The organism is Streptomyces sp. NPDC002853, assembly GCF_053591915.1.
In genome coordinates this window covers 57,672-170,996 of the sequence record NZ_JBSFUS010000010.1, presented here as the reverse complement: position 1 = coordinate 170,996, position 113,325 = coordinate 57,672, and the positions used below count along the sequence as shown (strand labels likewise).

Genomic DNA, 113,325 nt, shown 5'->3' with positions numbered 1-113,325 from the left:
CCCGGGGAAACAACGGGCCGCTTCGGCGAGGCCACCACCTGGTCCGACTTCGACGACGACGGCTCGCCCCAGCTGGCCGTGATCAGCGGCGACAACTGGTGGTACTACTCCGGTGCGCAGGGCCAGGCGTTCGGCCTGGAGGTCGACTTCATCCCCGAGGGCGCCCACCTGGACGGCATGGTCGCGGGCAACTTCAAGCGCAAGGACGGCATCGGCCTGGTCCTGTACGGCGAGCGCGCGGACGGCGGCGCCTGGACCGCGCACATGAACGGCGGCGCCGGCGACTACGGCTACCAGGCCGAGATCCTCGGCGAGGGCGCCGACCCGACGGCCACCCGCGACGCCGCCGCCACCGGCGACGTCAACGGCGACGGCTACGCCGATCTGATCACCGGCAACCCCGGCGCCACCAAGGGCGGTTCGGTCACCGTGCGGTTCGGCGGCGACGGCAAGTTCGGCGCCCCGGTGACGTACGACCAGTCCTCCACCGGCATCCCCGGCGCCGACGAGGCGAACGACGGCTTCGGCTGGTCCGTGGCCGCGGGTGACGTCACGGGTGACGGCCTCGCGGACCTCGCGGTGGGCGCGCCCGGCGAGGAGGTCGGCACGGTGGGCGGTACCGGCAGCGTGACGCTCCTGAAGTCCACCGCGGGCAAGTTCACCTCGGGCAAGGCCTGGCACCAGGAGACCGCGGGCGTGCCCGGCGTCGCCGAGGCGGGCGACAGCTTCGGTGCGTCCGTACGCCTCAAGGACATCAACGGGAACGGCAGGGCGGACCTGGCCACCGGCGCGATCGGCGAGGACATCGGCACGCAGGTGGACGAGGGCGCCGTATGGGTGCTGCGCGGCACGACGACGGGCCTGACGTCGTCGTACGCGGCCTCCTTCAACGCCTCGGACTTCGGTCTGGGCGGAGGGACCGCGAGCTTCGGCGAGACGCTGCGCTGACGGACAGGAAGGGTGGAACCGCCCGAACCCCCCCTATCGCCGCCGCAACACCCACACCACCCCCAACACCCCCAACACCCGTACCCCATACAACCCTTGCCCCCTTCCGTGAGTCTCCCGTTCGCCAACAAGGCGTGACGCCAGGGCCAAGGCCCGGCAAACACGCCTTGTCGGCACCCCATCGACTGCGGATGTCCGCCAGACATCCCCGCATGCAGCAGGAGACCAACGGAATGGCCAAGCACAAGCGCACTTCCCCGCTCGCCCGATCCAGACGCGGCCGCCTCGCGGCGGCCACGGCCACGGCCGCCGCGCTGACGGGCGGACTCCTCACTCTCACGGCCACCACGGCGACCGCCGCGCCCGCCGCGGCCACCCAGCCGGACGACGCCGACTTCAACGGCGACGGCGCGGCCGACCTCGCCACCTCCGCCGCGGGCGCCACCGTCGGCGGCAAGGACAGCGCGGGTCAGGTCGTCGTCACGTACGGCGGCGCCGAGCAGCGCCACGTCACCTACAGCCAGAACAGCGCGGGCGTGCCCGGCACCGCCGAGAAGGGCGACGTCTTCGGCGCCGACACCGCGTACGGGGACTTCGACGGCGACGGCTACGACGACCTCGCCGTCGGCGCTCTCGGCGAGGACGTCGGCTCGGACGTCGACGGCGGCACGGTCCAGGTCCTGTGGGGCTCCCCGAGCGGTCTGTCCGGCGGGGCCACGATCAAAGACCCGCGGCCCACCAAGCACGACCTCTTCGGCGGCCCCCTCCAGTCGGGTGACTTCGACGGCGACGGCAAGGACGACCTCGCCGTGGGCTCCTCGTCGGGCGCCGCCACCATCGACATCCTCGACGGCGGGATCTCCCGCAGCGGCGCCACCGGCGGCCGCTACACCGTGCTTCCGCCCATCCACAGCGGTGAGGACGGGGGCCCCTTCAACCTGCACTCCGGGGACGTCAACGGCGACGGCAAGGACGACCTGATCGTCAACGGCTTCTCCACCGCGGACGACTACAACGCCAACCTCTGGCTGCCGGGCAGCGCGAACGGCGTCACCACGAATGGCGTCCAGCGGCTGCCCGCCGGCCACATCACCGACGTGGGTGACACGGACGGCGACGGTTACGGCGACGTCATCATCGGCCTCACCTGGGACGAGGGCATCGCGGGCGCCTACAAGGGCGGCACGGTGTACGTCGTGAAGGGCAACGCGAACGGCCCGTACGGCGACAGCCAGGCCATCACCCAGGACACGCCGGGCATCCCGGGCGGCAGCGAGAACGGCGACTCGTTCGGCGCGGAGCTGGACCTCGGCGACATCAACGGCGACGGCCACCTCGACCTGGTGGCGAGCTCCCCCGGCGAGGACCTGGAGGGCGTCTCCGACGCGGGCTCGATCACCGTCATCTACGGGGCGGCGGACGGCTCCGGCCTCTCCACGCAGGATTCCGTGCTCTACAGCCAGAACACCCCCGGCGTCCCCAACTCCAACGAGAAGAACGACTTCTTCGGGTCGGACGTCCACATCGACGACCTGAACGCGGACGGCCGGGGCGATGTCTCCGTCGGCGCGTACGGCGAGAACGGCTCCAACGGCGCGGTCTACGTCCTGGACTCCCTCCCGGACGGCTCCCTCGCGGGCACCTCGGGCGTCTACACGTCCACGGTCGGCGTCTCCTCGGCGGGCACCCCCCGCTTCGGCGCCAACTTCGCGGACTGACCCCGCCCTTCTCTCCCCCCTCTCAGTACACCGGGCCCGCACCCCTCCGTGCGGGCCCGGCCTCTGCCTCTGCCTGTGCACCCGGAGCCTTGATGCGCAACCCCGCACGTGTCCCCGCCCGTGTCCTCCTGCCCGCCGCGGCGCTCGCCGCGGGCCTGCTCACCGCCCTGCCCGGCACCGCCACCGCCGCCCCGTCCGGCCTCTCGGGCGACTTCAACGGCGACGGTTACCGGGACCTCGCGGTCGCCGCCCCCGAGGCCACCGCCTCCGGCAAAGTCGCCGCGGGCACGGTCGTCGTCTTCCACGGTTCGGCGAACGGCCTGAGCGCCGACCGCCGACAGACCCTCTCGCAGTCGAGCACCGGGATACCGGGCGCGGCCGAGACCAACGACAGGTTCGGCCAGACGCTCGCAACTGGTGACCTCGACCTGGACGGCCACGCGGACCTGCTCATCGGCGCACCGGGCGAGGACCTGGACTCCGATCGCGACGCGGGCAGCCTCACCATCGTCTGGGGCGGCGCGTCCGGCCTGGGTGCCGGAGCAACGGTCAAGCCGTCCGCCGTACCGGACGTCGGGTGCGCCTTCGCCGAAGGACTGACCGCCGGGGACACCGATGGCAACGGCGCCGCCGACATCGCGGTGGGATCGCGCTGCGGCGCCCAGTACTTCCAGGGACCGTTCACCCGCCGTGGCGTTCCCCTCACCCATGACACAGACCATCAACTCGGCTCCACACGCGGCGCGGTCACGGGCAGCGTCGACAGCGACAAGGCCGCGGAGCGCATCATGCTGCCCGGGCTGTACGACGACGACCCGGGCGGCCGCGTCTACGTCGACGACTGGACCCAGGGCCGGTACAAGCGGACCGAGTTGACGCGTGCGGACGGCACGGCCGGCACGGTCGGCGACGTCAACGGCGACGGCTACGGCGACCTGGTTCTCGGCGACGGCCTGGACCCGGAGAGGGACCGGCCCGACGCCCGTACCGGTGGACAGATCTCCGTCTGGTACGGCGGGCCCGCCGGCATCGATCCCAGCGGGACTCCGACCCTGATCCACCAGGACACCGCCGGTGTCCCCGGCACGGGCGAACACGGTGACCGGTTCGGTTTCTCGGTGAGCACCGGTGACACCAACCACGACGGATTCAGTGATGTCGTCGTCGGAGCCCCGGGCGAGGCGGTCGACGGCAAGGACTCCGCCGGTTCGGTGACGGTCCTGCTCGGCTCCGCGCAAGGTCTTACCGGCTCGGGAGCCAAGGCGATCCACGAGAACACCGAGGGAGTGCCGGGTGCCGTGGAGACCTCGGACGCCTTCGGCGCCGCGGTCGATCTGACGGACCGGAACGGAGACGGCAAGGCGGACCTGAGCGTCGGCGCCCCCGGCGAGAACGGCACCGGCTGCACCTGGAACAGCCGTGGCACCTCGGTCACCGGCTCCTTCTACCTCTGCGCCGACAAGCTGGGCGTAACGGGCGACTACGCCGCGTTCGGCTCCGTCCTCGCCCGCTGAGGCCCCAGGTCTTCCCGCGCCTCTTTCCCGTAACCGACTTGGAGCCCCTTCTCGTGCGCACCCGCGTCACCACAACAGCGCTCACGCTCATGGCGGCAGGACTCATCCCGCTGGCTCTGCCCGCCACGGCGTCAGCCGCGCCCGCCCGATACACCGACGACTTCAACGGCGACGGCTACCGCGACGTCGCCGTGGGAATGCCGGAGAAGACCATCAACGGCAAGAAGCGCGCCGGAGCGGTCCTGGTGACCTTCGGCTCGGCCTCCGGGCTCACCGAGAAGCGGGTGTACGTCACCCAGAACTCCTCAGGTGTCCCCGGCGACGCGGAGACGGAGGATCTGTTCGGTACCGACCTCTCCAGCGGAGATCTGGACGGCGACGGGTACGCCGACCTGCTGGTCACCAGCGAGGGCGAGAGCGTCGGCGACCTGTCCCTGCGCGGAGCCGTCACCGTGCTGTGGGGCGGCCCCACGCCCTTTGGCGGCGGCGCGAACCTCGCCGACCCGGGCGCCTACGACCAGCAGTTCTTCGGTTCCGACACCGTGGTGGGTGATTTCGTGGGCGATGCCTCACCCGAGGTGGTGGTCGCGGACGCCTCAGGACTCTGGCTGCTCGACGGGACCTTCAGCCGTACGTCCCTGCCGACAGCGAAGCCGCTTGAGGGCCGCAACAGCAACAACTGGGTGGGCTTCGGCCAGTTGGCGGCGGGGAACTTCTCGGGCGGCGGCAAGGACGAGCTCGCCGTGACCGTTCCCGGCACCACCGTGATCTACGGCAGTGGCCCGACGGGCGAGTCCTCGGAGCTCCACGACCGCGCGACGCTCCCGGGCGGCACCACCTCGGCGGCGGGCGACGTGAACGGCGACGGCGCCGACGACCTCGCCGTGAGCCTGCCGAGCCCCGACCTGGACAGCAACGGAATCACGGACCCGAGCAGCGAAGCGGGTTACGTCATGGTCTTCCACGGCGTCGAAGGAGCCGACGCCACCGGCGGCCTCAGCCGCACCCGCCACATCTACCACCAGGGCACCGCAGGCATCCCGGGCGCCAACGAGGCCGGGGACCAGTTCGGCGCCGACCTCTCCATCGCCGACGTCACCGGGGACGGCCGGGCTGAGCTGGCGGTAGGTGTCTCGTACGAGTCCCTGGACGGTCGCACCCGCGCCGGCGACATCCTGCTGCTGCGCGGCGCGGCCACCGGTCTGACCACGACCGGCGCGAAGCGCTTCTCGCAGAACACCGCCGGGGTACCGGGCGCCGCGGAGTCGAACGACGTGTTCGGCTCTCAGGTCCGGCTCGCCGACTTCGACCGCGACGGCAAGGCCGACCTCGCGGCGACGGCTCCGTACGAGGACTCCGGGAGCGGGGCGGTGTGGCAGCTGCACGGGGCGGGCGCGGGGATCTCGGCGTCCGGGGCCGACGTCTTCAGCGCGGCGGACTACGGCCTTGCGGCCGGCTCGCAGCTGGGCGACGCGATCACTGAGTGAGTGGCCGGGGCATGCGCGGGGGCAACCCTTGTCCAACCCCAGGTGTCACACAGGTGAACCAGCGCGACTGGGTCGCTGCGTCTGACCGCCGGTCACCTCACCCTGGCCATGAACAAGTTGGAGTCTCTGTGCCTCTGCGCGCCCGAACCGTCGCCCTGGCCGCGGCCACCGCCCTGGCGGCCACCGCCCTCACCATCCCCCTCGCGGCCACCGCCACCGCCGCCCCCGCGCCCGCTCCCCTCACCGCCGACTTCAACGGGGACGGATTCGAAGACCTCTTTGTCGGCGTCCCCAGCGGCAGTGTCAGCGGCAAGGCCAAGGCCGGGTACGTCAGCGTGGTGTTCGGCGGGGAGTACGGGCCCGGGCCGCATGGTGTGCGGCGGATCACCCAGGCCACCGTCGAGGTGCCCGGCACCCCGGAGGCCGGGGACAAGTTCGGCGGCTCCGTCGTCGCCGCGCACGTCGACGACGACAAGTACGCCGACCTCGTCATCGGCGCCCCCGGCGAGGACATCGACGCCAAGACCGACGCCGGGTCCGTGACCGTCCTCTACGGCACCGGCGACGGTTTCGCCACGGCCAACACCGCGGGGCGCGGCGCGAAGACCGGCGACGTGTTCGGAAACGCCCTCGCCGCCGCCGACTTCACCGGTGACACCGACGTCGACCTCGCCATCGGCGGCAAGGACCAGGTCGTCGCCAACCTCAACCCGCTCACCGCCGACACCCAGCCGGTCATGGCCGACCGCATGGGCGGCCGGGCCCCGGTCCTGACGACCGGCGACTTCAACAACGACAAGCTCCCCGACCTCGCCCTCGGCTACTACACGAAGAACCAGCCCTACACCCAGTCCCACCTCCGCCTCTACGGCTGGAACAAGGAGGAGGGCGCCATGGCCAACTTCTGGAACAACTCCAACGGCGCCGCGAACGCCCTCGCGTCCGGTGACTTCAACGGCGACGGCTTCGACGACCTCGCCGTCGGCAACTGCCGCGAGATCGCCGACGAGAACATCGACGACCCGTGCGGCCCGGAGGAGCTCGCCAAGGGCGGCGGCATCCACATCCGCTTCGGCGACGCCAACGGCAGCTTCGGCTGGGAACAGCAGACGTTCAACCAGGACACCGCGGGCATGCCCGGCGTCGCCGAGACCGGTGACGGCTTCGGTGACGCGCTCGCCGTGGCGGACATCGACGCCGACGGCCACGACGACCTGATCGCGGGCGCCCCCGGCGAGGCCATCGGCAGCGCGGCGAAGGCGGGCAGCGTCACCGTCCTGAAGGGCGGCGAGATGGGCCTGACCGACCCGGCGGGCGCGGCGAACCCCGGAACGGTCGCCTACCAGCAGAATTCCCCCGACATCCTGGGCGTCGCGCAGGCAGGCGACCTCTTCGGGGCGGCGCTCGCCTTCGGTGACCACAACGGCGACGGCGTCCCCGACCTGTCCGTCGCGGCGCCCGGCGAGAACTCCGCCGCGGGCGGCGTCTGGGATCTGCCCGGCGCCAAGGCGGGCGGCTCGGTCGTCACCCCGAACTCGCTGGGCCTTCCCGCCTCGTTGGACCCGTACGCGTACGGAGCGGTGCTCGGCCGCTGACGGGCCCCAGCAGCACCAGGGACCCTGGGGCAAACCCCTCAGGGTCCCCCTAGGGGTTGTCACAGGTCAGCGGCAAAGCCTCTCTCCTCCCGGGGAGGGACGACCCGGGCCCTCCAGACCAGGTACGTTCGATTCGTGGCTGGATTCAGGATCGGACGCGGCCGGGACAACCGCACCCCGCAAGCGCGACCCCAACAACGACCGCGGCAGGAGCCGTACGGGCAGCAGGCCCCCCAGGGCCAGCAGCCCCCGTACGGCTACCCTCAGCCGTCCTCGCAGCAGTACGGCGGGCAGCAGCCGCCGTACGGCCGGCCCCAGGGCGGACAGCCCCAGGGCGGCCGCGGCCAGGGCGGGTACGGCGGACAGCAATGGCCGCAGGCGGGCGGCAACCACGGCAACCACGGGGAGCCGGAGTACTTCGGCGGGCAGGCGGGCCCGGGGCAGGGCGGTCAGGGCGGCTTCGATCCGTACGCCGCCAACAACCCCGGTCACACCCAGGCCTTCTCCGTGGGCGAGGACCCGTACAACCAGGGCGACACCTATCGCGCGGGCCAGGCTCCCGCGCCGGTGGGACCGCGCCTGCACTGGAAGGACCTGCTGCGCGGCATCGTGCTGCGCCCGGGGCCGACCTTCCTCCAGATGCGGGACTACGCGATGTGGGCGCCTGCCGTCATCGTGACGTTCCTCTACGGCCTGCTCGCGATCTTCGGCTTCGACGGCGCCCGCGAGGACGCCATCAGCGCCACGCTCTCCACGGCCGTGCCGTACGTCCTGACGACGGCCGTCGCGATCACGATCAGTGCCTTCATCCTGGGCGTGGTCACGCACACCCTCGCCCGCCAGCTCGGCGGCGACGGCGCGTGGCAGCCGACGGTCGGCCTCTCCATGCTGATCATGTCCATCACGGACGCGCCCCGCGTGGTCGTCGCGATGTTCCTCGGCGGCGGTCAGCCCTTCGTCCAGCTGCTCGGCTGGGTGACCTGGGTCGCGGCCGGTGCGCTGCTCACGGCGATGGTGAGCAAGTCGCACGACCTGCCGTGGCCGAAGGCGCTCGGCGCGGCGTCGATCCAGCTGCTCGCACTGCTCGCGATCATCAAGCTCGGCACGTTCTAGCGGCGTGCGACCAGAGAAGGGCCCCGGCGGATCACTCCGCCGGGGCCCTTCTTTCTCGTCTCCGGCTGCTCAGGCGTCGAGCACCTGACCGGCACGCCGCACGACGGGAGCTTCGACGCTCCACGGGAAGTTGATCCAGTCGTCGGTGCGCTTCCAGACGTACTCGCACTTCACGAGCGACTGCGACTTCTCGTAGATGACGGCGGACCGCACCTCCGCCACGTGGTCGAGGCAGAAGTCGTGCACGAGCTTCAGCGTCTTGCCGGTGTCGGCGACGTCGTCCGCGATGAGCACCTTCTTGTCGGTGAAGTCGATCGCGTTCGGCACGGGCGCCAGCATGACGGGCATTTCCAGGGTCGTCCCGACGCCCGTGTAGAACTCCACGTTGACCAGGTGGATGTTCTTGCAGTCGAGCGCGTACGCGAGCCCGCCCGCGACGAAGACGCCACCTCGGGCGATGGAGATGATGATGTCGGGCTGGTAGCCGTCGTCGGCGATCATCTGCGCGAGCTCGCGCACCGCGCCGCCGAACTTCTCGTACGTAAGGTTCTCGCGCACGTCACTCATGCTGGATGTCACACCTGTGTCCGATGGAAATTGAGGAAGGAACGGGAGGCGGTGGGGCCTCGCTGTCCCTGGTATCGCGATCCGTAACGCTCCGAGCCGTAAGGCGCCTCGGAGGGCGAGGTCATGCGGAACAGGCAGAGCTGCCCGATCTTCATGCCCGGCCAGAGCTTGATGGGCAGCGTCGCGAGATTCGAGAGTTCCAGCGTCACGTGCCCGGAGAAACCGGGGTCGATGAAGCCGGCCGTGGAATGTGTCACAAGACCGAGCCGCCCCAGGCTGGACTTCCCCTCCAGCCTGCTCGCGAGGTCGTCGGGCAGGCTGATGACCTCGTACGTCGAGGCCAGCACGAACTCGCCGGGGTGCAGGATGAACGGCTCGTCGCCCTCGGGCTCCACGAGCCGCGTCAGGTCGGCCTGCTCCACGGAGGGGTCGATGTGGGGGTAACGGTGGTTCTCGAACACCCGGAAGTAGCGGTCGAGCCGCACATCGATGCTTGAGGGCTGCACCATGGATTCGTCGTACGGATCGATCCGTACTCGTCCGGCGTCGATCTCGGCCCGGATGTCCTTGTCTGAGAGAAGCACGCACCGAGGATACGCAGAGCGCGCGGGCCCGCCCCAATCGGACGGTCCCGCGCGCTGTCGTTCTCCGCTCTCCCCCGTGCCCTCGCTACCGCTTCTGCGACGCGACCGGCACGGCATGCCGCAATCGGGCGCATCGTGGGCAGCGGATGAGCCGGCCGGGTCCGAGCCGGTCGGCCTTCTGCATCGGGAACGAAGCAGTGCTGAACACGTGCCCTTCGGCACAGCGGACGACGGTGTGGTCCATCAAGTCCTTGAGTCCCTTCCCCAAAGCCGTGGTTGCGCTCGTGGCTCGCCGTGGTCCGCCCGCGAGCGGGACGGCGACGAAAGGCCACATTACGGGACGAATAGGGCGCCCCTCCAGGCGGCACTCCGGCCACTCACGGTACGCCCCAACTCCCGCGCCCCGCAGCGCCATCCACGCCCCGGACAGCACAAAGACCCCGCGGCAAAAGCGCCCGGGGCCTGGGATGAGGTAGAGTGTGCGACGTTACGACACCGCCACAGACGGCGTCTTTCGCGGGTGTAGTTTAGTGGTAGAACATCAGCTTCCCAAGCTGAGAGTGCGAGTTCGATTCTCGTCACCCGCTCCACAGTTCGGACAGTTGAGGCCCAGGTCAGCGACCTGGGCCTTTTTGTGCGCCCAGTTCCTGGAGGACCGCGCCGAGTTGTTCGGGGGTCAGTGCCGCTTCGGGGAGCGGGGGCGTGGGTGGGGTGGCGCGGAGCCCGGACAGGAGCAGGGTCAGGGGGCGGTGCCAGGCGTCGGGGGTGGTGGCCGACGTGAGGGCCGGGATGGCGCGGCCCAGCGCCGCCAGCGCGAACAGGACGTCCTCGGTGGTGACGTCCGCACGGATCGTGCCCTGCTCGCGGCCCCGGCCCAGCAGGACGTCCATCGTCTCGCGGTTGTGGGCGTGCACGGCCTGCAGCGCCTCGACGCCCTCCAGGTGCGTGGTCATGAGGTCGTTGGTGCCGCGGTCCGCGGCCAGCGTGACGAAGACGGCCCGGAGGTATGCGTTCAGCGCCGCCCACGCGTCCGGCGCCGTCCGCGCCTCCTCCCCCGCGGTCATCGTCCCCGTCAGGACGTCACGGAAGACGGCGTCGACGAGGGCCGCGCGGGTCGGGAAGTTCCGGTACAGCGTCGCGTTCCCCACGCCCGCCCGGCGCGCGATCACGTCCAGCGGCGCCTCCAGACCCTGCTCCGCGAAGACCTCGCGGGCCGCCCCCACCAGGAGATCCCAGTTGCGTCGCGCATCGCGTCGCCGTGGGGGCGTCGCACGGTGTGAGCCGCCGGTCATCGTCACTCTCCCTGCCGAGCGGGCACCACTTCCCGTTCGGCAGGGATGCTATCGGTGGGAACCGTCAGCCGAACTGGCCCGGCTGGTAGTCCCCCGCCGGCTGCTGGACCATCACGTTCACCCGGTTGTAGACGTTGATCAGGGCGATGAGCGACACGAGGGCCGCAAGCTGGGTCTCGTCGTAGTGCTTGGCGGCGTTCGCCCAGGCCTCGTCCGTGACCCCGCCCGCCGCGTCGGCGATCCGGGTGCCCTGCTCGGTGAGCTCGAGGGCGGCGCGCTCGGCGTCGGTGAACACCTTGGCCTCGCGCCAGGCGGCGACGAGGTTGAGACGCGTCGAGGTCTCGCCCGCGTGCGTGGCGTCCTTGGTGTGCATGTCGGTGCAGAAACCGCAGCCGTTGATCTGACTCGCGCGGATCTTCACCAGTTCCTGTGTCGCCGGGGGCAGCGCCGAGTCGGACACGACCTTGCCCGCCGCGTTGATGTGCTTGAGGACCTTGCCCGCGAGCGGGCTGCCGAACAGGTTCAGACGAGCTTCCATGGTGATCTCCTATGCCGCATCCGATGCTTCCACCCCTCTGACGGATGCGCTCGGCAAGTTGTGACAGCGGCAGGACAACTCAGTTCCGCGGTCCCCCTACCGGAGGGGTGCGCGTTACAGTCGGGTTTTCCTGTGAGTTCAACTAAATGGGGGGTTTTTCATGGCGCTGTTCGGAAACGCGCACACGATCGATCCGATGACCGCGCAGCAGGACTACGCGCGTCTGCTGGGCCACGGCGAGCAGGTCCAGGCCGCGTTCCTGCTGATACGCGACACCATGCTCTTCACCGACCGGCGCCTCGTCCTCGTCGACAAGCAGGGGATAACCGGCAAGAAGGTCGAGTACCACTCGGTCCCCTACCGCAGCATCACGCACTTCGCGGTGGAGACCGCCGGGCACTTCGACCTCGACGCCGAGCTGAAGATCTGGATCTCCGGCACCCCCGAGCCCATCCAGAAGACCTTCACCAAGGGCGTCGACATCTACGAGGTGCAGGCGATCCTCACGCAGTACGTGGCGCGCTGACGCCGTTCGCCCTACGAACCCCCGTGGTTCGTAGGGCGAAACCCGCCCCGGTCTCAGGCCGAGGGCACGCGGTCCAGGAAGCCGTGCACGGTGCGGATGCGGCCGTCGTCGGCGAGCGTGATGACGTCGAAGCCGGCGACGGGCGCGGAACCGTCGGCCACCGACACCAGTTCCCAGCCGAATCGCGCGATGTGGTGGTGGCCGTCGACCGCCCCCGTCAGCCGGAACTCGAAGCCGGGGAACTGCTCGTGCGCTCCCGCGATCACCGCGGCGAGGCTCTCGTGCCCGGAGACGTCGGCCAGCGGGTCCGTGTAGCTGCCGTCCTCGCTCCAGGCCGCCGCCACGGCCTTGGCCGGCTCATCGGCGCCCTGCGCGTTCCAGGCCTCGAAGTAGCGGGCGACGGCGGTCTCGTAGGCGGAAGTGTCGTGTGCGGACATGGCGGGTGCCTCCTGCGGCTCGGTCATCCGGGGTGTTCCTTCGATGACTTGAGCCTGCCGTGCGGCACGGATCGGGTCGATTACGTCAGGGGTAATGCCGGGCCACGCGCGCCGCCCGCCGCCTTCTCACCCACGGGTGACTGTGCTTGCCTAAGGGGCTGTTTCGGTCGCCTGAACGGGAGTTGGCGTATGCGCAAGCCGTGGATCGGTGGGGTACTGGCCGCTGTGCTGCTTCTCGGCGCGTGCGGTGACCCCGGTTCCGGGGGTACGTCGGGCGACGCTCCAGAGCCTCCCGCCGCCGCGCGGAGCTCCGACGCCGGGCGCGACGAACCCGCCGCCGAGCCGTCCGCCGCGCGGCCCTCCTCGCCGCCCTCGTCCACCACCCGGCAGCGCGCCGCCGAGAAGCCACGGGGCGCGGGCGCCCCGAAGGTGCTCTACCTCGGCGACTCCCTCGCCATGGAGAACCAGAACGTCCTCGGCGACCTGCTCCGCGCCGACCTCGGCGCGCGCTACCGCAGTGCGCCCTACTCCGGCACCACCCTGTGCGACTACCTCGACGGCACCGGCGACGACTCCCTCGTCCCCGACAAGGACAAGGCCGCCGCGCTGGTCCGCGCGGAACGGCCCGACTATGTGGTGCTCCAGTTCTGGGGCAACGCGTGGGGCTACACGCCCTGCATGGACGGCATCACGTACGACAAGGCCCGCCAGAAGTACTTCGACCGGTACGCCGCCGACGCGAGGGCTCTGGCCTCGCGGATCCATGGTGCGGGCGGGTCCGGGGCCGACCGGCCCCGCATCGTGTGGGTCCTCCAGGGCCCCGACCCGATCACGCCGGACCGCGTGCGGCGCGTCAACGAGATCTACGCGGCGCAGGCCGAGGCCTCGGGCGATGTGATCGCCGACGCGGGCCGCGCCGTCGCCCCCGCCTCGGGGCGCTACACCTGGGTGGAGAAGCTTCCGTGCACCGCGTACGAGAAGTCACATCCGGCCTACTGCACGGATTCCGGCCGTACGGCCTTGCACCGGGGGGACGACTACCTGCACTTCTGCCTGGCGCCGACCACGCCCAAGTCCCGGCCCTGCCCGGCCCGTTCGCCGGGCATCCGCCGGATGGCGGCGGAGATCGTCCGGGCCGTCGCCTCGGCGCGGTAGCGCCCCGACGGCACGGAGACCGGGCTCACCCGTTCGGCTCAAGCCCGCTCGCGAGGCACCTGGCGCCGGCACACGCTGTGAACTCCTGACCGACGAAGAAAGGGAGCCCATGAGCAGCGGAGCGAGCAACCCGCGGGGAGAGAGCCCCTGGGCGTCGGGCGGCACGATGTTCGCGGGTGTCCTGATGCTGGTCAGCGGCATCCTCGGCATCCTCGAAGGCATCGCGGGCATCGCCAAGGACGACGTCTACTCGCGCATCGGTGACTACGTCTACAAGTTCAACCTCACGACGTGGGGCTGGATCCATCTGATCCTCGGCATCCTGGTCGCCGTCGCCGGCTACGGAATCCTCAAGGGCGCGGCCTGGGCCAAGGCGTGCGGTGTCGCACTCGCCTCGCTCTACGTGATCCTGCACTTCATGTGGCTGCCCTACCAGCCGATCTGGGCGCTGATCGCCATCGCGATCGGCACCTTCGTCATCTGGGCGCTGTGCACGGACCGCTCGGACCGTGACGACCGCCATGGCGGCCCGGGAGCGCCGGGCGGCTGGGAGCCCCGCAAGACCTCCAACGGGCCTGGCCCGTTCGCCGAGGGCTCGGCCGGCGCCGACCCCGGCCCCCGCCGCACCCCGCCTCCCACCACCTGACCGAGAGCGAGGCGGGGACCGTCCCGGAGGGCCCATGACCGACACGACGATGTCCGGCCGCGGGCCCCGCCGCGAGCCCGGCCGCGGGCCCTCCCCCTGGACGCCGCAGGCCCGCGCCCTGCTCCCGCTCGTCCTGCCCGCCCTGCTCGTCGGCGTCGGGTCCAGCCTGATCCTGCTGCTGCTCGGCTTCGTCGCCGAGCGGTTGCAGGATCTTCTGTGGGACGTGCTGCCGGACGCGGTCGGGGTGTCCGGCACGTCGGCCGGGTGGATCATGGCCGTGCTCACCGCGGCGGGCCTGCTCGTCGGGCTGATCGTGTGGAAGGTCCCGGGGCACGCGGGGCCCGACCCCGCGACACTCGGCCTGGTCGATCCGCCGCTGCCGCTGCGGGTGCTGCCCGGCATCGCGCTCGCCGTCATCGTGGGGCTCGCGGGCGGGGTCAGTCTCGGCCCGGAGAACCCGATCACGGCGATCAACATCGCCCTCGCGTACACGCTCGGCATGGCGGCCATGCCCCGTACGCCCGCCACGGACTGGATCATGCTCGCCGCCGCGGGGACGATCGGCGCCCTCTTCGGTACGCCGGTCGCGGCGGCGCTCATCCTCTCCGAGATCGTGCTCGGCAACGACCCTCGCCCGCTGTGGGACCGGCTGTTCGCGCCGCTGGTCGCGGCGGGCGCGGGAGCGCTGACGACCGTCCTGATCGCGCACCCCACGTTCCAGATCGACATCGCGCCGTACGACGGGCCGCACTGGGGCGACATCCTCTCCGCGATGATCATCAGCACCGCGGCGGCGGCTTTCGGACTGTGCGCGGTGTACGTCTTCCCTTACCTGCACCGCGTCTTCCGCCGGCTCGGGCACCCCGTGCTCATGCTGACGGTGGGCGGTCTCGTGCTCGGCGCCCTGGGCGCGCTCGGCGGGCACCTCACGCTCTTCAAGGGCCTGGACGAGATGAAGGAGCTGACCGCGCAGGCATCCGGCCACGACGCGGGCAATCTGCTGCTGCTCGCCCTGGTCAAGCTCCTCGCGCTCTGCGTGGCCGCCACCTGCGGCTTCCGGGGCGGGCGGATCTTCCCCGCGGTCTTCGTGGGCGTGGCGCTCGGCATGTTCGCGCACGCGCTCGTCGACGCGGTGCCGCCCGCTCTCGCGATCACCTGCGCCATCCTCGGCGTGCTGCTCGCCACGACGCGGCAGGGCTGGCTGAGCCTGTTCACGGCGGCCGTCGTGGTGATGGACCTCGCCGTGCTGCCGGTCCTGTGCGTGGCGGCCCTGCCCGCTTGGCTGCTGGTGACGGGGCGCCCGGAGATGCTGATCGAGGAGAGCGGGGAGAGCGGGGAGACCAAGAAGGACCGGACGCAGACGGCGGGTTGAGCCCCACCGCCGACAGCTCGCCGAAGAGCCGCCGGCCCTCAGAACGGCGCCGGGCCTCCGTTCGCCGCGACGGCGTCACGCACCGCGCGGACGAACGCGTCGATGCGCGGGGTGCCCGCGGCGGCCGTACGCCAGATCAGCGCGACGTCGGCGGACGCCACGTCGTCCAGGGGCACGAAGACGATGTCCGGCCGCGCGTAGTACTGCTCCACGGAAGCGACGACCGGCGACACCCCCTGGCCCGTGGCCACCAGCGTCATCAGCTCCTGGAACCCGGCGACGGACGGGCCGCGGCGGATCGTGAGGCCGCTGGGGGTGCGGGGCGGGATGTGGAAGTCCCACCAGTAGGCGGGCGCGCCGTTCACGACACCGAAGAAGGTCTCGCCCGCGCACTCTTCCAGGGAGACGCTGTCGCGCCCCGCGAAGCGGTGGCCGAGCGGCACGGCGAGCCTGCGGGGTTCGTTGATGACGACGGGGCCGACCGTGAGGTCCGGCTCCTCGACGGGCAGGCAGGTGAACAGCACGTCGGCGTCGCCGCCGCGGAGCGCGCCGAGCGGGTCGCCGAACTGGGTCTCCCGCATCCGCACGTCGCAGCGCGGGCAGCGCTCACGGAACGTTCCCAGGATCGCCGAGGTCAGCGAGCCCGCGCCCGATCCGAGGAAGGCGACGGTCAGTTCGCCCTCGACGCCACGCGCCACGTCCTTGGCGCGGGCGACCGCGGCCTCCATCCGCAGGTGCAGGGGTGCCAGGTCCTCGTACAACTGCCTTCCCAGCGGCGACATCTCGACCCTGCGGCTGGTGCGCTCGAAGAGCGGGGCGCCGATCTTGCGCTCCAGTTTCTTGACGGTCTGGCTGACGCGGGCCTGGGAGAGGAGGAGGCGTTCGGCGGTGCGGCCGAAGTGGAGTTCCTCGGCGAGGGTCAGGAAGGTCTCAAGCTCTTGCCGTTCCATGGTCCAGCGCCACCCCGTCCGCCTCTGACCTGCATCTATAAGTCTGAGCGCACCAATCGTTGCACGGATCGTCGTTGATCGGGGGCCGGCGGGGGCGGATCTTTGAGGAGTCCGGCCGACGGACTCCTTCACCACTTTCGATCCCTCTCGACTCCCCTGGAGAATCAGATGCTTTCACGTACTCGTACTTCCGTCGTCGCCGCCACCGCCGCGCTCGCTCTGACCGCCGGTCTCGCGGTGACGGGGGCCCACGCCTCGGGCTCGAAGCCGGGCCCCGGGTCCTCCGGGCCTGCCTGGACCGCCGCCTGGGCCGCGTCGCCGCAGCGCGCGAGCACGGGCTTCAAGCCCAACTGGTCGGAGGACGGCTTCTCCGGCCAGACCCTGCGCCAGGTCGTCCGCGTCACCGAGGGCGGCGACAGAGCCCGTATCCGGCTCTCCAACGCGTACGGAACGTCGCCGCTGCACATCGCGGGGGCGACCATCGCGCGGTCGAAGAAGGGGGCTGCGGTCGAGGAGGGGTCGGTGCGGCGCCTCACGTTCGACGGGAGGCAGTCGGTCGCGATACCGGCGCACGGTCAACTCTCCAGTGACGCGGCGGGGTTGCGGCTGAAGCCGTTCGAGTCGGTGACCGTGACCCTGCATCTGGCCCGTACGACGGGTCCTGCGACCTTCCACGCGCAGTCGTTCGCGACGAGTTACCGGGCGCAGGGGGATCGGCTCGGGGAGGCCGGGGCGGGGGCTTTCGACGAGTCGACGGAGTCCTGGTACTTCCTGTCGGGGGTGGATGTGGGCGCGCGTGCGGGTGGCGACCGGGCTCGGCGCGGCGGGGGCGGGATCGTTCTCTTCGGCGACTCCATCACCGACGGCTTCGCCTCCTCCACCGACCTCAACCGCCGGTGGTCCGACGCCCTGGCCGAGCGCCTCGCCAAGGCGGGCACGCCCCGGCCCGTCCTGAACGCGGGCATCGGCGGCAACCTCGTCCTCAACGACTCGGCCTGGTACGGGGAGCGGGGTACGGCCCGCTTCGGGCGGGACGCGTTGGACCTGCCGGGGGTGGGGACCGTGATCGTCCTTGAGGGCCTGAACGACATCGGGTTCAGCGAGAGCGATACGCCCACGTACAAGCCCGCGCCGGAGGTGAGTGCCTCGGAACTCATCGCGGGGCACCGGAAGTTGATCCGGGCCGCGAAGGCGAAGGGGGTGCGGGTGGTGGGGGCCACGTTGCTGCCGCTGGGGGGTTCCGACCACTACGGGGAGCGGGCTGCGAAGGTGAGTGACGAGTTCAATTCCTGGGTGCGGAATTCCGGGGAGTACGACGCGGTCGTGGACTTCGACCGGGCGCTGGCTGATCCGGCGGACGGTGAGCGGATTGCTCCGCAGTACGACAGCGGGGATCACCTGCACCCCAATGACGCGGGGTATCGGGCGATGGCCCGCGCGGTGAGCTTGGAAGCGCTTTGATCCCCGACCCCGCCCCTTCCCGGCTGTGACATTTGCGGCTCCGCCGCGGGTCGCTCGGCGCGAGGGCCCTCCTCAAACGCCGGAGGGGCTAAATCACTTAGCCCCTCCGGCGTTTGAGGAGCGGGGTCTGGGGCGGAGCCCCAGATTCGGGAAGGGGTGGGATTGGGGAGAGCCCCGCAGGGAACGCCCGAACCTCAACCCCTCGGCGGCGATGCGATAGACCTGGCTGCGGCCACCTCCTGGCGCAAAGGTTCCAGGACGCTCTCCTGGGGGCCGGTGAAGGACGCGGAGACCTCCTCCAGGATCTCCGAACCCCGCAGACCCTGCGAAAGCTCCCGCAGCTGCCGCGCCACCTCCCCCACCTCGGTGAGACCCGGCTCCCCCGCCCCATGCCGGATCCGCACCCGCGCAGCGGTCGTCGCGTCCACGATCCGTTCGACCGCGACAACCAGCGGCCACCACGCGGCGGCCCTCGCCCCCATCGGGGGCGGTTCGGTCAGGGCGCGCTGGAACTCCGTGCGGATGACGGACAGGTCCCGGTACAGACCGCGCCGCATCCGCGCCCGCGCCCCCGCATCCACCGCCGTGCCGAACGCGCTCTCCACGTACGCCGCCGTATCGGCGACCGCGTCCGCGAGACGGTCGCCGATCCGGGTGTGCCAGCTCTCCGGCCACAGCAAGTACCCCGCCACCAACGAGATCGCGCAGCCGATGAGGCTGTCCACCAGGCGTGGCACGACGAGCCCGAAGCCCTGGTGGTTCAGGACGTCGGAGAGGAGGAGGATCACCGGGGTGATCGCGGCCGTCTGGTAGCCGTAACCCCGCGGTGTGAGCGCCGGGATCAGCGCCGCGAGCAGCAGCATCACCGGCACGTCCCACCACCCCCGCGGCACCTGCGACAGGACCGCGGCCGCCACCACGAGCCCCGCCGCCGTGCCCAGCGCCCGCAGCACCGCCCGCGAGAAGACCGAGCCGAAGTCCGGCTTGAGGACGAACGTGACGGTGAGCGCCACCCAGTACGAGCGGGGCACCTCGACCAGGGACACCAGTGCCTGTGCGATGCCGATGCACAGGGCCAGGCGCAGGCCGTAGCGCCAGGACGCGCTCGACAGGATCACGTTGCGGGCGGCCCTGCGGGCCCTGACGCGCAGGGCGGCGGGCCGGCCGAGGCGGTCGGCGGCGTTCACCACGCCGTGCGGGTCCGCGTCGTTGAGGAGCTCGGCCACGTGCCGCAGGGCGTGGTCGACGGCGTCCGCGGAGGGGTCGAGGGGCTCGGGGAGCACCGGGTCGGGGACCGGGGAGGACCCGGGAGCCGCCACCGCGTCCGCCAGGCGCCGCACCTCCGCGGGGAACTGTGGCGGCATCGGGACCCCGCACTGGTGCGCCGCCGGCGCGGCCTCGATGACCGGGGTGATCGCGTTCAGTTGGGCGACCAGGCGGACGAGGTCGGGGTTGCGGCCGTGCGCGCGGGTGCGGCGGGCGAGCACCAGGTCGTACGACTGGTTCAGGGAGGTGGTGACGGCCGTGCGCGCCTCGCCGTACCGCTCGGTGCCCGCCGCTTCGAGCAGCGCGGCCACGCTGCGGTAGGTCGCCGCGACGGCGGCCCGCTCCGGGATGCCCGATCTGAACGGCCAGGCGAGCAGGGCGAGGGCGAGGACCAGGAGGCCGCCGCCGGTCATCAGGACCGGGGCGAGCCACCACTGCCCCGGCATCGGAAGCCCCGCCCCCACCACGGAGTTGAGCAGCAGGAGCAGGCCGGACACGGACGCCACGGCGCCGATCGTGGACATCATCCCGGAGACCAGCGCCACGAGGGTGACCACACCGACCGCCACCCAGCCGTGCCCGAAGACGAGCGAGCCGATGGTGACGCCGAGCGCCCCGAAGAGCTGCGGCACGGCGATGTTGAGGATCCGCATGCGGTACGCGTCGGCGGTGTCGCCGATGACCCCTGACAGGGCGCCCATGGAGGCGAGCGCGCCGTACTCGGGCCGGCCCGCCGCGAGGCCGACGAGCAGGGGCAGCGACAGGCCGATCGACGCGCGTGCCACCGCGGCCCACGGGACCGGCGCCGTCTGCGGCTTGAGCGTCCTGACCAGCCAGGGAGGCGGGGCAAGGGCGCTCAGAGGGCCCGGTGGTGCGGGTGCGTCGCGGCGGGGCATGCGGCCATTATCGCCGCGCCTGCTGCCGCTACGCCTGGTCTGACCTGCGTTTTACCGGCCCTGAGCGCTACTGCCGGTCCGGCTCGTGCAGCGTCAGGTCCACCACCAGCGTCCGGTGGTCCGTGTCGCCGATGTCCAGGAAGCGGGCGTCGCGGGCCGCGAAGTCCGGGGTGGCCAGTACGTGGTCGATCTGGGTGCCCAGCGGTTTCATCAGGTCGGCGGGCCAGCTCGGGGTGCGGGCCGATCCCGCGAGGCGGGCCGCGTCGCGTACGCCGCCGGTGTCCAGGATGTCGCGGAACGCCGCGTGGTCCTGCGTGGCGTTGAAGTCGCCCGCGATGATGGTGGACCGCTTGGCGCGCTTGCCCTCGGCGGCGTAATCGCGCAGTTCGGCGAGTTCGGTGCGCCAGGTGGAGAGCTGCTCGGGCAGCGGCGGCATCGGGTGGGCGAGCTGGACGCGGACCTGGTGGCCGTTCTTCAGCTCGGCGACGGCGCCGGGCATGCCCAGGGTGCCCGCGAGGCCGCTCGCCTTCTTCAGGGGCAGCTTGCTGACGATCACCGAGCCTTCGGCGCCGCCCGCCTCGCTCGCGGTGCGGTAGGGGTAGTCGGAGCGCGGGAGTTCGTCGCGCAGGGTGTCCGAGCAGGAGTAGTCGCACTCCGGGACGAAGAGGAGATCGGGTTTCTCCTCGCGGACCGCCTTGAGCAGCCCCTGGGTGGCCCTGCCGTACTCCACGTTCGACGCCATGACACGGATCTCGGCCACGGCCGGCCCCTGCGGTTCGTCCGTCTTCCCGTACGGCTCCAGGAACCAGGCGACACCGCCGAGCGCGACGACACCCCAGACGAGGCCGACGCGCCAGCGGGCGAGCGCGGCGAGCAGCAGGGCGGCGATCGCCGGGACGAGGAGCCAGGGCAGGAAGGCGAGCAACTGCGGTACGGGGGTGAAGCCGTCGGAGTCGGCGACGCGGAACCCGAGGAGTGCGCTGACGCCTGCGAGCAGGAGGGCCGCGAGCCAGGCGGAGGGCTTCTGGCGAGGCCGCCGCTTCGTCCGCGGCTCGGACCGGTCCTCCCGGGGGGCCGTCCTCGCTGCCGTTGCGCTGTCCAAGGCGGGCCTCTCCGTCAGGTGGGATCTCTCGAATCCTCCCTCAGAGACGGCTGGAAGTGGGGTGAGGGTTGCGTTTCCCCCATCGCCGGAGCAACGCAGCGGCGAGCGCGACCGCGAGGCCCACCCCCGCAATCACCCACCCGGCCACGCTCAGCGCGTCCGTCAACGCGTCGTACACCGCCTCGGCGGCCGGGCGGGAGACGTCCTTCGGGAGGTCGTCCAAAGTCAGGCCCCGGCCCACCAGGACCGCGACGCCGAGCAGCGCGCCCGCGAGGGCCGCGCCCAGGGCCGTGCGGATGATCGCGCGGCGGCGGTGGACCGCCAGGAGGACGCCGGCCACGGCCAGGAGCACCGCCGCGACCGGGAGCCAGAGGCCCGCCATCTGAAGCATGTGGAATCCCTTCCCGAAGGGGCCGAGGTCCGAGGACTCCATGAGCGTCACCTCGGTGTGCGTGACGGGGATGCTGTCGGCGAAGGGCACGCCGTCGGCGGCCAGTTGGCGTTTGACCTGCTCGGTGATCGGCGCGAGGTCGATGGTGACGGCGCCGCCGTCCGACTGGTCGCTGAGCGCGCCCTGCACGGCGTCGTGCGCGGCCCGGTTGGCCGCGTTCCAGGCCGTCCGGAAGGCCTTCGTCGAGGTGAAGGACCGCACCGCGTCCCCGACGAACGACTCGACGGTGCCCTGCAGCGGGCCCACGTCGATCTCCTTCATCACCGAGTCGGTGACCGCCGTGGCGACCGCGTCCTGTACGGCGGGGTCGGAGGCGAGCGGCGCCATCGTGGCGACGTACCGATCGGCGTCCTTGATCTCGTACTTCGCCCAGGTGGAGAGCGCGCCGAGGGGGACGAGGAGGACCGCGAGGACCAGGAGGACGGCGGACAGCGTGCGTCTGAACACGCACCCAAGGAGAAGTCCCGGTCACGCGGGGCGCGACCGGGACGCGTGCGGACGCCTGCATACGGGGGCAAGAACTCCTACTTGCGGTTGTAGAGCCGCATCGTCACCGGACCGAACACCGCCACGAGCAGCACCACCCAGCCCAGCGCCCACACGAGCGACGAACCCGGCGCCGTGCCCGCCATCAGGTCGCGGACCGCCGACGCGAGGTGCGTGATGGGGTTGTTGTTGACGAAGGCCTGCAGCCAGCCCGGCATCGTCTCGGGCTTCACGAAGATGTCGCTGAGGAACGTCAGCGGGAAGATCACCATCATGCTGACGCCCATCACGGACTTCTCGGTGCGCAGCAGGAGACCGAACATCGTCCACACCCACGAGAAGGCGAACGAGAAGACGAGCAGGAGCAGTACGCCGCCCACCACGCCGAGGACGCCGCCGTCCGGGCGGAAGCCCAGGATGATGCCGACGGTCAGCATGACGACGGACGCGATCGCGTAGCGCAGGGCGTCGCCAAGGAGGTAGCCGACCATCACCGACGGGCGCCAGATGGGCAGCGTGCGGAAGCGGTCGAAGACGCCCTTCTCGATGTCGGTGTTGACCGAGACGCCGGTGTACATCGTGATCATGACGACGGACATCACGAGGATGCCGGGCAGCAGGTACTGGATGTACTCGGTCGGCGACCCGGCGAGCGCGCCCCCGAAGAGGTACGTGTACATCAGCACCATCATGATCGGGAACGCCGTCACGTCGAAGAGCTGCTCCGGCACGTGCTTGATCTTCAGCATGGCCCGCCAGCCGAACGTGAGGGACGCGGAGAGCGCGCTGGGGCGCTGCGGCCGGTCGCCGGCGACGAGCAGTTCGGCGAGGGACTCGGTGCTGACGGGCGCCAGGTCCTGCGCCTCGGATGTGGTGGTCGCGGTGCTCATGCCTGTGCCTCTTTCTCTTTCTCCGCCATGTCCGTCGCGTGATGGGGTGTGCCGGTGAGGGCCAGGAACACTTCGTCCAGGCTGGGCTGGCCGAGGGAGAAGTTGTCCACGGTGATGCCCGCCCTGGCCAGTTCGGCGAGGGCGCGGGACGCCTTCTCGGCGGCGCCCCTGCCGTTCGCATCGCCGTTGCCGACGCGGGCGGTGAGGGCCACCGGGTCGGGTTCGAGCTGGACCTCCGCGTCGAGTGCGACGCGCAGGGCCCGCGCCGCCTCCTCGCGCTGGTCGGCGTCCCGGAGCCGTACGTGCACCGAGCCCGCGCCGACCGACGCCTTCAGCTCGCCCTTGGTGCCCTCCGCGATGACCTTGCCGTCGTCGATGACGGCGATGCGGGACGCGAGGTGGTCGGCCTCGTCGAGGTACTGCGTGGTGAGCAGGACCGTCGTGCCGTGCGCGACGACCGCCCTGACGATGTCCCAGACCTGGTTGCGGCTGCGGGGGTCGAGGCCCGTCGTCGGCTCGTCGAGGAAGAGCAGGTCGGGGGTGTTGAGGATGGAGGCCGCGATGTCGATGCGGCGGCGCATGCCGCCGGAGTAGTTCTTCACCTGGCGGGCGGCCGCGTCGGTCAGGCCGAAGGCCTCCAGGAGCTGCGCCGCCCTGCTGTACGCCGCCTTCTTGCCGTGCCCGGTGAGGCGGGCCAGGAGCACCAGGTTCTCGGTGCCGGTCAGGTCCTCGTCGACCGAGGCGTACTGCCCGGTGAGGCTGACCCTGCTGCGTACGGCGTCGGCCTCCCGCACGACGTCGTGGCCGAAGACGTGGGCGTCGCCGCCGTCCGGGCGCAGCAGGGTGGCGAGCATCTTCACGGTGGTGGTCTTGCCCGCGCCGTTCGGGCCGAGCAGGCCGTAGACCGTACCGGCCGGGATGGTGAGGTCCACGCCGTCGACGGCGCGGTTGTCACCGAAGGTCTTCACCAGGCCCGCGGTCTCGATGGCCACGCTGTTCATGTCGTACGCCCTCTCCACGTCAGTACGTGTCTTTCCGTCACGAGGTCAGACCGTCGGCGAGGCGCAAACTCATCGCCCGGTGGAGCCTTAGCCCGAACGGGTGTTTGCTGGAGAGGGGAGAAGAGGGTGGGGACAGGGGGAAAGCGGGGAAATCGGGGAAATCCGGAAATGAGGAGGTCGATCATGCGGACCACTCCGGCCCTGAGAACCACTCCGGCTGTCCTGGGAACTCTCGTCACCGCGCTCCTGACCGCGGGCGCCCTGTCCCTCGGAGGTGCCACACCAGCATCCGCCACCGCGCCACCCACGCACAACGACCACGACGTGGTCTGGGGGACGATCGTCGCCCCCAAGGACCTGAAGATCCGGGACGCGCCCTCCACCAGCGCCTCGGTCGTCGCGAAGCTCCCCGGCGAGAGCCAGGACCGCGTGGAGTGCCAGACACGGGGTTCGAGCGTCTGGGGCAACTCGTACTGGTACTGGCTGGGCGGGGTGCGCGGCTGGGCAAGCGCCGCGTACGTCGACACCGGCGGGCAGCACGTGCCCAGCTGCGCCACGGCGGACCCGTGCCAGGAGTACAAGCCCTGCTGGAACACCTGCGAGGGCGGCTACAACCGCGACCACTGAGGCCGCCGAGTTGCCGGGCGGCGCCGGCGGGTGTGCCCTGGATGGTGGGGCGGGCGTGAAACGCGGGACCGGGGGCGACCGGGGGCGGAGGAGTCTGGAGGAACGTCATGGCTCACGTGGCATCCACGTCATCCGTACCCCGCGTCCGCGGGGGCTCCCACGTCACCGGGATCGCACCGGTCGCGCTGGTACTCGGCCTCGTCTACGGGGTCTGGGCCGCCCAGATCGCGCGGGACGCCGGCCCCATCACCACCGGCAACGTCCTGCTCGGCGTGGTGGCCGGCATCGTCTTCGCCGCGGTCTTCATGGGCCTGTGGAAGGCCGCGCCGCGACTGCCGCGCGAACTGCGCGCGGCGGCCTGGGCCGCCTTCGCCGGAATCTCCTTCGGCTACATCTACAGCCTGACGGACGCGACGATCCTGCGGTCCGTTTTCATGGCACTCGCGGTGACGGGCGGAGTCTTCGCCGCGGCGTTCTACCGCTACTACACGCGCGAGTGACCGGTCACTCGTCGCTCATCACCCGTCAAGCACTGTGCCCACCGGCGTCGAGCGCGCCGATGGGCACAGTGGGTCACTCAGCAGAGGCCGGCTCGGCTCAGCCGGCCTTCTCCAGTCTGTCCAGCTTGTCCAGCGCCTTCGCGAGACCGTTGGCCCACAGCTGGTCGACCTTGGCCCGCTCGTTCGCGTCCGGCTGCGAGTTGGTGCACGAAGTGCCCGGCCCGCCTCCGGACATCAGCTCACTGCACGGGCCCTCGTAGTGGTCCGGCAGGCCGAGGACGTGACCCGTCTCGTGCGCGGTCACACGAGTCGCGTCGTACTGCTGGTTCTGCGCGTAGTCCAGGAAGATGTAGCCCTGGCCGTGGCCGTCCGTGCTCGCGTACGAACCGCGCGGGTCGTTGCCCTCGCGGTACTCGAAGCTCGCACCGCCACTCCCCTCCTGGAGCTTCACATTGGACACCGCGCCATTCCAGATGGAGGTGCTGCTGGCTATCTGCTGCGCGAAGGTCGGGGCACCGGAGGCGTCGTACACCACGGTGACCTGCTTCGCGCCCGGGTTGGCCGCGCGCTTCTCGGCGACCGACTTGAGGACGGCGTCGAAGAACGCCTTGTTGGCCGCGGCTTCCTCGCCGGAGCCCGCGTAGTTGGCGTACGCGGAGGTGGCGGACGGCGCGGTGGGGGTCGCTGCCGTCGCGGATGTCGTGCCGAGACCGGCTGCCGCGAGGCCGAAGACGGCCGCGACGGACAGGTAACGCTTGTTCATGTGGGGGGCTCCCTACTCGTTCGGTGAAAGGTGAACGGTTCGGTAACGGGAGTGTCAGGGAGCCAGGGGGCTGAGCGGATGATGGCAAGTGGCGATAGCGCGGAGCTATCGCCCGCCGTCCGCCAACCTTTCGCGGGGTTCCACGCATGCCCAACTCAGGTGGTTCCCGTGGGGTTTGTGAGTCTGGTGCGGCGCCCCTTACCGCTCTACGCTCACGGCCATGGAGCTTGAGGTGAGGCACCTCCGCGCGCTGTGCGCCATCGCCGACACCGGCAGCCTGCACAAGGCGGCGCGCCAACTCGGCATGAGCCAGCCCTCGTTGACGACGCAGTTGCGCCGCATCGAGCAGGAGATCGGCGGCCAGCTCTTCGCCCGCGGGCGCACCGGCTGCCGCCCGACCCCGCTCGGCCGTGTCGCCCTCAGCCGCGCCCGCCCCCTCGTCAGCGAGATGCGGGCGCTGGTCAGCGAGACGAAGGCGGCCGCCGCACGCGCCACCGAGGGGCCGCAGCTGCGCATCGGGTCCACCGCGAGCCGTGCCATACCGGGCTGGCTGCGGCGGCTCCGGGTGCGCCTGCCGGCCACCGAGACCTCGCTCCAGATGGACGTGTCCGCCAACGCGCTGCTGCGCATGGTCGCGGGCGGGCAGCTCGACGTGGCCTTCGTGCACGAGGTGGAGGGGAGCCCGCTGCGCATGCCGGAGGGGCTGCGGTGGCGCGTACTGGTCGAGCGGGAGCCGCAGTTCGTCTTCCTGCCGGCCGACCACCCGGCGGCGGCGCAGCCCGTCGTCCACCTCTCCGACCTCGCCGCCGACCGGTGGATGGTGGACCCGACGGTGGACGGCGAGTGGGACGGACTGCTCCGGGTGCTGCGGGCCGCCGGGCTCAACCCCCGTGTCCTGCACGGCGACTACCTCACCGCGTCCTCTCTCGTCGCAACCGGCGAGGTCGTCACGGTCTGCCAGCCGACCTCGCACGACAGACCCGACATGGCGGTCAGGCCGCTGTACGGCGACCCGCTCGGCGTGCGGCTGCTCGTGGCGGCCCGTACGCAGCAGGCGCTCGACGCGGTGTACGGAGATCTCGAAGCCTCGTACTGGGAGGCGGCGCGCCAGTCGCCCGCTTACGGGGAGTGGCTCGAAGGCAGGGCGACGGCGGCGTGAGGACTGCGTGGCGGCGGCGTGAGGGCTGCGCGGCGGCGGGCGGGACCGGCGGCATGACGTAGGTCCCGGAGAACTGATGACCTTCGACCCGACCCACCCTGACCTGCGGTTATTCCTACCTCACGGTTCCGCGTCGCCTTGTGCGGCCGGTTGTTACGTTCCCTACGGATGACGCACACACAGCGCCCGTAGCTTCATGTCTGTCGCCGCCGCAAAGAGGCACAAAGACGGACAGTTCGACCGACCAGTCACAAGGGATCCGCTATGCGCGCCACCCGCCGTACCTTCCGCACCGCAGCCATCGCCACCGGAGCCATCGCCGTTCTCGCCGTCCCGACGACGGCCGCCTTCGCCGCCGACACCCCGCCGACCCCACAGGGCCAGGTGGATCAGGACAAGCCGACGGACCCGGGCACGAACACGGACACGGACACGGGCCAGGACACCGGCACGGACACCGGCACGGACGCGCAGACGCCGCAGCCCGGCAGCTGGGAGTCGCTGGGCACCACCGACCTCGGCAACGGCTGGTCCGCGAAGGTCGACGTCAACGCCTCCGCGCGCACCGCCAAGGCCGCGATCTCCCTCCACGGCACCGCCAAGGGCTCACTCACCGCGTACGAGAAGTCCGCGAGCACCGCCATCGAAGGCAACACCTTCACCCTGTCCCCCGACGGCACGGTCACCGCGAAGCTCAAGGACACGACGGACAAGGACAGGGACAAGGACAAGGACAAGCCCATCCCCGGCGGCTGGGTCTCCAAGGGCACCACCGACCTCGGCAACGGCTGGTCCGCGAAGGTCGACGTCAACGCCTCCGCGCGCACCGCCAAGGCCGCGATCTCCCTCCACGGCAAGGCCAAGGGCTCGCTGGAGGCGTACGTCGACACGCGGACCACCAAGATCGACGGCAACACCTTCAAGCTCTCGGCGGACGGCACCATCACCCGGACCGGAGCCACCCCGAAGCCCAAGCCGACGCCGAAGCCGACGCCGGGCCACGAGCGCACCCTCGTCCGCCAGTACACGAATCTCGGCGGCAGCGGTTTCGACGCGAAGGTCTACAAGACCAAGGGCGGCTACGAGGCCGACATGATCGCCAAGGCCCCCGACACCGGCAGGAAGACCGTCTGGGACACGATCAAGCAGTCCGGCGCCAAGCCCGCGTACGGACAGCACAACGGCGCGCACTTCGTGCTCGACCCGGACGGCACCATGAGGGGTTGGACCGAGGGCCGGACGACGCCAAAGCCGCAGCCTAAGCCCCAGCCGCACACCCAGCAGCAGAACGGCACCTCCCAGGTCGTGCCGAAGGGCGGCGTCAAGGCCGGGGCCGACGGCACGTCCCCCGCCGGCGAGAGCGCCCCGCTGATGGCGGCGGGCGGCGGCATGGCGGCGCTGGGCGCGGCCGGTCTGGGCTTCGCGCTGTACCGCCGCAAGCAGAACGACTGACGTCGCCCCGCGAGGGCGGCTGTACGACGGAGGGGGGCACCCCGCAGGCGCGGGATGCCCCCCTCTCACATACGTCCGGCGTCCGATGGAACCGCTGCTCAGACGCCGATGTCGCTGCCGTCCTTGCGCCACACGGAGACGACCGACGGACGGACGATCTTCCCCGGGCCGTCGGGCCACGCGCTCGCGGGCTTCTCGACGGACGCGCCGTCGACCTCGCCCGGGTGCTGCACGGAGACGAGCACGCGGTTGTCCTGGATGATCGGGCCGCAGGTCTCCGCGCCGTTCGGCATGGTCAGGAACTGCTTGAGCTCGCCACGCCGGTCACCCTTGGTCGCGACACCGAAAAGGCCGTCGTGCGAGCCGAGTTGGTTGCCGTCCGTCGAGAGCCACAGGTTGCCGTGCGGGTCGAAGGCCACGTTGTCGGGGCAAGAGATCGGGCTGACCTTCTCCTTCGGGAAGCCCGCGAAGTACGTGGCCGGGTCCTCCGGGTCACCGGCGACGAGGAAGAGCGACCAGGCGAAGGACGTCGACTCGGCCCGGTTGCGGCGCTCGGTCAGCTCCAGGACCTGCCCGTGCTTGTTCAGGTTGCGCGGGTTGGCCTCGTCGGCGCCGGCCTTGCCCGCCTTGCCGCGGTCGGAGTTGTTCGTGAGCGCGACATAGACCTTGCCGGTGTGCGGCGACGGCTCGACGTCCTCGGGCCGGTCCATCTTCGTGGCGCCGACCTTGTCACCGGCCTGGCGCGTGAAGACGTACACCTCCTCGGCGGTCATGCCCTCGACGTGCGAGACGGCGTGGCCCCTGGGGCCCGCGGTGGCGAGCGGGATCCAGACGCCGCTGCCGTCGAACTCACCGTCGGCGGGCAGCTTGCCGGTGCCGTCGATGTCGGCGGCCGGGGAGTCTCCGGTCAGCTTGGCGACGTACAGCGTGCCCTCGTCGAGGAGCGTGAGGTTGTGCTCGTGCGCGGCCCGCGACTGCCCCTTGGCGACGCGCTTGCTGCTGACGAACTTGTAGAAGTAGTCGAACTTCTCGTCGTCGCCCATGTAGACGACCGGGCGGCCGTCCTGCGTGAGGCGCGGCTGCGCGGCCTCGTGCTTGAAGCGGCCGAGCGCGGTGCGCTTGCGCGGGGTCGAGTCCGGGTCGTACGGGTCGAGTTCGACGACCCAGCCGAAGCGGTTGGCCTCGTTGGGCTCCTTGGCGAGGTCGAAGCGGTCGTCGAACCGCTCCCACTTCCGCTCGGAGGCGGCGCCGATGACGCCGTAGCGCTTGAGGCGCGCGGCGGCGGTGGGCTCGGTGACCTTCTCCGCGTTGGCGAAGTACTGGTTGAAGTTCTCCTCGCCGTGCAGGGTCGTGCCCCACGGGGTGGTGCCGCCCGCGCAGTTGTTCAGGGTGCCGAGGACGGTGGTGCCGCGCGGGTCGGCCTTCGTACGGACGAACTTGCCGCCCGCGGCGGGGCCGGTGAGGCGGAACTCGCTGGTGGCGGTGAGGCGGCGGTTGAGCTGGTGGCGGCTGACGGCGGTCAGCTTGCCGCTCCTGCGCTCCTCCTCGACGACCACCACGGAGAGGCCGTGGGCGGCCCAGGCGATCTCGACCTGCTCGCGGGTGGGGTTCGCGGCGTCGTACCCCTTGAACATCAAGATCTCGTCGGTGTACTCGTGATTGGCCACGAGGACCTGACGCCCGCGCTCGCGGCGCAGCGGCAGGAGGCTCAGGAAGTCGTTGTTGTAGCCGAACTGGCCCGCCTGCGCCTTGGCGGTCTGCTTGTCCGGGTCGAAGGCGGGGGCACCGCGGAGGATGGGCTCGCCCCAGCGGATGACGACGTTCTGGGCGTAACCGTCCGGGATCGTCACGGAGTCGGTCTTGTTGGGCGCGACGGGCGTGAAGCGGAGACCGCGCGCCCCTTTCTTGCTCTTGTGCGACGCGGGTTTCTGAGGCGCGGCGGCCGAGGCCTCCGGGGCGGCGGGGCCCGCGACGACGGCACTGCCCGCGGCGGTCGCCACGGTCACGACCGCGGCGGCGCGCATCACCGAGCGGCGGCTGAGCGCGCCCGCTATGACGTCGCCGACGTACTCGTTGTCGCTGGTGTTGGGCACCTCGTGGAAGCAGGCGTCACCACAACGGAACCGGCAGGTCAGGGCGGACCGGTTGCCGCTCCCCTGGTGCGAGGTGATGATCGGCAGCAACTTGCGCACGGTTCCTCCGTTGTGTGGCGTGGCTTGAGCGTGGCTTGATTCCGCCGTGACGCTAGGCGCGGAGGTCGGCAGGGCGACGGCCTGAGGGTGAACGGGAGGTGAACCGAGGGCGCACAGAGGGCAGTTGAGCTGCGGGGGTGAGGCCGGAAGTGGGCGCGGTTGACGCTTGGGTGACCCTCACCAAGATCGCCTGCCGCGACGGCTAACCTTACGTGTCCGCCCTGGCCAGGGGTTATCGGGAATCAACTCACGCGAAGGGGTGCACCCATGGGCATTCTGAGTGTCCTGCGGAATGCGTTCGGTAGGTCTTCACGCAAGGGGGATCAGGCTCCGGAGCCTGAGGCGGTGACTCCGGAGGCCCCCGAGACCCGGGAGGCCGCACCCACCGCCACGGTGCCGGCGCCCTCGTCCGAGCGGGTGCCTCCGGCTGCCGAGCCGAAGGTGACCGTTCCGTCGCCGTCGTCCGAGCCTTCGCCTTCGGCGGTGGATGATCTCGTCGCGGCGGCGTTCGACCGCGACCGCGTGTCGGTCCCTTCCCCTTCCCCGGCCCCGGAGGCCGCCGCCGAGCCGGAGACCGCCGCTGCTGCTGCCGCCGCCGAGCCGGAGTCTGACCCGGAACCCGAGGCTGCGGCCCCCGAGCCCGCGGCTGACGCCCCGGAGGCCGAGGTCGTGACCCCCGAGGTTGTCGCCCCCGAGGCAGTTGTCGCCGACGCCGCTGAATCGGAACCGTCAGTTGTGCCCACCCGTCCCGCCCAGCGGGACGAATGCCCACAACAGGCGACCCCCGACAGCACCGAGGCCAAGGCCCAGGCGGAGACGGAGGCGGAGGCGGAGGCGGGGAACGCCAAGGATGCCGACGCCACCGCCGCCGCTGTGGGCAAGCGTCCCGCTGGGCGGGACGGGTGGGCACAGCCCTCGACGCCGGGTGCCGATGAAGCGGCGCAAGTACCCGTGACCTCGGCGGAGCCGGAAGCCGCCGTGGCACAGGACGTGCCGGACGCCCCCGCCACCCCGGCGGAGCCGGAAGCCGCCCTAGCCGAGGAACCGCCGGCAGCCGAAGCCCCGGCGGAGCCCGAAGCTCCCGTGGCACAGGACGTGCCGGACGCCCCCGCCACCCCGGCGGAGCCCGAAGCCGCCCTCGCCGAGGAACCGCCGGCAGCCGAAGCCCCGGCGGAGCCCGAAGCTCCCGTGGCCGAAGAGACTGCGGCGCCCGAAGCCCCCGAGGCCAAGGAACCGGCGGAGCCCGAGGCCCCCGAGGCCAAGGAACCGGCGGAGCCCGAGGCCCCCGAGGCCAAGGAACCGGCGGAGCCCGAGGCTCCCCTCGCCGAGAAGCCCGCGCAGCCCGAAGCTTCGGGAGGCGAGGAGACCGCCGCAGCTCTGGCCCACCCCGCCCTCGCCACGGCGTACAACTCCGCCGGCGCCGCACTGCAGAAGCGGGAGCTCGCAGGGGTCCGCGCCCCCGTGTACCTCGTACTGGACCGCTCCGGCTCCATGCGCTCGTACTACAAGGACGGCTCCGCCCAGAGCCTGGGCGAGCAGGTCCTGGCCCTGGCCGCGCACACGGACCCCGAGGCCACGGTCCACGTCGTCCTCTTCTCCACCGAGATCGACGGCACCGGCACCCTCACCCTCGCCGAGCACGAGGGCCGTATCGACGAGCTGCACGCGGCAGCGGGCCGCATGGGCCGCACCAGCTACCACGCCGCGATCGAAGAGGTCGTGTCCCACTACGAGAAGTCGGACCACAAGGGCAGCCCCGCCCTCGTCGTCTTCCAGACGGACGGCCCCCCGGACGCGAAGGGCCCCGCCAACCAGGCCCTCGCGGACGCGGCCAAGCACCCCCTCTTCTTCCAGTTCGTCGCATTCGGCGAGCACGAGGCGAAGGGCTTCGACTACCTCCGCAAGCTGAAGGCGGAGAACGCCGCCTTCTTCCACGCGGGCCCCACCCCCCGCGAGCTCACGGACGCGGAACTGTACGAAGGCCTGCTGGCGGCCTGGCGCCCGTAGCCCCAGCCCGTAGCCCCCGCCCGTAACCCCAGCGGGTGGACTCCCGGGCCCCTCGGGGCCCTGGGGTCCACCCCCTGGAATCGAGGTGAATCGCCCGCTCCGGGGCCGTTAGGATTTCGACCATGGCGGCCACTGGATCCGAGAAGCAGGGAGCGGACGAGAACGCGAAGGCGTTCTACGTCTCGACCCCCATCTACTACGTAAACGACGCTCCTCACCTGGGCCACGCCTACACGACCGTTGCAGGGGACGTGCTCACGCGCTGGCACCGTCAGCGCGGCGAGAAGGTGTGGTACCTCACCGGCACGGACGAGCACGGTCAGAAGATCATGCGCACTGCCGAGGCGAACGACGTCACGCCCCAGGCGTGGTGCGACAAGCTCGTGGACGAGGCCTGGCGGCCTCTCTGGGAGCACCTGAACATCGCGAACGACGACTTCATCCGCACGACGGAGAGGCGTCACACGGACCGCGTCCAGGAGTTCGTCCAGGATCTCTACGAGAAGGGCGAGATCTACAAGGGCGGCTACGAAGGCCCGTACTGCGTGGGCTGCGAGGAGTACAAGCTCCCCGGCGACCTCATCGACGGCGAGGCCGGGAGCGAGTTCGCGGGCCAGAAGCTCTGCCCCATCCACAAGAAGCCGGTGGAGCTCCTCAAGGAGGAGAACTACTTCTTCAAGCTGAGCGAGTACGGCCCGAGGCTCCTCGCCCACTACGAGGCGAACCCCGACTTCATCCAGCCCGAGTCGGCGCGCAACGAAGTCGTGAACTTCGTCAAGCAGGGCCTCCAGGACCTCTCCATCTCGCGCTCGACGTTCGACTGGGGCGTCAAGGTCCCGTGGGACGACAAGCACGTCATCTACGTCTGGGTCGACGCCCTCCTCAACTACGCGACGGCCGTCGGCTACGGCGCGGACGAGGAAAAGTTCAAGTCAACCTTCCCCGCCGACGTGCACCTGGTCGGCAAGGACATCCTGCGCTTCCACGCGGTCATCTGGCCCGCGATGCTGATGGCGCAGGGCCTGCCGCTGCCGGGCCGCGTCGCGGCGAACGGCTGGCTGATGGTCGGCGGCGAGAAGATGTCGAAGTCGAACCTGACGGGCATCAAGCCGCAGGACCTCACCTCGCACTTCGGCGTCGACGCGTACCGCTGGTACTTCCTGCGCGCCATCGCGTTCGGCCAGGACGGCTCGTTCTCGTGGGAGGACTTCACCGCCCGCTACACGAGCGAACTCGCGAACGACTACGGAAACCTCGCCTCGCGCGTGGCGGCCATGGTCGGCAAGTACTTCGGCGGCGCGCTCCCCGAGGCGACGGCGGCCGGCGCGGCCGAGCAGGCGGTCCAGGAGGGCCTGGCCAAGGCGGTCGCGACGGCCGACCTGAAGATCGGCGAGGAGCTGGACTTCCAGGCCGGCATCCTGGCGGTCTTCGCCTTCGTCAAGCAGGTCAACGGCTACATCACGGAGCAGGAGCCGTGGAAGGTGGCCAAGGACGAGTCCCCGGAGGGCCAGGCCCGCCTGGCGACGATCCTCTACACGGCGGCGGAGTCGCTGCGCGCGGTGGCCGTCCTCCTCAACTCCGTCATGCCGGAGACCTCGCAGAAGCTGTGGGACTCGCTCGGCGCAGAGGCCCCGCTCGGCGCGCTCGCCGACCAGCGGGTCCAGGACGCGGGCACGTGGGGCCAGCTGCCGATCGGTTCGACGGTGACGAAGGGCGCGGTGCTTTTCCCCCGCCTGGAGGACAAGCCGAGCGCGTAGCGGTACGCGGCGGATTGCAGAAAAGTCCCGGCAGCACACCGTGTCCTACGGCGTGCTGCCGGGACTTTCTCGCGACGTGGCACCGGGCTCCGGCAAGGGACCGAACCCCATCACGTAAGAGGCCCCTACAGAGGTCAGGCCGAGGTGCCATACCTGCCCGTCGGTTGCCCTCCCCGGACCCGAAGCCGGGCGTCGGCTTCGGAAGAGCGCGAGATTAGGATCATCGCGCAGGCACGGTTTGTCATGCCAAAGTCACGGAGGGGGAGGTGCGGAGTATGGGTGTACGTGGAGCAGGCGCGGGCCAAGAGAGCGGCGTCGATCTGAAGGTGTCGAGCAAGGACCTCACCAAACTGACCGAGGACCTCGACGCCATGCAGGACCATCTGGACAAGCAGGTCAGGCGGATGGACGCGATCGTCGACCGCATCGAAGCGGGTTGGCGAGGACCGGCGGCGACGGCATACCGCGAGTTCCACCGGGCGGCGGCCGAGGACGCCGTGCGCATCCGTGAAGTGATCCGGCATATCGAGCAGGCCGTACGCCTGAGCCGGGACGGCTTCACGGAACAGGAGCTGGACGTGATGGCCCAACTGCGGAGTATCCCGGTGGACATCGACAGCGAGGTCGACAAACTGTCGACACCTGGCCCGGAGACGGCCGGGCCCTCCCATCCGCGCAGCAGCCTCGACTCTTTCTGACGGCCTCTCCCGGGGTCCTGCCGCGACCACGACGACACCTACGAAACGGGGAACCATGCCGACCGGAAGTGCGGACGACGAGCACATAACCGTCGCCTTCGCCTCCCTCCACGACCTCGCCGGCGATCTGGAGGACATCCTCAAGAAGCTCAACGGCAGTCTGGACGACCTCCACGACCGGGTGGTGCCGGTCGTGTTGTCCTGGGAGGGGGAGACTCGCGAGGTCTTCGTCGACAAACTCGACGAGTGGGACCGCTCGGCCCAGGATCTTCAAGCCGCCCAGAAGTGGCTCCACGCGTGCGCGACCACGAGCCACATCAACTATGCGGCAGCGCACCAGGCCGTGCTGCGCGGCTGGGGGGCCGGCTGATGGGAACCCCATCGCCGGGCCAGAACGGGACCATCGACGTCAAGCCGAGCGACCTTCACCGCGTCTCCGGCGGTGTGGCGAGCCAGCAGACCGTGATGGACAGAGGCGCCAAGAGCTTGCTCGAAGACCTGCGTGAGTACCCGGACGCCGGCGGTTACGGGACATCGCCCCAGGCGTTCGCGACGTCGTATGTCAAGGTGGGCAACCGCTTCCTCGATGTATGGGCCAAGAGCATCGTCAGTATCGGGGGTGCGGCAGTCGGCTTCACGTCGACGGCCAATGCTTATGCGAAGGCGGAAGCGGCCAACGACCCCAAGGGGAAGGCGAAGCCGGTCGTCCAGCCATTGCCCAAGGTCATCGAGGAGCCGCCCGCCTACGGCTCCGTGCCGAATCTCAAGTGGGGCGACAACGACGGCGGCGACGACTTCATCCGCCGAGTCCTCGAGTGGGTGCCCGAACCCGTCCGGGACGTGCTGAGGCCGGTGGTGAAGCACGCCTTCCGGATGGGCAAGGTCGCCGACGTCTACCCGTTTCCACAGCAGCACTACCTGAACTCACTGTCCAAGGCCTGGATGGCGACGACCGCCTCGCTCTCCATGGCGGAGAGCGGGCTGACCGGGAATGTCAGCAGCATCACTCAGCAGACCAACAGCGAGTGGCACGACGCGATGCGCCAGTTCTGCAGTTCGCTGTGGGGCACGACGACGTGGGGCACGAGCCGCGTGAACTACGAGTGGAAGCACGACAGCTCCTCCTCGCAGACCTCCACCCACCCCGTGATGACCGTGCTGTTCGACACGGCCAAGAAGGTCGGCGATCTCCTCTACGAATTCGCCGAGGCAGCCGTCTACCTCAATCGCGAGGTGTCGGACGTCTACGACGAGGCCGTACGCGAGGCCATCCCCAAGGTTGAGGTCAACCTCAAGGACGGCGTGGGCATGGACGACGTCACGGGGCTGGTCAAAGGCGTGGTCAAGGGTGTCGCCAAGGGCGCGGGCCAGTTGAGCCAGGGCATCGTTTTGAACATGGACACCGGCAAGTTGAACGCGATCGTCACCACGTACAACCAACGGGTCGACGCGCTCGTTCCGCGACTCGACGCCCTCATGGCCCCGTTGGACGAAGCGCACCTGAGCGCTCCAAAATTCAAGGCCCAGGAGGCACGTGCGCACGGCTTCGGCATGCGGGCCCTGGACGAGTTCAAACACGAGCAGCGCTGGACTGAAGCCGGCTCCCACGGCAATCACGCCTTCGACCTGGCGAGCAACGAGTATCTGGGGGGTGGCCACACGCTGGACAAACACGTCGGCAAGACCGACGAGCAGCTCGCCCAACGCCTGCGTGACCAGGCTCAAGATCACAACAACTGGCCGGAGCAGCGCAGGCCCACGATCGGCGGCTCGTCGTCCTTCACGGACATGGCCAGCGCCCAGCGACTGACGGAGCACAACCTGCGGGCCAAGCAGTCCGAGATCAACGCGTGGCTGGCCTCCAATCCTCCGGAGGGCAAGACGGAGGCGTTCACGAGCCCGGCCCCCAACAACGAGGTCAGCGGCACGTACGTGGGTAAACAGCCCACCCCCGATCCGAATGACCCGACCAAGAACCTCCCGGGGACCGGGTACAAGGACCACGGGCTCGACGCGAAGGCGGTCGAGGTCAAGAACGTGAAAACGATCGTGAAGTACGATTCCAGGCTCGATCCGCCCTACGTGATCTACACCTCCATGCCCGCCCCGTGACCGACCGACCGGAAGACGAATGCACCCCACCGACAGCGCTGACAGCACTGCCTGGGACGCCGCGCTGGAGCGGCTCCTCGACGACGTGTACACCTTCGCGATGATCGGGCCCCGGCGGCACGACGACTGGGCGCGGGACGTCCTGGCCGTCATGAGCCGGTCGGTCACCGACCCGCAGGGTCGGCGGACGCTGGAGTGGCAGATCGACAAGGAGGGACGTGAGAACATCCGTCCTTCCTATCCCTTCCTGCCGCTCACAGCCGAGCAGGTGCACGCGTGGACGTATCCCGTCACGGCCTGTGCCGCCGCTGATCTGCTCGCCTCTCTGACCCAAGAGTGGTTTTTCGAGACCCGCCCCGTCCGGACGCGGGCAGACAGGGACGATGTGCTGGCCGACGCCCGGACGGTGCTCGGCCGGTTCGGTGCCGACGCCGTCTTCCGTACCTCTTCCGGCCTGGCCCGGACCACCGCCTCGCCGGATTTCCTCGTCAGCGAACTCGCCGGCGGCCGGGCCTTCACCGACTACATGATGGACCTCGGACTGATCACCGTGACCGCGGACGAGGTCGGGGTCTTCTGGTCGTTCAACGCAAACTGAGAGATACGTAGAGGGACCGGGAATCAACCGTGCCCGGTGTTTTGGAGGAAGGTGACCATGCTGACGCGATCCGCGACGTACCCCGACCGGGAGACCGCCCACTGGGCCACGCAGCAGGTGGTGACCGCCAACGAACAAGTCATCCACCGCTGGCTCGCCCAGGGAACCCGGGCCCGCCTCACCCTCGAGGCCGCCTGGCCCTCCCGCGAGGAACCCGTGGGCCGGGTTCAGCTGAAGGGCGACCTGCTGGCCGGGCGGGGGCCTGTCGACGTCCGCGCGGCGCGCGTGGTGCTGCGCCGCGAGCCGTCGAGTCCACACGGCTTCGTCGTCCGCACGACCGTCCCGTTCTACCTGTAGGGGCCGCACGCACATGTCCATGAAGCCCCTCGAACATGACCGCCGTTACGGTGAGCTGGATCAGGTGATGCGCGCATACCTGGGGCAGTCTGCCGACGACACCCCGGAACGGCGCAGCCGCGCGCTGGACGCGTATCTCCGTCACACCTGGCACACTCGCCCCTGGGCCATCGCGGAGGCGGAGCGCCAGCTGCGCGAGTACAGCCGCAACCCACCGGGCCGCATCCGGCACAGGCTCGGCGAGTTCTACGCGACCCCGGACACCGGGATCGCCGAGTCGGCGATCGGCGACTGGCTGACGATGCTGGCCGACCATCTGAAGAAGAGCGTCGATGAGGGCGACGTCCCGGAACCGTCGTTCCCGCAGACTCACTGGGAGTGGCACGCACGCTTCCCGGAAACCGCGCAACTGCTCGGCGGCTGGTTCTCGCAGGACATCGTCGACGAGTTCCCTGACCACGACGCCGCTGTCGCCGACTACGCAGCCACCACCGAGACTCAACTGACCGCACGCCTTGTTGGCGAACTCCACGAGTTGCTCGCCCTCTCCCTTGACGAGGGGGACTACGCCTTGGCAGCCGCCGAACTCGGCATGGAGGTCGGCCCGCCCGAGCCGTTCTCCTACGGCGCCTGGTTCCAGTCCGTGGCGACCACGCTGGCCGACGGCTGATCCGGGCTTGTGGACCACCCACCATCAGTGCACGAAGCCCCAGGTCAGCGATCCGGAGAAAGAACGCGCCTGGAGGAGCCGAAGCAGTCGTCGTAGGCGGTCCTAGGCGGTCGTAATCGGCTGAACTGTCCGGCTATGGCCGCCGGACTTGAACTGACCCGCGGGGGCTCGTGATTCAGGTCACGGGCCCCCGCTTCTTGCCCAACTTGGCTGAATCATGCGGGTCCAATAGCGATACCGATCACATTCGACCAGAACTCACGCCGTCTTCACATATTCGTCCGTACGCTTCACTGTATGACCACGACTCCCGACACCCCCGACCGGCCGCGCCCCGCGGCCGAGGTGAACGAGGAGATACGCGCGCTCTGGCTGCGGACGGGCGGATATCTTCGTCCCGAACAACACCTTGAGTACGAGAAGCTCGTGGCGGAGTGGGCCGAGGCGACAGCCGCGGCGGCCTCACACTCGCCGGCCGTTTGAGCGGACAGCACGCTCCGGCCGCAACGCGATTCAACAACTGAGCGGGCTCTCATGAGCCACTGGCGACGCGTTCCAACAACAGCGAACCAGAGGCAGCGGCGCACATCTCCCGACCACCGGGCGAGCTAGCACCCCACGGCCCCCAGACTCTCCCCCGCCACTCCGTACGACCCCACGAGCCGCGCCAGTTGGCGCCCCACGGCCCGTAGCGGCTCCTCGCTGCGGTTGACCTGGGCGGTCACCTCCGCGCCCTCCAGGGCGCTGATCACGGTGGTCGCGAGGTCCCGCGCGTCCCGCGCGGCGAAGCCCGCGCCGAGCAGCTTCTCCTCGACCAGGCGCTCCCAACTCCCCAGCGCGGCCGCGCACACCCGCTGGATCTCCGAGTCCGTGCCCAGCGTCTCCAGGGCCGCGGCGGTGACCGGGCAGCCGTCGACCCAGCCGGACTCCCGCAGCCCCACGGCGAGTTCCGCCGCACAGGCCTCGATCGCGGCGCCGGGGTCGTCGGCCTTGTTCAGCGCGGCACGCAGCATGTCGGCGAACTCCTCGCCGCTGTGGTTGATCGCGGCCACCGCGACGGCTTCCTTGCCGCCGGGAAAGAAGTGGTAGACGGAGCCGAGCGTGGCCTCCGCGTCCTTCGCGATCTGCTTGATGCCGGTGCCGACGTACCCCTGGCGCTGGAGGAGGCGTGCGGCGGCGATGACGATGCGGTCGCGGGTGCCGGGGGTCGCGGCTGCGCTGGTCTTGGCCATGCGGTCACCTTACCCCGAGGCTAATTAGAGCGTTCGTTCCAGAGCCGTGCTACGTTTCCTCCATACGCTAGATAGAGCGCTCGTTCTAGTCCTGGAGGCACCCATGAACGCCACCCCTGTCACCCTCATCGGTCTCGGCCCCATGGGCCACGCGATGGCATCAGCGCTGCTCGACAAGGGCCACGAAGTCACCCTCTGGAACCGCACGGCGTCCCGCGCGGACGACTTGGTGGCGCGCGGGGCGGTTCTCGCCGACACCCCCGAGGAGGCGGTCGCCGCCAACGAGTTGGTGATCGTCAGCCTCACGGACTACGACGCGATGTACTCCGTACTCGAACCGGCGGCGGGCGCACTCTCCGGCCACGTGATCGTCAACCTGAGCTCGGACACCCCGAAGAAGGCGCGCGAGGCGGCGAACTGGGCCGCGGGCCACGGCGCGACGCACCTCACGGGCGGCGTGCTCGCCCCGCCCTCCGGCATCGGGACCCCGGACGCGTCCACCTTCTACAGCGGCCCACGCGAGGCGTACGACAAGCACCGGCCGACCCTTGAGGTGCTGACGGGCGAGACCGACCACCGGGGCGAGGACCCGGGGCTCGCGGCACTGATGTACCAGCTCAACATGGTCATCTTCTGGACGAGTGTCTCCAGCTACTGGTACGCGGTCGCCCTCGCCAAGGCCAACGGCCTCTCGGCGGCGGACATCCTCCCGTACGCGTCACAGAACATGACCGGCATGCCGGAGTTCCTGTCCTTCTACTCCTCGCGCATCGACGCGGGCAACCACGAGGGCGACGTGGACCGACTCGCCATGGGCCTCGCGAGCATGGAACACGTGGTGGACACGCACACCGACTCGGGCGTCGACGCCGCGCTGCCGTCGGCGGTGGCGGACCTGTTCCGCCGGGGGATGGAGGCCGGCCACGCAAAGGACAGTTTCTCCAGCATCGTGGAGCTCCTGGGTCAGGGAGCGTCCGCGAGCTGAGGGCCGTGTGCAGAAAAATCCCGGCCCGCACCCCGATATGGGGTGCGGGCCGGGATTTTTCTGCAGATCGGCCCAGGGCCTACTTCTCCGCGTCACCCTTGCCGGAAGCCACCGGCTTGCGGAGTTGGATGTTCAGTTCGCGGAGGCGGGACTCCTCGAGCTCCGAGGGGGCGCCCATCATGAGGTCCTGGGCGTTGCCGTTGAGCGGGAAGGCGATCGTCTCGCGGATGTTCGGCTCGTCCGCGAGCAGCATCACGATGCGGTCGACGCCGGGGGCGATGCCGCCGTGCGGCGGGGCGCCGAGGCGGAACGCGCGGAGCATGCCCGCGAACTCCCGCTCGACCGTCTCCGCTTCGTACCCCGCGATCGCGAAGGCCTTGAGCATGACCTCGGGCTCGTGGTTACGGATCGCGCCGGAGGACAGCTCGATGCCGTTGCAGACGATGTCGTACTGCCAGGCGAGGATGTCGAGGGGGTCCTTCTCCTGAAGGTCCTTCATGCCGCCCTGGGGCATCGAGAAGGGGTTGTGGGAGAAGTCGATGCGACCCGTCTCCTCGTCCTTCTCGTACATCGGGAAGTCGACGATCCAGCAGAAGCGGAAGACGCCCTCTTCGAAGTGGCCGGCGCGCTTGGCGGCCTCCACGCGGACGGCCGACATGATCTTCGAGACCTCGTCGAACTCGCCCGCACCGAAGAAGACCGCGTGGCCCGCCTCAAGACCGAGGCGCTTCGTGAGCTCCTCTACGTTCGCCTCCGTCAGGAACTTCGCGATCGGGCCCGTCAGCGAGCCGTCCTCGGCCACGCGCACCCAGGCGAGGCCCTTCGCGCCCTGCTCGACCGCGTAGTCACCGAGGCCGTCGAAGAACTTGCGGGACTGCGATGCCGTGTCCGGGACGGGGAGGGCCCGGACGTGCTTGCCCGCGAACGCCTTGAACTCGGAGTCCGCGAAGATGTCCGTGATGTCGGTCAGTTCGAGCTTCGCGCGCAGGTCCGGCTTGTCGTTGCCGTACTTCAGCATCGACTCGCGGAACGGGATGCGCGGGAACGGGGACGTGACCTCGCGGCCGTTCCCGTACTCGGTGAAGATCTCCGTCATGAGCTTCTCGATGGGCTGGAAGACGTCTTCCTGCTCCACGAAGCTCATCTCGACGTCGAGCTGGTAGAACTCGCCCGGCGAGCGGTCCGCGCGCGCGTCCTCGTCGCGGAAGCACGGCGCGATCTGGAAGTAGCGGTCGAAGCCCGAGATCATCAGGAGTTGCTTGAACTGCTGGGGGGCCTGGGGGAGCGCGTAGAACTTGCCCGGGTTCAGGCGGGACGGCACGACGAAGTCGCGGGCGCCCTCGGGGGACGTCGCGGCGAGGATCGGCGTCGCCATCTCGTTGAAGCCGAGGGCCACCATCTTCGAGCGGATGGAGGCGATCACGGACGAGCGCAGCATGATGTTGCGGTGCATGCGCTCGCGGCGCAGGTCCAGGAAGCGGTACTCAAGGCGCCGCTCCTCGTTCACGCCGTCGTCCGCGTTGATCGTGAACGGGATCTGCTGGGCGGCGCCGAGCACCTCGACCTCGGCGGCCTCGATCTCGATCTCGCCCGTGGGCAGCTCGGGGTTCACGTTCTCCGCGCCGCGCGAGACGACCTTGCCGTCGATGCGGACGACCGTCTCCTTGGAGAGCTTGTCGAGCGTCTCGGCGGCGGCCGTGCCGGGGCGGGCCACCAGCTGCGTGATGCCGTAGTGGTCGCGCAGATCGATGAAGAGGATGCCGCCCAGGTCTCGGCGATTGTGCAGCCAGCCGCTCAGCCGGACGTCGGAGCCGACGTCAGAGGCGCGGAGCTCGCCGCAGGTGTGGGACCTGTACCGATGCATCTTCGTTCATCCAGTCTTCGCGAATAGGGGAGAGAGCAGACAAGCCTTAAGGCTACCGTCCGGGCGGAGATCGCTTTCCGGATTACCTCCCCGATCACCCGTGGAGCGCTCCCCGCCGTCTCCGGCGGTGGCGACTTGTCCATCGATCTTCCTAAAGTGGGTCAATGCGCACCGACGATCCCTTGCAGCAGGCGGGGCAGGCCGGGGACGAACCCCTGCCTCCCGTCCGGGACGTCCTTGCCGCGATCGCGACCGGCCTGTGGCGCTGGGACAACTCGGCCGGCGTCGTCACGCTCGACGCCGAGGCGGCCCGGCTCCTCGGCCTCCCTCCGCACCCCCAGGCCCTCACCGAGGCCGGTGTGCGCTCGCGTTTCCACCCCGTCGACTGGAACGAGATCGACGGCATCGTCCAGCTCGCCGTCGCCGAGGGCACCCTCGCCGAGGCCCGCCTGCGGATCATGGACGACCAGGGCCGTGTCATCCGCATCGTGCGCAGCCGCTCCAAGCCGGTCGTGGACGAGGCCACGCACTCGTACGAGCTCATCGGCACCCTCCAGGAGGTCACCGAGCCCCCGCCGGGCGCCGCCGCCCGCACCCCCGTGACCGGCGACTGGCGGCGCTCCCGCGAGGCCTTCCTGCTCGACGCGGGGCGCGCGCTCGCCGAGGCGCGGTCCACGGAGGAAGTGCTGCGGGTGGCCAGCGGGCTCTCCATGCCGGGGTTCTCGCCGGACGGGCTCGGTGTCTTCGGGGTCGAGGGTGACCGGCTGAAGATCATCGGGCATTACGGGCACCAGCCGGGGGACGATCTGCCCTTCTCGGCGATGCCCCTGGACACGGACTATCCGGCCGCCGAGGTGGTCCGCACGGGCCGCGCGGTCTATCTCTCATCGCCCGAGGAGTACCACCGCCGCTATCCCGCCACGTGGCCGCTCGCCCGCCCCTTCGACCGGCAGTCGTGGGCGTTCCTGCCGCTGACCGTCGCGGGCCGCACGATGGGCGCCTGGCTCGCGGCCTTCGCCTACCCCGTGTCGTTCACGCCGGACGAGCGCTCCGTCCTGACCACGGTGGCCCGGATGCTGGCCCAGGCCCTGTCGCGGGCGGGGGTCGCGGAGTCGGAGCGGGAGCTCACGGAGGGCCTGCAGCGCTCGATGCTGCCGCTGCTCGGGCCGCGCATCCCGGGGATGTCGGTGGCCGCGCGGTACGTGCCCACCGGTGGCGGGCTCCAGGTGGGCGGCGACTGGTACGACATGATCCCGCTGCCCAGCGGCCGCATCGCCTTCGTCATCGGCGACGTACAGGGGCATGACGTGCGCGCGGCCGGGCTCATGGGCCAGCTGCGGATCGCCCTGCGCGCGTACGCCTCCGAGGGGCACCGCCCGGACGCCGTGCTCTCCCGGGCGACCCGCTTCCTCTCCGGGATCACGGACGGCATCACGATCGGGTCGGACGGCGACGCGGGCGGCGACCCCGCCGACCCGCGCTTCGCGACCTGCCTCTACGTGGAGGCGGACCCCGTCACCGGCATCCTGGAGATCGCCCGCGCGGGCCACCCGGAGCCGGCGATACGGATGAGCGACGGAACGGTCCTGCTGCGCCCCACGGCCGGCGGACTGCCGCTCGGCATCGACCCGGACGCGGACTACCCCACGACCCGGCTCGTCCTGGAGGCCGGCGAGACGATGCTGATCTGCACCGACGGCCTCATCGAGACCGGCGGCCATGACCTGGACAGCGGCTGGACGAGGATCCGCAAGATCCTGGAGGGGCACGGGGGCGACGGTGACGACGACGGCCTCGAAGAGCTCGCCGACACCCTCGTACAAGCCGTGCACGGGCCTTCCTCGCATCACACCACCGGCCCCTTGGTGGACCGGCGCGAGGACGACATCGCGGTCCTGCTCCTTCGCAGGGCCGGCCACCCCGCCCACCGCACGCCCGCCCGGCGCACCGTCCTGACGGTCGCGCAGGCCGAGCCGGAGCGGATCGCGGGGGCGCGGCGCCATGTCCGGGAGCTGCTGCACGACTGGGCCGTCCCCGATCAGGTCGACTCGGCGGTCCTGATGGTCTCCGAGATGATCACGAACGTGCTGGTGCACACGGACGGCGACGCGCTGCTCGTCGCCGAGGTCATCGGGGAGCCGGGCTCGCGGCGCCTGCGGGCCGAGGTCTCGGACGGCAGCGACGACCTGCCGCACAAGCGCCACCCCGGTGAACTGGCGTCGTCCGGGCGGGGACTGGTCCTGATGGAGCTGCTCGCCGACGAGTGGGGGGTGGAGCCGCGGGGCGAGGGCAAGAGCATCTGGTTCGAGCTCTACGAGGGGGACGGGGACGACTGATCAGACGCGGGGTGGGTCGGCGCCCGCTTCCGCCGCCGCGTTCCGGTCCCGCAGCTCGGCGATCACCCCGAAGGCCGCCGCCGTCACGGGCACGGCGAGGAGCATCCCCAGGATTCCCGCCACGGACGCCCCCGCGGCGATGGCCAGCATGACGATGGCGGGGTGCATCTGCACGGTCCGCGACTGGATCACCGGCTGCAGTACGTGTCCTTCGAGCACCTGCACCGCGAGGACCACGCCGAGGGCCCACAGCGCGATGACGAACCCCCGGTCGGCGAGCGCGACCAGGACGGCGACGGCGCCGGAGATGAACGCGCCCAGATAGGGGATGTAGGCGCCGATGAACACGAGCGCGCCGAGCCCCCACGCCCCGGGCACCCCCAGGATCAGGAGCCCGACGGTGATGCAGAGGGCGTCGATCAGGGCGATGAACGTGGTCCCGCGCATGAAGCCCTCGACGGCCTCGAAGGCGCGCCGCCCCATGGCCTCGACGGTGTCGGCGGTGCCGCGCGGCGCGAGCGAGCGCATGGACCCGAGGGCCCGGTCGGAGTCGCGCAGGAAGAAGAACACGAGCAGCAGCGCGAGGACCGCCATGGCGATCATCTCGCCGACGACGCTGAGCCCGCTGATCACCCCGGACGCGGCCGAGCCGCCGAACTTGCCGAGCAGGTCCTTGGCGTTGGACGCCATGTCGTCCAGGGAGGTCCCCGCGGCACCGAAGTGCTCCGAGAGGTCGGTGGCGGCCTGCTTCAGGGAGGCGACGATCTGGTCGCCGGTGTCGATCAGGGCCTTGACCACGATGTACATGGCGCCGCCCACGACCGCGACGACGGCAGCGCAGGTGAGCCCGGCGGCCAGCGACCGCTGCACCTTCATCTTCAGGAGCCAGCGGTAGACGGGTCCCAGGAGTGCCGTGCCGAGGAGGGCGAGCAGCACCGGGGTGGCGGCCGTCTTGAAGGTGACGAAGAGCCAGATCGCCACGGCGGCCACGCCCGTGACGAGCAGGAGGACCACGCACCAGGCGGCGGTGCGGCGTACGGGCTCGGGCAGGAGGGTGCTCACCCTCCTACCCGAGCATGGCCTCTTCGGGCCCGCACGTTATGTACGGCTACATGCCGTGCACGGCCGGGACCGTGCCGAGCAGACCCTTCTGGAAGTCCTCGAAGGCCTGCTGGAGCTCGGCCTGACTGTTCATCACGAACGGTCCGTAGTGCGCCATGGGCTCACGGATCGGCTGTCCGCCGAGCAGTACGACCTCCAGGTCGGGGGTGTTCCCGTCCTGCTTCTCGTCCGCGCGGACGGTCAGCGAGGAGCCGGAGCCGAAGACGGCCGTCTGGCCCATGTGGACCGGGCGGCGCTCGGCACCGACCGTGCCGCGCCCCGCGAGCACGTACGCGAGGCCGTTGAAGTCCTCGCGCCAGGGGAGCGTGACCTCGGCGCCGGGGCGCACGGTCGCGTGGATCATCGTGATCGGCGTGTGCGTGATGCCGGGGCCCTGGTGGCCGTCGAGCTCACCGGCGATGACGCGCAGGAGCGCGCCACCGTCGGGGGAGGTCAGGAGTTGCACCTGGCCGCCGCGGATGTCCTGGTAGCGGGGGTCCATCATCTTGTCCCGCGCCGGCAGGTTCACCCAGAGCTGGAGGCCGTGGAAGAGGCCGCCGGACTGGACGAGGGACTCCGGCGGGGCCTCGATGTGCAGGAGGCCGCTGCCCGCGGTCATCCACTGCGTGTCGCCGTTCTGGATGGTGCCGCCGCCGCCGTTCGAGTCCTGGTGCACGAACGTGCCGTCGATCAGGTAGGTGACCGTCTCGAAGCCGCGGTGGGGGTGCCAGGGCGTGCCCTTGGGCTCCCCGGCGCCGTACTCCACCTCACCCATCTGGTCCATCATGATGAACGGGTCGAGGTGCTTGTAGTTGATCCCCGCGAACGCCCGGCGCACCGGGAATCCCTCGCCCTCGAAACCGCTGGGCGCGGTCGTCACGGCGAGCACGGGGCGGGCCACGGCGTCGCCGGACGCGGCCACACGGGGCAGGGTCAGCGGGTTCTCGACAGTCACAGCGGGCATGTCGTGCCTCCTTCTTCGTACGCTCACTTTAGTTGAACGTAGAACTTCTTGCCACCGGGAACGCGGAACGCCCGGAGGGAATTCCCTCCGGGCGTCCCGGGTGGCCTGAATCCGCGGGCGGCGGCTAGCCGTACATCCGGCGCATGGCGAAGTCGACCATCTGCTCGACGGCCTTGGCGTCGAAGACCATGCGGTGCTCGCCCTCCATGTCCAGGACGAAGCCGTAACCGGTGGGGAGGAGGTCGATGACCTCGGCGCCCGTGATCACGAAGTACTTGGACTCCTTGCCCGCGTACCTGCGCAGCTCCTTGAGGGAGGTGAACATCGGGATGACCGGCTGCTGGGTGTTGTGCAGGGCGAGGAAGCCGGGGTTGTCGCCACGCGGGCAGTAGACCTTCGAGGTGGCGAAGGCCTGCTGGAAGTCCTCGGCGGACATCGAGCCCGTGGTGAAGGCGCGCACCGCGTCCGCGAGGGACGGGGGCGACGGCTCGGGGTAGAGCGGAGGCTGCTGTGCGTACCCTTGCGCGCCGCCCGGCATCTGCTGCGGCGGCGGCTGGGCCCCGGGCGGGGCGTACTGCTGCTGGGCGCCTGGGCTCTGGTCGTAGCCGTACATGTCCGCAAGAGTACTGAGCCCGCACGAGGACTGAGTCACAGATGCCCTATTAGGGGTTGCTTCTTATTACTGGCGGGTAGCATCATCGTAGCTACTTGCTGGTACTGATCCTGTTGATCCCTTTCTGCTTACGGAGCCGTCGCCATGGGGCACTACAAGTCGAATCTCCGCGACATCGAGTTCAACCTCTTCGAGGTGCTCGGCCGCGACAAGCTGTACGGCACCGGCCCGTTCGCCGAGATGGACGTCGACACCGCCAAGAGCATCCTCGAGGAGCTGCGCCGCCTCGCCGAGAACGAGCTGGCCGAGTCCTTCGAGGACGCCGACCGCAACCCGCCGGTCTTCGACCCGGCGACCAACACCGCTCCCGTACCGGCGTCCTTCAAGAAGAGCTACCAGGCCTTCATGGACTCCGAGTACTGGCGCCTCGGCCTGCCCGAGGGCATCGGCGGCACGACCGCTCCCCGCTCCCTGATCTGGGGTTACGCGGAGCTGCTGCTCGGCGCCAACCCTGCCGTGTGGATGTACTCCTCCGGTCCGGCGTTCGCGGGCATCCTGCACGACGAGGGCAACGACGCGCAGAAGAAGATCGCCGCCATCGCCGTCGAGAAGCAGTGGGGCTCGACGATGGTCCTGACCGAGCCGGACGCCGGTTCGGACGTGGGCGCGGGCCGCACCAAGGCCGTCAAGCAGGAGGACGGCTCCTGGCACATCGAGGGCGTGAAGCGCTTCATCACGTCCGGTGAGCACGACATGTCGGAGAACATCCTCCACTACGTCCTCGCCCGCCCCGAGGGCCACGGCCCCGGCACGAAGGGCCTCTCGCTCTTCCTCGTCCCGAAGTACGAGTTCGACTGGGAGACCGGCGAGCTCGGCGAGCGCAACGGCGTGTACGCGACGAACGTCGAGCACAAGATGGGCCTCAAGGCGTCCAACACGTGCGAGATGACGTTCGGCGACCAGCACCCCGCCAAGGGCTGGCTGATCGGCGACAAGCACGACGGCATCCGCCAGATGTTCATGATCATCGAGTTCGCCCGCATGATGGTCGGCACGAAGGCCATCGCGACGCTCTCGACGGGTTACCTCAACGCCCTGGAGTACGCCAAGGAGCGCGTGCAGGGCCCGGACCTCGCCCAGTTCATGGACAAGACGGCGCCCAAGGTCACCATCACGCACCACCCGGACGTACGCCGCTCGCTGATGACGCAGAAGGCGTACGCGGAGGGCATGCGCGCCCTGGTGCTGCACACCGCGGCCGTCCAGGACGACATCCAGATCAAGGAGGCGGCGGGCGAGGACGCGTCGGCGCTGATCGCCCTGAACGACCTCCTGCTTCCCATCGTCAAGGGCTACGGCTCGGAGAAGTCGTACGAGCAGCTGGCGCAGTCGCTCCAGACGTTCGGCGGCTCGGGGTACCTCCAGGAGTACCCCATCGAGCAGTACATCCGGGACGCCAAGATCGACACCCTCTACGAGGGCACGACCGCCATTCAGGGCCAGGACTACTTCTTCCGGAAGATCGTCCGCAACCAGGGTGCCGCGCTGAACGGCCTCGCCGAGGAGATCAAGAAGTTCCTCGCGGTCGGCACGGGCGGCGAGGCCCTGGCCGGGGCCCGCGAGGAGCTGGCCAAGGCCGCGGTCGAGCTGGAGGCCATCGTCGGCGTCATGCTGACGGACCTCGCGGCCACCGAGCAGGACGTGAAGTCCATCTACAAGGTGGGCCTCAACACGACCCGCCTCCTGATGGTCTCGGGTGACGTGGTCGTCGGCTACCTGCTGCTGCGTGGCGCGGCGGTGGCCGCGGAGAAGCTGGCGACGGCTTCCGCGAAGGACAAGCCCTTCTACGAGGGCAAGATCGCCGCGGCCAAGTTCTTCGCCGCGAACGTCCTGCCGGGCGTCGCCAACGAGCGGAAGCTCGCCGAGGGCGTGGAGCTGGACCTGATGGAGCTGGACGAGGCGGCGTTCTAGCCTCCCCGCGACGCTTGAGGCGGCCCGCTCCCGTTCCGGGGGCGGGCCGCTGTCGTATGCGGGGTAACCGGGTGGGTGGCGGCAGAGGGACACCAGTTGCGGGCAGTTCCCGTACAGAACCTCCCGGAAAAGGCCGCCCTCGCCCGGAGGAACCGCTAGTTAGGCTGGAAGCCATGAGCACATCTGCCCGCCCGTCTCCCGCCGCCGCCCCCGCAAAGAGCGCTTCGCGCGCCCCTCTTGCCTTCGACCGCGGCCACTCCGACGACCTCCTGGCCTTCCTGGCGGCGAGCCCCTCGCCGTATCACGCGGTGGCGTCCGCCGCGGAGCGGCTGGAGAAGGCCGGTTTCCGGCAGGTCGAGGAGACCGACGCCTGGGACGGGACGACCGGCGGGAAGTATGTGCTGCGTGGCGGCGCGATCATCGCCTGGTACGTCCCCGAGGGCGCCACCCCCCACACCCCGTACCGCATCGTCGGCGCCCACACCGACTCACCGAACCTCCGCGTGAAGCCGAAGCCGGACTCGGGAGCGCACGGCTGGCGCCAGGTCGCCGTCGAGATCTACGGCGGCCCGCTGCTCAACTCCTGGCTCGACCGCGACCTCGGCCTCGCGGGACGGCTCTCGCTGCGGGACGGCTCGACACGCCTGGTGAACATCGACCGGCCGCTCCTGAGGGTGCCGCAGCTGGCCATCCACATGGACCGCGGCGTCGTCGCCGACGGCCTCAAGCTCGACAAGCAGAAGCACATGCAGCCCATCTGGGGCCTCGGCGACGACGTCCACGAGGGCGACCTCATCGGCTTCCTGGAGGAGGAGGCGGGCCTCTCCCCCGGCGACGTCACCGGCTGGGACCTGATGACGCACCCCATCGAGGCGCCCGCCTACCTCGGCCGCGACCGCGACCTCATCGCGGGCCCGCGGATGGACAACCTCCTGTCCGTACACGCCTGTACGGCGGCGCTGGCCGCCGTCGCCACGGCGGACGGCGCCGGCTCCCTGCCGTACATCCCCGTGTTCGCCGCCTTCGACCACGAGGAGAACGGCTCCCAGTCCGACACGGGCGCGGACGGCCCGCTCCTCGGCTCGGTGCTCGAACGCTCCGTGTTCGCGCGCGGCGGCACGTACGAGGACAGGGCCCGCGCCTTCGCCGGCACGGTCTGCCTCTCCTCCGACACGGGCCACGCCGTGCACCCCAACTACGCGGAGCGGCACGACCCGACGCACCACCCGCGCGCCAACGGCGGCCCGATCCTCAAGGTCAACGTCAACAACCGGTACGCCACGGACGGCGCGGGCCGTGCCGTGTTCGCGGCCGCCTGCGACAAGGCCGGCGTGCCCTTCCAGAGCTTCGTCTCGAACAACGCGATGCCCTGCGGCACGACGATCGGGCCGATCACCGCGGCCCGGCACGGCATCAAGACCGTCGACATCGGCGTCGCGATCCTCTCCATGCACAGCGTGCGCGAGCTGTGCGGGGCGGACGACCCGCACCTTCTCGCCAATGCGCTCGTGGCCTTCCTCGAAGGCTGAACGAGGAGAACCGAAGGCCGATTTCCGCTTATCCGTGTGGTCGAGCCGGGTCCGGGTACCCGGGTGCCCTGCCACGACTTAGGGAGGCGGTCCACATGGGCCTGGGCGGATGCATCATTCTGATCGCCGCGGGCGCCATCCTCACGTTCGCCACCGACTGGGAGATGGAAGGCATCAATCTCACCGTCACCGGTCTGATCATGATGGCCGTGGGCGTGATCGGCGTCGCCGCGTTCACCAATGCTCGCCGCAAGACAGTCGTGCCCCCGGGCGCGACCGTGGTCGAGACGGACGACGACCACCACCACCGCTACTGACGGCCGGTCCCGCTCGCGGGCCGATGTTTTCAGCCGCTCCTCGTCGCCGGGCACGGCGGCCACCTCCGTGGCCGCCGTGCCCGGCGATAGTCTTGGGTCTTGTTCGAAACATGATGCGAGGCGCGGGCGCGGAGCGCGGGCGCGGCAGAGGAGTTGAGGCCAGGTGGAGTTCCAGCTGCTCGGACCGGTGAGCGTCGCCGGAGGCAGCGGACCCGTCCCCCTCGGCCCGGCCAAGCGCCGCAGCCTGCTCGCGGCGCTGCTGCTGCGGGCGGGCACGCCGGTCTCGGTGGACGCCCTGACCGAGACCCTGTGGGACGGCGAACCGCCGCTGCACGCGCGCACCGTCATCCAGGGCCACATCTCCCGGCTGCGCGCCCTGCTCGTCGAGGCCGGCCTGGACGCGTACGGCGTGGAACTCGCCACGCAGGGCGGTGCGTACGCCCTGCAGTTCCCGGAGACCCTGCTCGACGTCAGCCGCTTCGAGGACCTCGTCAAACTGGCCGGACGGCAGCGGGAGCCCTCGGACACGGCCCTGATGCTGCGCGAGGCGCTGGCCCTGTGGAACGGGCCCGCGCTGACCGGCACCGTCGCCACCGAGCCGATGCTGGCCGCCGCGCGGGGCCTGGAGGAGAGCCGCCTCGTCACCGTCGAGCAGCTCGCCGAGGCGTACGGAAAGCTCGGCTCGCACGGCCAGGCCGTGGGGCTGCTGCGTGCCGAGTCCGTCCAGCACCCGCTGCGGGAAGCCCTGGTGGCGGCCCTGATGCGGGCCCTTCAGCGGTGCGGCAGGCAGTCCGAGGCGCTGGAGTTCTACCACCGGACGCGCGAACTCCTCGCCGAGGAGCTGGGGGTGGACCCCGGCAAGAAGCTGCGCCGGGCGTACGAGGAGATCCTCAACGGCGAGCCCGACACCGGGGCCCACCCGATGCTGGGCGCCCCTCCGCCGCGCCGGCGCGGGCGGTACGACATGGGCCTCGGGGGTGGCGGTGCTTCCCCCGCCGCGTCCGCGGGCTCCGCCGGGCCTCCCGCCCGCGTGGACGGAAACCGGGCCGCGCGTCCGGCAGGACCGTCCCCGGTCGAGGCGGACCTGGGGCCCGCGGCCGGGGAAACGCGGCCCACGGCGCCGGGCTCCGATGCCCGAAAAGCGAGCCCCGCCGCCGCTCCCGTCACCCCCGATGCCGTCGCCACCCCCGACACCCCGGCGGAAGGGACCCCGCCGGGCAACGCGACCCCCCGCCTGCTGCCCCGGGCGCCCCGCGCCTTCGCCGCCCGCGAGGAGCAGCTCGCCGCCCTGGAGACCGTGCTGGCCGAGGAGACGGAGGCGCCGATCGTCCTGCTCACGGGCGCCGCGGGCGTGGGGAAGACCGCCCTCGTCCTGCAGTGGGCGCACCACCACGCGGACTCGCGGACGGAGGGCCACCTCTATGCGGACCTCCGCGGTTTCAGCGGCGGCGACCCCGCCCACCCCGAACGCGTCCTGCGGGAGTTCCTCCTCGCCCTGGGCGTGCGGCAGCAGGACGTGCCGGCCGGCATCGAACCGGCGGCGGCCCTCTACCGCTCGCTGCTCGCCGAACGGCGCATCGTCGTCGTACTCGACAACGCCCACGACTCCGCCCAGGTCCGCCCGCTCCTGCCCGGTGCGCCCCACTGCACCACCCTCATCACCAGCCGCAACCGCCTCGACGGCCTCGTCGCGTCGGACTGCGCGCGCCCCGTGCCGGTCGGCGCGCTCAGCGAGCGCGACGGAGCCGAGCTGTTCCTCCGCGCCCTGGGGCAGAGCGCCGGTCTGGACGCCGACTCCGATGACGTACGCCGGATCGCCCGCCTCTGCGACGGCCTCCCGCTGGCCCTGCGCACCGCCGCCGCCCGGCTCATCGGGCGCCCCCAGCGGTCCGTGGCGGGGCTTGCCGCCGAACTCGCCGACGAGGAGCAGCGGCTGGCCCTGCTCTCCGCCGAGGACACCGGTGTCGCGGCCGCGCTGCGTACCTCGGTGGCCCAACTTCCGGGCAGTGACGCCTGGTTGCTCGCCGCGCTGGCCCGCGCCTCCACCCCGGACGTGGACGCGCACAGGGCCGCCGACCTCGCGGGGGCGAACGTATCCGCCACCCGCGAGGGACTCGACCGCCTGGCCGCGGCACACCTGATCCAGGAGGAGGGCGCGGGGCGCTACGTCCTGCCCGATCTGGTCCGGCTCTTCGCCCGCGGCCTGGACGGGTCCGGAACGGCGACGTTCCGCAGGCCCCGCCCCGAGGAGCTGCGGCGGCCCGCGACGGGCTCCTCCATGTGACCCCGGGCCCCGGCCCCGGCCGGAATCTCCCCGTGCGACGCGTGAACGAGTCATTAGCCAGGTGTTAGCGGAACGCCAGCGGCGGGCGGCAGGCTCAGTGGAGCAAGCCCGAGCGACCACCACTCACGGGGGAGTCACCGCCATGCGCACCACTGCTCGCAGCACGCGTGCCGCGCTCGCCGTCGCGGCGCTCGCCGCGCTCTCCCTCTCGCTCACGGCGTGCGGGGGCGATGACGGCACAGCGAGCGGGAGCGGGGGCAGCAGCGGTAGCGGGGGCGCCGGAGGTGAAGCGTCCGGCACCGGCAAGGCGTCGGGCACCGCGTCCAGTGGTCCCCGATCACCCGCTCCGGCCGCCGACGGCGACTGCACGCCGCGCACCGCGGAGATCAGCATGGAGGACACCGGCGGCACCGCGCCCGTCGTCCTGCTCAAGATCACCAACAACGGCGGCAAGGCCTGCGCGGTCCTCGGCGCCCCCGTCGTCAGCGATCCGACGGCGGGCAAGAACCTCCCGGTGGCCCGGAACACCCGCCCCCGCTCGGTCGTCCGCCTCGCGCCCGACCGGTCCGCCTACGCCGCGATCAACCTCGCGAGCATCGACGCCGACAGGACCCACCGCTCCAAGACCCTCGGCGTCACGCTCGTCGCCAAGGGCGGCAAGGCCACGGACGGCCGCGTCACGGTGAACTCCCCCGGCGCGGCGGGCCTGCTGCTCGACGCGGGCTCGCGCGTCACGTACTGGCAGAACAACCTCGAGGACGCCATGTCGTAGCAGACTCCGCGTCCTCCCCTGATCCACAGCCGGTCTGTGTCCCACTTTCCCCCGAGTGGCACGGGCCGGCTGTGTCATGCCCGCCACGGGGTAGGCATCGCCGCATGAAACTTCTCGTACGCGACCGGCTGCTCGGCATCGGTGACGACTACTGGATCGAGGACGACCAGGGCCAAAAGGTCTTCCTCGTCGACGGCAAGGCGATGCGCCTGCGCGAGACCTTCGAGCTGAAGGACATGGAGGGCCGCGTCCTCATCGACATCCGCGCCAAGATGCTGGCGCTGCGCGACACGATGGTGATCGAGCGGGACGGCGACGAGCTGGCCACGGTCAAGCGCAAGCGCCTCTCGCTCCTGCGCAACCACTACCGCGTGGACCTGGTCGACGGCACCGAGCTCGACGTGAGCGGCAAGATCCTGGACCGCGAGTTCGCCATCGAGTACGACGGCGAGCTCCTGGCCGACATCTCCCGCCGCTGGTTCCGGGTCCGCGACACGTACGGCCTCCAGATCGTCCGGGACGACGCCGACGCGTCCCTCCTCCTGGCCGTCGCGGTCTGCGTGATCCGCCTTGCCGAGAAGGAGCGGGGCGACGACGACTGAGGAGATGGGACGCGGCGTCAGCGCCGGGGAGCGGCCGTCCCGAGGAGCCGGTCCTTCAGCGCGGGGAACTGCTCGCGCGTGGCGGCGACCTTCGCCGGGTCGAGCTCGACGGTGAGGACCTCCTCGCCGTCCCCCGCCTCGGCGAGCACCTCGCCCCACGGGTCGACGACGATGCTGTGCCCGGCCTGGGGAACCCCGGCGTGCGTACCGCCCGTTCCGCACGCGAGGACGAACACCTGGTCCTCGACCGCCCGCGCCCGGGCGAGCAGCGTCCAGTGCTCACGCCGCCGCGCGGGCCAGCCCGCGGGGACGACGAACATCTCGGCGCCCGCGTCGACGAGCCCCCGGAAGAGCTCGGGGAAGCGGAGGTCGTAGCAGGTGGCGAGTCCGATCGTCGTCTCCGGTGTGCGCACGGTGACCAGTTCGCCGCCCGCGCCCATCAGGACGGCCTCGCCCTTGTCGAAGCCGAACCGGTGGATCTTCCGGTACGAGGCGGCGAGTTCACCCTCGGGCGAGAAGACGAGGGAGGTGTTGTAGAGGTCCCCCGAGGCGTCCCTCTCCGGAATGGACCCGGCGTGCAGCCAGACGCCCGCGTCACGCGCGGCCTTGGCCATGGCTTCGTACGTGGGACCTTCGAGCGACTCCGCCTCGGTCGCGAACGTCTCGTACGCGAAAGCACCCGTGGTCCACAGTTCGGGAAGAACGACGAGATCCGGCCGCTCTCGCGCGGCGACCGCACGCACCAGTGAAGAGACCCGCGAGCGGCGGGAATTGACCGGTTCGCCCTCGTCTACGGCGATCTGGATGAGGGAGGCGCGCACACTACCACCGTCCTGGCATTCGACCCGTCAATGCGGGCCTACGATCGTCACACGAAAGCACTGCCGGGGTGCCTGCGGGCAGCGTAACTTAACGTCCCAGACACCCACCGCCCGCGTACGACCGTCGAGGGGTCCCGTGAGTCTCCATCCCAGCCTGCAAACCTACGCCGACGCCTGGACCCAATCCGTATCAGCCATATCCGAGCTGGTGTCACCGCTCGCCGAGGGAGAGTGGAACTGGGCCACGCCCTGCCCCGGCTGGTCGGTGCGGGATGTCGTCTCCCACGTCATAGGCCTGGACTGCGAGATGCTGGGCGACCCGCGTCCCATCCACACCCTGCCGCGCGATCTGTACCACGTACAGACCGAGGGCCAGCGGTACATGGAGGTGCAGGTCGACGTCCGGCGCCACCACACCGCGCCCGAGATGACCTCCGAGCTGGAGTACACGATCATCCGCCGCTCACGGCAGCTGCGGAACGAGTCGCGTGACCCCTCCCACAAGATCCGTGGCCCGCTCGGCACCGAGCAGACCCTCGAACTGGCCATGCGGATGCGGGCGTTCGACGTCTGGGTGCACGAGCAGGATCTGCGTACGACGCTGAAGAAGCCCGGCGACCTGGACTCCCAGGGCGCGTTGGTGGCGCGGGACCTCCTGCTGCAGGGACTGCCCAAGGTCGTCGCCAAGAAGGCCGCGGCCCCGGCGAACTCGGCGGTCGTCTTCGACGTGAGCGGGCCCGTCGAGTTCCTGCGCACGGTCCGCGTCGACGCCGACGGCCACGCCACGGTCGACAGTGCCCCCTCGCTCGGCCCGCTCGCCACGCTGAGCCTGGACTGGGAGACGTACTTCCGCCTCGCCTGTGGCCGCGTCACGCATGCATCGGTGGCCGACCGGATCAAGGTCGAGGGCGATCACGGCCTGGGTGAGGCGATCCTGCGGGAGTTCGCGGTCACGCCGTAGCCCTGCCTGGCCCGCCTTGGTCCGCCGCGGCTCAGACGGGTACGTGGACTGCCTCGACGCGGCTGGCGACCAGACGTTCCTTCTCCCTGCGCACCGCGCGCGTCCGCAGCCGCAGGATCTGGCTGAGGCCGACCGCTTCGAGGACGAAGACGGCGGAGAAGGCGATCCGGTAGTTGTCGCCGGTCGCGTCCAGGAGCACGCCGATGGCAAGGAGCGTCGTCATGGAGGCGACGAAGCCGCCCATGTTGACGATGCCGGACGCGGTGCCCTGACGCTCCGGCGGGTTCGCGGGTCGCGCGAAGTCGAAGCCGATCATGGATGCGGGGCCGCAGGCGCCGAGCACGGTGCACAGCGCGATGAGCAGGCCCATCGGGGCGTGGTCGCCGGGGTAGTGGATCGTGATCGCCCACATCGCGGCCGTCATGGCGACGGTGCCGATGGCAAGGGGTGTGCGGGCCGCGTGGTGCCGGGCGACGATCTGGCCGTAGACCAGGCCCACCACCATGTTGGACAGCACGACGAGGGTGAGCAGCGCCCCGGCCGTCCCGCGCGAGAGGCCCTGCGCCTCGACGAGGAACGGCAGGCCCCACAGGAGCAGGAACACCATCGCGGGGAACTGGGTGGTGAAGTGCACCCAGAGGCCGAGCCGGGTGCCGGGCTCGCGCCAGCTCAGGGCGATCTGCTTGCGCACGAAGGCCCCGCCGGTGTGCCGCACCGGCTCCGGCTCGTGCCCCTCGGGGTGGTCCTTGAGGAACAGCGTCATCAGGACGAGGACGACGACGCCGCAGAGCGCGCTGCCCGCGAAGGCGGCGGTCCAGCCGACGGAGTGCAGGAGCCGGGCGAGGACGAGGGTGGAGACGAGGTTGCCCGCCATGCCGACCAAACCGGCGAGCTGGGCGACCAGCGGGCCGCGCCGGGCCGGGAACCAGCGGGTGCCCAGGCGCAGCACGCTGATGAAGGTCAGCGCGTCCCCGCAGCCGAGGAGCGCGCGGGACGCGAGCGCCATTCCGTACGAGGGGGAGAAGGCGAAGCCGAGCTGTCCCAGCGTGAAGAGCACGACTCCGATGGTCAGCACGCGCTTGGTGCCGAGCCGGTCGACCATCAGGCCGACGGGTATCTGCATGCCCGCGTAGACGAGCAGCTGGAGGATCGAGAAGGTCGAGAGCGCGGACGCGTTGACGTGGAAGCGGTCGGCGGCGTCGAGCCCGGCGACGCCGAGGGAGGTCCGGAAGATGACGGCGACGAAGTAGACGGCGACACCGATGCCCCAGACGAGCATCGCCTTCTTGCCGCCGGGGGGATCGCCGGGGAGGGAGAGGGGGGCGGAGGTCGCGCTCATCGGACCTCGCCCCTGGCAAGGTTCTGGAACCACCCGACGTGCCGGGTGACGACCGCCTCGGCCGCTTCCGCGTCCCCGGCGCGCAACGCGTCCAGGATCTCCTCGTGCTCGGCGAGCGTCTTGGCGATCCGGTCGGGGTGGGAGTGCATCACGGCGACGCCCATCCGCAGCTGCCGGTCGCGGAGCTGGTCGTACAGGCGGGACAGGATCTCGTTCCCCCCGCTGCGCACGATCTCCGCGTGGAAGCACCGGTCGGTCACGGCGGCAGCGGAGAAGTCCCCGGCTGCGGCCTGCTCCCGCTGCTGCCGCAGCAGCTCCTCCAGGCGGGCGATCAGCGCCGAAGGCGCAGGCACCGCCTTGCGCACCGAGTGTGTCTCGACCAGAAGCCGCGTCTCGACGACATCGGCGATCTCCTGCACGGACACCGGCAGGACCAGCGCGCCCTTCTTCGGGTAGAGCCGAAGGAGCCCCTCCACCTCCAGCTTCAGGAGGGCCTCGCGCACCGGGGTGCGGGACACCCCGACGGCCTCGGCGAGCTCGCCCTCGGTGAGAAGCGTGCCGCCCTCGTACCGACGGTCGAGCACGCCCTGCTTGACGTGCGCGTACACCCGCTCCGCGGCGGGTGGCTGCTTCAGGGGGCGAGCAGGGGCCCGGGAGGGGGACGAGACGGGTGCGACAGGCATGCGCACAGCATAGATACAACACGTACCCATGAGGTCGTCCATTCCACGATCCGGACATCACCCACATCACCCTGAATTGACGGCGCTCAGGGCGCATCCATTTGCCCCTCCCGTGTGTCTCACTATCGAGCGGCACCCTCATGTGGCCGCATTCCAGGGGCATTTGGAGCATTCAACTTGAACACCCCCATTAAGGGCATTCGCCGCGCATCGGCCGTAATCGTCACTGCGGGTGCGGTAATCGCGGGCGGAGCCCTCACGACCCCGGCCCATGCGGCCGCACTGCCGAAGCCGTCGATCGCCGCCAAGGGCGGCTACGTCATGAACAACGGCACGGGCAAGACGCTCTTCACCAAGGCCGCGGACACCCGCCGTTCGACGGGCTCGACCACCAAGATCATGACGGCGAAGGTGGTGCTCTCGCAGCCGAACCTGAACCTCAACACCAAGGTCAAGGTCGAAAAGGCCTACAGCGACTACATCGTCAGGAACACCGCCTCGTCCGCCCGGCTCATCGTCGGCGACAAGGTCACCGTCCGCCAGCTCCTGTACGGCTTGATGCTGCCGTCCGGCTGCGACGCGGCGTACGCCCTCGCGGACAAGTTCGGCAAGGGCACCACCCGCTCCGCCCGCGTGAAGTCGTTCATCGGCAAGATGAACGCGCAGGCCAGGAGCCTCGGCATGACGAACACCCACTTCGACTCGTTCGACGGCATCGGCAACGGAAGCAACTACTCCACGCCCCGCGACCTGACGAAGCTCGCCAGCAGCGCGATGAAGAGCTCCACGTTCCGTACGGTCGTGAAGACGAAGTCGACGAAGCAGAAGGTCACCACGAAGAGCGGCGGCTACCGCTACATGTCGTGGTCGAACACGAACACCCTGCTCGGCAGCTACAGCGGCGCCATCGGCGTGAAGACGGGGTCCGGCCCGCAGGCCAAGTACTGCCTGGTCTTCGCCGCGACGCGCAGCGGCAAGACGGTCATCGGCACGGTCCTCACCTCGACCTCGTCGGCCAATCGCACGAAGGACGCGAAGAAGCTGATGGACTACGGCTTCAAGAAGTAGGCACCCGCGGACTTACGTCGAAGGGGGCCCGCCGCGTTGCACGCGGCGGGCCCCCTCTGACGTGATCTCCGGGTCTACGCCCAGGTGATGAGGCGCTTGGGCTGCTCCAGGATCGCCGCCACATCGGCAAGCACCTTGGAGCCGAGCTCGCCGTCGACCAGGCGGTGGTCGAAGGAGAGCGCGAGCGTCGTCACCTGACGCGGCTTGACCTTACCCTTGTGGACCCAGGGCTGGAGCTTGATCGCGCCGACCGCGAGGATCGCGGACTCGCCGGGGTTCAGGATCGGCGTGCCGGTGTCGACGCCGAAGACGCCGACGTTCGTGATCGTCACCGTGCCGCCCTGCATCGCGGCCGGCGACGTCTTGCCCTCGCGGGCGGTGGACACCAACTCACCGAGGGACTCGGCCAGTTCCGGCAGCGTCTGGGCCTGCGCGTCCTTGATGTTCGGCACGATCAGGCCGCGCGGGGTCGCGGCGGCGATGCCCAGGTTCACGTAGTGCTTCTGGACGATCTCCTGGTTCGCCTCGTCCCAGGCCGCGTTGACGGCCGGGTTGCGCCGGATCGCCACGAGCAGCGCCTTGGAGATCAGCAGGAGCGGATTCACGCGCAGACCCGCGAAGGCCTTGTCCTGCTTCAGCTCCTCGACCAGCTTCATCGTCCGCGTCACGTCCACCGTCACGAACTCCGTGACGTGCGGTGCCGTGAAGGCCGAGCCGACCATCGCCTGGGCGATGGCCTTGCGCACGCCCTTGACGGGGATACGGGTCTCGCGGGCGCCGGCGCCGACCGCGGGGGCGGCTGCTCCGTCGGGAGCGGCGGCTTCGGCCTCGGCCGGCACCTGCTCCGGCGCGGATACCGGGGCCGGGGCGGAGGCGGCGGCCGGGGCGGAGGCCGGAGCCACCGCCGCGTGCACGTCCTCGCGCGTGATGATCCCGTCGGGGCCGGACGGGACGATGGCCGCGAGGTCAACTCCCAGGTCCTTGGCGAGCTTGCGCACCGGCGGCTTGGCCAGCGGCCGGCTGCCGACGGGGGCGGCGGGCGCGGCGGCGGCCGCCGAACCGGAGCCGTTCAGCTCGGCCTGGACCGCTGCCGCGTAGTACGTCCCGGCGGCCTCCGCCTGCTCCGAAGCGGCCTTGCGCGCACGGCGCTTCGTCGAGGACTCGGCGACCCCGTAGCCCACGAGCACGGGCTGCCGGCCCTCGGGAGCGGGCTCCTCGGCAGGAGCCACCTCGGCAGGAGCCACCTCGGCGGGAGCCGCCTGCGCCGGAGCCGCGGCCTCGGCGGGAGCGGCGGCCTCAGCGGGGGCGGCAGGCGCGGCGGACGCGCTTCCGCCGGACACGTCCACCGAGATGATCACCTGGCCGACATCGACCGTGGTGCCCTCGGGGAAGCGCAGTTCGCTCACGACACCGTTGAACGGAATGGGCAGTTCCACGGCGGCCTTGGCCGTCTCGACCTCGCACACCACCTGCCCGTCGGTGACCGTGTCACCGGGAGCAACGAACCACTTGAGGATCTCTGCCTCGGTGAGCCCCTCGCCCACGTCGGGCATCTTGAACTCGGCGAGCGCAGTACTTGTCATCGTCGTCACGACCCTCTCCCTCAGTACGCCAGCGAGCGGTCGACAGTGTCGAGCACCCGGTCGAGGCCCGGCAGGTACTCCTCTTCCAACCGCGCGGGCGGATACGGCGCGTGGAAGCCGCCGACCCGCAGCACGGGAGCTTCGAGGTGGTAGAAGCACCGCTCGGTGATGCGCGCGGCGATCTCCGCGCCCGCACCCAGGAAGACGGGGGCCTCGTGGACCACGACGAGCCGCCGCGTCTTCTCGACCGAGGCCTGCACCGCGTCGAAGTCCATCGGCGACATGGAGCGCAGGTCCACGACCTCAAGGGACTTGCCCTCCTCGGCTGCGGCCGCCGCGGCCTCCAGACAGACCTTCACCATCGGGCCGTACGCGACGAGCGTCAGGTCCGTGCCCTCGCGGGCGACCCGGGCCTTGTGCAGCGGCGCCGGGATGGCGTCCGTGTCGACCTCGCCCTTGTCCCAGTAGCGCCGCTTCGGCTCGAAGAAGATCACCGGGTCGTCGCTCTGGATGGCCTGCTGCATCATCCAGTAGGCGTCCGACGAGTTCGAGGGCGAAACGACCTTCAGGCCCGCCACGTGCGCGAACAGCGCCTCGGGCGACTCGCTGTGGTGCTCGACGGCGCCGATTCCGCCGCCGTACGGAATGCGGATGACGACCGGCATCTTGATCTTGCCGAGCGCGCGGGCGTGCATCTTCGCGAGCTGCGTGACGATCTGGTCGTACGCCGGGAAGACGAAGCCGTCGAACTGGATCTCCACCACCGGGCGGTAGCCCCGCAGGGCCAGGCCGATGGCCGTGCCGACGATGCCCGACTCGGCGAGCGGGGTGTCGATGACACGGTCCTCGCCGAAGTCCTTCTGGAGCCCGTCCGTCACCCGGAAGACGCCGCCGAGCTTGCCGACGTCCTCGCCCATGATGAGGACCTTGGGGTCGGTGTCGAGCGCCTTGCGCAGCGATTCGTTGATCGCTTTGGCGAGGGGAAGCTTCTGTACGCCCATGGTCACTTACCGCCTTCTTCAGCGAAGGACGCCTGGTACGCGGCGAACTGCGCGCGCTCCTCGTCGACCAGCGCATGCCCGTCCGCATACGCGTTCTCGAAGATCGCCATCAGATCCGGATCCGGCATCGCCCGCACCACCTCTCGCACTCGCTTTCCCAACGCTTCGCTCTCCGCATCGAGTTCCGCGAAGAATCCCTCATCAGCGTGACCTTCGGACTCGAGATAGGTCCGCAGGCGCAGGATCGGGTCCTTGGCCTCCCAGGCCTCGCGCTCGTCGTCGTTGCGGTACTTGGTCGGGTCGTCGGACGTGGTGTGCGCGCCCATGCGGTAGGTGAACGCCTCGATGAGCGCCGGGCCCTCGCCCGTACGCGCCCTCTCCAGGGCCCACTTGGTGACGGCGAGCACGGCGAGGACGTCGTTGCCGTCGACCCGCACACCGGGGAAGCCGTAGCCCTGTGCGCGCTGGTAGAGCGGCACCCGGGTCTGCTTCTCGGTGGGCTCGGAGATCGCCCACTGGTTGTTCTGGCAGAAGAACACGACGGGAGCGTTGTAGACCGCGGAGAAGGTGAACGCCTCGGCGACGTCGCCCTGGCTGGAGGCGCCGTCCCCGAAGTACGCGACCACCGCCGAGTCCGCGCCGTCCTTGGCCACGCCCATGGCGTAGCCGGTGGCGTGCAGGGTCTGCGAGCCGATGACGATCGTGTACAGGTGGAAGTTGTTGGTGTTCGGGTCCCAGCCACCGTTGTTCACGCCGCGGAACATGCCGAGCAGGTTCGTCGGGTCCACCCCGCGGCACCAGGCGACGCCGTGCTCGCGGTAGGTGGGGAAGACGTAGTCGTCGTCGCGGGTGGCGCGGCCCGAGCCGATCTGGGCGGCTTCCTGGCCGAGCAGCGAGGCCCACAGGCCCAGCTCGCCCTGGCGCTGCAGGGAGGTGGCCTCGGCGTCGAAGCGGCGGGTGAGAACCATGTCGCGGTACAGGGCGCGCAGCTCGTCGGCGGTGATGTCCGCGACGTACGAGTCGTACACGGCGTTGTCCGCGTGCTTGACCCGCTTGCCCTCAGGCGTCAGCAGCTGGACAAGCTGGGGTTCCGTGCTCTTGGCGCCGGCCGTGCTCTTCTTCGGCGCGGCCTTCTTGGCGCTTGCGCGCTTGCCGCCGCTGGTCGTGCTGCGGCGCGGTGTGCGCGCGGCGGTGCTCTCCACGGTCACGTGTGCTCCTCCGTCGGTCCGGCCCCCGGGGGTTACCGGGTAAGCCAGTGCGGCTCGCCTGATCCGTGCCCGCGCACGGGGTGGGTGCGACTCGGCCGGGAACAGGCGTGACAGGTGCCCCGGCGAGCGCCCTGCACAATGCACGTTACCCAGTGCTTCCCATTTCTGTGAAACCCCATCTGACCTGCGAATTTGCTTGGATTTCCAAGTATCTGACTGCTTGGATTACCGAGTAAATCCAGAAAGTCGGGAACAGTTCCTGGTCACAGCACTGATCACAGCCTGGCAGGGGGCCGGAACACCGGCACGTTATCCCGGCCACCCCGCGCACGGGAAGAGTTCAGCTCAGGCAGCGGGAGAGATCGTGTGTGAGACTGACTCCGTGCGCGAAGACGGAAAAATTACGGTATTTCTCCTCGACGACCATGAAGTGGTGCGGCGAGGAGTCCACGAGCTGCTCTCCGTGGAATCCGACATCGAGGTCGTCGGAGAGGCCGGAACAGCGGCGGACGCCCTGGTCAGGATCCCTGCGACACGGCCGGACGTGGCCGTTCTCGACGTGCGCCTTCCGGACGGCAGCGGTGTGGAGGTCTGCCGCGAGATCCGTTCCCAGAACGAGGACATCAAATGCCTGATGCTCACCTCGTTCGCCGACGACGAGGCTCTCTTCGACGCGATCATGGCGGGCGCTTCGGGTTATGTCCTGAAGGCCATTCGCGGCAATGAGCTCCTCTCCGCCGTACGTGACGTGGCAGCCGGAAAGTCCCTGCTCGACCCCGTCGCCACGGCCCGCGTCCTGGAGCGGCTGCGGGACGGAAACACCCCCAAGGGCGACGACCGTCTGTCGAACCTCACGGACCAGGAGCGCAAGATCCTGGACCTGATCGGCGAGGGTCTGACCAACCGGGTGATCGGCGAACGGCTGCACCTCGCCGAAAAGACGATCAAGAACTACGTCTCCAGCCTGCTCTCCAAGCTCGGCATGGAGCGCCGCTCCCAGGCGGCCGCCTACGTGGCCCGTATGCAGGCGGAACAGCAGCACTGACGCTTCTCGTCACCGTGCGTCACCGTTGGTGATCCGAACGGGACCAACGTCCCCGTCCCCTAGGGGCCAGATCCCCTTCCCCGGCCCCCCGCCGGTGCCAGAGGGTGGACGCATGCCCTCCGACGATCAGGAACAGGACGAACGGCTCGCCTTCGAACTGCTCGGCCGCACCGACTACGGCCGGGTCGCGACCAGCATGCGCGCGCTGCCCTTCCTCGCCGCGGCCCGCCACGTCGTCGTGGACGGGCGGATTCTGCTGCGGATGCACAAGGGATACGGGTACCACGAGGCCTGCATCGGCAGCGTCGTCGCCTACGGGGCGGACAACCTCAGCGCCGAGACCGCGCGCACGGGACAGTGGACCGTGCAGTTCGTGGGCCTGTGCGAGGCCATCGAGCCGACCACCGCCGAGCTGGAACTCTTCGGCCCTGGCCCGCATTACGTGGACGGCGAGCTCTACGACCCCGTCTACCTGCGCATAGAGCCGCAGCTGGCCACGGTGCACACCCTGCACGGCGGCGGCCGGCGGCGAGAGCCCCGGCGCAGCTTCTCGACGAGCGCACCCGCCAGGTAGAGCGGGCGGGGAACGAACACGCGCGCGTGGGGCCCTTTCGGGGCTCCACGCGCGCGTGTGTCTCGTTCTACGGGCCGTGCGGCTCGGCTCAGCCTTCGCCCTCGTTGCCGCCGGCGACCTCGCCGGTGCCGCCGTTCGTCACCGGCGGGTCCTCGGTGTCCGGATCGCTGGGCTCACCGCTCGGCGTCGTCGGGTCGTCCGTCGGCTCGGTGGGCTCGTCCGTCGGCTCCGTCGGGTCGTCCGTCGGCTGGCTCTCGGTGGGCGTCGTGGGAGCCGTCGGGCCGGTGGTGTTCGGCTGCTCCGGCGTCCAGTCGCCCTGACCGCCGGACCCGTCGCCGGGCGTCGCGGTCTCGTCCGAGGTCTCCTCGTCCGCGCTCTTGCTCGGCTTCTTGGACTCCGACTGCTTCGTCGGCTCCTTGGTCGGGGTGTCCTTGTCCTTCGTCTTGTCGTCCGCCGCCGACAGCGCGAACGCGACACCCACGGCGATCGCGATGATCGCGAGCACGACGAGGATCCACACCTTGCCCCGGCCGCCACCGCCCTTGCCGTCGCGGTGACCGCCCTCGAAACCGCCGTCGTCGCCGCCCGGCGGACGCAGCATGGCGCCGGGGATCTGCGCGGTGCCGGAGTCGCCCGGGTGCTGCATCGCGGCGGCGCCCGTGACGCCCATCGCCGGAGTGCTGCCGCCTTCGTGCATGCCAGCCACATCGACGGGGCCGGTGTTCCAGGTCCCGGTGTGGCTGCCCTGCTCGTGCAGCATCTGCAGCCCGTACTGGACCAGGCCGCGCATCTCCTCGGCCGTCTGGAACCGGTCGTCCGGGTCCTTGGCGAGCGAGCGCATCACGAGGCCGTCGAGCTCCGGCGGCGCCGCGTCCGAGGTCTCGGACGGCGGGACCGGGATGTCCTGGACGTGCTGGTACACGACGGAGAGCGGCGTCTCACCGGTGAACGGGGGCCGCAGCGCGAGGAGTTCGTAGAGCAGACAGCCGGTCGCGTACAGGTCGGAACGGTGGTCGACGGCCTTGCCGAGCGCCTGCTCCGGGGAGAGGTACTGGGGCGTGCCCATGACCATGCCGGTCTGGGTCATCGTCGACTGGGCGCCGTGCAGCGCACGGGCGATGCCGAAGTCCATCACCTTGACCGCGCCGGTGTTGGTGATGATCACGTTCGCGGGCTTGATGTCGCGGTGCACGATGCCGTGCTGGTGCGAGTACGCGAGCGCCTCGAGCACCCCGGAGACGATGATCAGCGCCTGCTCGGGGCCCGGCGCCTCCGCGTTGAGCAGGAGATCGCGGATCGTCCGGCCCTCGACGATCTCCATGACGATGTACGGGACGACGCTGGGCCCGACGGCGTCCTCACCGGAGTCGTAGACCGCCACCACGGCGTGGTGGTTGAGCCCCGCCACCGACTGGGCCTCGCGCGTGAAGCGGGCCTTGGAGACCGGGTCCTCGGCGAGGTCGGAGCGGAGCAGTTTGACGGCGACCGTACGCCCGAGTCGTACGTCCTCGGCCGCGAACACCTCGGCCATGCCGCCCCGGCCGAGTCTGTGGGTCAGCCGATACCGGCCATCCCCTACAAGCCCGCCGTTGCCCCACAACTCCGGCGCATCTGACATACCGCCGCCAGTCGCCTCGGGGTCGGACGGGCCCTGAGCGCGCTGCGTCTGTGCCATCAGTCCTCGCCGTCGTTTCTGGTCGTGGTGCTCGGTGGTACGCGGGGGAACCCCGCCGGGCCACGCTACAGCCTTCGCGCGGTACGGCGGTTCGAGGTGGACCGGACATCAAACCCGCCGAGTGCCCCCGCGCGCAAACTTGTAACGCTTCCGAGACGCTTCTTGCGCGTACGGTCACGGAACGGGCATCGAGCTTGACGTGTCGGTGCCCTCGGGCAGACTTGGCCAGGAATAGCGGGAATCGATCACCGATCGCGGAGCCGTCCGGCACACCGCGCCGATGGGGGACGCACGACATGAGCAGCCAGGACGGCGCACAGGGACGGTATGCGGGGCGCTCGCTGGCCGGTGGCCGGTACCAGCTGCGCGATCTTCTCGGTGAAGGCGGCATGGCCTCCGTGCACCTGGCGTACGACTCCGTGCTCGACCGTCAAGTCGCGATCAAGACGCTTCACACCGAGCTCGGCCGCGAGCAGTCCTTCCGCGAGCGCTTCCGCCGCGAGGCCCAGTCGGTGGCCAAGCTCACGCACACGAACATCGTCTCGGTCTTCGACACCGGCGAGGACGAACTGGACGGCGCGACGATGCCGTACATCGTCATGGAGTACGTGGAGGGCAAGCCGCTCGGCTCCGTGCTCGACGCGTCCGTCACCCAGTTCGGCGCGATGCCGACCGACCAGGCGCTGAAGATCACCGCCGATGTGCTCGCCGCTCTCGAGATCAGCCACGAGATGGGCCTGGTCCACCGCGACATCAAGCCCGGCAACGTGATGATGACGAAGCGCAACGTCGTCAAGGTCATGGACTTCGGCATCGCCCGCGCCATGCAGTCCGGCGTCACCTCCATGACGCAGACCGGCATGGTCGTCGGCACCCCCCAGTACCTCTCCCCGGAGCAGGCCCTCGGCCGCGGCGTCGACGCCCGGTCCGACCTCTACTCCGTCGGCATCATGCTGTTCCAGCTGACCACCGGACGGCTGCCCTTCGAGGCGGACTCGCCGCTGGCCATCGCCTACGCGCACGTACAGGAGGAGCCGGTCGCTCCGTCCTCCATCAACCGCTCGCTGCCGCCCGCGGTGGACGCGATCGTCGCCCGCGCGCTGAAGAAGAACCCGAACGAGCGCTTCCCCACCGCCGAGGCGATGCGCGACGAGTGCCTGCGCGTCGCCCAGTCCCTGCAGGCGGCCGCGCCGAGCATCGTGCCGGGCGCCCAGACCGCGAGCGGCGCGGGCGTCGGCGCCGCGGTCTTCCCGCCGGTCGACTCCTCGCTCCCGCAGCAGGGCGGCGTCCAGACGCCGTACCAAACGGGACCCCAGACCGGTCCGTACGGCCCGCCCACCCCGGCCCCCGGGCCCGTGACCCCGGGGTACGGCTATCCGCAGCAGGGCGGCTACCAAACCCCGGCGCCCACGAACGCGTACGCCCCGCAGTCCTCGCAGACCCCGCCGCCGTACACGCTCTCGCCGCAGCCCTCGCAGACGTCCGTGCAGAGCGGCGGCTCGGGCGGCGGCGGCAAGCGGAACATGCCGGTGGTCGTCGGCTCGATCGTCGTCGCGCTGCTCGCCATCGGCGGCGTGATCGCGGCGGTCTCCCTGAGCGGCGACGACGGCGGCAAGGGCGGCAAGGAAGAGAAGGAGTCGAACGCGCCGGTGGCGGGGCACCGAGGTCCTGACAGGTCGCAGACGATCGAGACCGAAGAGTGCACCGAGCCCGACACGGCGTACAACGACGAGAACAAGATCAAGGTCCCTGACTTCACGTTCAAGGACTGGCGCTCGGTGCAGAAGTGCCTGCAGGCGGCCGGCTGGCAGTTCGACAAGCGCACGGTGGACGAGAACACCTACGGGGAGGACATGGTCATGATGCAGTCCCCCAAGGAAGGCTCCGACGTCGACCCGGACGACGTCGAGATCGAGTTCACGATCTCCACGGGCAACCCGGCCTGACGCGGTCGCGGCAACCGACATGATCCGACGCGAAGGGCCCGGTCACAAGGTGACCGGGCCCTTCGCGTCGTCCTGTGCGGCCACCGCCTAGAGGTAAGGCCCTCCGGTCCGTCCCGCGATGCCGCCGTCCTCTTCCTCCTCGCCGGCGCCCACACCGGGCGGCAGTGCGCGCCGCATCGATTCGAGCTGCGCCCGCGCCGCCATCTGCTGCGCGAAGAGGGCCGTCTGGATCCCGTGGAAGAGCCCCTCGAGCCAGCCCACCAGCTGAGCCTGCGCGATGCGCAGTTCGGCGTCGCTGGGTACTCCGTCGTCGGTGAAGGGGAGGGAGAGCCGCTCCAGTTCCTCGACGAGCTCGGGGGCGAGACCGTCCTCGAGCTCCTTGACCGAACTGGCGTGGATCTCCTTGAGGCGCACTCGGCTCGCCTCGTCGAGAGGTGCCGCCCGCACCTCCTCGAGCAACTGCTTGATCATGCTGCCGATGCGCATGACCTTCGCCGGCTGTTCGACCATGTCCGTCACCGGGACCTCGCGGGATTCGTCGTCTCCGCCGCCACCGAGTGCCATTCCGTCCTGGCCCACGACCAGGACCTGCGGGCTCTCGGGGGACCTTTCGTTCCTCGGCATCTCCATGCCGCCATTCTCTCGCACCCGTACATCACACATCGGTGGTGCCCCCATTTGCCGCTGATCCACCGTGTACGAAGGGGCCGGACGTGTCAGACCTCCGTCTGTGCCGGCACTCCGTACGTGTCAGCACTCCGACGTCTCAGCACTCCGTCTGTGTCAGCCCTCCGTACGTGTCAGCCGCGGCGCAGCCGCACGGCGAAGAATCCGAGACCGAGGCCGATGAGGACCAGGCCGCTGCCGAGCGGCAGGACGCGAAGGGCGGGCACGACGGGTTCGGCGGCCGTCCGGCGGGTGACGTCGGACGCGGCGGTCGCCCGCCCCTGGGGCCACACCTCGGGGGCCGGGGTGGCGGCGGGCGTGGAGATCTGCCGGGGTGGCCTGCGGGGCGGTTCGGACGCCGCGACCGACGGCGGGGGTTCGTCGCGGCCGGGCCTGGCACGGCCTTCGCCGGAGACGCTCCCGGCGCGGGTCCCGCCGGGAGAGGGTTCGACCGCGTACGAGAGGGAGATGGGGGAGACGGCCGTCAGCACCGTCAGGATCAACAAGGGGCGAAGCCATGGGGTCACCGCGCCGGCTCCCTCCCGTTACCGGGTCGGAGAGATCACTGAAGCTGGAGCAAGCGTCACATGGCGACGCTTGTCCGGCATCTCGAGTGCTCACCGGTCACCCCGGTCACCCCGGTCACCCCGGTCACCCCGCGGTGCGGCTAGCGCACCAGCAGCACCTTCCCGATGTGGCTGCTCTCCTCCAGCACGCGGTGGGCGGCGGCCGCGTCACTCATCGGCACGGTCTGGTCGACGATCGGGCGTACGTGACCGGTGGCGATCAGCGGCCACACGTGCTCGCGCACGGCAGCGACGATGGTCGCCTTCTCCTCCGCGGGCCGGCCCCGCAGCGACGTCGCGGTGACGGCGGCGCGCTTGTTGAGGAGCGTGGCGATGTTCAGCTCGCCCTTGACGCCGCCCTGCATGCCGATGATCGCGAGGCGGCCGTTGGTGGCGAGGGCCTGCACGTTCCGGTCCAGGTACTTGGCGCCCATGTTGTCGAGGATGACGTCCGCGCCCGCGCCGTCCGTGGCCTTCTTGATCTCCTCGACGAAGTCCTGCTCGCGGTAGTTGACGAGGATGTCCGCCCCGAGCTCCGCGCAGAAGTCGAGCTTCTCCTTGGTGCCCGCCGTGACCGCCACCTTGGCGCCGACGGCCTTCGCCAACTGGATCGCCATGGTGCCGATACCGCTGGAGCCGCCGTGCACGAGGAACGTCTCGCCGGGCCGGAGGTGGGAAATCATGAAGACGTTGGACCAGACGGTCGAGGTCACCTCGGGCAGCGCGGCCGCCGTGACGAGGTCGACGCCGTCGGGCACGGGCAGCAGCTGCCCCGCGGGGACGACGACCTGCTCGGCGTAACCGCCTCCGGCGAGCAACGCGCACACCTCGTCGCCGATCTTCCAACCGGAGACGCCCGGCCCGATGTCCGTGACACGGCCCGCGCACTCGAGCCCCGGATAGGGCGACGACCCGGGTGGCGGGTTGTAGAAGCCCTGGCGCTGGAGCAGGTCGGCGCGGTTCACGGCGCTGGCCACGACGTCGACCAGCACCTCACCCTCACCGGGTACGGGATCGGGGACCTCGGCCCACACGAGCGCTTCGGGTCCGCCGGCTTCGGGGATCGTGATCGCATACATGCGGGCGAGGCTACTCCCTGCGCTTTCCCGACGGTCCGATTACGTGCGCAGACCGCCGCGCGGCGGATTCGACTTGGCGTCGGGCGCCATCGGTGACGTCGGAGTCGCCCGCACGATGGTGATCAGACGGTCCATCAACTGCAGCTTTCCGACGGCGGGATCGTCGTACCCGAGCACGCGATGACCGCGTACGACACTCACGACGAGGTCTTCCGTCTCGCGGACTCCCATCCCCACCTCGGCCTTTATCACCGGCCGCTCGACGAGATCGAGCCCGCTGCCCTGCTGGATCAGGTCCTCCATGACCATGCCCGCGCTGGGGCTGAGCACGGAGAGACCGAGCAGACGTCCCGCCGCGCTCGCGCTGGTGATCACGGCGTCGGCGCCGGACTGGCGCAGCAGCGGCGCGTTCTCCTCCTCGCGCACCGCGGCCACGATCTTCGCCCCGCGGTTCATCTGCCGGGCGGTGAGCGTGACCAGTACGGCGGTGTCGTCCCGCTGGGTCGCGATGATGATCTGCCGGGCTCGCTGCACCTCGGCACGCAGCAGCACGTCGCTGCGCGTCGCGTCGCCGATGACGCCCGCGTACCCCTCCGCTGTGGCGGCGTCGACGACCTTCGCGCTCGGGTCGACGACCACGATCTGCTCGGGCTTCAGACCGGTCGCGCAGACGGTCTGGATCGCCGAGCGACCCTTCGTGCCGAAGCCGACGACGACGGTGTGTTCACGCAAGTTGGACCTCCAGCGGTTCAGACGCCATTCCTCGCGCGTACGTTCCGTGAGCACTTCGAGAGTGGTGCCGACCAGGATGATCAGGAAGAGCACGCGCAGCGGCGTGATCAGGAGAATGTTGCAGAGCCGCGCGCTGTCGCTGTACGGGACGATGTCGCCGTATCCGGTGGTCGAGAGCGTCACGGTGGAGTAGTAGGCGGCGTCGAGGAAGTCGAGCCGGTTGTCCGAGTTGTCGTGGTAGCCGTCGCGGTCGATCCAGACGATGAAGGTCGTCAGGGCGAGCACCGCGAGCGCCATGAGGAGACGCTTGGCGACCTGCCGCAGGGGCCGCTCGACGATCTGGCGCGGCAGCTTGATGCGGTGGGTGACGAGGTGCTCGTCGGGGTTGCGGGCGATGGCGTCATGGCCGGGAAGTTTCACGTGAAACACTCCCCGGCCGTCTCGGTGTGCAGGTCCGGCCCGACCCACGGGAGGTCGAGGACCTCCAGCTCCTGACCACGCCGCGCACCGCCAGGCGGGACGACCGCGAGCCCGTCGGCCACCGCGATGCCGCGCAGCATCGCCGGGCCGTTGTAGTGCAGGGGCACGGCGTGATCGGCGCGGAGGGTGACGGGGACGAGACGGGTGTCGTGCGGGTGCCCGTGCACGTCCTCGCGCAGAACGGCGGTGTACGCCGACGGCTTGGGGCGCCCCGAGAGCGTACGCAGCAGGGGCTCGGCCAGGGTCAGCAGGCCGGAGACCGCGGCCAGCGGGTTGCCGGGCAGGCCGACGAGGTGCTGGTCGGGGCGAAGGCGGGCGAGCAGCATCGGGTGCCCCGGGCGGACCGCGACGCCGTCCACGAGGAGTTCGGCGCCGATGCGGCGCAGGATGGGGTGGACGTGGTCGACCGGGCCGGAGGCGGTGCCGCCGGTGGTGACGATGAGGTCGGCCGCAGAGGTGGTCAGGGCCTGGTGGAGAGCCTCGGCGTCGTCACCGAGCCTGCGTACGGCGATGACGTCGGCGCCGAGCGAGCGCAGCCAGGGCGGCAGCAGGGGCCCCAGGGCGTCACGGATGAGGCCCTCGTGAGGAAGCCCCTCGGTCAGCAACTCATCGCCCAGGATCAGCACTTCGGCGCTGGGCCGGGGGACCACCGGCAGTTCGTCGTACCCGGCGGCTGCCGCGAGGCCGAGCACCGCCGGGGTCACCAGCGAGCCGCTCGGCAGGAGTTGGTCACCGGAGCGGCATTCCTGGCCACGGGGCCGGATGTCCTGCCCTTGGGTGACATCGCGCCGGGGGTGCAGCCGTCCCTTGTCGTCGGTGAGGCCGTGCTCGCTGCGGATGACGGCGGTGGCCTCCTGCGGGATCCGCGCCCCGGTCGCGATCCGCACGGCTTCCCCGTCGGAGAGCGGCTCGGGCCGCCCGTGCCCGGCGAGGATCCCGTCGGCCCGGACGTCCCAGGGGCCGGGCCCCGCGACGACCCAGCCGTCCATCGCGGAGGTGTCGAAGGAGGGCAGATCGGTGAGCGCGACGAGGGGCGCGGCCAGAACGAGCCCGAGCGCTTGCCCCAGGGGAACGGTGCCGGGCGCGGAGGCGGAGGGCACGGGCTGCGGGGCGCGCCCGGCCGCGGTGCGGGCGGCGGGCCAGGCGGTGATGTCGCGGTGCTCGGGGTGGGCGGTGGGGGCGGCGTTACTGGTGGGGGCGGCGTTACTGGTGGGGGTGGGTGCGGTGGGGGTGGATGTGCTGGATGCGGGTGCGGGTGCGGGTGCGGGTGCGGCAGGGGGCTGGGGCACGGTGCCGTGGCCCGGGGCGCCCAGGTCACCCGAAGCGTCTCGCGCACTCCGGGGGTCGCCGCCTGCGGGTCCGGCGTCGGCGCGCCTGCCGGCCCTGCGGTCGCGGTCGTCGTTCACCAGGGCGAGCGCTTCGTCGAGCTCGGCGTCCGGCGCGGGCTGCCCACTCATCCGGCATCCGGCCGCATGTCGTCCCTCGCGCCCTGCCCTGGGTCGGGGCGGGCGTCCTGAGGCGTGGGGTTGGGGTGGGCTGGGTGCGGGGTGGGGTTGGGGTGAGCGGGCTGCTGGCCGGCGTCGGGGTGAGTTGGCTGCTGGCCGGCAGCGGGGCGAGCGGGCTGCTGGCCGGCGTCGGGGTGAGTTGGCTGCTGGCCGGCAGCGGGGTGAGCGGGCTGCTGGCCGGCAGCGGGGCGAGCGGGCTGCTGGCCGGCGTCGGGGGCGGTGGCCGGCTTTCCGCCGGGGATCGCCTCCGGCGCCACTGCGGGCGCACCGCCGGGCCCCGCGTCGGAGCCGCCCTCCTGCGCCCACCGCGTGGCCAGCGCCGCCGCCTTGTGGGCCGCGTCGGCCACCGCTTCGGGCCCGCCGCCCTGCGCGGCCCGCGCCGCCGCGTACCCCACCAGGAAGGTGGTCAGCGGAGCCGCAGGCCTGGCCACGCCATGCGCGGCGTCGCGGGCGAGGTCGAGCAACAAGCCGGTGTCGACGTCGAGCTCGATGCCCAGTTCGTCCTTGACTGCGGAAATCCATTCATCCAACACGTGCCCATGCTCCCTGATGCGGGCCCGAGCGGCCGCGATGTCGTCCCAGGTGTCGCAGTCGAAGGACGCCACCGCGTCGGCGACCCGGGTGAGTTCGAGCCGCGCGGTGAGTGACCGCAGCGGAAGTCCCGTCAGACCGTCGTGCTCGGCGGCGAGCCCCGCGATCTCACGTTTCAGCGCGGCAGTGCGATAGGCGGCGACCAGCGGCTGGTCCCGGCCACCGGGATCCCGCAGGACCGCGCCGTCCGCGCCGCTCTCCCGCAGCTCGGCGAGGAGACCGCCCACCGTCCGCTCCTCCAGGAACGGCAGATCGGCGGAGAGCACCACCACCTGCTCCGCCTCCGTACACCGCAGCCCCGCGTCGAGCGCGGCGAGCGGCCCCGCCCCGGCGGGTTCCTCGCGCGCCCACTCCACGGGGCGGCAGGTCGGGCGGGGCGCGGCGACGACCACGGTCGACACCGCGCCGGAACACGCGCCGAGCACCCGGTCGAGCAGCGCGCGGCCGCCCACCCGCAGGCCCGGCTTGTCCACACCGCCGAGCCGCCTGGCCCCGCCCCCCGCGAGCACCACGGCGTCGTACGCCAAGGCGCTCGGGGCAGCGTTGGGGGAGGCGTTCGCGGCATCGGCCGGGGCGGCATGCCGAAGATCGGGCGGGGCGGCATGCGGACGATCGTTCGGGGCGGCGTCCGAGGCGGCGGAATCAGCGCCACCCGGAGCCCTCTGCGCGGTCATGCCCCGAGTATGGGCGCACGAAGGATCAATGCCACCCCTCATACGGGGTCTCACATCACCTCTGTACGCAGACTCACATCACGGCGCCGTCGCCCGCACCGCCACCCCGGGCCTCCTCACACCGACCGCAGCAGCATCGCGGGCTGCTCCACGCAGTCCGCCACGAACCGCAGGAACCCGCCCGCCGTACCGCCGTCACACACCCGGTGGTCGAAGGTGAGCGAGAGCTGCACGACGTGTCGCACCGCCAACTCCCCCTGGTGGACCCATGGCTTGGGCACGATCCGGCCCACGCCGAGCATGGCGGCCTCGGGGTGATTGATGATCGGCGTGGAGCCGTCGACCCCGAACACCCCGTAGTTGTTCAACGTGAACGTGCCGCCCGTCAGTTCCCCCGGCGTCAGCTTTCCGTCCCTCGCCGACTCCGTGAGACGGATCAGCTCGGCGTTGACCGATTCGGTGGTCCGCGTGTTCGCGTCGCGCACCACGGGGACGACCAGACCGCGGTCGGTCTGCGCGGCGAACCCGAGGTGGACGTCGGCGAGCCGGACCACCTCGCGCGCCTCCATGTCCACGGTGGAGTTGAGCATCGGGTATCGGGCCAGCGCAGCCACGCTGATGCGGGCGAACAGCGCGAGCAGCGAGATCTTCCGGCCGACGCCTTCCTTGGCGGTGCCCTCCTTGTCGGAGCCCTCCTTCACGGCGGCGTTCATCGCGGCGCGCGCCGCGAGCAGTTCGGTCGCGTCGGCGTCGACCCAGCAGGTGGCTTCCGGTATCTCGCGCCTGCTGCGGGACATCTTGTCCGCGACGAGCCCGCGGATGCCGGTCAGCGGATAGCGTTCCCGCGCCCCCGCCGGCGCGCCGTGCGTCTCCTCGCTCACCGGCCTCACCGGCGTGCGCGTGATCAGGGCCGTGCCCGCGGCCGTCCGCTCCGCCGCGATGACGCTCTCCACGTCGGCCCGCGTGATCAGACCGTCCGGGCCAGTGCCCGTCAGCTCCCGGAGCTGAACGCCGTTCTCGCGGGCCAGCTTGCGTACGAGCGGTGAGATCACCGGTATCGGGCCGTCGGGGCGCGGAAGGGTGCCCGGGGTCGCCGCGGCGCCACGTCCGGCGGGCTTCTGCGGCCCGGAGGACTCGTTCCGCGAGCCGGAGGGCTCACTGCGCGGCCCGGAGGGCTCGTCCAGTGGGGCGGCCCTTGGCGCGGGCCGCGCGGCAGGCTTCGGCGCGGTCTTCGTGCCGAACCCCGCCGATCGCACCCGCCTGCGTCGCGCGGGCGCCGCCGCCGTGCCGTACCCGACCAGTACGTTGCCGGACGACTCCTCGGCGGCTGCCGCCTGCAGGGCTCGCTCGGCGGGCTCCTCCGGCGCCGCGGTCGTGTCCGCCGCTCCGGCCGGGGCGCCGACGGCGACCGTCAACAAGGGTGCCCCCACCGGGAGTTCCACCCCCTCGTCGCCGAAGCGGGCCGTCACCACACCCTCGTACGGGCAGGGCACCTCGACCATCGCCTTGGCCGTCTCCACCTCGACGACGGGCTGGTCCACCGCGACGAAGTCGCCGACCTGCACGAGCCAGCGGACGATCTCCGCCTCCGTGAGCCCCTCGCCGAGATCCGGCAGCTTGAACTCGAGGCTGTTCACGTTCAGACCGGGCGCCATCAGCTGTCCGCCTCCCACTGCAACCGCGCGACCGCGTCCAGGATCCGGTCCACGCCGGGCAGGTGATGCCGCTCCAGCATCGGCGGCGGATACGGGATGTCGAATCCGGCGACGCGCAGGACCGGCGCCTCCAGGTGGTGGAAGCACCGCTCGGTGACGCGAGCGGCGATCTCCCCGCCGGGTCCGCCGAATCCGTTCGACTCGTGCACGACGACAGCGCGCCCGGTCCGCCGCACGGAGGCGGCCACCGTCTCGTCGTCGAAGGGGACGAGGGAGCGCAGGTCGACCACTTCGAGGTCCCACCCCTCGGCCACCGCCGCCTCGGCCGCCTCGAGGCAGACGGGGACGGACGGCCCGTACGTGAGGAGCGTGGCGCTGCGCCCGGGGCGTCGCACCACGGCTTTGCCTATGGGTTCAACGGTCTGCGGCGCGTCCGGGTTCCAGTCGGCCTTGGACCAGTAGAGGCGCTTGGGCTCCAGGAAGACGACCGGGTCGTCGGAGGCGATGGAGGCCCGCAGCAGGCCGTAGGCGTCGGCGACCGTGGCGGGCGTGACGACATGCAGCCCCGGGGTGGCCATGTAGTACGCCTCGGAGGAGTCGCTGTGGTGCTCGACTCCTCCGATGCCACCGCCATAGGGCACGCGGACCGTGATGGGCAGCGGCATCGCGCCCCGGGTGCGGTTGCGCATCTTCGCCACGTGGGAGATGAGCTGCTCGAAGGCCGGGTAGGCGAACGCGTCGAACTGCATCTCTACGACGGGCCGCAGCCCGTACATCGCCATGCCGACGGCCGTCCCCAGGATGCCCGCCTCGGCGAGCGGTGTGTCCGTGCAGCGGTCCTCGCCGAACTCCTTGGTGAGTCCGTCGGTGACCCTGAAGACCCCGCCGAGCGCCCCGACGTCCTCGCCGAGGACGTGCACGGCCGGGTCATCGGCCAGGGAGTCGCGCAGCGCGCGCCCGAGCGCCTGCGCCATGGTGGCCGGTTTGGCTGCCTTCTTGGTGGCCCGTTCGGCCGCGACCGTACTCATCGCGCGTTCTCCTCGCCGTCCGTGCCGTCCGTGCCGTCCATGCCGTCCGTGCCGTTCTCGTCCGATGCCTCGAGCTCCGCCCGCAACTGGCCCGCCTGTTCGCGCAGTTGGGAGGTCTGCTCGGCGTAGACATGGCCGAACAGGTCCATGGGGTCGAGCTCGGGGTCCTTGTTCATGCGTTCCCGCAGGTCGGCAGCCATGGCCTCGGCGTCGTCGCGGGCCGCCCCGATCCGCTCCTCGTCGAGGAGTCCCCGGTCGGTCAACTCCCGCTCCAGGAGCAGGATCGGGTCGTGCGCACGCCAGGCCTCGACCTCGGCGTCCCCGCGGTAGCGCGTGGCGTCGTCGGCGTTCGTGTGGGCGTCCATGCGGTAGGTCACGGCCTCGACGAGCGTGGGGCCACCGCCTTCCCGCGCGCGTGAGACCGCTTCGCTCAGCACCTCGTGCATCGCCGCCGCGTCGTTGCCGTCCACCAGGCGTCCCGGCATTCCGTACCCGACGGCCTTGTGGGCCAGGGACGGGGCCGCCGTCTGCTTGTCGAGCGGCACGGAGATCGCGAAGCCGTTGTTCTGCACCAGGAAGACGACGGGTGCCTGCCAGACGGCCGCGAAGTTCAGCGCCTCGTGGAAGTCACCCTCACTGGTGCCGCCGTCCCCGACCATGGCGAGCGCGATCACGTCGTCGCCCTTGAGGCGGGCGGCGTGCGCGAGCCCCACGGCGTGCGGGAGCTGGGTCGCGAGAGGGGTGCACAGGGGCGCTATGCGGTGCTCGCGCGGGTCGTATCCGGTGTGCCAGTCGCCGCGCAGCAGGGTCAGCGCCTGGACGGGGTCGAGGCCGCGGGCGACTGCGGCGAGCGTGTCCCGATAGCTCGGGAAGAGCCAGTCCCGCTCCTCCAGGACGAGCGCGGCGGCCACCTCGCACGCTTCCTGACCGGTGCTGGAGGGGTAGACGGCGAGTCTGCCCTGCTTGGTCAGGGCCGTCGCCTGCGTGTTGTACCGCCGTCCGCGCACCAGCTGGGCGTACAGACGGGCCAGGAGCTCCTCGTCGGCCTTGCCGGCGGCCTCGGTGCCCAGGACGCGATACGGCTCGGCGTCGGGCAGCAGCGGCGCGGGATCGGTCCTGAGCTGCCATGCGGGTGGCGGGGTGGGCCGGTAGACGCCCCGCTGCTCCATGACCGTCATCTCGGCACCTCCATGTGGAAGCGGTCTCCTCTTGGGAGCGGCAAACGAGGCGCGGCAATGTGAGGCGCCTCACCTACCGATTGTTCGGTCGTCGGCACATTTTGGCTACAGGCACCTCCAGGCTGTGGACAAACGGTTCTGCACAGCCTGGGATGGATGCAGTACGTCCATGGTAGGGAGGCGGGGGGACATGGCATCTGAACGAATGGCCGACGGACGCGACGGTGATCGTCCGGAAGACCGGCCCGGCGACCGCCCGGAGGGCCTGCCCCGCCCCAGGGACGCGGCCGGCGACCGCCCGGAGCCCCTGCCCCGTCCGCTGGACTCGATCGACCGCGACATCCTGCAGATCCTGCACACGGACGGCCGCGCGTCGATACGGGCCGTGGCCGAGCGCGTCCATGTGTCACGTGCGAACGCCTACGCGCGCATCAACCGGCTCATCGACGACGGCGTGATCCGCGGTTTCGGCGCCCGGATCAACCACGAGCGAGCGGGCCAGGGCGCGTCCGCGTACATCACGCTCAAGATCGTCCAGAACACCTGGCGCACGGTCCGCGAGCATCTGCGCACGCTGCCGGGCGCCTCTCACATCGCGCTGGTCAGCGGCGACTTCGACGTACTGCTCCTGGTGCACACGCCGGACAACCGAGCGCTGCGCGAGCTGGTCCTGACCCGGCTGCAGTCCATCCCCGAAGTGCTCAGCACGCGTACGTTGCTGGTCTTCGAGGAGGACGACCTGGAGCCGGAGAACTGATCCGTCAGGCGCCGCTGCGCAGCCCCGCGAAGGCCATCTGGACGACGGCGTCGGCGACCTGCTCGCCCGACGAGGCACCACGGGCATCCGGGCGGTACCACTCCACGATGGAGTTGATCATCCCGAAGAGCAGCCGGGTGGCGAGGCGCAGCTCGACGTCCGAGCGCAGGTCACCGTCGGCCACGGCCTCCTTGAGCAGGTCGGCGACCTGCTGGTCGAACTCCCTGCGCCGCTCCATGGCCCACCGCTCGGTGTCCGTGTTGCCGCGCACGCGCAGCAGCAGCGTCACGTGGGGTAGTTCCGCGATCAGTACCTCGACGGTGCGCCGCGTGACGTGCTCCAGGCGCTGCACCGCGGTGCCCACGCGCGCGTGGTCCTCGGCGAGGATCCCGAAGAGCCCGTCGAGCGCACGGCTCACCGCGCGGCGCAGCAGCTCTTCCTTGCCGGAGACGTGGTGATAGATCGAGGACTTGGAGATGCCGGCGGCCTTGGAGAGGTGCTCCATGGACGTGCCGTCGTAGCCGCGCTCGTTGAAGACCCGGACCGCCACCGTCAGGAGGGTCTCCGGGGTGTACGTGTCGCGCCTGGTGGTGGTCATGAGTGATCCTCTCGCGCTGCCGCGCGGCGCAGCGCCTGGGAGGGCGCGTAGCGGCCGGTGGGGTACTCCAGGTGCAGGCTCTCCAGCGTTTCGCGGACCCAGCCCGCGCCGAGCTCCTCGCCCCACGCGAGCGGTCCGCGCGGGTAGTTGACGCCGAGGCGCATCGCAGTGTCGACGTCCTTCTTGTCGGCGACACCGCGCGCGACGGCGTCCTGGGCGAAGTCGACGAGCATGGCGACGGTACGGGCCACGATCAGCCCCGGGACGTCGGCGACGACGCTGACCTGTTTGCCCAGCGCCTGGAAGAGGCCCACGGCCTCGCCGAGCTGGTCCTCGTCCACCGTCGCGGCCGGTGCCAGGGCCATCCTCGTCGCCGACCCGTAGTCCAGCGCGAGATCGAAGTGGATGACCGGTGCGTCGGCGTCGTCGGCGGCGCGGCCGTCGGCAAGGAAGAGTCTGCCCCCGCCGGGCAGTTCGATCCAGCCGGGGTGGCCGGGGTCGATGGGCTCCTCGTACGCGACGTCGATCCCGGCGCCGACGATCAGCTCGATGAGGGCGTGCGCCTGGAACAGCCTCCCGTGCACCGCGACGGACGCCGGGGCCGCCGCGGGCCCCGCGGTGTGCGGCTCAGCCCGTGGGGCGTCGTCTCCGTACGCGTACCAGCCCTGACCCGACTTGCGGCCCAGGCGGCGCGATTCGACGAGGCGGCGCTGGGCGAGTGACGGCGTGAACTTGGGGTCCTGGAAGAAGGACTCCCACACGGAGCGGGTGACGGCCTCGTTCACGTCCTGGCCGATGAGGTCGGTGAGCTCGAAGGGGCCCATCCTGAAGCCGCCGCATTCGCGCAGGACGGCGTCGATGGTGGCCGGGTCGGCGGCCCGCTCCTCGTGCAGGCGCAGCGCCTCGGCGTAGAAGGGGCGGGCGACGCGGTTGACGATGAAGCCGGGGGTGTCCGCGCTGCGCACCGGCGTCTTGCCCCAGGCCCGCGCCGTCTCGTACGCGCGCGTGGCGGCCGTCTCGTCGGTCGCGGAGCCGCTGACGACCTCGACGAGGGGGAGCAGCGGTGCGGGGTTGAAGAAGTGCAGGCCGACGAAACGGCCGGGCTTCTTGAGCGTGCCCGCGATGGCGGTGACGGAGAGGGAGGACGTGTTCGTGGCGAGGAGACAGGTCTCGTCGACGACCTCTTCCAGCTCTTCGAAGAGGCGCTGTTTGACCGGCAGTTGCTCCAGGATCGCCTCGATGACGAGCCCGCATCCGGAGAGCTCGGCGAGTCCGGCGACCGGTGCGAGCCGGTCCCCCGCGGCTGACCGGTCCTCGGCCGTGAGCCTGCCCTTCTCGACGAGCCGGTCGAGGCGTGCGGCGATGGCACCGGCCGCGGTCTTCGCCTGGCCCTCCACGGCGTCGTACAGCCGCACCGGGTGGCCCGCCAGCAGGGCGACCTGGGCGATGCCCTGACCCATGGTTCCGGTGCCGACCACGGCAACGGGGCTGCTGAGCTCGAGTGCTGTCATGCTCGCGATCCTCCCGCACGGGGTGTCCGCCCAAGGGTGCGGGGGTGCCCGGCGCAAAGTTGTCCACAGGTTCGGCGGACCCCCTTGTCCCGACCGATCGTTCGGTTACTCTAGCTCTGTCCGTCCGTTCCCGCACTGCCCTGCCCAGCTCGCCGGCTCGACGAAGAGCCGGCTCGACGAGGAGTTGGTCCGATATGGCCGCCGAACTCACCGCGCACCAGCTGATCGCCACGCACCGGCCCACACTCGACCAGGCGCTGGAGACGATCCGCACGCGCGCGTACTGGTCGCCGCACCCCGAACACCCCAAGGCCTACGGGGAGAACGGCAGCCTGAGCCTGCCCGACGGCAAAGCCGCCTTCGACGCCCTCCTGGGCAGCCGCTTCGAGCTCGACCAACCGGGCACGGACGACTGGACAGGCGCGGAAGTCTCTCCGTACGGGCCTGAGCTGGGCATCACGTACCCCCACCCGGACATCGACACGCTGCTGCCCGCGATGCGCACCGGAATGCGCGCCTGGCGCGATGCGGGCGCGGAAGTGCGCGCGATGGTCTGCCTGGAGATCCTGTCGCGCATCAGCGCCCGCACGCACGAGATGGCGCACGCGGTCATGCACACCAGCGGCCAGGCCTTCATGATGGCCTTCCAGGCGGGTGGACCGCACGCCCAGGACCGCGGCCTCGAAGCGGTGGCTTACGCGTACGTCGAGCAGGCCCGCACCCCAGACAACGCGGAGTGGTCCAAGCCCCAGGGCAAGCGGGACCCGATCGGCCTGGACAAGCGCTTCACGCCCGTGGCACGCGGCATCGCGCTCCTGATCGGCTGCAACACCTTCCCGACGTGGAACGGCTACCCGGGCCTGTTCGCCTCCCTGGCCACCGGCAACCCCGTCCTGGTCAAGCCCCACCCGCGCGCGGTGCTCCCGCTCGCGCTGACGGTGCGCATCGCGCGCGAGGCCCTCGCCGACGCGGGCTTCGACCCGAACCTGGTGTGCCTGGCCGCCGAGCGACCGGGCGAGGGCATCGCGAAGACCCTCGCCGTCCGCCCCGAGATCAAGATCATCGACTACACGGGGTCGACCGCCTTCGGTGACTGGCTGGAGGCCAACGCTCGCCAGGCGCAGGTCTACACGGAGAAGGCCGGCGTGAACACGATCGTCGTCGACTCGACGGACAACTACAAGGGCATGCTGTCCAACCTGGCCTTCTCCCTGTCGCTGTACAGCGGCCAGATGTGCACGACGCCGCAGAACCTCCTGATCCCCCGGGACGGCATCACGACGGACGCCGGAGCGAAGTCGTACGACGACGTGGTGTCCGACCTCGCCGCGTCGGTGAACGGCCTGCTCGGCGACGACGCCCGGGCGAACGGCATCCTCGGCGCCCTGGTGAACCCGGACGTGAAGGCCCGTCTGGAGGCGGCGGCCGGACTCGGCGAAGTGGCTCTCCCCTCACGGGAGATCAGCAACCCCGAGTTCCCCGACGCCGTGGTCCGCACCCCGGTCATCGTCAAGCTGGACGGCGCGAAGCCGGACGCCGAGGCGGTCTATCTGGACGAGTGCTTCGGACCCGTCTCCTTCGCCGTCGCGGTCGACTCGGCCGCGGACGCCGTGGAGCTGCTGCGCCGCACGGTGCGCGACAAGGGCGCGATGACGGTCGGCGCGTACACGACGTCGGACGAGGTGTCCGGCGCCGTGGAGGAGACCTGCCTGGAGGAGTGCGCCCAGCTCTCCTTGAACCTCACGGGCGGCGTCTATGTGAACCAGACGGCGGCGTTCTCGGACTTCCACGGCTCGGGCGGCAACCCCGCCGCGAACGCCGCCCTGTGCGACGGCGCGTTCGTGGCCAACCGCTTCCGTGTGGTGGAGATCCGCAGGGACGCCTGACGCCCGGCGGCGGGTTCAGGCCTCCGTGCCCGGAGGCCTGCCCGCCGACCAGTGGAAGAGCGTCATGCCGACGCTGGTGGCCAGGTTGTAGCTGGAGACCTGGGGCCGCATCGGCAGGGACACCAAGTGGTCGGCGCGCTCCCGCAGCGGCGCCGACAGACCGCTGCGCTCGGACCCGAAGGCCAGCACGGCGTCGTCCGGCAGTTTGAGGCCACGGATGTCATCGCCCTCCGCGTCGAGCGCGAACACCGGCCCCGGCGGCAGCTCGCCGACGTCCATCCGCTCGACGGCCGTGGCGAAGTGCAGGCCCGCGCCACCGCGTACGACCGTGGGATGCCAGGGGTCGAGCGTGCCGGTGGTGACGACTCCCGTCGCCCCGAACCCCGCCGCGAGCCGGATCACGGCCCCGGCGTTGCCCAAATTGCGGGGATCGTCGAGAACGACGACCGGCGCGCTCCTCGGCATCCGGGCCAGCGCCCCGAGATTGGCCGTGCGGTAAGGGCGTGCCGCCAGAGCCGCCACCCCCGTGGGATGCAGCCGCGGCGCAAGGGTGCGCAGGGTGCCGTCCGGAACCTGGACGAGGAGCGCATCGAGGGCGTCCCGCACATCCGGCGCGAGCTCGTCGGCGAGGGCGAGCACGGCAGCCCTGTCACTGGTCAGCGCGATGGGGACGAGGGCTTCGAAGCGCAGCGCGTGCTTGATCGCGTGAAAACCGTCGAGGAGCACGGAGGTCTCGGCGATCTCGCGCCAGGCACGCACGGCACCGTCCGGTCCAGGCTGGTGCGTCCCGCTCATCCCGCGTACGTCCCGTTCATGAGGGAAAGCCTACGCGCGCGTGCTCGGTGGATTCCGGGGCCGGTTCCTCGTCCTTGTCGCGCTGTCCCGGCACCGCGCCGGGGCGCGGCAGGCGCGAGAACAGCGCTCCACGCGCGCGTGCCGTCCAGTTACCGACGCGGCGCAGGAACGACGTCGGCAGGAACACCGCGTCGGCGGCGATCATCGCGAGCGAGAAGAACGGCAGGCCGAGGACGACCGCGATGACCGCGTGCTCGAAGATCATCGCGGCCAGGAGGACGTTCTTGACCCGCCTGTTGAAGAGAGTGAAGGGGAAGGCGACCTGCACGGCGACCGTCCCGTACGTCACCAGCATCACCATGAGGCCGTGCGAGACGAGCAGGTCGGAGAGCGCGGGCCAGGGGGAGAAGTAGTCAAGACGCAGCGGGTAGTAGACGGCTGTGCCGTCCTGCCAACGGCTGCCCTGGATCTTGTACCAGCCGGCCGTCGCGTAGATCAGACACGCCTCGACCATGATCACCAGCAGAGCGGCGTTGTGCGCGAGCCTGACGATGACATCGAGAAGCTTGCGCGCCTCACCGTCGGGCGCGCGCCGCCCGACGGCCCACCACAGGGCGTGCGCGAACCACAGCCCCCAGAAGACCAGCAGCCAGCGCCCGCTGAGCTCCCCCATGAACGTCACCACGGAGAGTCCGAGCCCGAGGACCCACCACAGCACCGGCCCGGTCCTGTCGGCGGGCTGTGCCGTCCGCGACAGGTCGACCGGCGTCTTCCCCTGGTCGACGGACGCGGCACGCGCGCGTGCCGCACGGCGGGCGTCGAGTGACCAGACCTGGCCGCAGCGCGTGAACACCAGGTAGGTGGCCATGAGGTGGATGACGTTGTCGCCGCCGTCGCCCATGAAGATGGAGCGGTTCTGCAGCGAGAGCACGCCGATCATGAAGAGCACGGACATCGTGCGGGTGCGCCAGCCGAGCATCAGCAGGGCGCTGCTGAGGACGGCCAGTGCGTAGACGACCTCGAACCAGACGCGCCCGTCGGACCACATCAGGGCCGTGAAGGCGTCGTTCTCCGCGATGAGCTGCTGGGCCATGTCCCAGCTCCACGGGCCGTCGGGGCCGTAGAGCTCCTGGCGGTGGGGGAGTTCACGCAACAGGAAGAGCAGCCAGGTGGCGGCGAACCCGATGCGGATCACGGCGGTCTGATACGGACCCAGAGCGGACGCGGTGACCCGCTCGATGCCGCGCCCGAGCAGGGGGCCGAAGCGGTTCATCGGGCCTCCACCTCAGATCCCCGCGCCTTGCCCAGGGGCATGTCGTCCGGTGTCACGGACCACCACGGCAGCTGGCGGATCACCGGTTTCGTCGAGACCTTCTCGTCGCTCCAGTCGGGCGGCGGCACATTCGTGGTCCTGGAGCGGACCTGCACGCGCTCGATGCGAGCGCCTCGGCCCAGGGGTTCCTCACGCTCGACACGCATCATCACGATGCGGCGGATGTAGCGCTCCGAGAGCTGCCCGCGCAGGCCGCGGGGACGATTCTGCGCGTCGTGCGCGCCCACGTAGAAGTCCCAGGCCCTGCGCAGTTCGTTCTGCTGCGTGTGGCTGGGCAGCAGATTGCCGTCGATGGCGGCGCCGTCGCGCGCCGAGAGGTCGTACCAGCCGGTGGTCCGCGTCGAGCCGTCGGCCGTACGGATCTCGGCGCGGGCCTGCACCGCGATGTTCTGCTGCATCGGGTTGGGCGCGAAGAGCTTCCAGTTCTGCTCGAACTCGGGGTAGATCCAGTCGTCGACGGCCTGCCCGTGCTGCTTGGTCATGGTGTTCGCGGGGGCGACATGCAGAAAGAGCATTCCGACGTGGACGCAGGCCGTGACGGCGATGAGCGCGAGGGCGAGCGCCGCCACCGCCTGGTGGCGCGGGGAGAGGGCGGCGATGCCGGTGCGGGTCTCGGGCGGAGCGGCAGCGGCATCCTCGGTGGTCGGGTGGACGGCGTCGGAGGGTGGGGGCGGCGACTCGTGCGCGTTGTTGCCGTTCGCGTCCATTTGGCCCCGATTCCGATCCCGCACGGTGATGCGCCCGTCGGCCGCCCGTCACACGTCTCTCTACCGTCCGTCGCAGCGGAACGGTACTCATGCCTGCGCGCCAGGCACAGCGTCCGTGAAGTTATCCACAGGGTTGACACCTTATGGCGCTGAGCCGCACCATTGAATTCCACGAACCGAACGATCGGTCGGTAGCTAGCTAAAGGTCGAGGGGGACCGCGATGGCGACAGCAGCCGAGCATCAGACGGCCCGGTCCGGGCCGGACCAGGCAGCGGCCGACGCCGCACGCACGGCGGCGCACGAAGCGGCATTCGACGCCGCGGTCGCGGCCGACGAGCGCATCGAGCCCCGGGACTGGATGCCCGACGCCTATCGCGCCTCACTGGTCAGGCAGATCGCGCAGCACGCCCACTCCGAGATCATCGGCATGCAGCCGGAGGCCAACTGGATCACGCGCGCCCCGTCCCTGCGGCGCAAGGCGATCCTGATGGCCAAGGTCCAGGACGAAGCCGGTCACGGCCTGTATCTGTACAGCGCGGCCGAAACCCTGGGCACCAGCCGTGACGAGCTGCTCGAGAAACTGCACTCGGGCCGCCAGAAGTACTCGTCGATCTTCAACTACCCCACGCTGACCTGGGCCGACGTCGGCGCGATCGGCTGGCTGGTGGACGGCGCCGCGATCACGAACCAAGTCCCGCTCTGCCGCTGTTCATACGGCCCCTATGCCCGCGCGATGGTCCGCGTCTGCAAGGAGGAGTCGTTCCACCAGCGCCAGGGGTATGAATCACTGCTCGCCCTCAGCCAGGGCACCGAGGCCCAGCACGCCATGGCGCAGGACGCGGTGGACCGCTGGTGGTGGCCGTCCCTGATGATGTTCGGCCCGCCCGATGACGAGTCGTCGCACTCGGAGCAGTCGATGACCTGGAAGATCAAGCGCCACTCGAACGACGAGCTGCGCCAGCGCTTCGTGGACATCTGCGTCCCCCAGGCCGAGTCCCTCGGGCTCACGCTCCCCGACCCGGACCTCGTGTGGAACGAGCAGCGGGGACACCACGACTTCGGCCCGATCGACTGGACGGAGTTCTGGGCGGTCCTCAAGGGCAACGGCCCGTGCAACGAACAGCGGATCACGCAGCGCAGAAGCGCGCATGAAGAAGGCGCGTGGGTGCGCGAGGCAGCAGCGGCGTTCGCCGCCAAGCACGGGGAGGCGAAGGCATGAGCAGCTCGACCGACTGGCCGCTGTGGGAGGTGTTCGTGCGCTCCCGCCGCGGGCTCTCCCACACCCACGCGGGCAGCCTGCACGCGCCGGACGCGGAGATGGCCCTGCGCAACGCCCGGGACCTCTACACCCGCAGGAGCGAAGGCGTCTCGCTCTGGGTCGTGCCGTCCGCCCAGATCACCGCCTCATCACCCGACGAGAAGGACTCCTTCTTCGAACCGGCGGGTGACAAGCCCTACCGCCACCCGACCTTCTACGACATCCCGGACGGGGTGAAGCACCTGTGACCGCGCCCCTGGCCCCGACGGCCACCGCCACCGCCCTCGCCCTTGGCGACGACGCCCTGGTGCTCTCGCACCGGCTGGGGGAGTGGGCGGGTCACGCGCCCGTCCTCGAAGAAGAGGTCGCCCTGGCGAACATCGCCCTCGACCTGCTCGGCCAGGCACGCGTCCTGCTCTCCCTGGCCGGGGACGAGGACGAACTGGCCTACCTCCGCGAGGAACGCGCCTTCCGCAACCTCCAGCTGGTCGAGCAGCCGAACGGCGACTTCGCCCACACCATCGCCCGCCAGCTCTTCTTCTCCACGTACCAAACCCTGCTGTACGGCGAGTTGGCGAGCGGGGACAGCACCTTCGCCCCGCTCGCGGCGAAAGCGGTCAAGGAAGTCACCTACCACCAGGACCACGCGGAGCAGTGGACGCTGCGACTGGGTGACGGCACCGCGGAGAGCCACGAGCGGATGCAGCGCGGACTCGACGCACTCTGGCGGTTCACCGGCGAGATGTTCCAACCGGTCGAAGGCATCGACGGCGCGACGACCGGCTCGGCGGGCGTCGACTGGCCGGCGCTGCGCACGAACTGGACGGCCTCGGTGACCGCCGTCATCGAAAAGGCGACCCTGACCGTGCCCGCAGGCCCGCAGGAAGGGGCCTGGGCGGCGGGCGCGGGCCGTCAGGGCCTGCACACCGAATCCTTCGGACGGATGCTCGCCGAGATGCAGCACCTGCACCGCAGTCACCCGGGGGCGTCATGGTGACCACTGCCCTCGAGGAAGAGCTCCTCGCCCTGGCGGGCTCTGTGCCCGACCCGGAGCTCCCGGTCATCACACTGGCCGAGCTCGGCGTGCTGCGCGGCGTACACGTCCGCGGCATAGGCAAGGTAGACGTCGAGCTGACACCCACGTACACCGGCTGCCCGGCCATAGAGGCCATGACCGCCGACATCGAGCAGGTCCTGCGTGAGCGCGGCATGGCGGAGATCTCCGTGCGCACCGTGCTCTCCCCCGCCTGGTCGACGGACGACATCAGTGCCGAGGGCCGCCGCAAGCTGGCGGAGTTCGGCATCGCGCCCCCACGCCCGCACAGCGCCGGCGGCCCGATACCCCTCACCCTCTCGGTCCGCTGCCCGCACTGCGGCTCCACCGACACCGAGCTGCTCAGCCGCTTCTCGTCGACGGCCTGCAAGGCACTGCGCCGGTGCGCCTCCTGCCGTGAACCCTTCGACCACTTCAAGGAGTTGTGATGGCACGCTTCCACCAGCTCCGGGTGACGGCGGTCGAGCGGCTCACCGACGACTCCGTGACCCTGACCTTCGAAGTGCCCCCCGTCCTGCGCGAGGAGTACCGCTTCGTGCCGGGCCAGCATCTCGCCCTTCGCCGCTTCGCCGACGGCACCGAGATCCGGCGCACGTACTCGATCTGCGCACCCGCACCCCACCCCGAAAGCCCCTCGGAACCGCGGACCCTGCGGGTCGGGGTGCGCTTCGTCGAAGGCGGCGCCTTCTCGACGTACGCCCTCAAAGAAATCGCCGTCGGCGACCTCATCGAGGTGATGACCCCGGCCGGGCGCTTCACGCTGGAACCGGCACCCGGCCGCTATGCGGCGGTGGTCGGCGGCAGCGGGATCACCCCGGTGCTCTCCATCGCCACAACCCTCCTGGAACGCGAACCACACGCGACGTTCTGTCTCATACGGAGCGATCGCACCGCCGCGTCGACGATGTTCCTGGAGGAGGTCGCCGACCTCAAGGACCGCTGGCCGGACCGTTTCCAGCTGGTCACCGTGCTCTCCCGGGAGGAGCAGCAGTCGGGACTCGACTCCGGACGGCTCGACGAGGAGCGGCTCGGCAGGCTGCTGCCGGCGCTGCTGCCCGTCCAGGAGATCGCGGGCTGGTTCCTGTGCGGCCCGCTCGGTCTGGTGCAGGGCGCGGAGAAGACACTGCGCGGCCTCGGCGTGACGCGTCAGCGCATCCACCAGGAAATCTTCCACGTGGACGGCGGCCTCACGTCCCCCACGCCCACCGCCACGACGGCCGCCCCCGCGCACAGCACCGTGACGGTGACGCTCGACGGGCGCTCCGGCACCTGGCCGGTGCGGGACGGGGAATCCCTCCTCGACACCGTTCTGCGCAACCGCGCGGACGCGCCGTATGCCTGCAAGGGCGGGGTGTGCGGGACCTGCCGGGCCTTCCGGGTCTCGGGCGAGGTGCGGATGGACCGCAACTTCGCACTGGAGCCGGAGGAGACCGAGGCGGGATACGTGCTCGCGTGCCAGTCCCACCCGGCCACGGACACAGTGGAGTTGGACTTCGACCGCTGAGAACTGCCCCACGCCCCGTCCCTTCGGCCGCGGTCCTCACTGTTCCCTTCCCATAGAACCTGTTCTATCTTGACGACCCGTCAGAAACGGCGGGCGTGGCAAGGACAGAACCGTCGGGCCGGTGCGTGGGAGGACAAGCAGTGGACTTCACCTTCACCGAGGAACAGCAGGCCGCCGTCGAAGCGGCGAAGGCGCTCTTCGCCTCCGTCGCACCCGACGGAGTACCGAGCCCCGCCCTCGTACCAGGCGCCGTGGCCGAGGACCTCGACCGCCCGCTGTGGGCCAAGCTCGCCGGAGCCGACCTGCTGAGCCTGCTTCTCGACGCCGAGCACGGCGGCGCGGGCCTGGACGCCATCGCCCTCTGCCTGGTCCTGCGCGAATCCGCGAAGAAGCTCGCCCGAGTGCCGCTCCTGGAGAGCAGCGCCGCCGCCTACGCCGTACAGACCTACGGCAGCCAGGAGTTGAAGCAGCGGATCCTGCCGAAGGCAGGCCGCGGCGAACTCGTCCTGACCGTCGCGGCGAACGGCCGCAGCGGACACGACCCCGCCGAACTCGCCGTCACCGCACGCCAGGACGGGGACGGCTGGCTGCTCGACGGCACACAGACCGCAGTCCCCTGGGCACACAACGCCGACCTCATCGTGGTGCCCGCCCACACCCCCGCCGGCCGCACCGCCCTCGCCCTGATCCCCCGCGAGCACGAGGGCCTCACCCTCGCCGATCAGGTGTCCACCAGCGGCGAACGCCTCGGCGAGATCAGCCTCGAATCCGTACGGATCGACGGCACCGACGTCATCGACACCGACGGAGCCTGGGACTGGTTGCGCGACCTGCTCACCACTGGAACCTGTGCCCTCGCACTCGGCCTCGGTGAACACGTGCTGAGCATGACCGCCGAATACACCGGCAAACGCGAGCAGTTCGGCTTCCCCGTCGCCACGTTCCAGGCCGTGGCGGTGCAGGCAGCCGACCGTTACATCGACCTGCGCGCGATGGAGGTCACCCTCTGGCAGGCCGCCTGGCGCATCAGCACCGGCGCAAGCGGCGCCCTGCCCGCCACCGCAGACGTGGCAGTCGCCAAGATCTGGGCATCGGACGGCGTACGAAGGGTGGTGCAGACCGCCCAGCACCTGCACGGCGGCTTCGGATCCGACACCGACTACCCCCTGCACCGCTACCACGCGTGGGCCAAACAACTGGAACTGTCCCTAGGCCCGGCAGCAGCACACGAAGAGGCACTCGGCGACCTACTGGCCGCCCACCCCCTCGGCTGAAGGCCGCAGACCCAGAACCCAAAGCCTCAGGCCCAAGGCCCAAGGCCCAAGGCCCACAGCACCGCTGAACTAGATCACGACGCCCGGCTGGCCCTTGTCATCGACGACGGGCCGGCCCGCGGCCTCCCAGCTCTGCATGCCACCGTCGACGTTCACCGCGTCGACCCCCTGCTGGACGAGGTACATGGCGACCTGCGCCGAACGCCCCCCGACCCGGCAGATGACATTGACCTTGCCGTCCTGCGGAGCGGCCTCGGTCAACTCACCGAAGCGGGAGACGAACTCGCTCATCGGAATGTGCAGCGCACCCGCGGCGTGACCCGCCTGCCACTCCTCGTCCTCACGGACGTCAAGGAGAAAGTCGCCGCTCGCGAGGTCGCCGACACCGACCGTGGGCACATGAGATCCGAAAGCCATGCGTCCGACGCTACCCGACCCGCTAAGCGGTCAGCCGCGCAAGCTCCGCCTCACGCTCGGTGACCTGCGCGAGCAACTGCTCGGCGATCTCTTCGAGGAGCTGATCCGGATCATCCGGCGCCATCCGCAGCATCGCGCCGATCGCACCCTCCTCCAGCTCCCGCGCGACCACGGTGAGCAGCTCCTTGCGCTGGGAAAGCCACTCAAGGCGGGCGTAGAGCTCCTCGCTCTTGCTCGGCCACTGCTGCTCGGGCACAGGACCCGCGGCCCATTCCTCGGACAGCTCCCGCAGCAGGGGCTCGTCCCCACGCGCGTACGCGGCGTTCACCCGCGTGATGAACTCCTCGCGGCGGCCGCGCTCCTGGTCGTCCTGCGCGAGGTCGGGGTGCGACTTGCGGACGAGCTCGCGGTAGAGCTTGCGGGCCTCGTCACTGGGCCGCACCCGCTGCGGCGGCCGCACCGACTGATCGGTCAGCATCGCGGCTGCCTCCGGATAGAGGCCCTCACCGTCCATCCAGCCGTGGAACAGCTCCTCGACCCCCGGCATCGGCATGACCCGCGCCCGCGCCTCGTCCGCCTTGCGCCGGTCCTCGGGGTCACCACTGCGTGCGGCCAGGGCTTCGGCGATCTCGGCGTCCAGCTCGTCTAGGCGCGCGTACATCGGGCCGAGCTTCTGGTGGTGCAGCCGGGAGAAGTTCTCCACCTCGACCCGGAACGTCTCGACGGCGATCTCGTACTCGATCAGCGCCTGCTCCGCCGCCCGGACCGCCCTCTCGAGCCGGTCCTCCGGCCGCGCGGCGCCGCCCTGCCCCGCCGCCCCGTCAGGACCCTCGCGACCAGCGGTCACGGGATCGGGATCGGGCGTCTGAGGCTGCGTAGGCTCGGCTTCCGGGGTCGTCACCCGTCCAGCCTAGGCCACCATGCCCCCGCCCCGACCGAGCGGCAGCCGGGCCCGGCTCTGAAGCCTGCCGGGCCCTCTCCCCACACTTCCGGCCAACAGGGGGCCTCCCCCCTCCCTCCCCCACCCCCCTCTCCCCACCCCTCCCACTCCACCCCCCACAAGCCCCCTAGAACCCCCTCAAACCCCAACCTCCGCCCCCACCCGTCCCTCCTTCACCGCGCGCACGAGTTCCGCGTGGTCCGCCTCCGTCCGGTTCGCGTACGCCACGGCGAACTCCGCCATCGCCGTGTCCAGCTCGTCGTTCTTGCCGACGTAACCGGCGATGAGCCGCGGGTCGGCGCTGTGCGCGTGCGCGCGGGCCAGCAGGGCTCCGGTCATCCGGCCGTAGTCGTCGATCTGGTCGGCGGCCAGAGCCGCCGGGTCCACGCTGCCCTTGCGGTTCCTGAACTGCCGTACCTGGAAGGCTCGCCCGGCCACGGTCGTCCATCCCAGCAGGAAGTCGCTGACCACCTGCATCCGCTTCTGCCCGAGCACCACCCGGTGACCTTCGTGCGCGACCTCGGGCACCGTGAAACCCGCCGTGGGCAGATGCGGCAGCAGAGCGGAGGGGCGTGCCTCCTTGACCTGCAGCACCAACGGCTCGCCCCGGTGGTCGAGCAGCAGCACCACGTACGACCGCAGGCCCACGCTGCCCGTGCCGACGACACGGAAGGCCACGTCCTGGACGGCGTACCGCGCAAGGAGCGGCAGCCGGTCCTCTGGCAGCGTGCCGACGTAGTCCGCGAGGGAGGCCGCGACCTCGGCCGCCTCCGCGTCCGGTATTCGGCGAAGCACGGGTGGGGCGTCGACGAAGCGGCGGCCCACGTAGCCGGCCTCGTCCTCCGTGCGCTCGGTGGACTTGGCGGCGAACCGGGCACTCGTGTTGTGCCGGGCTTTCTCGGAGACGCTCTCCAGGGTGCCGAGCAGGTCTTTCGCGTCCGTGTGTGAGACCAACTCCTCGTCCGCGATGGCGTTCCAGGCGTCGAGCGCGGGGAGCTTGGCGAGCAGTCTCATCGTGCGCCGGTACGCCCCCACCGCGTCGAACGCCGCTTCCCTGCAAACGTCCTCGCTCGCTCCGGCTTCACGTCCGGCGAGCACGAGGGAGGCCGCGAGCCGTTTCACGTCCCATTCCCAGGGGCCGTGTCCCGTCTCGTCGAAGTCGTTCAGGTCCATGACGAGCCCGCCCCGCGCGTCTCCGTACAGGCCGAAGTTGGCTGCGTGGGCGTCGCCGCATATCTGGGCGCCTATCCCCGTCACGGGGGTCCGCGCGAGGTCGTACGCCATCAGACCGGCGGCTCCGCGCAGGAAGGCGAAGGGCGAGGCGGCCATCCTGCCCGTCCGGATCGGTGCGAGCTCGGGGAGCCTGCTGCGGTTGGTCTCCTGCACGGCGTCGACCGGATCGGGGCGGCCGTCGTCCTCGACGAACCACTCGTGCGAGGCACGGCTGACGCGCCCCCGCAGCGCCTTGCCCTCCCGTTTCGGCGAGACCGCCGCCCCGGCAGCACCCTTCGAACCAGCGGCACCCTTCGAAGCAGTCGCACCCTCCGAACCAGCAGCGCCCTCCGAAGCCGCCGCGCCCGCCCCGTCCCGCTGTGAGGGCCACCGCGCGAACCCCTCCACGTACGGCAGCCGCGCACCTTTGAACTCCGTCATGCTCACCCCCACCGTCCGGGCGCCCCCACGGGCTCACCTGGCATGAAGGTACCGCCGGGTGCCGGACGGCGTCAGAGCCTGTGGACAACCCATGGCCTGTGGACAACTCGGCGCGCCGATGCGGCGCCCGGTGACATAGATCACCATGATCATCTGACCTGGATCACCATGATCATCGCCGTGGGGCGCCCGCGGCACGCACTCCCGGAACACAACGAGAAGCGGGCCCCCACCAGGACTTTAATCCTGGTGGAGACCCGCTCCACATGGTGCGCGAGGGGGGAGTTGAACCCCCACGCCCTTTCGGGCACTGGAACCTGAATCCAGCGCGTCTGCCTATTCCGCCACCCGCGCATGGGTGTTGTCTTGGGTCTCTCACCGCTTGGTGCGAACACTGTTTTGGTGCGAGCGCCTTCCGACATCCAGAAGATTAGCACGCTGGCAGGGGTGGATTCACATCCGTATTCGGGGGCACCTGCCCTGTTGATCCGGAGAGAACCGGGTGAGGCCCACCGTTCGACCGACCGACTTGCGCCGTACCCGGCGAAGCTCCGCAGTCGGGTGCGCGACACTGGTTTGAGGCCCCCTCTACGATCCCTGGTAGAGGAGCCTGAGAGGAGCCCGGACGGATCCCGGAACCCTGGTGCGGGCATGCCTTGTGAGAGGCGACACTCATCGACTGGGCGGACAGGGGGAACCAGCCGATTTCCCGGCGCGTGGATACGATCAGTAAGCAGTACCAGGATGACTACGACGGAGGAGGTGCCCCATGGGAGTCATGAAGAAGTTCGAGCAGCGACTCGAAGGTCTCGTCAACGGCACCTTCGCCAAGGTGTTCAAGTCCGAGGTCCAGCCCGTCGAGATCGCCGGCGCCCTGCAGCGCGAGTGCGACAACAACGCGACGATCTGGAACCGCGATCGGACCGTCGTCCCCAATGACTTCATCGTGGAGCTCAGCGCGCCCGACTTCGAGCGGCTGAGCCCGTACTCGGGACAGCTCGGCGACGAGCTGTCCGGGATGGTGCGCGAGTACGCCAAGCAGCAGCGGTACAGCTTCATGGGCCCCATCAAGGTCCACCTGGAGAAGGCCGAGGATCTCGACACGGGCCTGTACCGGGTGCGCAGCCGCACGCTCGCGTCCAGCACCTCCCAGGGTCCCGACAGCGCCCCGGCCGGCCCCTCGGGCCCCGCGGGCGCCGGTCACAGCCCCGCGAGGCCCCCTGCGGGCGGCGCGGGCGGTGGCTATGGCTATCCGCAGCCCGCCCAGCCCTCCAGCGCGCCTCCCATGCCTGCCGCGCCGCCTCCCGGCGGCCGTCCGGGCGGACCCGCACCGGTGCCGAACCGTCCTCAGGGGCCCGGCGCCGGACCTCTTCCGGGTGCGCAGGTGCGGCGCTGGATCGAGATCAACGGCAATCGCCATCAGATCTCCCGCCCGACGCTGGTGCTGGGACGCAGCACCGACGCCGATGTGCGGATCGACGACCCCGGCGTATCGCGCCGGCACTGTGAGATCCGGACCGGAACGCCCTCGACGATCCAGGATCTCGGGTCTACCAACGGCATCGTGGTAGACGGGCAGCACACCACCCGCGCTACGCTCCGCGACGGCTCGCGGATCGTCGTGGGCCAAACCACCATCGTTTACCGGCAAGCCGAAGGGTGAAGCGGGGGCAATGTCAGAGCTGACCCTGACGGTCATGCGGCTGGGTTTCCTAGCCGTTCTGTGGCTGTTCGTGATCGTGGCCGTCCAGGTCATCCGTAGCGACCTGTTCGGAACACGCGTCACACAGCGCGGTTCGCGCCGTGAGAACGCGCGACCGCAGCAGGCCGCACGCCAGCAACAGCAGGCGGCCACACCACCTCCCCAGCGCCAGCAGCAGGGCGGCGGGCGGCAGCGCCGTGGCGCCCCCAGCAAGCTGGTCGTGTCCGAAGGGATCCTCGCGGGCACGACGGTCGCCCTGCAGGGCCAGACGATCACGCTGGGCCGTGCGCACGATTCGACGATCGTGCTGGACGACGACTACGCGTCCAGCAGGCATGCCAGGATCTACCCGGACCGTGACGGCCAGTGGATCGTCGAGGATCTCGGGTCCACCAACGGCACGTATCTGGACCGGACCCGACTCACCACCCCGACGCCTGTTCCGCTGGGCGCGCCGATCCGCATCGGCAAGACCGTCATCGAGCTGCGGAAGTAGTACGAAAATGAGCGAGCGGAGCGAGCGAGCCGACGCGGTCCACACACTGGACGCCAGCGCGCTCCCGACCGGAGGGTGGGCACCGTGCGGATGTACCCGGAGCCGACGGGCGAGGTGCGCATGAGTCTGTCTTTGCGCTTCGCCGCCGGATCGCACAAAGGCATGATCAGGGAGGGGAACGAGGACTCGGGTTACGCCGGTCCGCGTCTCCTCGCGATCGCCGACGGCATGGGGGGCCAGGCCGCAGGTGAGGTGGCGAGCTCCGAGGTGATCTCGACGCTCGTCACCCTCGACGACGATGTGCCGGGATCGGACATCCTCACGTCGCTCGGCACCGCCGTGCAGCGCGCCAACGACCAGCTGCGCCTGATGGTCGAGGAGGACCCCCAGCTCGAGGGCATGGGGACGACCCTGACCGCCCTGCTGTGGACGGGGCAGCGCCTCGGTCTCGTACACGTGGGCGACTCACGTGCGTACCTCCTGCGGGACGGCGTGCTCACGCAGATCACCCAGGACCACACCTGGGTGCAGCGTCTGGTCGACGAGGGCCGGATCACCGAGGAAGAAGCCACCACCCACCCGCAGCGCTCCCTGCTGATGCGCGCGCTGGGCAGTGGTGAGCACGTCGAGCCGGATCTCTCCATCCGTGAAGTCCGCGCCGGCGACCGCTACTTGATCTGCTCGGACGGTCTCTCCGGCGTCGTCTCGCACCAGACGATGGAAGACACCCTCGCGAGCTACCAAGGCCCTCAGGAGACCGTGCAGGAGCTGATTCAGCTCGCGCTGCGCGGTGGTGGCCCCGACAACATCACGGTGATCGTCGCCGATGTCCTGGACATCGACAGCGGTGACACCCTCGCCGGTCAGCTCTCCGACACCCCCGTTGTGGTCGGTGCCGTCGCCGAGAACCAGCTCCAGTCGCAGGACGACGGCGCCATGCAGACGCCCGCGGGCCGCGCGTCCGGCCTCGGCCGCCCGGTGCCGCCGCAGCCCTCCGGAGGCGGCTTCGGGCCGCCCGGGAGCGGCGACACGACGGGGTACGTCCCCGAGGGGAACTTCGGGGCGTACAGCGACGAGGACTTCGTCAAGCCGGGCGGTGGCCGCAAGTGGCTCAAGAGATCGCTCTACACGGTGCTCGCCCTGGCGGTCATCGGCGGCGGCCTGTACGGCGGCTACCGCTGGACCCAGACTCAGTACTACGTGGGCACGAACGACAAGAACGTCGCCCTGTACCGCGGCATCGACCAGGATCTGGCGTGGGTCAGCCTGTCGAAGGTCGAGGAGGACTACCCCAAGATCGAACTCAAGTACCTGCCGCCGTATCAGCGCAAGCAGGTCGAGGGGACGATCCCCGAGGGCAATCTCGACGACGCCAAGAGCAAGATCGAAGAGCTCAGCATGCAGGCCTCGGCCTGCGAGAAGGACGCCAAGCGCCGCGAGGCCGAGCGCGAGAGCGCCAAGCCCGGTGAGGGTGAGGCGGGCGGCACGACCGGCCTGTCGGCCAAGGCTCCCACCGATGATCCGACGGATCCGGCGGACAAGAACGACACGAACGACAAGAACAGCTCGACCGACAAGAACAAGTCCGAGACCGCACCGACTCCCACACCCGGCCCCAGCCTCTCCGAGGACGAGGAGAAGCTGGTCCCGCTGTGCGGTAAGCAGTAAGCAGCCGTTGGGGGCCTTTGCACGCCATGAGCAGTAGCACTACACACACGTCGACCATCGGCGCGATCGGGGCGCCGAGCAGGCGCAACACCGAGCTCGCGCTCCTCGCGTTCGCCGTCGTCATCCCGCTGTTCGCCTACATCAACGTGGGCCTCGCGCTCGACGGCAAGCTGCCGCCCGGCATGCTCGGCTACGGCTGTGGCATCGGGCTGCTCGCGGCCGTCGGCCACATCGTGGTGCGCAGGTTCGCGCCCTACGCGGACCCGCTGCTGCTGCCGCTCGCGACGCTGCTCAACGGCCTCGGTCTGGTGGTCATCTGGCGCCTGGACCAGTCGGAGAAGCTGCAGCAGATCGCCAAGGCGGCGACCGGCCAGTTCAGCGCCTCCGCACCCAAGCAGCTGATGTACTCGGCCATCGGCATCGCGCTCTTCGTGGGCGTGCTGCTGCTGCTCAAGGACCACCGAGTCCTGCAGCGCTACACGTACATCTCGATGGTCGGTGCCCTCGTCCTGCTGCTGCTGCCGCTCGTGCCGGGACTCGGCATGAACGTCTTCGGCGCGCGGATCTGGATCAGCGTCGGCGGATTCTCCATCCAGCCAGGTGAGTTCGCGAAGATCGTCATCGCGATCTTCTTCGCGGGCTATCTGATGGTGAAACGCGATGCGCTCGCCCTGGCCAGCCGTCGTTTCATGGGGCTCTACCTGCCGCGTGGCCGTGACCTCGGTCCGATCATCGTGGTCTGGGCGATGTCCATCCTGATCCTGGTCTTCGAGACCGACCTCGGTACGTCGCTGCTGTTCTTCGGCATGTTCGTCGTGATGCTGTACGTCGCCACGGAGCGCACCAGCTGGATCGTGTTCGGTCTGGTGATGTCCTCGGTCGGCGCCGTGGGCGTGGCCACGTTCGAGCCGCACGTGCAGGAGCGTGTGGACGCCTGGCTGAACCCGTTCTCCGACGCCGTCATCCAGTCCACGGGCAGCGACCAGATCGCCCAGTCCCTGATGGCGTTCGGTTCGGGTGGCGTGCTCGGCACCGGCCTCGGCCAGGGTCACTCCGACCTGATCGGCTTCGCCGCCAACTCCGACTTCATCCTCGCCACCTTCGGCGAGGAGCTGGGTCTGGCCGGCGTCATGGCGATCCTGCTGATCTACGGCCTGATCGTGGAGCGCGGTGTGCGCACGGCGCTCGCCGCCCGCGACCCGTTCGGCAAGCTCCTGGCGATCGGCCTGTCCGGCGCCTTCGCCATCCAGGTGTTCGTCGTCTCCGGCGGCGTCATGGGTCTGATCCCGCTGACCGGTATGACCATGCCGTTCCTCGCGAACGGCGGTTCCTCCGTGATCGCCAACTGGGCGCTGATCGGCATCCTCATCCGCATCAGTGACACCGCGCGCCGCCCGGCGCCGGCTCCCGCCCCCAACCCCGACGCCGAAATGACGCAGGTGGTCCGACCGTGAACAAGCCCCTGCGCCGGATCGCGGTCTTCTGCGGGCTGCTCGTCCTCGCCCTGCTCGCCAGGGACAACTGGCTTCAGTACGTACAGGCCGACACCCTGGCCGAGCACGACAAGAACCGCCGCGTCTCCATCGAGCGGTACGCCCAGCCGCGCGGCGACATCATCGTCGACGGCAAGGCGATCACCGGCTCCAAAGAGGCCGGCAGCGGTGACTACAAGTACAAGAGGACGTACAAGAACGGGCCCATGTGGTCCCCCGTCACCGGTTTCGCCTCGCAGCGCATCGGCGCCACGCAGATCGAGTCCATCGAGGACGGCATCCTCACCGGCAACGACGACCGGCTCTTCTTCACCCGCAGCCTGGACATGATCACGGGCAAGAAGAAGGAGGGCGGCAACGCCGTCACGACCCTCAACGCCGCCGCGCAGAAGGCCGCGTACCAAGGCCTCAAGGGCAATGGCAAGGGCGCGGTCGCCGCGCTCGACCCGTCGACCGGCGCGATCCTGGCCCTGGCGTCGGCTCCTTCGTACGACCCCTCGACCTTCGCGGGCAACACGAACGAAGAGGCCGAGGAGTTCGGGAAGCTGGACAAGGACAAAGACCAGCCGATGCTCAACCGCGCGCTGCGCGAGACGTATCCGCCCGGCTCCACCTTCAAGGCGGTCACCGCCGCGGCTGCCCTTGAGCACGGTCTGTACGACGACGTCGACTCGCCGACCAAGTCGCCGCTGCCCTGGACGATGCCGGACACGCAGACCCCGCTGAAGAACGAGGGCAACATCCCCTGCAAGAACGCCACGCTGCGCGAGGCGCTGCGGGTGTCCTGCAACACCGTCTTCGGCAAGATCGGCTCGGACCTCGGCAAGGACAAGATGCTCGAGACGGCCGAGAAGTTCGGCTTCAACGAAGAGCAGTTCGTGCCGGTCCGTTCGAACGCCTCCGTCTTCCCCGAGAAGATGGACCGTCCCCAGACCGCGCTCTCCTCCATCGGCCAGTTCGAGACGGCCGCGACGCCGCTGCAGATGGCCATGGTCGCCTCGGCCATCGCCAACGACGGCAAGCTGATGGAGCCGTACATGGTCAGCGAGTTGCAGGCGCCGAACCTTGACGTGATCGAGAAGCACGCGCCCAAGGAGATGAGCCGTCCGCTGTCCGAGGAGAACGCGCAGAAGCTCCAGGACATGATGGAGACGGTGATCAACGAGGGCACCGGCACGAACGCCAAGATCCCCGGCACCACCGTCGGCGGCAAGACCGGTACGGCCCAGCACGGCGTCGACAACAGCGAGAACCCCTACGCCTGGTTCATCAGCTACGCCAAGACCGACTCCGGTTCGCCGGTGGCCGTCGCCGTGGTCGTCGAGGACAGCAAGGCCAGCCGCGACGACATCTCCGGTGGTGGTCTGGCCGCCCCCATCGCCAAGGACGTGATGAAGGCAGTTCTCGACAGCAAGAAGTGACCCCCGTCACGGCCTCTTCACATCAGTGCACGTTGCGATACCGGTCCTGTATCGGGTGACGGTCGTGGCCGGGTCACGTAAGGCGAGCCGGGTACGGTATGCCCGGACAGCACACCGCCGGACCACACAAGGGTGCGGTCGGGACTGACGGAGAGGGCTGGATTAGCTATGGAAGAGCCGCGTCGCCTCGGCGGGCGGTACGAGCTGGGCCAGGTGCTCGGCCGAGGCGGGATGGCGGAGGTTTACCTCGCGCACGACACCCGCCTCGGACGCACCGTGGCGGTGAAGACGCTGCGCGTTGACCTCGCGCGCGACCCGTCATTCCAGGCCCGGTTCCGCCGCGAGGCCCAGTCGGCCGCCTCGCTCAACCATCCTGCGATCGTCGCGGTCTACGACACCGGCGAGGACTACGTGGACGGGGTCTCCATCCCGTACATCGTGATGGAGTACGTCGACGGCTCCACCCTGCGTGAGCTGCTGCACTCCGGGCGCAAGCTGCTGCCCGAGCGCGCCATGGAGATGACGATCGGCATCCTCCAGGCCCTCGAGTACTCGCACCGCAACGGCATCGTCCACCGCGACATCAAGCCCGCGAACGTCATGCTGACGCGCAACGGCCAGGTCAAGGTCATGGACTTCGGCATCGCCCGCGCCATGGGCGACTCCGGCATGACGATGACGCAGACCGCGGCGGTCATCGGCACCGCGCAGTACCTCTCCCCGGAGCAGGCCAAGGGCGAGCAGGTCGACGCGCGCTCCGACCTCTACTCCACGGGCTGTCTGCTCTACGAGCTCCTCACGGTGCGCCCGCCCTTCGTCGGGGACTCCCCGGTGGCGGTCGCCTACCAGCACGTACGGGAAGAGCCGCAGGCCCCGAGCGTCTTCGACGGTGAGATCACGCCGGAGATGGACGCGATCGTCCTGAAGGCCCTCACCAAGGACCCGGACTACCGCTACCAGTCGGCCGACGAGATGCGCGCCGACATCGAGGCCTGCCTCGACGGCCAGCCCGTGCAGGCCACCGCGGCCATGGGCGCGGTCGGCTACGGCGGCCACCCGGACGACCAGCAGACGGCGATGCTGCGCCCGCAGAACGGCGGCGGCCAGACCTCGATGATGCCGCCGGTCGGCGGCCCCGACGACGGCTACGACGATCATTCGCGCCGCCGCCAGAAGAAGAGCAACACTTCCACGATCCTGCTGGTCCTTGCGGGCTTGCTGGTCCTGGTGGGCGCGATCCTGATCGGGAAGTGGGCGTTCACCGGGGGCGGTGGCGGCAACGACTCGATCAAGGCGCCGAACTTCGTGGGCGAGAAGCTCGCCGACGCGAAGAAGTCCGCCAAGAACGTGGACCTCGTGCTCGACGCCTCCGAGAAGAAGCCGTGCGACAAGTTCCCTGCGGGCGAGATCTGCTCCCAGGACCCGGGCGCGAACGCCACGGTCAGCAAGGGCGACACGATCTCGGTGGTGGTTTCCACGGGCGCACGGAAGGTCTCGGTGCCCAAGGTCATCGGCCTGAACGTCGACGCCGCCACGAAGAAGCTCGAAGGCCCCAAGTTCCAGTTCGAGGTCGACACCAAGCCGGTGGAGTCCTCGGGCACCCCGGGCGAGGTTCTCGATCAGGATCCGTTCGCCGGCAGCGAGGTCGAGAAGGGCAGCAAGATCACCCTTGAGGTCGCCAAGAAGGCCGACAAGGCGACGGTCCCGGACGTCACCGGCAAGACCTGCGAAGAGGCCAAGGCCCAGCTGCAGACCAACGACCTCGTCGGTACGTGCGAGGAAGAAGAGAGCGACTCCGTCGAGGCCGGCAAGGTCATCTCGCAGAGCCTCCCCGCGCAGAGCCAGGCCGACCCCGGTTCGACCGTGACGCTGCAGGTCGCCAAGAAGGCCGAGCAGGCCACCGTTCCGGCCCTCACCGGCCAGAAGCTCAAGGACGCCCGCAAGGCCATCGAGGACGCCGGCCTCACGGTCGGCACCATCACGGGTCCGCAGGACGACGAGGCCCTCGTGGTCCTCTCCGACCCGCCCGCCAATCAGCAGGTCGCGCCCGACACCGCGATCAACCTGACCACGGCAGGCGGCAACCCGGGTGACAACGGCGGGGGCAACGGCGGGGACGGCGGTGGCTTCCTGGGAGGCAACGCCGGCTTCTCCCGGAACGACGAGGACTGACCCACTCCGTAGCAGTACGAAAGAGCCCCGCACACCGCCTGCTGGACGGTGTGCGGGGCTCTTTCGCGTGGTCGGGCTCTGTCCCGCCTGCGGTGGCGGAGGGGGCTCAGTTCAGCTCGGCAGGCGGCGTGCGCTTGTTGTCGACCTTCTCGATCCGCTCCAGCTCGCCCCATACCACGTAGCGGTAGTTCGACGTATAGACCGGCGTGCACGTCGTAAGGGTGATGTAGCGGCCGGGCTTCTTCGCGCCGGATTCCTTCGGGATGGGGTTCAGGGCCTTCACGTTGTACTTCGACGTCTCGGGGAGGGTCGAGTACACCTTGTACACGTACCACTTGTCCCGGGACTCGAAGACGATCGCGTCGCCCTTCTTGATCTTGTCGATCTTGTGGAACTTCGCACCGTGCCCGTCGCGGTGCGCGGCCAGCGTGAAGTTGCCTTCCTTGTCCTGCGGGAGAGCCGATTTGATCGGGTCCTCGTAGTAGCCCGCGACGCCGTGGTTGAGCACCTTGCTGCTGGTGCCCTTCCTGACCAGGATGTCGCCGTTGCCCATCGCGGGCACGTGCAGGAAGCCGATGCCGTCCTTGGTGTTCAGGTTCCCCGGGCCGCCCGCCCAGCGGTCGCGCACCTTGTCGCCCTGCTTGTGCGCCTCGCGGTCCGCGACGACGTTGGTCCACCACAGGGAGTAGACGACGAAGAGACCGAGCACCAGGCCCGCGGTGATGAGGAGTTCACCGAAGACGCTGACCGCCGTGGCGATGGGACCCCGTCCCCGTGGCCGTGGTGTGTGCGCGGGCGCGGGCGCCTCGGCCTGCTCCTCGCCCTGCTCCTCGGCTTGCTCCTCGTCGTGGTCGGTCCTGGCTGCCACTCGATCTGCCCCGTTCTCACCGTGCTAATTGACGAGCGCGCTCGGTTTGCCCTTGCTGCGCGGTCGCTCCTCGGCCATCTTGCCCCAGACGATCATTCGGTACTTGCTCGTGAACTCCGGGGTACAGGTGGTCAGTGTGATGTACCGGCCCGCTTTGGTGAACCCCGACCCCGGCGGGACCGGGGCGATCACGGAGATGTTGCTGGGCTCGGTCTGCGGCAGGATGCTCGCCATCTTGTAGACGTAGTACTTGTCCTGCGTCTCCACGACGATGGGGTCGCCCGGTTCGAGCTGATTGATGTACCGGAACGGCTCGCCATGGGTGTTGCGATGGCCGGCGACCGCGAAGTTGCCCTTCTTGGCGTCCGGCATGGCCGTCTTGGTTCTGCCCTCGTTGTAGTGACCGACCATGCCGCGGTCCAGGACCTTCGACTTGTCGATGCCCTCGGCGATCGGCACGACCACGTCCAGGCGTGGGATGTGCAGGAGCGCGAAGCCCTGCCCTGGCTCGAAGGCGCCGGGCTTGCCCTTGCCCTTGGCCCACTTCTCCTGGAGGTCGCTGGCGGCGCCGTTGGCCTGCTGGTGGGCGCGGATGTTCGTCCACCACAACTGGTACGTGACGAAGAGAAGCATCAGGACGCCGACGGTGATGAACAGCTCGCCGATCCCCCGGCTCACCACGGCACCCGGGGAGGGCTTACGCGCGCGCTCGGCGCGACGGGCCTCCACGCGGGACAGGGGGGCGGCGGACGCTGCCGAGGCGCTGGAGGTGCCGGTGGTGCTCGCGGCGCGCCCGGAGCCCTTCCTGGCGGCCTTGCGGCGGGCGGCCCTGCCTTCCGTGGGGCGCTCCGGCTCGGGCTCAGCTATTCGGCGGGTGTCCGACGTCCGCAGCCCTACCGTCTCGTCATCTACCGGGGTTTGGGGCTGCTGGTGTTGGGGGTGCTGGTGCTGGGGCTGCTGGGGCTGCTGGGGCTGCTGGGACTGCTGAGGGGCGTACGCCCCGTACAGCTCCTCGTACGTCGGCTCCCTCGGCCCGTACCAGTCGCGGGCGTACCCCTCGGGGTCGTACCACTCCTGCTCCTGGGGCTGCTCCGGCTGCGGCGGCGCGGGCTGCGGCTCAGGCTCGGCGGGCCCGCTGCGGAACCACGGCGAAGGGTGCTGCCCCTGCTGACCCGGCAGACCCGGCTGACCCGGCAACGGATCGGTCAGCGGATCGGCAAGGTGATCGACAGCCGCTTCGAACGCCCCAGGCTCCTCAAACGCCCCAGGCTCCCCGTACGACGCGTACTGCTCGTCGTACGGAACTCCGGAGGAATCGCGCTCGGGACGCACCGCGGTCACGCCGTGGCCCTGCCCACCACCGGGGCCAGCCCGCTCGACCTGCCGATGGCCCCCGCGTCCCCGCACTCCACCAGCCAGTTGGCGAGCATGCGGTGGCCGTGCTCGGTGAGCACCGACTCGGGGTGGAACTGCACGCCCTCGACCGGAAGTTCACGGTGGCGCAGGCCCATGATGATGCCGTCCTCCGTGCGCGCGGTGACTTCCAGCTCGGCGGGAACCGTGGCCGGCTCGGCGGCGAGCGAGTGGTAGCGCGTCGCGATGAACGGCGACGGCAGCCCCGCGAAGACACCCTTGCCCTCGTGGACCACCGGGGAGGTCTTGCCGTGCAGCAGCTCCGGCGCACGGTCCACCACTCCGCCGTACGCCACCGCCATCGACTGCATGCCGAGGCAGACGCCGAACACGGGCACACCGGTGCCGGCGCAGTGCCGCACCATGTCGACGCAGACACCTGCCTGCTCGGGCGTGCCGGGGCCCGGTGAGAGCAGGACTCCGTCGAAGCCGTCCTGCGCGTGGCGCAGCTCGACCTCGTCGTTGCGCAGGACCTCGCACTCGGCGCCGAGCTGGTAGAGGTACTGGACGAGGTTGAAGACGAAGCTGTCGTAGTTGTCGACGACGAGGATGCGGCTGGGGCGTCCTTCGATGCTCACTGGCCGTCCACCGTCACATCGTTGAAGGGAAGCAGCGGCTCGGCCCAGGGGAAGACGTACTGGAAGAGCACGTAGACCACAGCGAAGACGAGCACCAGCGAAAGCAGCGCCCTTACCCATGCGTTTCCCGGCAGATGCCGCCAGATCCAGCCGTACATGCCGTCCCTTCCGTAGCCGTACGGCACCAGACTAACGGCGCAGTGCCTCCGGTTTCCCGGCCTCGACGGGCTGGGTGGCATCGAGGTGCGCCCAGACGATCAACCGGTGGCTGTGTCCCCACTCTGGTTCACAGGTCGTAAGGGTGAGGTAACGGCCCGGCCCGTCGTATCCGGACTTGCGAGGAACCGCGTCGATGACCCCGGTGTCGCCGGGCAGCGTCTTGTAGGGCTTGTTGGCGATGCGGTACGTGAACCACGTGGTGCCGTCGGTCAGGACCACGGGATCGTTCGGCCGCAGCTTCGGGAAGTCCTTGAACGGGTCTCCATACGTGCGGCGATGGCCCGCCACCGAGAAGTTGCCCCGCTGGCCGAGCTGCGCGGTGTCCCCGTAGTGGCCGAGGCCCTTCTTGAGGGTCTCGGCGCCGGTGCCCTGGAGCACCGGCTTGTTCCACGTGAAACCAAGCCGCGGGATGTACATGACGGCGAAGGGCTTGCCGTCCTCGTAGGGAGCGGGCTTCTTCGGGGACGATGTCTTCGAGGGCGCGTCGTCCGTATGCGCCGGCACCGATCCCTGCGCCCACTGGTCCTGCAGCGTGTCGATCTGGCTGTCCATGGCGTTGTCGGCCTTCACGCCGGTCCAGAACAGGACGTACACCACGAAGAGCACGATCAACGTGCCGATGGTGATGCACAGTTCGCTGAACGTCCTGACGAGCACTCGCACCGACACAGGCTCCCCCAGCGGCTTACTCCACGGGTTACTCCACGGGCTTCGCGTAGTGGAGATCCACTGTGCCCGAGTAGCCGGGAAGAGTCATTGCCCCGTCGTCGTCGACTTTCCAGCCGAGACCGTAGGCGTTCACGTACAGCATGTAGTTCTGGATCTCCGGGGACGCGGCGAGCGCCGTCTTGAGCTTCTCCGGGTCACCTACGGCGGTCACCTTGTACGGGGGCGAGTAGACGCGGCCCTGGAGGATCAGGGTGTTTCCCACGCAGCGGACGGCGCTGGTGGAGATGAGCCGCTGGTCCATGACCTTGATGCCCTTGGCGCCGCCCTGCCAGAGCGCGTTGACCACGGCCTGGAGGTCCTGCTGGTGGATGACCAGGTCGTTGGGCTGGGGCTCGGGGTAGCCGGGGAGCTTGGCGGTGGCGTTCGGCGGGGCGTCGGCGAGGGTGACGGAGACCGCCTCACCGCTGAGCTTCTTGGTGCCCGCGTTCTTCTCCAGGGCCTTGAGCCGCGCGTCGTCGGCCTTCGTGCCGCCGTTGTCGCGCTCGGCCAGCGATTCGACGTCGTCGCGCAGCGTGCCGTTGGACTCGTCCAGCTTGCCGTTCTTGTGGCTGCGTTCCTCGATCAGGTCGGAGAGCTTCAGGAGCGAGGCGTCGGTGCGGATGTTCGTGCCCTTGGCCGTGTTGAAGCTGGTGAAGAAGATGAGGCCCGCGAGCGCGAAAACGGCGGCCGTGAGCAGCCGGACCGGCCGCCAGCGAGGACGTCGACCCGGACCTGTGGGGGAGTCGGCAGAATTGCTCAACGTACCCTTATCTCCTTCAGCGCCGCGGAAGCACTACGCTAACGGACGCCCGGGGGAGGGCTCAGCTCCCCGTATCGACAGGAGAGACCCTCGTGCCGAAGTCACGGATCCGCAAGAAGGCCGACGATTACACGCCGCCCGCGAAGAAGGCGACGAACATCAAGCTGACCAGTCGCAGCTGGGTGGCTCCGGTGATGCTCGCGATGTTCCTCATCGGGCTCGCCTGGATCGTCGTCTTCTACGTCACCGACGGCAAGCTGCCGATCGACCCGCTGGGCAACTGGAACATCGTGGTCGGCTTCGGCTTCATCGCTGCGGGGTTCGGCGTCTCCACGCAGTGGAAGTAGCGCCCCTCCCGCAGGGCTGAACGCAAGCCTTGCCCTGAGTTATCCACAGCGCTATCCACATCCCGGCACTGTCTGGGGAAAAGAAAGACGATCTGTGGATAACCCTCGTGGCGTTGACGCCGGTATGACTGGCTGATCGCCCGCAAGCCCTCGCAGGCCCCTTGTCCTTCCTGGGGAAACCCAGGTCAGCGACAAGGGGCACTGTTGTTCCCCACGGAATGCACAAGCGTGGGCACACGCTGTGGACAACTTCGGTCGTCGCACGTCATCGGCGACCGTCAGACGAGCTGAGCGGTCCTGACGAGCACGGCTGCGAGGACCACGGCCAGCACCACCGCACAGGTCCCCCACTGCACGAGCGTCCGCCGCTCGCGGGGCGCGTGCACCATCCCGTACGCGATCGCGACGCCGGCGATCAGGCCGCCTACGTGCGCCTCCCAGGCGATGCCGCTCCACGTGAAGGTGAAGAGCAAGTTCAGCGCGAGCAGCGCGATGACGGGGCGCATGTCGTAGTTCAGGCGCCGCATCAGGACCGCGGTCGCACCGAGCAGCCCGAAAATCGCCCCGGACGCCCCGAGCGAGGCCTGGTCCGAGTCCGCGACGACGTAGGTCAGCGCGCCGCCCGCCAGGCCGGACAACACGTACAGCGCGAGATAGCGGGCGCGGCCGAGCGCCGCCTCCAGGGGGCCGCCGAGCCACCACAGGCCGAGCATGTTGAACGCGATGTGCCAGATCTCCTGGTGCGTGAACATCGATGTGACCAGGCGGTACCACTGGCCTTCGGCGACGCCTTCCGTCGGCACCCAGGGCTCGGGCGGCCACGCCCCGATCAGGACGAGCTCGTTGACCAGGCGGTCGCCCACGGCGAGGACGGCGATGAACACCGCGACATTCAGGCCGAGCAGGATCTTGGTGACAAGACGCGGGTCCGTGGCGATCGAGCCACCGGCGATGGTGCGCGGCTGGTTCGCCGCGGGCGCGTGTCCGGTGCCCGAGCCCTCGCGCACACACTCGGGGCACTGGAAGCCGACCGACGCGCTGATCATGCAGTCCGTGCAGATCGGCCGCTCGCAACGGGCGCAGCTGATGCCGGTCTCGCGATCCGGATGCCGGTAGCAGCCGGGCAGGTTCGCTGCGTCCTGTGGCCCCTGCGGGCTTCCTGGTGCCTGGTCCATGGGGTCCCCTCAATGTCCGTACGAAGGCACAGCTACGCGCGCGTAGCGAACGCACCGCCCCGCCCTTCCTTACGGATGGGCGGGGCGGTTTGGTTCCCTCGCGGGGTGCGCCGGTGTCAGGCGGCGCGGGTCTCGATGACGACGGACTCGATGACCACGTCGTTCACCGGGCGGTCGGTGCGCGGGTTGGTCTGCGTGGCGGCGATCTCGTCGACGACCTTCTGGCTCGCCGGGTCGGTGACCTCGCCGAAGATCGTGTGCTTGCGCGTGAGCCACGCGGTCGGGGAAACCGTCACGAAGAACTGCGAGCCGTTGGTGCCCGGGCCCGCGTTGGCCATGGCGAGCAGGTACGGCTTGTCGAAGGCGAGGTCGGGGTGGAACTCGTCCTCGAACTCGTAGCCGGGGCCGCCCGTGCCGTTGCCCAGCGGGTCGCCGCCCTGAATCATGAAGCCGCTGATGACGCGGTGGAAGACAGTGCCGTCGTAGAGCCGGTCCGTGGTCTTCTTTCCGGTCTCCGGGTGAACCCACTCGCGCTCGCCCTGGGCGAGCTCGACGAAGTTCTTGACCGTCTTCGGCGTGTGGTTGGGGTGCAGCAGCACCTCGATGTCGCCTCGGTTGGTCTTCAGGGTGGCGTAAAGCTGCTCGGCCACGGTCTGCCTTCCGTTGTCTTCTATGACGTCCCGATCCTCCCATGGACCGGATTCCGACGAGTAGTCACCGAGTGGGCGCGCGCCGCGACGATCCGTGGCATTGTCGGCAAAGCACTCCGCTTGTACCGATTTGATCAGAATGATCGCACCCGGATGCCCGGCTGCGTCATGCCTCGGAACCATCCGGAAGGCATGATCCTTGAAAGGGTGGAAAGGTGACATACCTATAAGCCACCGAGGAGGAGGATCCTGTGACCCGCATCGACAGCGTGCGCGCCGCGACCGGTTCGGCTAAGGACAGCGTGCGGCATGCCGCGGAGGCGGTGGCCCCTTACGCCGGAACGGCCAAGGAGCAGGCCGTCCATTACGCACACGAAAGCCGCGCACGCCTCGCGCCCAAGGTGTCGCAGGCCGCCGAGCAAGCCCGTGTGCAGTACGGCGCTCATGTCGGCCCGCGCATCGAGCAGGCCCGTGCGCATGTGCCGCCGAAGGTCGACCACGCCGCGCACGAAGCCGCTGTCCGCACCCGTAAGGCAGCCAAGCAGACCCGCAAGGCAGCCCAGCAGGCCGCCGATTACTCGAAGCCGCGGATCGAGCACGCCATGGCCGCGGCTCAGCCCGTCCGTGACGAGGCGGCGTCCCGCGGTGCCGCGGCACTCGCGGCACTGCGCGGCGAGGTCTCTCCCAAGGAGATCCAGCGGCTGACCCGCAAGCACAACCGCCGGGCCCGCGCCGGACGTCTCGCCAAGGGCCTCGTGGTCCTTGGCGTGGTGGCCGGCGGTGCGGTCGCCGCCTGGAAGTGGTGGGACAAGCAGGCCAACCCGGACTGGCTCGTCGAGCCGCCGGCGGCGACGGAGGTCCCCGACAGTGCGCCGCTGACCTCGGTCGACGGCAGCGGTCAGGCCTCCCTCGACCCCGAGGTCCAGGCCAAGCAGGCCGAGTCCGAGGCCGCGAACCGCGACGACGTGCGCTGACGCCACTGCACCACTGCACCACTGATGAACGCCGTAGGGCGGGATCACCTCAGCTGAGGTGATCCCGCCCTACGGCGTTTCTGTGGAGCCTAGGAGATTCGAACTCCTGACATCTGCCTTGCAAAGGCAGCGCTCTACCAACTGAGCTAAGGCCCCGAAAACGGTGCACCCAGCCGGAAGGAATCTCGCTCCGGTGGGCAACGCAGACCAGAGTACCGGGTCTCCCCCCGGATCTCGCAAAAGGATTGGGGGTCCCGGTGAACGACCACGCTCCGTAAGATGCTCGGCGTGGTTCGCGGCAGCGAACCACGGTTTTTGGGGAAGCGATGGGGAGACGCAATGGACGCCGCACAACAAGAGACGACCGCGAGAGCACGAGAGCTCCAGCGGAACTGGTACGGGGAGCCGCTGGGGGCGCTCTTCCGTCGTCTCATCGATGATCTGGGCCTCAACCAGGCACGCCTCGCCGGCGTGCTCGGTCTGTCGGCGCCCATGCTGTCCCAGCTGATGAGCGGACAGCGCGCCAAGATCGGCAACCCCGCGGTCGTCCAGCGCGTCCAGCTCCTCCAGGAGCTGGCGGGCCAGGTCGCGGACGGCAGTGTGAGCGCCGCCGAGGCCACCGACCGCATGGACGAGATCAAGAAGTCCCAGGGCGGCTCCGTCCTGACCAACACCTCGCAGTCGACGACGAGTTCGGGTGCTCCCACGGTGAAACGCGTGGTGCGGGAGATCCAGTCGCTGCTGCGCTCCGTCGCCGCGGCGGGCGACATCATCGATGCGGCGGACTCCCTCGCCCCGACCCACCCGGAACTGGCAGAGTTCCTCCGGGTATACGGCGCCGGACGCACCGCGGACGCGGTCGCCCATTACGAGGCGCACCAGAACTGAGCCGTCGGCCGGGCCACCGGGCGGCCCGGAGGGGGAGCAGTGCGCGACCATGGGTGAGGTCTTCGCAGGCCGCTACGAACTGGTCGACCCGGTCGGCCGTGGGGGAGTCGGAGCGGTCTGGCGCGCCTGGGACCACCGGCGGCGCCGGTATGTGGCGGCCAAAGTCCTGCAACAGAGCGACGCGCACGCATTGCTGCGCTTCGTGCGGGAGCAGGCGCTTCGGATCGACCACCCGCATGTACTCGCACCGGCCAGCTGGGCCGCCGACGACGACAAGGTCCTGTTCACCATGGCCTTGGTCGCCGGCGGCTCGCTGGCCCACGTGATCGGGGATTACGGCCCACTGCCGCCCCGCCTGGTCTGCACGCTCCTGGACCAGCTGCTCTCCGGGCTCGCCGCGGTGCACGCAGAGGGGGTCGTGCACCGTGACATCAAGCCCGCCAACATCCTGCTCGAGGCCACCGGCACCGCGCGCCCGCATCTGCGGCTCTCCGACTTCGGCATCTCGATGCGGATGGGAGAGCCGCGGCTGACGGAGACCAACTACGTCGTGGGCACGCCCGGCTACTTCGCGCCCGAGCAAATGCTGG

Annotated in this window: 103 protein-coding genes, 3 tRNA genes and 2 pseudogenes (2 of these 108 running past the window's edge); 56 read left to right on the top strand and 52 right to left on the bottom strand. The window is 70.2% G+C overall.

Annotated elements, in window-relative coordinates; genetic code table 11:
* The 6 genes from ACWD02_RS27700 to ACWD02_RS27675 form a co-directional block, all read left to right on the top strand.
* A protein-coding gene (locus ACWD02_RS27700) for an FG-GAP repeat protein (protein ID WP_451215126.1) crosses the window boundary here: on the top strand, positions 1–948 show its 3' portion. It extends 432 nt beyond the left edge of the window; 948 of the gene's 1,380 nt are visible here — the last part of the coding sequence; the start codon falls outside the window, past its left edge; it ends in the stop codon at positions 946–948.
* A gap of 233 nt (positions 949–1,181) precedes the next feature.
* The gene (locus tag ACWD02_RS27695; protein WP_451215339.1) at positions 1,182–2,666 is read left to right on the top strand and encodes an FG-GAP repeat protein; all 1,485 of its coding nucleotides are present in this window, start codon (positions 1,182–1,184) and stop codon (positions 2,664–2,666) included.
* Between the two features lie 92 nt (positions 2,667–2,758).
* Complete coding sequence (locus ACWD02_RS27690) at positions 2,759–4,180, top strand: FG-GAP-like repeat-containing protein (protein WP_451215125.1); 1,422 nt, start codon at positions 2,759–2,761, stop codon at positions 4,178–4,180.
* A 38-nt stretch (positions 4,181–4,218) separates the two neighbouring features.
* Complete coding sequence (locus ACWD02_RS27685) at positions 4,219–5,667, top strand: FG-GAP-like repeat-containing protein (RefSeq protein WP_451215124.1); 1,449 nt, start codon at positions 4,219–4,221, stop codon at positions 5,665–5,667.
* A 128-nt stretch (positions 5,668–5,795) separates the two neighbouring features.
* Complete coding sequence (locus ACWD02_RS27680) at positions 5,796–7,262, top strand: FG-GAP-like repeat-containing protein (protein WP_451215123.1); 1,467 nt, start codon at positions 5,796–5,798, stop codon at positions 7,260–7,262.
* Between the two features lie 135 nt (positions 7,263–7,397).
* A complete protein-coding gene (locus tag ACWD02_RS27675; protein WP_451215122.1) occupies positions 7,398–8,375 on the top strand; it encodes a Yip1 family protein in 978 nt (325 codons plus the stop codon).
* Between the two features lie 69 nt (positions 8,376–8,444).
* On the opposite strand, the gene ACWD02_RS27670 is transcribed toward ACWD02_RS27675, so the two are convergent.
* Positions 8,445–8,942: a phosphoribosyltransferase gene (locus tag ACWD02_RS27670; RefSeq protein WP_451215121.1), complete on the bottom strand. Its 498-nt coding sequence runs from the start codon at positions 8,940–8,942 to the stop codon at positions 8,445–8,447.
* 8 nt (positions 8,943–8,950) lie between these two features.
* Positions 8,951–9,526: a dCTP deaminase gene (dcd, locus tag ACWD02_RS27665; RefSeq protein ID WP_451215120.1), complete on the bottom strand. Its 576-nt coding sequence runs from the start codon at positions 9,524–9,526 to the stop codon at positions 8,951–8,953.
* 516 nt (positions 9,527–10,042) lie between these two features.
* On the opposite strand from dcd, the gene ACWD02_RS27660 reads away from it, so the two are divergent.
* Positions 10,043–10,116: transfer RNA gene (locus tag ACWD02_RS27660), tRNA-Gly, on the top strand.
* Positions 10,117–10,140: 24 nt separating this feature from the next.
* Here the strand turns inward: ACWD02_RS27660 and ACWD02_RS27655 are convergent.
* Together ACWD02_RS27655 and ACWD02_RS27650 are read right to left on the bottom strand one after the other, a co-directional pair.
* Positions 10,141–10,818, bottom strand: coding sequence for a TetR/AcrR family transcriptional regulator (locus ACWD02_RS27655; protein ID WP_451215119.1), 678 nt, complete (start codon positions 10,816–10,818; stop codon positions 10,141–10,143).
* 64 nt (positions 10,819–10,882) lie between these two features.
* Positions 10,883–11,356, bottom strand: a complete 474-nt coding sequence (locus ACWD02_RS27650; protein WP_451215118.1) for a carboxymuconolactone decarboxylase family protein — start codon at positions 11,354–11,356, stop codon at positions 10,883–10,885.
* 160 nt (positions 11,357–11,516) lie between these two features.
* Here ACWD02_RS27650 and ACWD02_RS27645 point away from each other — a divergent pair, with 160 nt between their 5' ends.
* Positions 11,517–11,882 carry a PH domain-containing protein gene (locus ACWD02_RS27645; RefSeq protein ID WP_160506205.1) on the top strand — a complete coding sequence of 122 codons (366 nt, stop codon included), beginning with the start codon at positions 11,517–11,519 and terminating at the stop codon, positions 11,880–11,882.
* 53 nt (positions 11,883–11,935) lie between these two features.
* On the opposite strand, the gene ACWD02_RS27640 is transcribed toward ACWD02_RS27645, so the two are convergent.
* Positions 11,936–12,319 carry a nuclear transport factor 2 family protein gene (locus ACWD02_RS27640; RefSeq protein WP_451215337.1) on the bottom strand — a complete coding sequence of 128 codons (384 nt, stop codon included), beginning with the start codon at positions 12,317–12,319 and terminating at the stop codon, positions 11,936–11,938.
* A 189-nt stretch (positions 12,320–12,508) separates the two neighbouring features.
* Here ACWD02_RS27640 and ACWD02_RS27635 point away from each other — a divergent pair, with 189 nt between their 5' ends.
* The 3 genes and pseudogenes from ACWD02_RS27635 (at position 12,509) to ACWD02_RS27625 (ending at position 15,492) form a co-directional block, all read left to right on the top strand.
* A complete protein-coding gene (locus ACWD02_RS27635) occupies positions 12,509–13,474 on the top strand; it encodes an SGNH/GDSL hydrolase family protein (protein ID WP_451215117.1) in 966 nt (321 codons plus the stop codon).
* 109 nt (positions 13,475–13,583) lie between these two features.
* Positions 13,584–13,979 (top strand): annotated as a pseudogene (locus ACWD02_RS27630) (DUF7144 family membrane protein); the annotation flags it as partial.
* A 175-nt stretch (positions 13,980–14,154) separates the two neighbouring features.
* Positions 14,155–15,492, top strand: coding sequence for an ion channel protein (locus tag ACWD02_RS27625; RefSeq protein WP_451215116.1), 1,338 nt, complete (start codon positions 14,155–14,157; stop codon positions 15,490–15,492).
* Between the two features lie 38 nt (positions 15,493–15,530).
* Here ACWD02_RS27625 and ACWD02_RS27620 read toward each other — a convergent pair whose 3' ends face one another.
* Positions 15,531–16,442, bottom strand: coding sequence for a LysR family transcriptional regulator (locus ACWD02_RS27620; RefSeq protein ID WP_451215115.1), 912 nt, complete (start codon positions 16,440–16,442; stop codon positions 15,531–15,533).
* A 168-nt stretch (positions 16,443–16,610) separates the two neighbouring features.
* Between ACWD02_RS27620 and ACWD02_RS27615 the strand changes: the two genes are divergently transcribed.
* Positions 16,611–17,903 (top strand): SGNH/GDSL hydrolase family protein, encoded by a 1,293-nt coding sequence (locus ACWD02_RS27615; RefSeq protein WP_451215114.1) that lies wholly within the window; start codon positions 16,611–16,613, stop codon positions 17,901–17,903.
* Between the two features lie 194 nt (positions 17,904–18,097).
* Here ACWD02_RS27615 and ACWD02_RS27610 read toward each other — a convergent pair whose 3' ends face one another.
* The 5 genes from ACWD02_RS27610 to ACWD02_RS27590 all read right to left on the bottom strand — a co-directional run bounded on the left by ACWD02_RS27610 (position 18,098) and on the right by ACWD02_RS27590 (position 23,995).
* Positions 18,098–20,065, bottom strand: coding sequence for an FUSC family protein (locus tag ACWD02_RS27610; protein ID WP_451215113.1), 1,968 nt, complete (start codon positions 20,063–20,065; stop codon positions 18,098–18,100).
* 67 nt (positions 20,066–20,132) lie between these two features.
* A complete protein-coding gene (locus ACWD02_RS27605; protein WP_451215112.1) occupies positions 20,133–21,167 on the bottom strand; it encodes an endonuclease/exonuclease/phosphatase family protein in 1,035 nt (344 codons plus the stop codon).
* Positions 21,168–21,207: 40 nt separating this feature from the next.
* Positions 21,208–22,065: a hypothetical protein gene (locus tag ACWD02_RS27600; RefSeq protein ID WP_451215111.1), complete on the bottom strand. Its 858-nt coding sequence runs from the start codon at positions 22,063–22,065 to the stop codon at positions 21,208–21,210.
* 77 nt (positions 22,066–22,142) lie between these two features.
* Complete coding sequence (locus ACWD02_RS27595; protein ID WP_451215110.1) at positions 22,143–22,994, bottom strand: ABC transporter permease; 852 nt, start codon at positions 22,992–22,994, stop codon at positions 22,143–22,145.
* Positions 22,991–23,995, bottom strand: a complete 1,005-nt coding sequence (locus ACWD02_RS27590) for an ATP-binding cassette domain-containing protein (protein ID WP_451215109.1) — start codon at positions 23,993–23,995, stop codon at positions 22,991–22,993. The genes ACWD02_RS27595 and ACWD02_RS27590 overlap by 4 nt, the downstream gene beginning before the upstream one ends.
* A 183-nt stretch (positions 23,996–24,178) precedes the next feature.
* Here ACWD02_RS27590 and ACWD02_RS27585 point away from each other — a divergent pair, with 183 nt between their 5' ends.
* A complete protein-coding gene (locus tag ACWD02_RS27585; protein ID WP_451215108.1) occupies positions 24,179–24,622 on the top strand; it encodes an SH3 domain-containing protein in 444 nt (147 codons plus the stop codon).
* A 107-nt stretch (positions 24,623–24,729) separates the two neighbouring features.
* Positions 24,730–25,122: a hypothetical protein gene (locus ACWD02_RS27580; RefSeq protein ID WP_451215107.1), complete on the top strand. Its 393-nt coding sequence runs from the start codon at positions 24,730–24,732 to the stop codon at positions 25,120–25,122.
* 97 nt (positions 25,123–25,219) lie between these two features.
* Here the strand turns inward: ACWD02_RS27580 and snpA are convergent, their stop codons facing one another.
* The gene (snpA, locus tag ACWD02_RS27575; RefSeq protein ID WP_451215106.1) at positions 25,220–25,885 is read right to left on the bottom strand and encodes a snapalysin; all 666 of its coding nucleotides are present in this window, start codon (positions 25,883–25,885) and stop codon (positions 25,220–25,222) included.
* 220 nt (positions 25,886–26,105) lie between these two features.
* On the opposite strand from snpA, the gene ACWD02_RS27570 reads away from it, so the two are divergent.
* Positions 26,106–27,044 carry a LysR family transcriptional regulator gene (locus ACWD02_RS27570; RefSeq protein ID WP_451215105.1) on the top strand — a complete coding sequence of 313 codons (939 nt, stop codon included), beginning with the start codon at positions 26,106–26,108 and terminating at the stop codon, positions 27,042–27,044.
* 264 nt (positions 27,045–27,308) lie between these two features.
* The gene (locus ACWD02_RS27565; protein WP_451215104.1) at positions 27,309–28,496 is read left to right on the top strand and encodes a hypothetical protein; all 1,188 of its coding nucleotides are present in this window, start codon (positions 27,309–27,311) and stop codon (positions 28,494–28,496) included.
* A 98-nt stretch (positions 28,497–28,594) separates the two neighbouring features.
* Here ACWD02_RS27565 and ACWD02_RS27560 read toward each other — a convergent pair whose 3' ends face one another.
* Positions 28,595–30,688 (bottom strand): PhoX family protein, encoded by a 2,094-nt coding sequence (locus ACWD02_RS27560; protein WP_451215103.1) that lies wholly within the window; start codon positions 30,686–30,688, stop codon positions 28,595–28,597.
* A gap of 345 nt (positions 30,689–31,033) precedes the next feature.
* Here ACWD02_RS27560 and ACWD02_RS27555 point away from each other — a divergent pair, with 345 nt between their 5' ends.
* The 9 genes from ACWD02_RS27555 (at position 31,034) to ACWD02_RS27515 (ending at position 39,370) form a co-directional block, all read left to right on the top strand.
* Entirely contained in the window at positions 31,034–32,695 is a 1,662-nt protein-coding gene (locus ACWD02_RS27555; RefSeq protein ID WP_451215102.1) for a VWA domain-containing protein, read from the top strand.
* 122 nt (positions 32,696–32,817) lie between these two features.
* Positions 32,818–34,452 carry a methionine--tRNA ligase gene (gene metG, locus ACWD02_RS27550; RefSeq protein WP_451215101.1) on the top strand — a complete coding sequence of 545 codons (1,635 nt, stop codon included), beginning with the start codon at positions 32,818–32,820 and terminating at the stop codon, positions 34,450–34,452.
* Positions 34,453–34,727: 275 nt separating this feature from the next.
* The gene (locus ACWD02_RS27545; RefSeq protein WP_365828766.1) at positions 34,728–35,150 is read left to right on the top strand and encodes a WXG100 family type VII secretion target; all 423 of its coding nucleotides are present in this window, start codon (positions 34,728–34,730) and stop codon (positions 35,148–35,150) included.
* A gap of 55 nt (positions 35,151–35,205) precedes the next feature.
* The gene (locus tag ACWD02_RS27540) at positions 35,206–35,520 is read left to right on the top strand and encodes a WXG100 family type VII secretion target (RefSeq protein WP_363210411.1); all 315 of its coding nucleotides are present in this window, start codon (positions 35,206–35,208) and stop codon (positions 35,518–35,520) included.
* Positions 35,520–37,262, top strand: a complete 1,743-nt coding sequence (locus ACWD02_RS27535; protein WP_363210410.1) for an RNase A-like domain-containing protein — start codon at positions 35,520–35,522, stop codon at positions 37,260–37,262. The genes ACWD02_RS27540 and ACWD02_RS27535 overlap by 1 nt, the downstream gene beginning before the upstream one ends.
* A gap of 19 nt (positions 37,263–37,281) precedes the next feature.
* Positions 37,282–37,860 (top strand): hypothetical protein, encoded by a 579-nt coding sequence (locus ACWD02_RS27530; protein WP_451215100.1) that lies wholly within the window; start codon positions 37,282–37,284, stop codon positions 37,858–37,860.
* A 57-nt stretch (positions 37,861–37,917) separates the two neighbouring features.
* Entirely contained in the window at positions 37,918–38,217 is a 300-nt protein-coding gene (locus ACWD02_RS27525; protein ID WP_363210408.1) for an RNase A-like domain-containing protein, read from the top strand.
* Between the two features lie 13 nt (positions 38,218–38,230).
* Complete coding sequence (locus tag ACWD02_RS27520) at positions 38,231–38,887, top strand: contact-dependent growth inhibition system immunity protein (RefSeq protein ID WP_363210407.1); 657 nt, start codon at positions 38,231–38,233, stop codon at positions 38,885–38,887.
* Positions 38,888–39,184: 297 nt separating this feature from the next.
* The gene (locus ACWD02_RS27515; protein ID WP_451215099.1) at positions 39,185–39,370 is read left to right on the top strand and encodes a hypothetical protein; all 186 of its coding nucleotides are present in this window, start codon (positions 39,185–39,187) and stop codon (positions 39,368–39,370) included.
* A 125-nt stretch (positions 39,371–39,495) separates the two neighbouring features.
* Here ACWD02_RS27515 and ACWD02_RS27510 read toward each other — a convergent pair whose 3' ends face one another.
* Positions 39,496–40,119: a TetR/AcrR family transcriptional regulator gene (locus tag ACWD02_RS27510; protein WP_451215098.1), complete on the bottom strand. Its 624-nt coding sequence runs from the start codon at positions 40,117–40,119 to the stop codon at positions 39,496–39,498.
* Positions 40,120–40,222: 103 nt separating this feature from the next.
* Here ACWD02_RS27510 and ACWD02_RS27505 point away from each other — a divergent pair, with 103 nt between their 5' ends.
* Entirely contained in the window at positions 40,223–41,104 is an 882-nt protein-coding gene (locus ACWD02_RS27505; RefSeq protein ID WP_451215097.1) for an NAD(P)-dependent oxidoreductase, read from the top strand.
* 79 nt (positions 41,105–41,183) lie between these two features.
* Here ACWD02_RS27505 and aspS read toward each other — a convergent pair whose 3' ends face one another.
* The gene (gene aspS / locus ACWD02_RS27500) at positions 41,184–42,968 is read right to left on the bottom strand and encodes an aspartate--tRNA ligase (protein ID WP_451215096.1); all 1,785 of its coding nucleotides are present in this window, start codon (positions 42,966–42,968) and stop codon (positions 41,184–41,186) included.
* Between the two features lie 164 nt (positions 42,969–43,132).
* On the opposite strand from aspS, the gene ACWD02_RS27495 reads away from it, so the two are divergent.
* Entirely contained in the window at positions 43,133–45,304 is a 2,172-nt protein-coding gene (locus ACWD02_RS27495) for a SpoIIE family protein phosphatase (RefSeq protein ID WP_451215095.1), read from the top strand.
* On the opposite strand, the gene ACWD02_RS27490 is transcribed toward ACWD02_RS27495, so the two are convergent.
* The 3 genes from ACWD02_RS27490 to ACWD02_RS27480 all read right to left on the bottom strand — a co-directional run bounded on the left by ACWD02_RS27490 (position 45,305) and on the right by ACWD02_RS27480 (position 47,982).
* A complete protein-coding gene (locus tag ACWD02_RS27490; protein ID WP_451215094.1) occupies positions 45,305–46,366 on the bottom strand; it encodes an AI-2E family transporter in 1,062 nt (353 codons plus the stop codon).
* 46 nt (positions 46,367–46,412) lie between these two features.
* Positions 46,413–47,369: a pirin family protein gene (locus tag ACWD02_RS27485; RefSeq protein ID WP_451215093.1), complete on the bottom strand. Its 957-nt coding sequence runs from the start codon at positions 47,367–47,369 to the stop codon at positions 46,413–46,415.
* Between the two features lie 124 nt (positions 47,370–47,493).
* A complete protein-coding gene (locus tag ACWD02_RS27480) occupies positions 47,494–47,982 on the bottom strand; it encodes an SseB family protein (protein ID WP_363210398.1) in 489 nt (162 codons plus the stop codon).
* A gap of 144 nt (positions 47,983–48,126) precedes the next feature.
* Between ACWD02_RS27480 and ACWD02_RS27475 the strand changes: the two genes are divergently transcribed.
* The 6 genes from ACWD02_RS27475 to ACWD02_RS27450 all read left to right on the top strand — a co-directional run bounded on the left by ACWD02_RS27475 (position 48,127) and on the right by ACWD02_RS27450 (position 55,457).
* Positions 48,127–49,953, top strand: coding sequence for an acyl-CoA dehydrogenase (locus tag ACWD02_RS27475; RefSeq protein WP_451215092.1), 1,827 nt, complete (start codon positions 48,127–48,129; stop codon positions 49,951–49,953).
* 173 nt (positions 49,954–50,126) lie between these two features.
* Positions 50,127–51,482, top strand: coding sequence for a M18 family aminopeptidase (locus ACWD02_RS27470; protein ID WP_451215091.1), 1,356 nt, complete (start codon positions 50,127–50,129; stop codon positions 51,480–51,482).
* Between the two features lie 95 nt (positions 51,483–51,577).
* Positions 51,578–51,799: a hypothetical protein gene (locus ACWD02_RS27465; protein ID WP_451215090.1), complete on the top strand. Its 222-nt coding sequence runs from the start codon at positions 51,578–51,580 to the stop codon at positions 51,797–51,799.
* 163 nt (positions 51,800–51,962) lie between these two features.
* Positions 51,963–54,083 carry a BTAD domain-containing putative transcriptional regulator gene (locus tag ACWD02_RS27460; RefSeq protein ID WP_451215089.1) on the top strand — a complete coding sequence of 707 codons (2,121 nt, stop codon included), beginning with the start codon at positions 51,963–51,965 and terminating at the stop codon, positions 54,081–54,083.
* A gap of 142 nt (positions 54,084–54,225) precedes the next feature.
* Complete coding sequence (locus ACWD02_RS27455; RefSeq protein WP_451215088.1) at positions 54,226–54,855, top strand: DUF4232 domain-containing protein; 630 nt, start codon at positions 54,226–54,228, stop codon at positions 54,853–54,855.
* A 104-nt stretch (positions 54,856–54,959) separates the two neighbouring features.
* Positions 54,960–55,457 carry an LURP-one-related/scramblase family protein gene (locus tag ACWD02_RS27450; protein WP_451215087.1) on the top strand — a complete coding sequence of 166 codons (498 nt, stop codon included), beginning with the start codon at positions 54,960–54,962 and terminating at the stop codon, positions 55,455–55,457.
* A gap of 17 nt (positions 55,458–55,474) precedes the next feature.
* Here the strand turns inward: ACWD02_RS27450 and ACWD02_RS27445 are convergent, their stop codons facing one another.
* Complete coding sequence (locus ACWD02_RS27445; RefSeq protein WP_451215086.1) at positions 55,475–56,278, bottom strand: carbon-nitrogen family hydrolase; 804 nt, start codon at positions 56,276–56,278, stop codon at positions 55,475–55,477.
* A 136-nt stretch (positions 56,279–56,414) separates the two neighbouring features.
* Here ACWD02_RS27445 and ACWD02_RS27440 point away from each other — a divergent pair, with 136 nt between their 5' ends.
* Positions 56,415–57,239, top strand: a complete 825-nt coding sequence (locus tag ACWD02_RS27440; protein ID WP_451215085.1) for a maleylpyruvate isomerase family mycothiol-dependent enzyme — start codon at positions 56,415–56,417, stop codon at positions 57,237–57,239.
* Positions 57,240–57,270: 31 nt separating this feature from the next.
* On the opposite strand, the gene ACWD02_RS27435 is transcribed toward ACWD02_RS27440, so the two are convergent.
* Positions 57,271–58,578 carry an MFS transporter gene (locus ACWD02_RS27435; RefSeq protein ID WP_451215084.1) on the bottom strand — a complete coding sequence of 436 codons (1,308 nt, stop codon included), beginning with the start codon at positions 58,576–58,578 and terminating at the stop codon, positions 57,271–57,273.
* The gene (locus tag ACWD02_RS27430; protein ID WP_451215083.1) at positions 58,575–59,261 is read right to left on the bottom strand and encodes a GntR family transcriptional regulator; all 687 of its coding nucleotides are present in this window, start codon (positions 59,259–59,261) and stop codon (positions 58,575–58,577) included. The genes ACWD02_RS27435 and ACWD02_RS27430 overlap by 4 nt, the downstream gene beginning before the upstream one ends.
* A 177-nt stretch (positions 59,262–59,438) precedes the next feature.
* Here ACWD02_RS27430 and ACWD02_RS27425 point away from each other — a divergent pair, with 177 nt between their 5' ends.
* Entirely contained in the window at positions 59,439–60,329 is an 891-nt protein-coding gene (locus ACWD02_RS27425) for a D-alanyl-D-alanine carboxypeptidase family protein (protein ID WP_451215082.1), read from the top strand.
* Positions 60,330–60,403: 74 nt separating this feature from the next.
* Here the strand turns inward: ACWD02_RS27425 and ACWD02_RS27420 are convergent, their stop codons facing one another.
* Genes ACWD02_RS27420 through pdhA (ACWD02_RS27410) form a run of 3 tightly spaced genes read right to left on the bottom strand, consistent with a single transcriptional unit; the run spans position 60,404 to position 64,121 of the window.
* Positions 60,404–61,921: a dihydrolipoamide acetyltransferase family protein gene (locus ACWD02_RS27420; protein ID WP_451215081.1), complete on the bottom strand. Its 1,518-nt coding sequence runs from the start codon at positions 61,919–61,921 to the stop codon at positions 60,404–60,406.
* A gap of 11 nt (positions 61,922–61,932) precedes the next feature.
* Positions 61,933–62,913: an alpha-ketoacid dehydrogenase subunit beta gene (locus tag ACWD02_RS27415; RefSeq protein ID WP_451215335.1), complete on the bottom strand. Its 981-nt coding sequence runs from the start codon at positions 62,911–62,913 to the stop codon at positions 61,933–61,935.
* Between the two features lie 2 nt (positions 62,914–62,915).
* Positions 62,916–64,121, bottom strand: a complete 1,206-nt coding sequence (pdhA, locus tag ACWD02_RS27410) for a pyruvate dehydrogenase (acetyl-transferring) E1 component subunit alpha (protein ID WP_451215080.1) — start codon at positions 64,119–64,121, stop codon at positions 62,916–62,918.
* A 382-nt stretch (positions 64,122–64,503) separates the two neighbouring features.
* Between pdhA (ACWD02_RS27410) and ACWD02_RS27405 the strand changes: the two genes are divergently transcribed.
* Positions 64,504–65,166, top strand: coding sequence for a response regulator (locus ACWD02_RS27405; protein ID WP_160506163.1), 663 nt, complete (start codon positions 64,504–64,506; stop codon positions 65,164–65,166).
* Positions 65,167–65,278: 112 nt separating this feature from the next.
* Positions 65,279–65,740: a pyridoxamine 5'-phosphate oxidase family protein gene (locus tag ACWD02_RS27400; protein WP_451215079.1), complete on the top strand. Its 462-nt coding sequence runs from the start codon at positions 65,279–65,281 to the stop codon at positions 65,738–65,740.
* An 88-nt stretch (positions 65,741–65,828) separates the two neighbouring features.
* Here ACWD02_RS27400 and ACWD02_RS27395 read toward each other — a convergent pair whose 3' ends face one another.
* On the bottom strand, positions 65,829–67,415 hold the full coding sequence (locus ACWD02_RS27395) for a protein kinase domain-containing protein (protein WP_451215078.1): 1,587 nt from the start codon (positions 67,413–67,415) through the stop codon (positions 65,829–65,831).
* A 296-nt stretch (positions 67,416–67,711) separates the two neighbouring features.
* Between ACWD02_RS27395 and ACWD02_RS27390 the strand changes: the two genes are divergently transcribed.
* Positions 67,712–69,361 (top strand): protein kinase domain-containing protein, encoded by a 1,650-nt coding sequence (locus ACWD02_RS27390; RefSeq protein ID WP_451215077.1) that lies wholly within the window; start codon positions 67,712–67,714, stop codon positions 69,359–69,361.
* A gap of 87 nt (positions 69,362–69,448) precedes the next feature.
* Here the strand turns inward: ACWD02_RS27390 and ACWD02_RS27385 are convergent, their stop codons facing one another.
* The 9 genes and pseudogenes from ACWD02_RS27385 to pdhA (ACWD02_RS27345) all read right to left on the bottom strand — a co-directional run bounded on the left by ACWD02_RS27385 (position 69,449) and on the right by pdhA (ACWD02_RS27345) (position 79,515).
* Entirely contained in the window at positions 69,449–69,991 is a 543-nt protein-coding gene (locus tag ACWD02_RS27385) for a bacterial proteasome activator family protein (protein WP_451215076.1), read from the bottom strand.
* Positions 69,992–70,161: 170 nt separating this feature from the next.
* The gene (locus ACWD02_RS27380) at positions 70,162–70,554 is read right to left on the bottom strand and encodes a hypothetical protein (protein ID WP_451215075.1); all 393 of its coding nucleotides are present in this window, start codon (positions 70,552–70,554) and stop codon (positions 70,162–70,164) included.
* A 140-nt stretch (positions 70,555–70,694) separates the two neighbouring features.
* Positions 70,695–71,672, bottom strand: a complete 978-nt coding sequence (locus ACWD02_RS27375; RefSeq protein WP_451215074.1) for an NAD(P)H-quinone oxidoreductase — start codon at positions 71,670–71,672, stop codon at positions 70,695–70,697.
* 39 nt (positions 71,673–71,711) lie between these two features.
* Positions 71,712–72,833: a potassium channel family protein gene (locus ACWD02_RS27370; protein WP_451215073.1), complete on the bottom strand. Its 1,122-nt coding sequence runs from the start codon at positions 72,831–72,833 to the stop codon at positions 71,712–71,714.
* Positions 72,821–74,341: a molybdopterin molybdotransferase MoeA gene (locus ACWD02_RS27365; protein ID WP_451215072.1), complete on the bottom strand. Its 1,521-nt coding sequence runs from the start codon at positions 74,339–74,341 to the stop codon at positions 72,821–72,823. The genes ACWD02_RS27370 and ACWD02_RS27365 overlap by 13 nt, the downstream gene beginning before the upstream one ends.
* Before the next feature lie 305 nt (positions 74,342–74,646).
* Positions 74,647–75,654 (bottom strand): annotated as a pseudogene (locus ACWD02_RS27360) (NTP transferase domain-containing protein); the annotation flags it as partial.
* Positions 75,655–75,770: 116 nt separating this feature from the next.
* Positions 75,771–77,309, bottom strand: a complete 1,539-nt coding sequence (locus tag ACWD02_RS27355) for a dihydrolipoamide acetyltransferase family protein (RefSeq protein ID WP_451215071.1) — start codon at positions 77,307–77,309, stop codon at positions 75,771–75,773.
* Positions 77,309–78,337 carry an alpha-ketoacid dehydrogenase subunit beta gene (locus tag ACWD02_RS27350; RefSeq protein WP_451215070.1) on the bottom strand — a complete coding sequence of 343 codons (1,029 nt, stop codon included), beginning with the start codon at positions 78,335–78,337 and terminating at the stop codon, positions 77,309–77,311. Before ACWD02_RS27350 ends, ACWD02_RS27355 begins: the two co-directional genes overlap by 1 nt.
* On the bottom strand, positions 78,334–79,515 hold the full coding sequence (gene pdhA, locus ACWD02_RS27345) for a pyruvate dehydrogenase (acetyl-transferring) E1 component subunit alpha (RefSeq protein ID WP_451215069.1): 1,182 nt from the start codon (positions 79,513–79,515) through the stop codon (positions 78,334–78,336). Before pdhA (ACWD02_RS27345) ends, ACWD02_RS27350 begins: the two co-directional genes overlap by 4 nt.
* 190 nt (positions 79,516–79,705) lie before the next feature.
* Here pdhA (ACWD02_RS27345) and ACWD02_RS27340 point away from each other — a divergent pair, with 190 nt between their 5' ends.
* Positions 79,706–80,272 (top strand): Lrp/AsnC family transcriptional regulator, encoded by a 567-nt coding sequence (locus ACWD02_RS27340; RefSeq protein ID WP_451215068.1) that lies wholly within the window; start codon positions 79,706–79,708, stop codon positions 80,270–80,272.
* A 4-nt stretch (positions 80,273–80,276) separates the two neighbouring features.
* Here the strand turns inward: ACWD02_RS27340 and ACWD02_RS27335 are convergent, their stop codons facing one another.
* A complete protein-coding gene (locus ACWD02_RS27335; protein ID WP_451215067.1) occupies positions 80,277–80,870 on the bottom strand; it encodes a TetR/AcrR family transcriptional regulator in 594 nt (197 codons plus the stop codon).
* Positions 80,867–82,381, bottom strand: a complete 1,515-nt coding sequence (locus ACWD02_RS27330; protein WP_451215066.1) for a 3-hydroxyacyl-CoA dehydrogenase — start codon at positions 82,379–82,381, stop codon at positions 80,867–80,869. The genes ACWD02_RS27335 and ACWD02_RS27330 overlap by 4 nt, the downstream gene beginning before the upstream one ends.
* Positions 82,382–82,575: 194 nt before the next feature.
* On the opposite strand from ACWD02_RS27330, the gene paaN reads away from it, so the two are divergent.
* Positions 82,576–84,267, top strand: a complete 1,692-nt coding sequence (gene paaN, locus ACWD02_RS27325) for a phenylacetic acid degradation protein PaaN (protein ID WP_451215065.1) — start codon at positions 82,576–82,578, stop codon at positions 84,265–84,267.
* A 15-nt stretch (positions 84,268–84,282) separates the two neighbouring features.
* On the opposite strand, the gene ACWD02_RS27320 is transcribed toward paaN, so the two are convergent.
* From ACWD02_RS27320 to ACWD02_RS27310, 3 genes are read right to left on the bottom strand one after another with little or no spacing between them, the layout of a single operon-like run.
* Positions 84,283–85,062: a TrmH family RNA methyltransferase gene (locus tag ACWD02_RS27320; RefSeq protein WP_451215064.1), complete on the bottom strand. Its 780-nt coding sequence runs from the start codon at positions 85,060–85,062 to the stop codon at positions 84,283–84,285.
* 16 nt (positions 85,063–85,078) lie between these two features.
* Positions 85,079–86,335: an HTTM domain-containing protein gene (locus ACWD02_RS27315; RefSeq protein ID WP_451215063.1), complete on the bottom strand. Its 1,257-nt coding sequence runs from the start codon at positions 86,333–86,335 to the stop codon at positions 85,079–85,081.
* Positions 86,332–87,102: a DUF5819 family protein gene (locus ACWD02_RS27310; protein ID WP_451215062.1), complete on the bottom strand. Its 771-nt coding sequence runs from the start codon at positions 87,100–87,102 to the stop codon at positions 86,332–86,334. Before ACWD02_RS27310 ends, ACWD02_RS27315 begins: the two co-directional genes overlap by 4 nt.
* Before the next feature lie 221 nt (positions 87,103–87,323).
* On the opposite strand from ACWD02_RS27310, the gene paaA reads away from it, so the two are divergent.
* The 6 genes from paaA to ACWD02_RS27280 all read left to right on the top strand — a co-directional run bounded on the left by paaA (position 87,324) and on the right by ACWD02_RS27280 (position 92,193).
* Positions 87,324–88,322, top strand: coding sequence for a 1,2-phenylacetyl-CoA epoxidase subunit PaaA (gene paaA / locus ACWD02_RS27305; RefSeq protein WP_451215061.1), 999 nt, complete (start codon positions 87,324–87,326; stop codon positions 88,320–88,322).
* On the top strand, positions 88,319–88,609 hold the full coding sequence (paaB, locus tag ACWD02_RS27300; protein WP_451215060.1) for a 1,2-phenylacetyl-CoA epoxidase subunit PaaB: 291 nt from the start codon (positions 88,319–88,321) through the stop codon (positions 88,607–88,609). Before paaA ends, paaB begins: the two co-directional genes overlap by 4 nt.
* Positions 88,606–89,358, top strand: a complete 753-nt coding sequence (gene paaC / locus ACWD02_RS27295) for a 1,2-phenylacetyl-CoA epoxidase subunit PaaC (RefSeq protein ID WP_451215059.1) — start codon at positions 88,606–88,608, stop codon at positions 89,356–89,358. The genes paaB and paaC overlap by 4 nt, the downstream gene beginning before the upstream one ends.
* Positions 89,352–89,843 (top strand): 1,2-phenylacetyl-CoA epoxidase subunit PaaD, encoded by a 492-nt coding sequence (paaD, locus tag ACWD02_RS27290; RefSeq protein WP_451215058.1) that lies wholly within the window; start codon positions 89,352–89,354, stop codon positions 89,841–89,843. The genes paaC and paaD overlap by 7 nt, the downstream gene beginning before the upstream one ends.
* Positions 89,843–90,919 (top strand): 1,2-phenylacetyl-CoA epoxidase subunit PaaE, encoded by a 1,077-nt coding sequence (gene paaE / locus ACWD02_RS27285; protein ID WP_451215057.1) that lies wholly within the window; start codon positions 89,843–89,845, stop codon positions 90,917–90,919. Before paaD ends, paaE begins: the two co-directional genes overlap by 1 nt.
* A 140-nt stretch (positions 90,920–91,059) precedes the next feature.
* Positions 91,060–92,193 carry an acyl-CoA dehydrogenase family protein gene (locus tag ACWD02_RS27280; RefSeq protein ID WP_451215056.1) on the top strand — a complete coding sequence of 378 codons (1,134 nt, stop codon included), beginning with the start codon at positions 91,060–91,062 and terminating at the stop codon, positions 92,191–92,193.
* A gap of 69 nt (positions 92,194–92,262) precedes the next feature.
* Here ACWD02_RS27280 and ACWD02_RS27275 read toward each other — a convergent pair whose 3' ends face one another.
* From ACWD02_RS27275 to ACWD02_RS27260, 4 genes are all read right to left on the bottom strand, one after another.
* The gene (locus ACWD02_RS27275) at positions 92,263–92,610 is read right to left on the bottom strand and encodes a rhodanese-like domain-containing protein (RefSeq protein WP_451215055.1); all 348 of its coding nucleotides are present in this window, start codon (positions 92,608–92,610) and stop codon (positions 92,263–92,265) included.
* 22 nt (positions 92,611–92,632) lie between these two features.
* Positions 92,633–93,511 carry a J domain-containing protein gene (locus ACWD02_RS27270; protein ID WP_451215054.1) on the bottom strand — a complete coding sequence of 293 codons (879 nt, stop codon included), beginning with the start codon at positions 93,509–93,511 and terminating at the stop codon, positions 92,633–92,635.
* 177 nt (positions 93,512–93,688) lie between these two features.
* A complete protein-coding gene (locus tag ACWD02_RS27265; protein ID WP_451215053.1) occupies positions 93,689–95,203 on the bottom strand; it encodes a DUF2252 domain-containing protein in 1,515 nt (504 codons plus the stop codon).
* A gap of 267 nt (positions 95,204–95,470) precedes the next feature.
* Positions 95,471–95,557, bottom strand: a tRNA-Leu gene (locus ACWD02_RS27260).
* A gap of 415 nt (positions 95,558–95,972) precedes the next feature.
* Between ACWD02_RS27260 and ACWD02_RS27255 the strand changes: the two genes are divergently transcribed.
* The 6 genes from ACWD02_RS27255 (at position 95,973) to pknB (ending at position 104,155) form a co-directional block, all read left to right on the top strand.
* Positions 95,973–96,866: an FhaA domain-containing protein gene (locus ACWD02_RS27255; RefSeq protein ID WP_451215052.1), complete on the top strand. Its 894-nt coding sequence runs from the start codon at positions 95,973–95,975 to the stop codon at positions 96,864–96,866.
* A 10-nt stretch (positions 96,867–96,876) separates the two neighbouring features.
* Complete coding sequence (locus tag ACWD02_RS27250; protein ID WP_361828992.1) at positions 96,877–97,401, top strand: FHA domain-containing protein FhaB/FipA; 525 nt, start codon at positions 96,877–96,879, stop codon at positions 97,399–97,401.
* Between the two features lie 120 nt (positions 97,402–97,521).
* Positions 97,522–99,069, top strand: coding sequence for a Stp1/IreP family PP2C-type Ser/Thr phosphatase (locus ACWD02_RS27245; protein ID WP_451215051.1), 1,548 nt, complete (start codon positions 97,522–97,524; stop codon positions 99,067–99,069).
* A 26-nt stretch (positions 99,070–99,095) separates the two neighbouring features.
* Positions 99,096–100,523: an FtsW/RodA/SpoVE family cell cycle protein gene (locus tag ACWD02_RS27240; protein ID WP_451215050.1), complete on the top strand. Its 1,428-nt coding sequence runs from the start codon at positions 99,096–99,098 to the stop codon at positions 100,521–100,523.
* Positions 100,520–101,983, top strand: coding sequence for a peptidoglycan D,D-transpeptidase FtsI family protein (locus ACWD02_RS27235; protein ID WP_451215049.1), 1,464 nt, complete (start codon positions 100,520–100,522; stop codon positions 101,981–101,983). The genes ACWD02_RS27240 and ACWD02_RS27235 overlap by 4 nt, the downstream gene beginning before the upstream one ends.
* Before the next feature lie 168 nt (positions 101,984–102,151).
* Positions 102,152–104,155: a Stk1 family PASTA domain-containing Ser/Thr kinase gene (gene pknB, locus ACWD02_RS27230; RefSeq protein ID WP_451215048.1), complete on the top strand. Its 2,004-nt coding sequence runs from the start codon at positions 102,152–102,154 to the stop codon at positions 104,153–104,155.
* A 106-nt stretch (positions 104,156–104,261) separates the two neighbouring features.
* Here pknB and ACWD02_RS27225 read toward each other — a convergent pair whose 3' ends face one another.
* Genes ACWD02_RS27225 through ACWD02_RS27200 form a run of 6 tightly spaced genes read right to left on the bottom strand, consistent with a single transcriptional unit; the run spans position 104,262 to position 108,701 of the window.
* A complete protein-coding gene (locus ACWD02_RS27225; RefSeq protein WP_451215047.1) occupies positions 104,262–105,023 on the bottom strand; it encodes a class E sortase in 762 nt (253 codons plus the stop codon).
* Positions 105,024–105,047: 24 nt separating this feature from the next.
* Complete coding sequence (locus ACWD02_RS27220; RefSeq protein ID WP_451215046.1) at positions 105,048–106,364, bottom strand: class E sortase; 1,317 nt, start codon at positions 106,362–106,364, stop codon at positions 105,048–105,050.
* A complete protein-coding gene (locus ACWD02_RS27215; protein ID WP_451215333.1) occupies positions 106,361–107,008 on the bottom strand; it encodes an aminodeoxychorismate/anthranilate synthase component II in 648 nt (215 codons plus the stop codon). Before ACWD02_RS27215 ends, ACWD02_RS27220 begins: the two co-directional genes overlap by 4 nt.
* Positions 107,009–107,010: 2 nt before the next feature.
* Positions 107,011–107,172 carry a hypothetical protein gene (locus ACWD02_RS27210; protein WP_190083025.1) on the bottom strand — a complete coding sequence of 54 codons (162 nt, stop codon included), beginning with the start codon at positions 107,170–107,172 and terminating at the stop codon, positions 107,011–107,013.
* A gap of 31 nt (positions 107,173–107,203) precedes the next feature.
* Complete coding sequence (locus ACWD02_RS27205) at positions 107,204–107,896, bottom strand: class E sortase (RefSeq protein WP_451215045.1); 693 nt, start codon at positions 107,894–107,896, stop codon at positions 107,204–107,206.
* 34 nt (positions 107,897–107,930) lie between these two features.
* On the bottom strand, positions 107,931–108,701 hold the full coding sequence (locus ACWD02_RS27200; RefSeq protein WP_451215044.1) for a DUF881 domain-containing protein: 771 nt from the start codon (positions 108,699–108,701) through the stop codon (positions 107,931–107,933).
* A gap of 92 nt (positions 108,702–108,793) precedes the next feature.
* Between ACWD02_RS27200 and crgA the strand changes: the two genes are divergently transcribed.
* Entirely contained in the window at positions 108,794–109,048 is a 255-nt protein-coding gene (crgA, locus tag ACWD02_RS27195) for a cell division protein CrgA (protein WP_160506128.1), read from the top strand.
* Between the two features lie 278 nt (positions 109,049–109,326).
* Here the strand turns inward: crgA and ACWD02_RS27190 are convergent, their stop codons facing one another.
* Together ACWD02_RS27190 and ACWD02_RS27185 are read right to left on the bottom strand one after the other, a co-directional pair.
* The gene (locus tag ACWD02_RS27190) at positions 109,327–110,223 is read right to left on the bottom strand and encodes a rhomboid family intramembrane serine protease (RefSeq protein WP_451215043.1); all 897 of its coding nucleotides are present in this window, start codon (positions 110,221–110,223) and stop codon (positions 109,327–109,329) included.
* A gap of 116 nt (positions 110,224–110,339) precedes the next feature.
* A complete protein-coding gene (locus ACWD02_RS27185; RefSeq protein WP_365826896.1) occupies positions 110,340–110,873 on the bottom strand; it encodes a peptidylprolyl isomerase in 534 nt (177 codons plus the stop codon).
* Between the two features lie 251 nt (positions 110,874–111,124).
* On the opposite strand from ACWD02_RS27185, the gene ACWD02_RS27180 reads away from it, so the two are divergent.
* Positions 111,125–111,847, top strand: coding sequence for a DUF5324 family protein (locus ACWD02_RS27180; protein WP_451215042.1), 723 nt, complete (start codon positions 111,125–111,127; stop codon positions 111,845–111,847).
* An 83-nt stretch (positions 111,848–111,930) separates the two neighbouring features.
* Here ACWD02_RS27180 and ACWD02_RS27175 read toward each other — a convergent pair.
* Positions 111,931–112,003 (bottom strand) — tRNA-Ala (locus ACWD02_RS27175).
* Positions 112,004–112,186: 183 nt separating this feature from the next.
* On the opposite strand from ACWD02_RS27175, the gene ACWD02_RS27170 reads away from it, so the two are divergent.
* Both ACWD02_RS27170 and ACWD02_RS27165 read left to right on the top strand, forming a co-directional pair.
* A complete protein-coding gene (locus ACWD02_RS27170) occupies positions 112,187–112,735 on the top strand; it encodes a helix-turn-helix domain-containing protein (protein ID WP_160506124.1) in 549 nt (182 codons plus the stop codon).
* Positions 112,736–112,784: 49 nt separating this feature from the next.
* Positions 112,785–113,325, top strand: partial view of a serine/threonine-protein kinase gene (locus ACWD02_RS27165; RefSeq protein ID WP_451215041.1) — the 5' portion only. Its footprint extends 980 nt past the window's final position; only the first 541 of its 1,521 coding nucleotides appear in the window; it begins with the start codon at positions 112,785–112,787; the stop codon falls past the right edge of the window.

Bases quoted from the DNA above. Each gene is read 5' to 3' on its own strand.
- ACWD02_RS27335 (WP_451215067.1), bottom strand. From the start codon at position 80,870: ATGACCACCACCAGGCGCGACACGTACACCCCGGAGACCCTCCTGACG.
- ACWD02_RS27570 (WP_451215105.1), top strand. From the start codon at position 26,106: ATGGAGCTTGAGGTGAGGCACCTCCGCGCGCTGTGCGCCATCGCCGAC.
- ACWD02_RS27695 (WP_451215339.1), top strand. From the start codon at position 1,182: ATGGCCAAGCACAAGCGCACTTCCCCGCTCGCCCGATCCAGACGCGGC.
- ACWD02_RS27430 (WP_451215083.1), bottom strand. From the start codon at position 59,261: ATGCCTGTCGCACCCGTCTCGTCCCCCTCCCGGGCCCCTGCTCGCCCC.
- ACWD02_RS27540 (WP_363210411.1), top strand. From the start codon at position 35,206: ATGCCGACCGGAAGTGCGGACGACGAGCACATAACCGTCGCCTTCGCC.
- ACWD02_RS27670 (WP_451215121.1), bottom strand. From the start codon at position 8,942: ATGAGTGACGTGCGCGAGAACCTTACGTACGAGAAGTTCGGCGGCGCG.
- ACWD02_RS27350 (WP_451215070.1), bottom strand. From the start codon at position 78,337: ATGAGTACGGTCGCGGCCGAACGGGCCACCAAGAAGGCAGCCAAACCG.
- ACWD02_RS27240 (WP_451215050.1), top strand. From the start codon at position 99,096: ATGAGCAGTAGCACTACACACACGTCGACCATCGGCGCGATCGGGGCG.
- ACWD02_RS27615 (WP_451215114.1), top strand. From the start codon at position 16,611: ATGCTTTCACGTACTCGTACTTCCGTCGTCGCCGCCACCGCCGCGCTC.
- ACWD02_RS27245 (WP_451215051.1), top strand. From the start codon at position 97,522: ATGAGTCTGTCTTTGCGCTTCGCCGCCGGATCGCACAAAGGCATGATC.
- ACWD02_RS27275 (WP_451215055.1), bottom strand. From the start codon at position 92,610: ATGGCTTTCGGATCTCATGTGCCCACGGTCGGTGTCGGCGACCTCGCG.
- ACWD02_RS27595 (WP_451215110.1), bottom strand. From the start codon at position 22,994: ATGAGCACCGCGACCACCACATCCGAGGCGCAGGACCTGGCGCCCGTC.
- ACWD02_RS27210 (WP_190083025.1), bottom strand. From the start codon at position 107,172: ATGTACGGCTGGATCTGGCGGCATCTGCCGGGAAACGCATGGGTAAGG.
- ACWD02_RS27365 (WP_451215072.1), bottom strand. From the start codon at position 74,341: ATGAGTGGGCAGCCCGCGCCGGACGCCGAGCTCGACGAAGCGCTCGCC.
- ACWD02_RS27505 (WP_451215097.1), top strand. From the start codon at position 40,223: ATGAACGCCACCCCTGTCACCCTCATCGGTCTCGGCCCCATGGGCCAC.
- ACWD02_RS27565 (WP_451215104.1), top strand. From the start codon at position 27,309: ATGCGCGCCACCCGCCGTACCTTCCGCACCGCAGCCATCGCCACCGGA.
- ACWD02_RS27435 (WP_451215084.1), bottom strand. From the start codon at position 58,578: ATGAGCGCGACCTCCGCCCCCCTCTCCCTCCCCGGCGATCCCCCCGGC.
- ACWD02_RS27330 (WP_451215066.1), bottom strand. From the start codon at position 82,381: ATGACAGCACTCGAGCTCAGCAGCCCCGTTGCCGTGGTCGGCACCGGA.
- paaB (WP_451215060.1), top strand. From the start codon at position 88,319: ATGAGCAGCTCGACCGACTGGCCGCTGTGGGAGGTGTTCGTGCGCTCC.
- ACWD02_RS27625 (WP_451215116.1), top strand. From the start codon at position 14,155: ATGACCGACACGACGATGTCCGGCCGCGGGCCCCGCCGCGAGCCCGGC.
- ACWD02_RS27535 (WP_363210410.1), top strand. From the start codon at position 35,520: ATGGGAACCCCATCGCCGGGCCAGAACGGGACCATCGACGTCAAGCCG.
- ACWD02_RS27610 (WP_451215113.1), bottom strand. From the start codon at position 20,065: ATGCCCCGCCGCGACGCACCCGCACCACCGGGCCCTCTGAGCGCCCTT.
- paaD (WP_451215058.1), top strand. From the start codon at position 89,352: ATGGTGACCACTGCCCTCGAGGAAGAGCTCCTCGCCCTGGCGGGCTCT.
- ACWD02_RS27635 (WP_451215117.1), top strand. From the start codon at position 12,509: ATGCGCAAGCCGTGGATCGGTGGGGTACTGGCCGCTGTGCTGCTTCTC.
- ACWD02_RS27355 (WP_451215071.1), bottom strand. From the start codon at position 77,309: ATGGCGCCCGGTCTGAACGTGAACAGCCTCGAGTTCAAGCTGCCGGAT.
- ACWD02_RS27690 (WP_451215125.1), top strand. From the start codon at position 2,759: ATGCGCAACCCCGCACGTGTCCCCGCCCGTGTCCTCCTGCCCGCCGCG.
- ACWD02_RS27340 (WP_451215068.1), top strand. From the start codon at position 79,706: ATGGCATCTGAACGAATGGCCGACGGACGCGACGGTGATCGTCCGGAA.
- ACWD02_RS27400 (WP_451215079.1), top strand. From the start codon at position 65,279: ATGCCCTCCGACGATCAGGAACAGGACGAACGGCTCGCCTTCGAACTG.
- ACWD02_RS27190 (WP_451215043.1), bottom strand. From the start codon at position 110,223: ATGGACCAGGCACCAGGAAGCCCGCAGGGGCCACAGGACGCAGCGAAC.
- ACWD02_RS27170 (WP_160506124.1), top strand. From the start codon at position 112,187: ATGGACGCCGCACAACAAGAGACGACCGCGAGAGCACGAGAGCTCCAG.
- metG (WP_451215101.1), top strand. From the start codon at position 32,818: ATGGCGGCCACTGGATCCGAGAAGCAGGGAGCGGACGAGAACGCGAAG.
- ACWD02_RS27585 (WP_451215108.1), top strand. From the start codon at position 24,179: ATGCGGACCACTCCGGCCCTGAGAACCACTCCGGCTGTCCTGGGAACT.
- ACWD02_RS27645 (WP_160506205.1), top strand. From the start codon at position 11,517: ATGGCGCTGTTCGGAAACGCGCACACGATCGATCCGATGACCGCGCAG.
- paaN (WP_451215065.1), top strand. From the start codon at position 82,576: ATGGCCGCCGAACTCACCGCGCACCAGCTGATCGCCACGCACCGGCCC.
- ACWD02_RS27545 (WP_365828766.1), top strand. From the start codon at position 34,728: ATGGGTGTACGTGGAGCAGGCGCGGGCCAAGAGAGCGGCGTCGATCTG.
- ACWD02_RS27320 (WP_451215064.1), bottom strand. From the start codon at position 85,062: ATGAGCGGGACGCACCAGCCTGGACCGGACGGTGCCGTGCGTGCCTGG.
- ACWD02_RS27465 (WP_451215090.1), top strand. From the start codon at position 51,578: ATGGGCCTGGGCGGATGCATCATTCTGATCGCCGCGGGCGCCATCCTC.
- ACWD02_RS27640 (WP_451215337.1), bottom strand. From the start codon at position 12,319: ATGTCCGCACACGACACTTCCGCCTACGAGACCGCCGTCGCCCGCTAC.
- ACWD02_RS27395 (WP_451215078.1), bottom strand. From the start codon at position 67,415: ATGGCACAGACGCAGCGCGCTCAGGGCCCGTCCGACCCCGAGGCGACT.
- ACWD02_RS27590 (WP_451215109.1), bottom strand. From the start codon at position 23,995: ATGAACAGCGTGGCCATCGAGACCGCGGGCCTGGTGAAGACCTTCGGT.
- paaE (WP_451215057.1), top strand. From the start codon at position 89,843: ATGGCACGCTTCCACCAGCTCCGGGTGACGGCGGTCGAGCGGCTCACC.
- ACWD02_RS27255 (WP_451215052.1), top strand. From the start codon at position 95,973: ATGGGAGTCATGAAGAAGTTCGAGCAGCGACTCGAAGGTCTCGTCAAC.
- ACWD02_RS27390 (WP_451215077.1), top strand. From the start codon at position 67,712: ATGAGCAGCCAGGACGGCGCACAGGGACGGTATGCGGGGCGCTCGCTG.
- aspS (WP_451215096.1), bottom strand. From the start codon at position 42,968: ATGCATCGGTACAGGTCCCACACCTGCGGCGAGCTCCGCGCCTCTGAC.
- ACWD02_RS27315 (WP_451215063.1), bottom strand. From the start codon at position 86,335: ATGAACCGCTTCGGCCCCCTGCTCGGGCGCGGCATCGAGCGGGTCACC.
- ACWD02_RS27485 (WP_451215093.1), bottom strand. From the start codon at position 47,369: ATGCCCGCTGTGACTGTCGAGAACCCGCTGACCCTGCCCCGTGTGGCC.
- ACWD02_RS27620 (WP_451215115.1), bottom strand. From the start codon at position 16,442: ATGGAACGGCAAGAGCTTGAGACCTTCCTGACCCTCGCCGAGGAACTC.
- ACWD02_RS27580 (WP_451215107.1), top strand. From the start codon at position 24,730: ATGGCTCACGTGGCATCCACGTCATCCGTACCCCGCGTCCGCGGGGGC.
- ACWD02_RS27515 (WP_451215099.1), top strand. From the start codon at position 39,185: ATGACCACGACTCCCGACACCCCCGACCGGCCGCGCCCCGCGGCCGAG.
- ACWD02_RS27510 (WP_451215098.1), bottom strand. From the start codon at position 40,119: ATGGCCAAGACCAGCGCAGCCGCGACCCCCGGCACCCGCGACCGCATC.
- ACWD02_RS27530 (WP_451215100.1), top strand. From the start codon at position 37,282: ATGCACCCCACCGACAGCGCTGACAGCACTGCCTGGGACGCCGCGCTG.
- ACWD02_RS27375 (WP_451215074.1), bottom strand. From the start codon at position 71,672: ATGTATGCGATCACGATCCCCGAAGCCGGCGGACCCGAAGCGCTCGTG.
- ACWD02_RS27265 (WP_451215053.1), bottom strand. From the start codon at position 95,203: ATGACGGAGTTCAAAGGTGCGCGGCTGCCGTACGTGGAGGGGTTCGCG.
- paaA (WP_451215061.1), top strand. From the start codon at position 87,324: ATGGCGACAGCAGCCGAGCATCAGACGGCCCGGTCCGGGCCGGACCAG.
- ACWD02_RS27650 (WP_451215118.1), bottom strand. From the start codon at position 11,356: ATGGAAGCTCGTCTGAACCTGTTCGGCAGCCCGCTCGCGGGCAAGGTC.
- ACWD02_RS27415 (WP_451215335.1), bottom strand. From the start codon at position 62,913: ATGGGCGTACAGAAGCTTCCCCTCGCCAAAGCGATCAACGAATCGCTG.
- ACWD02_RS27520 (WP_363210407.1), top strand. From the start codon at position 38,231: ATGTCCATGAAGCCCCTCGAACATGACCGCCGTTACGGTGAGCTGGAT.
- ACWD02_RS27495 (WP_451215095.1), top strand. From the start codon at position 43,133: ATGCGCACCGACGATCCCTTGCAGCAGGCGGGGCAGGCCGGGGACGAA.
- ACWD02_RS27310 (WP_451215062.1), bottom strand. From the start codon at position 87,102: ATGGACGCGAACGGCAACAACGCGCACGAGTCGCCGCCCCCACCCTCC.
- ACWD02_RS27470 (WP_451215091.1), top strand. From the start codon at position 50,127: ATGAGCACATCTGCCCGCCCGTCTCCCGCCGCCGCCCCCGCAAAGAGC.
- ACWD02_RS27655 (WP_451215119.1), bottom strand. From the start codon at position 10,818: ATGACCGGCGGCTCACACCGTGCGACGCCCCCACGGCGACGCGATGCG.
- snpA (WP_451215106.1), bottom strand. From the start codon at position 25,885: ATGAACAAGCGTTACCTGTCCGTCGCGGCCGTCTTCGGCCTCGCGGCA.
- ACWD02_RS27475 (WP_451215092.1), top strand. From the start codon at position 48,127: ATGGGGCACTACAAGTCGAATCTCCGCGACATCGAGTTCAACCTCTTC.
- ACWD02_RS27525 (WP_363210408.1), top strand. From the start codon at position 37,918: ATGCTGACGCGATCCGCGACGTACCCCGACCGGGAGACCGCCCACTGG.
- pknB (WP_451215048.1), top strand. From the start codon at position 102,152: ATGGAAGAGCCGCGTCGCCTCGGCGGGCGGTACGAGCTGGGCCAGGTG.
- ACWD02_RS27385 (WP_451215076.1), bottom strand. From the start codon at position 69,991: ATGGAGATGCCGAGGAACGAAAGGTCCCCCGAGAGCCCGCAGGTCCTG.
- ACWD02_RS27455 (WP_451215088.1), top strand. From the start codon at position 54,226: ATGCGCACCACTGCTCGCAGCACGCGTGCCGCGCTCGCCGTCGCGGCG.
- ACWD02_RS27480 (WP_363210398.1), bottom strand. From the start codon at position 47,982: ATGTACGGCTACGACCAGAGCCCAGGCGCCCAGCAGCAGTACGCCCCG.
- ACWD02_RS27450 (WP_451215087.1), top strand. From the start codon at position 54,960: ATGAAACTTCTCGTACGCGACCGGCTGCTCGGCATCGGTGACGACTAC.
- ACWD02_RS27250 (WP_361828992.1), top strand. From the start codon at position 96,877: ATGTCAGAGCTGACCCTGACGGTCATGCGGCTGGGTTTCCTAGCCGTT.
- pdhA (WP_451215069.1), bottom strand. From the start codon at position 79,515: ATGACGGTCATGGAGCAGCGGGGCGTCTACCGGCCCACCCCGCCACCC.